The following is a 115343-nucleotide window of genomic DNA, read 5'->3' as shown; positions in this document are numbered from 1 at the left end:
AATCAAAGTCGGGATAACTTTACTCATTGGAATGCCAGCGCTTAACGCAACCGCAATACTCACTAAACCTAATGCGAGAAATGGGTGAACTTTCCCTTTAATCATAATAAACAGTAATGCAAATACACTTGCAATACCAATCAATATCAACATTTCATTTGACATAAAAGACCTCTTTAAACATAAAACCCATTTTCTCTAATAGAAAAAATGCATAACATTTAAGAAGTGCGGTTAAATCTAGTGAATTTTTAAACGGCTGGCAAAAATTCTGTTTTTTTAACCGCACTTTTCCTAAATAACTGTGCTATTGCAACTTTTTATTTTGCCCATTGACATACAACATAATTGCCGCCAATACGCCCAATGGGAAAATCAGATCCAATAAAGAGCCATCATTTCCCCAAACCAAATTCGCTAAAATCACTAAACTTCCGCCAATTGCCCAAGCAATCGTGGTAGGAATCGACCAAACGATCATTTGTTTTTTCACATCATTAATGCCCATCATCCGGTTAACAACCCAGAATAAGCTATCATTGAAGTAACCGAAGAATAATGAACCCATTGTGGCCGCTTGTGCCGCAAGTAACATATTCACGCCCGGAATTTGAGCCAAAATCGGCGCTGAAATTGAAGCCGCCGTAATCATGGCAACCGTACCCGAACCTTGAATAAAACGAACAAGGGTGGATACAATAAATGGAATTAAAATCGGTGAAATCGGTAAATTTGCCACTTGTTCAGCCAGTTGTGCGCCTGCACCACTTTCACGTAATACCGCACCCAATGCACCACCAGCACCGGTAACAAGCAAGATAATCCCTGCGCTTTTTACCCCTTCTTCTAGATGAAGTGCGGTCGTATTTTTATCAACTTTTGGCAATAAGGTATACACGGCGACTAATACACTGATGGCAAGGGCAATCATCGGGTGACCCACAAAAGCAAAGAATTGATAAATACCGCTTTCTGCCTGTGGTGTGCCTTTCCACATTAAATCCAAAATCGCTTTAATAAAAATAAGTACAATCGGCAATACAATTGGCGTGAGTGACAAAGTTAAGCTCGGTAAATCTTTTTTCTCACGGCTTTCAATATAGTCATCGTATTTTTGTTTTAATTCTTCCTGAGTGAATACTTCTTGATTAAAGGTCGGGTATTTTTTATCTAACCATTTGGCATATAACACAATGCCCACAACCGGTAACACAGCCAGTGCCATACCGACAAGTAACATCGCCCCTAAATCCACATCAAACAATCCTGCAACGCCAAGCGGGCCCGGTGTCGGCGGTACAGTATGGTGTGTGACTACCAAGCCACCGGCAAGCGCAACTCCTAACGTTAATAGCGAACGTTTTCCGTTTTTGGCTAAGGCTTTTGCGACCGGATATAAAATCACAAAGGCAGAATCCACAAAAATCGGAATACTGACGATATAACCGGTAATCGCCAATGCCCACTCTTCTTTTTTCTTGCCTAAAAATTTGATAAAGCTATAGGCCATTTTTTCCGCAGCGCCGGATACCTCCAGCACGCTACCCATCATAACCCCTAAGCCAATGACGATACCGATACCACCTAATGTACCGCCAAAGCCTTTGGTAATAGCGCCCAATGTGTCGTTAACACTCATTCCACCCACTAAACCCGCTATCGCAGAAGCGATTAACATCGCGATAAAGGCATGAACACGCGTTCTTAATACTAAAAACACTAAAACGAAAACAGCGATTAATAACCCTATAATTGGGATTGGTAATCCAAACATAACAGCTCCTGTTACATATCACATTGAATAAATTGTTGAATAACATCAACAAAGTTTTTATCAGCCGTAAAACCGACATCTAACGCTGTTTTACAATTAATCGTTGCAGGCCAACTTGCCACAATATTGTTAATACTTTCATCAAAATTAAATTGGATATGCTTTAAAATCGCTTCTCCTTTTACTTGTGCGAGATCAGCGAGCATTTGTTTTACACTAATGGTAAAGCCCGGTAGGTTAATAACATGCCAATCTCTAGGATTCAGCGATGGCAGCGTTAAGGCGTGAACAAAGTTATTAATCACTGTATCTGGGCTAGAAAGCCATAAATTAAGATCTTGAGCCACCGGACAAATCGCGCTTTCTCCGTGTAACGGTTCGCGCATAATGCTGCTCACGAAAGAGGAAGCCGCTTTGTTTGGTTTGCCCGGACGAATACAAATCGTCGGTAAACGCAAGGCAAGACCATCAACAAAGCCTTTACGGGTGTAATCATTAATTAATAATTCACACATGGCTTTTTGCGTACCATAAGTGGATTGTGGCGTGACCGCAGTACTATCTTGAATAATCTCAGGTAGTTCACCACCGAATACAGCCAAAGAACTGGAAAAAATGAACCGCACTTTCGGATTATTTTGGCGACAAGCCTCAAGTAAATTACGAGTAGCAAGAAAATTGATTTCATAACCTAAATCAGGATCTTGCTCCGCATGGCTGCTTACAATGGCTGCAAGGTGATAAAGTGCGGTGGTTTTTTCCGTAATTAATGCTTGTAAGCCTGTAGAGTCGCGCAAATCCATTTCAATACAACGTACACGCGGATCATTATTCGGCGCTATCGGTTTTATTACATCAATTAACACCAATTCTTCGAGATCTCTCCGCTCATTCAGCAATTTTTTCGCAAGGCGTTGGCCCAAAAAACCTTGTCCGCCCGTGATAATAATTTGCATAATATGCACCTCTTTCTGTTTATTAATTAAACAACTCGCTGCTTGAAATAAAGAAAATGCCCTGCCCAAGTCAAATTGAGCATAAAACGGGCAATTTTTTTAAGAATTAATTACTGATTTTGGTAAGGTTTAAACCAACCCAAACCTTCTTCGGTGTTAGCTCGCGGTTTATATTCGCAACCGACATAACCGTCGTAACCCATCTCATCTAACTTATCAAAAATATATTGATAGTTGATTTCCCCTTCATCCGGCTCATGACGTTCCGGCACAGAGGCAATTTGAATATGGGCAAATTTACCGTTGAGTTTATCGGTTAAACGGGCTAAATTGCCATCGACGTTTTGAGCATGAAAATAGTCTAACTGCACAAACACGTTATCGCGTTCCACCGCTTCCACAATGTCTAAGGTATCGAGTTGGCTTTTGAGGAAATAATTTGGTTTGACTTCTGGGCTAAGCGCTTCAAGTAAAACCTTAATGCCATGCGGTTTAAATTTATCCGCAGCATAGCGCACATTTTCAATAAAAGTACGTTTATAGGCTTCACGATCTGCCCCATCTGGTACCACTGCCGCCATTACATGCACATTCGGGCAACCAAGCACAAGAGCATATTCTAATGCCGTATCAATATGTTGACGGGCATCAGCTTCTCGTCCCGGAATCGCAGCAATCCCCCATTCTCCCCCTTGAACATCACCTGCTGAGGTATTAAATAGCACTTGTTTTAAGCCATTTTGTTGTAACAACGCTTTCAGTTCTTCTGCGGAATAATCATAAGGCCAAAGATATTCCACATATTTAAAACCTGCTTTGCTTGCCGCCTCAAAACGCTCAAGAAACGGTACTTCATTAAACATCATGGTTAAATTTGCAGCAAATTTAGGCATAATTATTTTCCTCTATTTTCCAAATCTTTCACTTCCGCCTCAGTTAAATAGCGGATTTTGTGACCTTGCAAAATAAACTGCAATTTTGCGGTTTCTTCTAGCTCTTCCGTGTTGTCCACTGCGTCTATTAAATCTGACCCTTTCACGACCACACCGTGATTGGCCAATAAAAACGCTTTTCCGGTTAAGGCGCGTTCGCCTAATTCTCTCGCAATATTAATATCGCCAGGACGATAATAAGGGATCACCTGTAATTTACCGATTCGCATCACATAATAAGGCGTAAATGCTCGCATCGCATTTTCAACATCTAACCCTTCTAAACAAGAGAGCGCGGTTAAATAAGTAGAATGTAAGTGAACAATCGCATTACATTTTGGATCTTTACGGTACATTTCCAAATGGAAAACAGATTCCTTAGACGGTTTATCTCCCTCTAACACATTCCCTTCCATATCCAATACAGATAAACGCTCTGCGGTCAAACGTCCTAATGATGACCCCGTTGGGGTCACTAAAATACGGTTCTCATCAAGGCGCACAGATAAATTACCCGCGCCGCCAACTGTATAGCCTCGCTCAAATAAGGATTTTGCGAGATTTACCATTTGAATTTTTTGCTCTAATTCGGTCATAACATCATTCCTTGCGCAAATTTAAAGAAATCTTCTTTACCAAAATTACCTGATTTTAATGCTAAACAGGTCGGCTCACTTAATGCTTTTAACCAAGGTACTCCCGGTGCAATTTGTTTACCGATTTCAAAGCCTGCAAAACCAAGTTGTTGTACAACTATACTGGAAGTTTCTCCACCCGCTGTAATAAAATTCGCCACACCTGCTGCATGTAATTTTTGCGCCAATTTAGCAAACGTATTCTCAATGGTATAACTTGCACGTTCCGCGCCAAACTTTTGTTGGATCGCTTTTAAGTCTTCTGGTGGGACTGTTGCATACACCATCGGTGCTAATTCTTCATTTAAGTGTTCGTTCACCCATTGATACAACTCTTCTACATAATTTGGATTATTTAGGGCTTGCTCAACATCTAAATGTTTATGGGACGCCTCCTCTTTATAGGCATTCACCTGTTTATTCGTCATTACCGAACAAGATCCCGATAACACCACCGTTTTACCTTTATTTGGGACAAAAGCATTATCACCTTTTTTGCCGCCACTTAAACGCGCGGCCATATATGCCCCTAAACCAGATCCGCCGGTTACGAGTTTAAGATCGGCTACCGCTTCCGCAAGCACCGCCAATTGTGAATTATCTACCGCATCCACCACGGCATAACTAAATCCCTGTTCTTTTAACTCAGCAAAGCGCGCTTTCACATTCTCCGCGCCTTTAAACACATCGGCACTCGTGACTAAGCCTGTTTTACCTTGAGCCTGTGCATCCATCAGACGGACTAAATTGGCATCTTTCATTGGGGTAATCGGGTGATTTTGCATACCACTTTCATTAAGCAATACATTTCCCACGAAGAGGTAACCGTTAAAAATGGTGCGCCCATTAACCGGCAATGCTGGTGTGATTACGGTAAAATTCTCTTTTAACTCCGCTAATAAAGCATCTGCCACTGGCCCGATATTGCCTTTTTCTGTACTGTCAAAAGTAGAGCAATATTTAAAATAAAATTGCTCACAGCCATTATCTTGTAACCAATGCAAGGCTTGTAAAGACTGTTCGATGGCTTCATTCACAGGATTAGAACGAGATTTCAAGCTAATCACAATTGCCTCGACTTTTTCGAGTAATGGCTGACGAGGCACACCATTCATTTGTACGGTTTTCAAGCCATTTTCGGTTAAAAAGCTCGCAATATCACTCGCACCGGTAAAATCATCTGCAATTACACCTAACATCTTAATTTTCTCCTTTTTTTGGTAACTCGATACCGCTGAAGATTTTAATAACCGCACTGTCATCTTCCTTGCCGTAACCTGCATTGCTGGCTTCAGTAAACATAGAATAAGCGGTACTCGCCAAATGCAGTGGGAAACGAAGAGATTTTGCCGTGTCGTTTACCAAGCCTAAATCCTTGACAAAAATATCAACCATTGAAAGTGGAGTATAATCACCATCTACTACATGTTTCATGCGATTTTCAAACATCCAAGAATTACCCGCTGCATTGGTCACAACGTCATACATTAAATTTAATGGGATGCCCGCTTTTGCTGCCAATGCCATTGCTTCTGCTCCAGCAGCAATATGCACACCTGCTAATAATTGATGAATAATTTTCACCGTTGCACCTAAACCAATTTCTTCACCAATGTTATATACCTTACCTGCTACAGCATCTAATACTGGCTGTAATTTGCTGAAAGCTTCTTGAGAACCGGAGGCCATCACAGTCATCTCACCTTGCGCAGCTTTCGCCGCACCGCCGGAAACAGGCGCGTCTAACATAATCAGCCCTAAATCTGTTAATTTTTGTGAAATCGCTTTTGCATCATCAGCCGCCATAGTAGAAGAAGCCATCACCACTGTGCCCGGTTTTAATTTATTCGCTAAACCATTCTCACCAAATAGCACGGCATTGGTTTGCGCAGCATTAACCACTAGAATAACAACCGCATCTAATTTTTCTGCAAATTCATCGCCATTTGTCGCAACCGCTTTTGCACCTGCAGCTTTTAACTTCTCAAGCGCTGCCTGATTTAGGTCAATTCCATAAGTCTCTAAACCCGCATTAATACAAGACAGCGCAGCGCCCATCCCCATAGAACCTAAGCCAACAACAGCAACGGAATAAGATTGATTACTCATAATGATTTCTCCCAAATTAAAATAAGAATGTAATTGTATGCTATCATCACTTTTTTTGATAAAAAATTCTGCGATCTAGATCACAAAAATGATATTTTTTGTTATAAAATGTTACTTAATGTTAAAAAATTAGAATGTTCATCACCATGATTGTCGGAATTTATAAGAAAAGTGTATAATCTTTCCAAGTTCATACATAAAAAGAAGTAGAAAAATGATCCCAGCTGAAAGACAGAAAAAAATCCTTAATCTCATTCAACAAAAAAGCATTGCCAGCATTAGCGAATTAACCGATCTCCTCAACGTTTCTCACATGACGATTCGCCGTGATATTCAAAAACTCGAAGACGATGGCAAGGTTGTCTCGGTATCTGGAGGCGTACAGCTTTTAGAGCGTTTATCCGTTGAACCCACTCACGACGATAAATCCCAATTATTTCAACCTCAAAAAGAAGCCATTGGCATTTATGCTGCCCAAATGATTCCTCCAAATCACACTATTTATCTTGACGCAGGAACGACGACTTTAGCAATTGCCCATCAATTAGTCGACAGAAGTGATCTATTAATTATCACCAATGATTTTGCCATTGCCGATTTTTTGATGAAATATGGAAAAAGTGAACTTATTCATATCGGTGGTAGCGTGAATAAATCGAACCGCTCTTCGGTGGGAGAATTGGCAGCACAGTTTCTCCGTAACCTTTCTATTGATATTGCTTTTATTTCAACTTCATCTTGGAACTTAAAGGGGTTAACCACGCCGAATGAAAACAAAATTCCGGTAAAGAAAGCCATTATTCAATCCTCAACTAAAAATGTCCTAGTGAGCGACTCTTCAAAATATGGCAAAGTCGCGACGTTCTTACTATTTGGCTTGAATACATTTGATTATATTATTTGTGACAAAGAGTTAATTGAATATGCTCAAGATGCTATTAATGAAATGGAAGTAGAGTTAATTTTAGTGTAGGGCATAAAAGTGCGGTAGTTTTATAGCCTCTTTTTTTCTATAATACATCAGCATAAAAGAATAACGGATAATCATGAATAGCAAACGCAAGCGCCCCACTTTACAAGATATCGCCAATCATCTTGGACTGACCAAAATGACAATCAGTCGCTATTTACGTGATCCCAATTCCGTTGCGGCAACCACACAAAAGCGAATTGCGGCAGTGATCGAAGAATTTGGCTATATTCCTAATCGCGCGCCAGAAATTCTCTCCAATGCGCGGAGTAAAGCTATCGGTGTACTTGTTCCCTCCTTGACTAACCATGTGTTTGCCGATGTGATTAAAGGCATTGAATTAGTGACCGATCAAGCCGGCTATCAAACCATGCTTGCCCACTATGGCTACAGTATGGAAAAAGAAGAACAGCGTATTGAATCCTTGCTCTCTTACAATGTCGATGGATTAATCTTATCGGAAAATGATCATTCCGAACGCACCTTAAAAATGCTTGAAGTGGCAAATATCCCTGTGATTGAAATTATGGATAGCAAAGTAATCGGTCTACAACAAGTGGTGGGGTTTGACAACATTGCAGCCTCTCAAACAATGACCGAAACCCTGATCCACAAAGGCTATAAAGACATTGTCTATTTTACTGCGCGTATGGATAAACGTACTCGCTTAAAATTGCAAGGTTATGAAAATGCCATGAGAAAACATAATTTACCGGTGCGTAGTTTAATTACGGAAGAGCCATCATCGTTCACACTTGGCGCAAGGCTGCTCCACCAAGCGTTAAAAAAATATCCAGCGATGAACGGTATTGTCTGCACCAATGATGATTTAGGCATTGGCGCACTATTTGAGTGTCAACGTCTAGGCATTCCAGTACCAAAACAAATTGCGATCGCGGGCTTCCATGGCCATGATGTTGGACAATCAACCATTCCACAGTTAGCTAGTGTCATCACACCACGCCTAGAAATCGGCAAAAAAGCCGCACAAGAGCTATTAGATCGCCTACATGGTATCCCGGCACAAAGCCATATTATTGATCTCGGTTATCATATTCATCTTGGCGGCACAATCTAGTGTCTATAAAAAAGGCTTAATCCCCTGTATACAGCGTTCAACAACATCATCAAATGAACCATCAATATCAACAGGAATCACATCCGGTTCATCCGCTTGTGGATATTCAAGGGTCTCAAACTGACTTTTCAGCATATCTGTTTTCATATAATGCCCCTTACGCTGCTTCATACGTTCTAGTACCAGTTCAAAGTCACCATGCAAAAAAATAAATTTTACATGGTCATTCCCTTCACGTATCAGATCGCGATATTTTTTCTTGAGCGCAGAACAAACAATAATCCCTACTTCGCTTTTTTGTTCTAAGCTAAAAGCCGCATCGCGAATACGTTCAAGCCAAGGCGCGCGATCATCATCATTTAAAGGTTGCCCCGAGCCCATTTTGAGAATGTTCGCTCTTGGGTGTAAATCATCTCCATCAATTAACTTTATTCCTAGACGATAAGCCACTTCTGTCCCGACAGACGTTTTCCCCGTGCTAGATACTCCCATTAGAATAAAACTTTTTCCTGTTTTTGTGGCACTCATTCTATTTCTCCAACTAAGTTACCAGTAACAATTATTTGAAAGTATATTCGCAAAAAACACATAAAACCACTACCAATCTTTTAAAAATCATTTCAATAACGTGAAGCAGATCACGTTTTTACACTTAAAATTCAAAATATCCTTTACAAATTCATTAAGAAAAAATATGTTACCCGTAACTAAATGGTGAGTATCAGATATTCACAAAGTATCACTTTAAAAGAGGGTTCATGCATGAAAACACAATCTTGTGTCGTAAAAGGGGCTAAAAATGTTGATATAATGACCCAAGACATTCAATATGATGATAATCCTGAGCAAACGTTAATCCAAATTATCCGCGGCGGTATCTGCGGTTCAGATTTACACTATTATCAACATGGCAAAATTGGTAATTATGAAATCAAACATCCCATGGTTTTAGGCCATGAAGTCATTGGCCGAGTTGTCAAAACTCACTCATCTCGCCTTAAAATTGGACAAAAAGTTGCGATTAATCCAAGCAAACCTTGTTTACAGTGTAAATATTGTCTGAATGGCGAAAGCAATCAATGTGAAAATATGCGTTTCTTTGGTAGTGCCATGTATGACCCCCATGTTGACGGCGGTTTTACCCAATTTAAAGTCGTGGATACTGCACAGTGTATTGACTATCCCCAAGATGCACCTGATGAGGTTATGGTATTTGCCGAACCGCTTGCTGTTTGTATTCATGCTGTCAAACAGGCCGGTGATATTTCAGGTAAAAAAGTCTTTATTTCTGGTGTTGGTCCCATTGGCTGTTTAGTGGTTGCGGCGGCAAAAGTGCTGGGCGCAAAAGAGATTATTTGTACCGATTTAAGCCAACGTTGTTTAGACATAGCTCATCAAATGGGCGCAACCAAAACCCTATTAGCCCATGAGGATTTTACGGAGTATGCTCAGCATAAAGGCGAATTTGATATTACATTTGAAGCCTCCGGCCACCCTTCATCAATTGAACGTTGCTTAACCGTCACCAAAGCTAAAGGTAAAATTATTCAAATCGGCATGGGAGCAAATGTGCCTAATTTCCCAATCATGAGCTTAATTGCCAAAGAAATTCAATGGATTGGCTCTTTCCGTTTTGTCGAAGAATTTAATACCGCCGTTGAGTGGTTAGGCACCGGCAAACTTGACCCCTTACCATTACTGTCAGCCACATTCCCATACCAAGAATTAGAACAGGCATTAATCACGGCTGGGAATAAAAATGATATTGCCAAAGTGCAATTGATTTTTACCGAATAAGGAAACCCATCATGAGTGAACTTTTTTCATTAAATCACAAACGTATTTTAGTTACAGGCTCTGCACGTGGCATTGGCCGTTTACTTGCTCAAGGTTTGGCTGAACATGGCGCAGAAGTTATTATCAATAGCACTCAACAAGATAAATCTCAAGCTGTCGCAGATGAGCTCAACGCTCAAGGGTTTAAAGCTCATGCAGTCGCCTTTGATGTCACTGACTCAAGTGCGGTACAAAAATCCATAGATTTTATTGAGCAAAATATTGGGCCGATTGATGTCTTAATTAATAATGCGGGCATTCAACGTCGCCACCCTTTCTGTGAATTCCCTGAAAAAGATTATGATGACATTATTAACGTGAACCAAAAATCCGTATTTATTGTGTCTCAAATTGTGGCGCGTTATATGGTTAAACGCCAACAAGGGAAAATCATTAATATCGGCTCCATGCAAAGCGAGTTAGGGCGCGATACCATCACGCCTTATGCGGCCTCGAAAGGCGCAGTCAAGATGCTTACTCGAGGAATGTGTGTAGAGCTCGCCCGTTACAATATTCAGGTCAATGGGATCGCGCCAGGCTATTTTAAAACAGAATTAACTCAAGCATTGGTTGAAAATAAAGAATTCAGTGATTGGTTATGCAAAAGAACTCCCGCTGCTCGCTGGGGGAACCCTGAAGAATTAATTGGTGCGGCGGTATTTCTATCTTCCAAAGCATCTGATTTTGTCAATGGCCATCTACTTTTTGTTGATGGCGGAATGTTAGCCGCAGTATAACGTCTATTAAGAGAGTACTACTATGTTAATTTTTATAATGATCGCAGCAATTTTACTTTTACTCTTGCTGATTATGAAGTTTAAAGTCCATGCTTTTGTGGCATTAATTATTGTCAGTATTTTAACCGCACTTGCCGCAGGTATTCCTGTGGATAAAATTTTACCCACTTTGTTAAGCGGGTTTGGTAATACCTTAGCTGCCGTTGCCTTATTAGTGGGTTTAGGCGCAATGATTGGCCGTTTATTAGAAATTACCGGTGGGGCGAAAGTTCTCGCAGATACGCTGATTAATAAATTTGGTGAAAAAAATGCACCTTTTGCCCTAGGGATTGCCTCATTATTATTTGGTTTTCCTATTTTCTTTGATGCCGGTTTAGTTGTCATGTTGCCAATTATTTTTAGTGTGGCAAAACAATTTGGCGGCTCTGTATTAAAATATGCCCTCCCGGCTGCCGGTGCATTCGCGGTTATGCATGCATTTGCAGTTCCCCATCCTGGCCCGGTTGCGGCGGGAGATTTACTCGGTGCAAATATTGGGTTATTGACCGTTGTGGGTATTATTTGTGCTATCCCAACTTGGTATATTGCTACCTATTTATTCGGTACTTGGCTAGGTAATCGGATTCATATTGATTTGCCAAAAGCCTTTTTAAATGCAACCGCGATCAATCAAACGGCGGTATTAAATCCACCGAGTTTTGGCAAAGTTATGACGATCTTGATGTTGCCACTCGTATTAATCTTACTTGATACCGGATTAAACACACTCAGTGTTTCAGGCGTGATTGACGGTTCACAAACGTGGGTGCAAGCATTACGTTTACTGGGTAAAACACCTATCGCGCTTCTTATCACCTTAATTGTTGCTATTTTATTATTGAAAGAACAACGCAGTTATGAACAAATCGAAAAAATTTGTGATAATGCCTTAGGACCAATTTGCGCTATTGTGCTTGTTACAGGTGCAGGTGGTATGTTTGGTGGTGTATTAAGAGCTAGTGGTATCGGTGATGTATTAGCGGGTATGTTATCTGATACGGGGATGCCTGTTATTGTTGCAGCGTTTATCATTTCCGTTGCTCTACGTGTTGCACAAGGTTCTGCCACCGTCGCATTAACCACTACTGCTGCACTCATTTCACCAATGGTTGCCGCCTCCACAGATTTAAGCCAGTTTGATCTTTGCTTTATTGTCATCTCAATCGCAGCAGGCTCAACCGCTTTCTCGCACGTCAATGACTCTGGGTTCTGGCTCGTCAGTCGTTTTTTAGAGATGGATACCAAAACCACTTTAAAAACCTGGACTGTACAAGAAACGTTAATCGGTATTGTTGGGTTTGGAATTGCCTTAATCGGCAGTATTCTTCTCTAAACAATTTTCAATATACATGAGGGACAAGGCTATGCCTTGCCCCTAAAATCATGAATCGGGTTACTGAATAATTACCAATATTTATTGATTTCTGCACGAATTGCTTCTGCAGTTTGCTGGCCTTTTTCACCCACCAATGCTCTCCCAGCAATAAAGGCTTTCGCATTTTTAATTTCTTTGAATAAATGAATATCTTCCGGCACAATACCACCAGTAATAGACAATTCAATCCCCAAGTCAGACAGTTTTTTCATAAGTTCAACATCTTCCGCAGTCCAGCCCTTACCCGCTAATTCGGCATCACGTGAACGGTGATAAATCGCCTGAGTAACACCCAACTCTACCCAATCTTTCGCATCATCAAGGGTCCAGTTACCGTAAATTTCAATTTGAATTTCTTTTTTCACCTTTAATTCAGGATGAGCGGCATTGAATTCATCTGCCACTTTTTTACACGCGGCTTTTGTTGCCGGATGCGCTGCAGCAGACACCGTTAACCAATCTGCGCCAGCTTCAAATGCCATCTTCGCGAGAATCGCCCCACCATCGGTGGTTTTTAAATCACATACGATAATATGATTCGGGTGTAATGCACGCAACGTTGAAATGGCTTTCATACCTTCAGCGAACGCCAAAATAGTTCCAACCTCAATAATATCCACAACAGATTCCGCTTGTTTCGCGTCTGCAGCACCTTTTTCTAAGCTTAAAGCATCTAATGCAATTTGCAGTAATGGTTTAGTCATGTTTGTTTTCCTTCTGTTAAATTAAATTATGCTAAAAAGTGCGGTCAATTTTACCGCACTTTTTTAATCCGTTCAGCCATTTAATGCTTTTTCAAGCACCGCAAGCACTTCCTCTTGCGTTTGACAAGCCAAGAATTTTTGGATATTCACCCCATCATCACTTTCAGGATCATCAAAGGCTTGGGTGATTTCCATAATGCCTTCCATGTGAGTATCTGAATCACTCCCAGCAAGGGTTAATAACACAGATACCGGTTCCTCCTCGCCTTCAAAAAAGACTGGGGTTTTTAAAGTCACTAGCGCAAAAGCCGTTTTAATTACCCCTTCTTCAGGACGAGCATGAGGCATTGCCAGTCCTGGCGCCAAGATAATATAAGGCCCCATTTGTTTAATTTTACCCACAATATTATCATAATAACGTGGCTCTATTGCACCTGAGGCAACCAATAAATCTGTGCCAATTTTAATGGCATCTTCCCAATTGGCTGCCGTTTGATTTAACTTAATGGAACCATTTTCAATAAGGGATTCTCTTAACATAACTTCCTCCTTAATGGGATTTTTCTGCCTGATGCTTGTTGATCAACTCCACCAATTCATCTCCAAATGAGTTTGGATTCAGCATATTTTTCACACCCAATACAGATTTTCCTTCACTTACTTGGATCTCGTTGGCTAAATGTTGGGAAGACACGATAATATCCACATCATTTAACTTGCCTTTATAATCTGTCACCGCACAAGAATCCATAATATTAGGAATACCGCGTTTATCAAGATAACCTTTAATTTTCATTTTCATCATCATTGATGAACCTTGTCCAGAACCACAAACAGCTAAAATACGAATCGGACGAATACCGCTTTCACTCTCTTGTATGACGGTGTCTGTTTGCACTGGCGAAACATCTTGCTCTTCCTCAATGCCATAACCATCCATTTGCTCCAATGTTTTACCCGCCGCCGCTGCAGCCGCCTCATCTGCTCTTAATTTTTTACTGGCAAAGTTCATATACACTAATGCCAACGCTAAAATAACAAAGAAGAAAAATGGAATACTCACGATGCCTTGTAGCAATGGTGGGAAAAATAATGCCCAGTCTGCCATTCCCATCCAGCCATTGAAAATAGTGCCTTGTGAAGCAAGTAATTGAATCACCCAAGCCGATCCTAGAACCTCTATAATCCCCATGACAAAACAAATTTTCATCACCGCTTTCCAACCACCAAAATGGTTTGCGAAAACCCCAATTGTGGCGTTAGAAAAGAACATTGGGATAAAGCCTGGAATAATTAAAATTGGTGCGCCCATTGCTAATAAAATACCGACGGCAACAAACTGACCTATTGCTCCCCACATAAAACCAAATACCATGGCATTTGGTGAAAAAGCATAAATGGCGGCACAATCAATCGCCAATACCGCATTTGGAATAACCCGTTCAGAAATCCCTTTAAATGCTTCAGATAATTCGGCAACAAACATCCGCACGCCCATAACTATCACTTGTACAGCAACCGCAAATTTCAAGCCAGTTTCGAGAATATAAATTGTCCAATGGGTTTTTCCCGCCATTTCTTGCAAATTATCCAAGCCAAAGGAAAGTAAAATAATGCCGAAAAATAAGGTCATCACGATGGCAGTTGCAGAAATACTATCATGGAAAATATGTAACCATTTTGGCAAATCCATATGATCCACATTATCTTTTTTATCACCCAGTTTCGGTGCAAGTTTTACTGCAATCCAAGAAGCAAATTGTTGTTGATGTCCGATGGAAAAACCTGCCCCACCCGTGACAGATTGTGTCGGTTTATACATAATATTTGAGGAAATCCCCCAATATAACGCCATGATAACCGCTGTATATATCACGGTTTCCCACATGGAGGCACCTATTATCATATAAAATACCGCCACGAGACCTGCTTGCTGAAACATAATATGGCCAGTCAGCATGATTGTACGAATACCGGTAAAACGGCGAAATACCACTAATAAAATATTAAGCGCTAAAGCTAAAATTACCGCATAACCTACCCAAGCATAATTATCGCCCATTGTCTGAATAGTCGCTTGCATACTGGTATAAGGGTCAATGACTGCGCCAGTTAATCCATGAAATTTTGCTAAATTATCAATAATCGGTTTAAACCCTTGCACAAGTGTGCCTGCCCCGACTTGAACCAGCATAAACCCTACAATTGTTTTGATTGTCCCTTTAATAATGGTGGTCGTATCTTTTCTTAATAAGATATAACCAATACAGGCGACCAGACCAAGTAATAGTGGTGCTTTAGATAGCACTTGAGCATTAAAGCCCAAAAATAAATTATAGAGTGTCTCCATTGTAAACCTCTCATTTTTATCAAATTTAGGGGAAATAATTTCACTCTAAAGCTGCATGAGTGAATTTACCGTCCTAATAATAAAAGTTTTCAATTTCATAAAAAAGATTATTTTTGATTATTTGTGACAATAATCACATTTTATTTACTCAAAACAAATCAATTAGAGCAAAACTGATAACACAATAAATTTATCCATCTTTACCAAAAACAGCATTAACATAAGAGTAAAATACGGACAAATCGAGGTTTAAAATAAAAAATGCGATCTAAATCACAAAAACAGGAAAAAATATTTTACAATCCAAAATGATTACTTATGATTATAAATGATTCAATTATTAGCTAATCATGAAAGAGGAGTGAATAACTATGAGCAAAATTAGTGAAATCACCAGAGAAAGTTGGATTCTATCCACTTTCCCAGAATGGGGAACATGGCTAAACGAGGAAATCGAAAGCGAAATTGTACCAGAAGGTAATTTTGCAATGTGGTGGCTAGGTTGTGTGGGAGTTTGGATCAAAACTCCGGCTGGCGCTAACATTTGTATGGACTTATGGTGTGGTCGCGGTAAACACACCAAAAAAGTGAAAGATATGGTGCGTGGTCATCAAATGGCAAATATGGCTGGTGTGCGTAAACTTCAACCTAATTTACGCGCACAACCTATGGTATTAGACCCATTTTCTATTAATGAAGTAGACTTTATCCTCGCTTCTCATTACCACAGCGATCATATTGACATTAACGTTGCCGCCGCCATTGTCAATAACCCCAACTTAAATCATGTTAAATTTGTCGGCCCTTGGCATTGTGTTGAACTCTGGAAGAAATGGGGAGTACCAGAAGAGCGCTGTATCACAGTTAAACCGGGCGATGTGGTTAAACTCAAAGATGTCGAAATTCATGCATTAGATTCTTTTGATCGCACTTGTTTAGTTACCTTACCTGTAGAAGGCGCTGATGAACAAGGAGGAGAACTTGCCGGCCTTTGTCCATCAGACGAGGAAATGGGACGTAAAGCGGTAAACTATGTATTTAAAACCCCTGGTGGCACAATTTATCATGGCGCTGACTCGCATTATTCCATTCAATTTGCCAAACATGGTAAACAATTTGATATTGATGTCGCACTGAATAACTACGGTGAAAATCCTATCGGTATTGCAGATAAAATGACATCAATCGATCTGCTTCGTATGGCCGAATGTTTGCGTGCCAAAGTCATTATTCCGGTTCATCATGATATTTGGACAAATTTCATGGCCAGCACGGATGAAATTTTACAACTATGGCGCATGCGTAAAGATCGCTTGCAATATAAGTTCCACCCATTTATTTGGGAAGTCGGTGGTAAATATGTTTATCCACAGGATAAAGACTTAATTGAATATCATCACCCTAGAGGATTTGATGATTGCTTTGAACAAGAACCGAATATTCCATTTAAATCCATGCTATAACTTTTCAAATGAAAGCCACCTAAATAACTTGGTGGCTTTACTTGTTAATGATGATTTGTTTTAATGAGAGATAATTATCAAAGATTTATTGAGACGTATCATGAACGAAAATTATCGTCATCGACAATTACTGAATTTATTAGATGAAAAACAACTCCTTTCCACCTCAGAAATCATCCAAATATTAGGAGTGTCACCTGCCACTGCGCGCCGTGATATTACTAAACTACACCAACAAGGCCGATTGGTAAAAGTGCGCAACGGAGCAGAAAAGCTCAATGCAAGTCCTGAGCTGAGTATTTCTCATAAAATTAATAATAGTGATGAAAAACAACGAATCGCCAATGCCGCAACCCAACTTTGTAAAGAAGGCGACAGTGTCGTTTTAACCTGTGGCTCAACCATGCAAATGCTAGGCTCAAAATTGTGCGGTCGAAAATTACAAATTATTACCAATTATCTCCCGTTGGCAAATTATCTTATCGAACACCATCATGAAGATTTGGTGATTATTGGCGGGCAATATAACAAAGATAAACAAATCACGCTTTCTTTGCACCATCAACATGAGCCAAGCTATGCCACCAACATTATGTTTACCAGTGGCAAAGGGTTTACCGAGCAAGGACTATATAAAACCGATATGATTATTGCCCATTCAGAGCAACAAATGTCTTCCCATGCGGGTAAATATGTTGTCTTACTCGATAGCTCTAAATTAGGCAAGCAAGTCGGTATGCTATTTAAAGCACTACAACAAATTGATATATTAATTACTGGCAAAGAAGCCGATCCCGTTATTATTGAGCAATTACGACATAAGGGGATTAAAATTATCCTAGCCTAATTCACCGCTTAATTTTTGTAATAACCGATCCATAGCCCGATAACCTAACGCTTCCGCTAAGTGCGGTCGAGAAATATCTTTTTCTTCACTCAGATCTGCTATGGTGCGTGCTACCTTTAAAATACGGTGATATGCACGCACAGATAGCCCTAATTTATTTAAAGCACTTTCCAAAAATAGCGCATCTTGTTGATTTAACCGACAATCTACCTCAATTTCTTTACTACTTAAGTGAGCATTCACTTTTCCTCTACGCGCTAACTGAATATCACGAATTTTTAATACCTTTGCGCGCACCTGCTCACTCGTTTCGCCTCGATCATGGGTATTTTGTAGTGTGCCCTGTGGTAACAAGGGAACCTCAATAGATAAATCAAAACGATCAAGAAATGGGCCAGACAAACGATTTAAATAACGCATGACTTGCTGAGGAGATGTGCGGTTATGTGAGCCTTGATAATGCCCTGTTGGGCTTGGGTTCATGGCTGCAACTAATTGGAAACGCGCCGGAAATTGCACCTTTGCATTTGCACGAGAAATAATAATTTCGCCTGATTCTAATGGCTGTCGGAGAGCATCTAAAACCTTACGCTCAAACTCTGGCAACTCGTCCAAAAATAACACACCATTATGAGCTAAGCTAATTTCACCGGGACGGGGAATCGATCCCCCACCCACTAATGCCGCCATGGAAGCACTATGGTGTGGCGCACGAAAAGGGCGCTGTTTCCAATTGAAAAAGTTCAGCTCATTTTGAACTAAACTGGTTACAGCTGCGCTCTCAATGGCTTCTTGATCGGTCATTTCCGGCAATAAGGTCGTTAATCGGCTCGCGAGCATGGTTTTCCCCGTTCCAGGTGGGCCAAGAAATAATAAATTGTGCTGCCCAGCTGCGGCAATCGTTAAGGCTCGCTTAGCATGTTGTTGCCCAATGATATCTGTTAAATCTTGTGAAAATTCCGGATTAAAATCTACCGCACTTTGCTTAAATTGTTGTGCTGTCGGTAAATTTTCTTGATTATTCAAACATTGCACCACTTGTAATAAAGATTGTGCCACATAGGTTTCATTATCCGACACTAAGGCCGCTTCTCGAGCATTTTGTTTGGCAATGATCAGTTGCCGCTTCGATTTCTGTGCAGCCAAAATCGCAGGAATCACTCCTTGAACCCCTCGCAACTGTCCTGTTAGTGCCAGCTCACCTAAAAATTCAAACTGCCGTAATTTATCACCATCTATTTGACCCGAAGCAACCAAAATTCCAATCGCAATAGGCAAATCAAAACGCGCGCCCTCTTTAGGCAAATCTGCCGGAGCAAGGTTCACTGTAATTTTCTTAGGAGGATAACGAAATTGCGCATTGATCAATGCACTGCGTACGCGATCACGCGCTTCTTTGACGGTCGTTTCTGGCAGCCCCACTAAGGTAAAACCAGGGTTTCCATTACTCATATGGACTTCAATGGTAACTAAAGGGGCCTGTACTCCCATAGATGCTCGACTATAAACAATCGCTAGAGACATATGTTTCTCCAAAAAATATTTTTAGAGAACAGAATAAAAACAAAGTGCGGTCAAATAAATTTTATTTTTATTTTAACCGCACTTTTTGGAACAGAGATCGCAAAAATAATATTTTTTCTATTCAATACTTAAAAAAAATACACTTCAAAAGTGTATCTTTTTCTTTAGCCCATTAAGAATACATTACTTCGTTTTATTCGCTTCGTTAAGTACCTGATTCAACTTATAAACAAAAAAACCACCCAATACAACAGCAATAAGAAGTCCTATTGTCAATTCCATATTATTCCTCCCTTTTATGGGCATTTAATTCAAGCGTTCGGCGACAAACTCGCCCTCCAAGAATAAAAATATAAATACCGACTATTAGTATAACTATGTTAAATAATTTAAATTCAACGGGATATTCTCCATAAATAATAACAGGTATCCCTAGAAACGCAACTTTTGCTATATCATCAAATATTTTTGCCCATGCTTCAAATGTGCTTTTTTCAAACGGTCTTCTTAAAATATTAAACATAACTTCTCCTAAAAATAACATTTTAAGAAAAGATAAAAACAAAGTGCGGTCAAATAAATTTTATTTTTATTTTAACCGCACTTTTTGGAACAAAGATCGCAAAAATGATATTTTTCTAAGTAAAATTAGGACTAAACCACGCATCCAGTTTACTGGCCAACTTATCAAGTCCAATACGTTTTAACGCAGAATAAGCTTCTACTTGTACATCACCTTGAAAAGGTAAAATCGCCTCTCGCACCATTTTCAATTGCTTATTACGCTCACTTTGGCTTAGTTTATCGGCTTTTGTCAGTAACAGTAACACAGGCAAAGACGCCGACACTGCCCATTCAATCATCTGTTGATCTAAATCTTTTAGTGGATGACGGATATCCATTAAAATGACTACCCCTCCTAAACATTCGCGTTTTTGCAAATATTCCCCTAAAGATTGTTGCCACTTTAATTTCATTTGTTCCGGTACTGCAGCATAACCATAACCTGGTAAATCCACTAGTTTACATTGGGGTTCCACTTCAAATAAGTTAATTAATTGCGTACGTCCTGGCGTTTTTGAGGTACGTGCTAAATTCTTTTGATTGGTTAAAGCATTTAATGCCGTTGATTTTCCTGCATTTGAACGCCCCGCAAACGCAATCTCAATGCCCGTATCTTCAGGTAGATGGCGAATATCCGGAGCACTAATTAAAAAATGAGTTTTATGATAATTAAGTTTTATTTCTGTCACGTTAAATCCTTGTTATTGAATGAAATAGACACCCCTTTCTCACCATATACGTTTGCCTGAGTCTGTCCTTTAAATATGCCTAAATCAAGTAATAATAATGTGATAATAAATAGAGGTAACAGGCGGCTCAATGCCCATGCCAAAAAGCTATCATCTTGTGGTGAACTAATGTAGCATAAAATAGGTAAAATTAACATGAACGCTCCCCAGCCTGAACGCCCTCTATCATGTAAGCGCTTAATCACTACCGCTAAACAGACCCACACAGCCAAACCCAACACCGACAATAACAAAATAATCTGTGATTGTTCAATATTCTGTTGTATAGGAAACACATTGGCGAAAAAAAATAGCCATAGCAATACGCTAACTATGCCAATCCAAAATCCTTGTCGATTTAATCGACCTTTAAAGGAAAAAAGCCCTTTATACCAAATCATATTACCTCTGTTTCTATTTACTTTTGATACAGTATACTGATTTTTTAGCTATTCTGCTGTCAATTTTGATTTACGCTATAATCAAGTATAAAATATACCTTTTAAAATAAAGGAGAAAACTATGACAAAAATTATCAATACAGAAAAAGCGCCCGCAGCAATCGGCCCTTATGTGCAAGCAGTGGATTTAGGCAATTTAGTACTGACTTCCGGTCAAATTCCAGTCAATCCAGCGACAGGTGAAATACCGCAGGATATTACCGCTCAAGCTCGTCAATCACTAGAAAACGTCAAAGCGATTATCGAACAAGCAGGTTTAAGTGTTGCGAATATTGTCAAAACAACCGTTTTTGTGAAAGATTTAAATGATTTTGCTACCGTCAATGCAGAATATGAGCGTTTCTTTCAAGAAAATAATCACCCACATTTTCCGGCACGCTCTTGCGTAGAAGTGGCTCGTTTACCAAAAGATGTGGGCATTGAAATCGAAGCAATTGCAGTAAAATAAGCCTCATTTACCTCACTAAAAAACCTAGCATTCACCGAACGCTAGGTTTTTAATTTATATGACAAGCCTTATCGAATACTACAATGTTTTTACTAAACGTTTAAGATAAGTTTTAAATTCTTCACCTAATTTCTCATGTTCCAAACTATATTCCACAAACGCCTGCATATAGCCTAGCTTATCCCCACAATCAAAGCTTTCACCAGTCATATGAAAGGCTTCAACAGCTTCTTTTTCAATTAGCATGTCAATAGCATCAGTTAATTGAATTTCATCACCAACGCCAACCGGGGTTTTCGCAAGCAATTCCCAAATCGTTGCAGAAAATACATAACGTCCAACAACAGCCAAGTTTGACGGAGCTTTTTCAATGCTCGGTTTTTCAACGATAGATTGAATTTTAGCACTTTGTCCGCCTAATAATTCCACATCCGCACAATCTGCAATACCATAGCTACTCACATCTTCTTTTGCTACCGGAGCAACCATAATTTGGCTTGTTTGCGTTTCTTGGAAACGCTTGATCATAGCAGATAAGTTTTCATGTTTCTGATCTGCTGTAAAATGCGCAAGTAGCACATCAGGCAATACGACAACAAAAGGCTCATTTCCAACGAGCGGACGACCACACAACACAGCATGTCCTAATCCTTTTGCATTACCTTGTCGTACATGCATAATAGTGACATCAGGAGGACAAATTGAACGAACTTCATCTAAAAGCTGGCGTTTTACCCTTTTTTCTAACATCGTTTCCAACTCAAAAGACGTGTCAAAATGGTTTTCAATCGCATTTTTAGAAGAATGAGTGACAAGCACAATTTCTTTAATCCCCGCTGCCACACATTCATTGACAATATATTGAATTAACGGTTTGTCCGCGATTGTTAACATTTCTTTTGGAATCGCTTTAGTCGCTGGTAACATACGGGTGCCTAAACCGGCTACAGGAATAATCGCTTTCATCATTTATCCTTTTTGTTTAAAAAATTTTCTAGAAATAAACCGCACTTAGAATATTGCTCTTCCAAAGTGCGGTCTATTTTTACCTATGATCTTAAGTATTATTGACGCAATAAAGCTAAAATCTCTTCCGTTTTTTCAGCCATTAATTGCTTATCTCCACGCGTTTCTAAATTCAAACGAACCACCGGTTCGGTATTAGAACTGCGTAAATTAAAACGCCATGTCGGATATTCAATACTGATGCCATCAGTTTCATCAACACTAACCGCTTCCGCTTCATAAGCTGCACGCACTCGAGCAATAGACGCTTTGGCATCCGCAAGTTTACTGTTGATCTCCCCTGGTGAAGGATAAGTATCAACACTATTCCCGACCAGTTGTCCTAATGTTTTACCTGACGTACATACTAATTCCATCACTAATAACCAAGGAATCATTCCACTATCACAGTAGAAGAAATCTCGGAAATAGTGATGAGCACTCATTTCGCCACCATATACAGCATCAACCGCACGCATTTTCTCTTTGATGAAAGAATGCCCTGATTTAGACATGATCGCTTCTCCACCATTTTCCTCCACTAATTGAATAGTGTTCCAGATAAGGCGAGGATCGTAGATAATTTTCGCACCTTTATTTTTTTGTAAAAAGGCTTGAGCTAATAATCCGACGATATAATAACCTTCGATAAAATTACCGTTTTCATCAAATAAGAAACAACGGTCAAAATCACCATCAAACGCAATCCCCATATCTGCTTTATGTGCTAACACAGCATCAATGGTATCTTGACGGTTTTCATGTAAAATTGGGTTAGGAATTCCATGTGGGAATGTACCATCTGGATTATTGTGTACTTTAATGATTTCTACTGGTACACGATGGGCTTTAAATTGTGCTTCAATGGCATCAATCACATGACCAGCCGCACCATTACCTGAATTAATCACTAATTTTAATGGCTTCAAATGCTCAAAGCTAACATAAGACAATAAATGCTCGACATAATCGCCAACAACAGATAATTGCTTATACGTACCGCGCTGAGTCACCGGAGGAAAATTATTCTCTTCCGCTAAACGCTGGATATCTGCTAAGCCTGTATCTGCACTAATTGGGCGAGAACCTTCTCGCACGAGTTTCAATCCATTATAATCCATTGGGTTATGGCTAGCGGTGACTTCAATACCACCATCGGTTTTCAGAAATGAAGTGGCAAAATAAACTTCTTCTGTACCAACTTCTCCAAGATCAATGACATCAACCCCAGAATCCAACAGGCCATTAGTTACCGCGCTTTTCAGTTCTTTGCTCGTTAGACGAACATCACCACCTACCACGATTGTTTTGGGCTTTAAAAATTGACCAAATGCTCGACCAATTCGATAAACAATATCAGCATTTAGTTCTGTTCCTAATTGCCCACGGATATCATAAGCCTTAAAGCACGTAAACTTTTCCATAACCCTTCTCCATTTTGATTTATTTATCCAAATTATTTCTGATCTTCAAGTTCACCATCACAAGAATCTTTAATACGTTGATAAATCTCTTCGCGATGAACTGAAACATCTTTAGGTGCATTCACACCAACTTTAACTTGATTGCCACGCATATTTAAAATCGTGATTGAGATATCGTCGCCAATGAGCAAGCTTTCACCAACTTTACGAGTTAATATTAGCATATAAACTCCCCATTTTTTTAGTTTTATGCCGATAATATCCTTATTATTTAATCAAAATCCCTCTATGTTAATAAAATGATAATTTACACTAATGTCATATCACATTATGATATAAACATTCCCTGCACCCTACCACACAAATAATTCATACTAGAATATAGAATCCTCAATTCTAGACTGAACAACAATTATAAATGTGTCTGTAACCAATCTAAACAATCAGATAACGCTACAGATATATGCTCAGGCTGAGAGCCACCGGCCATCGCCAAATCAGGACGACCGCCACCTTTACCGCCTACTTTTTGAGCCATCAGGTTGACTAATTCGCCGGCTTTCACTTTACTGGTCAAATCATGAGTCACACCGACAATTAAGTTCACTTTTCCATCTACTTGAGAAGCAAACACAATCACTGCAGAACCAAGCTGATTTTTCAAATCATCAACGATTGAACGCAGAGACTTCGCCTCAACTCCTTCAAGTTGTTGAACAACAACAGAAATACCGTTAATTTGTACCGCACTTTTTGCCAAGTCAGCACCTGTTTGCATCGCTGCTTTTTCTTTAAGCTGCTGTAACTCTTTTTCAGTCTTCTTCGCTTTGTCTTGTAATTGGTAAATCTTTTCCGCTAAGGAATTCACATCGGATTTTAACAGCTCTGCACTTTGGTGTAACAAGGCTTGTTGATTTTGTAACCATACAATTGCTTGTTCGCCCGTTACCGCTTCTACACGGCGAATCCCTGCCGCGACGGCACCTTCGGAGATAATCTTAAATAAACCAATATCCCCAGTGCGTTTTACATGAATACCGCCACACAATTCTATAGAAAATGCATCCATGGTGACAACTCGAACTTGTTCACCATATTTTTCACCAAATAATGCCATCGCACCTTTACTTTTGGCCGTGTCTAAATCCATGATTTCAGTCACTACAGGATAATTCGCTCGAACAGCTTGGTTCACGATACGCTCCACCTCAGCTAATTGTTCACGGCTGATTGCCTCCGGCTGGGTAAAGTCGAAACGCAGTGCGCTGTCTGACACTAACGAGCCTTTTTGCGCAACATGCTCACCTAATACTTGACGTAACGCTGCGTGTAATAAATGAGTGGCAGAGTGATTCAAAGAGGTATGATGACGACGTATGCTATCCACCTCAGCATTCACTAACTGTCCCACACTCAAAGTGCCTTGTTTTAATTCGCCAATATGCCCAAATACCTGACCATATTTCTGCGTATCTTTCACTTCAAAGCGCATATCATTCGTGATAAGACATCCCGAATCACCAATTTGACCGCCTGATTCTGCATAAAACGGGGTGTTTTCTAAAATCACCACTGCACTTTGTCCCGCTTCAATACGTTCCACTGACTTGCCATCATAAAAAAGTGCGGTCACTTTTGCTGAAGATTCAGATTCAGTATAACCCTCAAATTTTGTTGAACCCTCTACACGAATTACACTGTTATAATCTACTCCGAATTGGCTCGCAGACTGGGCACGCACTCGCTGTGCTTCCATTTCGCGATTAAAGCCATCTTCATCAATTTGTATATTACGTTCACGACACACATCTGCGGTTAAATCTAGCGGGAAGCCATAAGTATCATAGAGTTTAAATGCAACTTCCCCTGATAAGGTATTATTCTCAACAGAAGCAAGGGCATCATCTAATAAGGCTAGACCTCGTTCAAGTGTGCGCGCAAATTGTTCTTCTTCTAAACGCAGTAATTTTTCAATATTCCCTTGTTTTTCTTTTACTACATTTCCCGCCTCTGCCATTACCTCAATTAAAGTCGGTACTAATTTATAGAAAAACGCTTCTTTAGCACCTAATAAATGACCATGCCTCACCGCGCGGCGAATAATACGACGCAATACATAACCTCGTCCCTCATTCGATGGAATCACACCATCTGCAATTAAATAAGCACAAGAACGAATATGATCTGCAATCACCCGTAATGATTTATTATTTAAATCTTTTTCACCCGTAATTTCTGCTGTTTTTGCAATCAGTTGTTGGAAAATATCAATTTCATAATTAGAATTCACATGCTGCATTACCGCACTGATACGCTCTAATCCCATACCGGTATCAACGGAAGGCTTTGGTAATTTTTCCATTGTGCCATCAGCTTGACGATTAAACTGCATAAACACAATATTCCAGATTTCAATATAACGATCACCATCTTCTTCTGGCGAACCTGGTGGGCCTCCCCAAATGTGATCACCATGATCATAGAAAATTTCAGTACAAGGTCCGCAAGGTCCCGTATCCCCCATCTGCCAAAAGTTATCTGACGCATAACTCCCTTTCGGCCCTTTATTATCACCAATACGAATAATACGTTCTGCAGGAATACCGATTTCATCGTGCCAAATACGATAAGCTTCATCATCAGTTTCATACACAGTCACCCAAAGACGTTCTTTCGGCAAACCTAACCACTGTGTTGATGTTAAAAACTCCCAACCAAAATGAATCGCATCTTGCTTAAAATAATCGCCAAAGCTGAAATTCCCAAGCATCTCAAAAAAAGTATGGTGTCGAGCAGTGTACCCTACGTTTTCTAAATCATTGTGCTTGCCTCCTGCACGTACACAACGCTGTGCCGTTGTAGCACGGGAATAAGAACGTTTATCCATTCCAAGAAAGACATCTTTAAATTGGTTCATTCCTGCATTAGTAAATAACAAGGTCGGGTCATTTGCAGGAACCAAAGAACTACTGTCAACAACCTGATGGCCTTTACTATGGAAAAAATCGAGAAATGCTTGTCTAATTTGTGCTGTCGTTTTCATTTATAAACCTTGAATTATTACGCTACGCCTTTATTATAGGCCTATAGCGTACTCATATAGTTATCTATATTGTGGCATATTTTTAAGGTTTATCAAATCATCAACAAAAAATTTTTGCAGAAATTTTTAATTAAAATGAAATAAGCGCAAAAATATTGCTAAAATCAGACCGCACTTCGCGTTATGTAGGATAAAAGCAAGCGAAATACGGCCCTTGATGTTTTAAGACTATTCGTCACGTAATGGAACTACGAGCATATCAATATCGATATTATTCATTACTTGGCGTGTGGAGGACATGAGTTTGCTCCAAAAGTCCTTATGATGACCTGTCACTAACAAGTCTACATCATATTGCTCAATGGCATCAGCAAGTACTTGTCCTAAATCCCCACTGCCACTCAATTTCTCTGTTACTGGATAACCCGCTTGATCCGCTAACTGAGTCAGCGCTTGATGGTTTTCGGTGGAAATACGATCTTGCATAGAAGACATATTGACATCAATTAAGCCAGTATATAAATCAGAAAAATTGACATCAACATGAATAATAGACAACTTAGCCTCATTACGTTTTGCCACGCCCGCTGCTTTATTTAATAACACAGCACTTTCTTCGGAAAGATCAACAGCAACCAACACATGATTATACATAATGTCCTCCTCAATCAACGCTAAATGATTAACATAGAATTCACTTTATGATTAAATATTAACATTAATCACCTTAAAAAAACATGGCACAGATCACGTTATTGAAATCTTTTATGACCGAAATGAGGTACTTATGCAATCTTATACTATTCACGACTTTACCCAACTTATCGCTAAATTACGAGATCCCCAAGAAGGGTGTCCTTGGGATCTTAAACAAAATTACCAAACTATGATACCTTGCCTGCTTGAAGAAAGTTATGAAGTCGTCGAAGCTATCCGCCAGGGAAATCCACAGGATTTAAAAGAGGAATTAGGTGATTTACTCTTACAAGTTGTCTTTCTCAGCCAACTTGCCTGCGAGGAACAAAAATTTGATTTTAATGATGTTATCCAAACTATCTGCGAGAAAATTATCCGTCGCCACCCTCATGTTTTTGGCAATCAATCCGCACATAATGAAGAAGAAGCATTACAAAATTGGAATGCTATCAAGGCCGAAGAAAACAAAAATAAAGGACATCAATCCATTCTAGATAACATTCCTCATGCTTTCCCTGCACTAATACGTGCTGAAAAATTACAAAAACGTTGTTCTAAGCTGGGTTTTGACTGGCAAACAATCCCCCCTGTCATTGAAAAAGTTCATGAAGAGCTCCACGAAGTGAGCCAAGAACTTCACCATATGCCACAAAATCATGACAAAATTGAAGAAGAGATCGGTGATTTACTTTTTGCAGTCGTCAATTTAAGCCGCCATGTAAAATGCCAGCCCGAAGAAGCGTTACATAAAGCAAATCATAAATTTGAGCAGCGCTTTCGTTTTATTGAACAAGAATTGGCTAAACAAGGAAAATCGTTAGAAGACAGTACACTCTCTGAAATGGATTGGTTATGGGATTTAGCCAAGACACATTTTGCGACGAATAAATAAGCTATTGGGGCAAACCAAAAACTGAGTGGTTTTGCCCCAAATGATAACAAAATTATCTTACATCTTCTTCTATAACATCATCTTCGAAAAATTCACCGTCCTGACCATATTCATCTTCTTCGGCATTAGGATCCTCAAAATAAGTCCCCCAACCATCATAAATACCATGATGTTTAGCTAATAACGGTAATAACTCTTTTTGCTGTGCGTCAATAATTTCAGGTTTAAGCTCCACTTCCGCAATAATATCAAAACAATATAAGGTTTTCCCATTATCATCTTCAAATTCTTCTGCCTCCGAAACTTCATAGCCTGCTTTGAAGGCATCTACCGCAATCTTTTCAAGTTTATCAAAGTCATGGTGTGCCACATGGTGTTCAATAATATAAAGCGCCGTTGGGTCACTGCCATCATTGAGCAAATCTGTAATAATTTCACGCGTTTGTGCTTGTAGTGTTTGAATATTTTCCATCACTCATCCTCATTCAAATAAATTCTCACTATTGTAGTGTTTTCCCACCATATCATACAAGAAAAACTCATAAACCAACGAAAACCTTCGAGACTTTATACCAAAAATTTTTATCTAAAACTTGATATAGATCAAAACCCTCCCAAACACCCCATTAGAGTTAACTCTTAATTTGTATATAATTTTAATTAGTAAAATAATTCAAAATTTAAACAACTTTAGGAGAAATTACCATGCGTAATACGATAGAAAATCCTGTCAACACGGTACAAGATGACATCAATATCCTCGTTGATAAAGGCCTTGTCGCTTTAGAAGCATTTAAACAACTTAATCAAGAACAAGTTGATTACATTGTAGCCAAAGCTTCTGTTGCCGCCCTTGATCAACATGGTGTCTTAGCTATGCATGCTTATGAAGAAACCGGTCGCGGAGTGTTTGAAGATAAAGCAACTAAAAATTTATTTGCTTGTGAATATGTGGTTAACAATATGCGACATCTCAAAACCGTTGGTGTCATTAGCGAAGATGATGTCACCGGTATCACCGAAATAGCCGATCCTGTGGGGGTTGTCTGCGGCATTACGCCAACCACTAACCCCACTTCTACCACTATTTTTAAAGCCCTTATTTCTCTCAAAACACGCAATCCCATCATTTTTGCCTTCCACCCCTCAGCCCAACAATCCTCTGCACATGCTGCTCGTATTGTTTATGAAGCAGCTGTCGAAGCTGGTGCGCCAAAAGATTGTATTCAATGGATTGAAAAACCATCGATGGAAAGTACTTCTGCGCTCATGAAACATCCCGGTATTGCCACCATTTTAGCCACTGGGGGAAATGCCATGGTGGAAGCAGCCTATTCTTGTGGGAAACCCGCTTTAGGGGTTGGTGCAGGGAACGTTCCGGCTTATGTAGAAAAAACAGCAGATATACAACAAGCGGTTCACGATATTGTCATGTCTAAATCCTTTGATAACGGTATGATATGCGCCTCAGAACAAGCGGCAATCGTTGATCAGGAAATATATGATGAATTTGTCGCAGAAATGAAATCTTATGGTGTTTATTTTGTTAATAAGAAAGAAAAAGCATTATTAGAAGAATTTATTTTTGGCGTTAAAGCCAATAGTAAAAGTTGTTCTGGTGCAAAATTAAATGCCAATGTAGTGGGCAAGCCTGCTAGCTGGATTGCACAACAAGCTGGGTTTAGCGTACCGGAAAGAACCAATATTCTCGCGGCAGAATGTGCTGAGGTCGGAGAAAAAGAACCGTTAACCCGTGAAAAACTCTCACCAGTATTAGCCATTTTAAAATCTCATTCAACGGAAGCCGGCTTCCAACTTTCAGAAGCAATGGTGAATTTTCATGGGCTAGGGCATTCCGCAGCCATTCATACCAAAGATGCTGAACTTGCTAAAGCTTATGGAGAACGGGTGAAAGCCATTCGCGTTATTTGGAATTCACCATCAACATTCGGTGGGATCGGTGATGTATATAATGCATTCTTACCTTCATTAACATTAGGCTGTGGCTCATATGGTAAAAATTCCGTAGGCAATAATGTGAGTGCAATCAATTTATTAAATATCAAACGAGTAGGCAGACGGAGAAATAATATGCAATGGTTTAAAGTGCCTTCAAAAATCTACTTTGAACGCGACTCAATTCAATATCTGCAATCAATGAAAGACTTAGAACGCGTTGTTATCGTAACTGATCGCACTATGGTTGATTTAGGTTTTGTCGAAAAAATTGCTAAACAAATTATGGCTCGAGGCAATCATGTCACTTACCAATTATTTGCAGATGTCGAACCGGATCCGTCTATCGAAACCGTCCGTCGCGGTGTTGAATTATTACGCAATTATCAACCGGATACCATTATCGCTTTAGGGGGCGGTTCACCAATGGATGCCGCCAAAGTGATGTGGCTATTCTATGAACAACCTGAAGTCGATTTTCGCGATCTGGTACAAAAATTCATGGATATTCGCAAACGTGCGTTTAAATTCCCACAGTTAGGACGTAAAGCAAAATTTATTGGCATTCCAACAACATCGGGTACTGGCTCAGAGGTCACGCCATTTGCTGTGATTACTGAAGGAGACAAAAAATACCCAATCGCAGACTATTCACTGACTCCAACCATTGCCATTGTTGATCCGGCATTAGTTATGAGCGTGCCTGCCCATGTTGCTGCGGATACAGGATTAGATGTATTAACCCATGCAACAGAAGCTTATGTCTCAGTATTAGCCAATGATTTTACAGATGGTCTTGCGCTACAGGCGATTAAATTAGTTTTTGAATATTTAGAACGCTCTGTAAAAGATAAAGATCCTGAAGCTCGAGAAAAAATGCACAATGCATCAACTATAGCAGGTATGGCATTTGCGAATGCTTTTCTCGGCATGAACCATTCTCTTGCCCATAAAATTGGTGGTCGTTTCCATACCCCACACGGGCGCACAAATGCCATATTAATGCCATATGTGATCCGTTATAACGGCACTCGTCCGACTAAAACCGCAACTTGGCCAAAATATAATTACTACAAAGCTGATGTAAAATATCAAGACATTGCACGCATGCTCGGCTTACCTTGCTCAACACCGGCAGAGGGCGTGGAAAGTTATGCTAAGGCTTGTTATGAGTTAGCGCAAAAAGTCGGGATCAAAATGTCCTTTAAAGAACAAGGCCTGAATGAACAAGAATGGTTGGCAGCACGCCGTGATATTGCTCTTCTCGCCTTTGAAGATCAATGTTCACCCGCAAATCCACGCCTCCCAATCGTGAGTGATATGGAAGACATTTTAACTAAAGCTTATTACGGTGAATAACTGATACCCTTTGTCAAAAAGACAAAAAAAAGAACCGCACTTTATGGAAAAAATCCCATTAAAGTGCGGTTAATTTTTAATAATTTTTTATAGGATAAAACGGCTTAAATCTTCGTTTTCAACAACGTCGCCCAATGCCTCAGCCACATAAGCGCCATCAATCGTCACTTTTTCGCCACTCATATCACTTGCAGTAAACGATAATTTATCCATTAAACGTTCCATCACAGTATGCAAACGGCGAGCACCGATGTTTTCTGTTTTTTCATTAACACGAAATGCTGCTTGAGCGATTTTTTCAATCGCATCATCAGTAAATTCAATATTTAGCCCTTCTGTGGCCATTAGTGCCTGATATTGCTCTGTTAATGAAGCATTTGGCTCAGTTAAAATACGTTTAAAATCATTCGCACTTAATGCGGATAACTCGACACGAATAGGTAAACGGCCTTGCAACTCAGGGATTAAATCTGATGGTCTTGCCACTTGGAAAGCGCCAGATGCAATAAACAAAATATGATCCGTTTTAACCATACCATGTTTAGTATTGACTGTTGTTCCCTCAACTAATGGTAACAAATCACGCTGTACCCCTTCACGAGAAACATCTGGGCCGGAGTGTTCGCCTCGTTTACAAATTTTATCAATTTCATCAATAAAAACGATACCATGCTGTTCTACAGCTTCAATTACCTTATCTTTTAACTCCTCTAGATTAAGTAATTTTGCTGCTTCATCATCAATCAGATTTTTTAACGCATCTTTAATTTTCATTTTGCGTTTTTTAGTCTGCCCACTCGACAAACTTTGAAACATGGATTGCAATTGATTTGTCATATCTTCCATACCAGGAGGCCCCATAATTTCAACCCCCATTGGCGATGCCGCAACATCAATTTCAATCTCTTTGTCATCTAATTGACCTTCACGCAACTTTTTACGAAAAATTTGGCGTGTATTGCTATGGTTATCGGTTTCTTCTGCTTGTCCCCATTGGTTTTTAGCCGGTGGTAATAAAGCATCTAAAATACGATCTTCCGCTGCTTCTTCCGCACGAAAACGGTTTTTTTCGATTTCTTGTTGACGCACCATTTTCATCGCGCTATCCGTTAAATCGCGAATAATAGAATCGACTTCTTTACCAACATACCCTACTTCGGTAAATTTAGTCGCCTCGACTTTGATAAAAGGTGCATTAGCTAGCTTAGCTAAACGACGTGCAATCTCGGTTTTTCCCACACCTGTAGGCCCGATCATCAAGATATTTTTCGGAGTAACTTCATGACGTAATGGCTCTTGTAGCTGCATTCTGCGCCAACGATTACGCAAGGCAATAGCCACCGCGCGTTTAGCATCTGCTTGCCCAATAATATGTTGATCGAGTTCTGAAACAATTTCTCTTGGAGTCATTTCTGACATAACTTTTCCTTAATTCGGTAATTCTTCAATAGTGAAACTAGTATTAGTGTAAACGCAAATATCCCCTGCGATTTTTAATGATTTTTCGACGATTTCACGTGCAGATAAATCAGAATTTTCCACTAGCGCGCGTGCAGCCGACAAAGCATAATTGCCACCGGAACCAATGGCCAAAATCTGATCTTCTTCTGGCTGTACAACATCACCATTCCCCGTAATAATCAAAGACTCTACTTCATCAGCCACAATTAACATCGCTTCTAAACGTCGTAATGCGCGGTCAGTGCGCCATTCTTTAGCTAATTCCACCGCACTTTTGAGCAAATGCCCCTGATGCATTTCTAATTTACGTTCAAATAATTCAAAAAGGGTAAAAGCATCTGCTGTCCCCCCTGCAAAACCCGCTAGCACTTTATTATGATATAAACGGCGCACCTTACGGGCATTACCTTTCATTACAGTGTTTCCCAAAGAAACCTGTCCATCTCCGCCAACAACAACTTTACCGTTACGGCGTACACTCACAATTGTCGTCATGATATTTTCCTTATTTGAGGGCAAGAATATCTCGCTAATATGACCTAGATAACTTGTTATATGGCAATAAAAATCTGAATTTCAAGATTGATTAATAAAAAATCCCAAACAAGAAAGCAATAAATACCATCATGCCAAAATAATTATTGTTTAAAAATGCCTGAAAACACGCCTCACGCTCACGTGTTTTAGTGAGTTTACATTGATAAATAAAGAAAAGAGCGGATAGAAATAGCACAAAAAAATAACTTGGATGTAAATTTCCAAGAAAACCAATGCCGATTAATAATACTAATGTGATAAATTGCAATAGCGCAATCACCTTATTATCATACTGAGCAAATAAAATTGCTGTAGATTTCACACCAATACGTAAATCATCATCTCGATCCACCATTGCATATTGCGTGTCATATGCGACTGTCCATGCAATATTAGCCAAAAAAAGCAACCAACATTCTAATGGCAAGCTTTCAATTGTCGCACCATAAGCCATAGGAATAGACCAGCCAAATGCCGCGCCCAAAAAAAACTGTGGCAAATGAGTGTAGCGCTTCATAAAAGGATAAATAAACGCCAACACTACAGCGATAAACGAAAGCGTAATGGCATACAAGTTTAAAAATAGCACCAATAAAAATGCAATAAAAATTAAAAAAACAAATAGCCCTTTTGCTTCTTTAGGGGTCGCTTTACCTGTAGCTAATGGACGTTGTGATGTGCGTTTAACCGCACCATCAATATGGCGATCGGCATAATCATTAATCACACACCCAGCTGAGCGCATAACAAACACACCTAATACAAAAATCAGTAATACTTTGATATCCGGTACGGTTTTTTCAGCCAAAAACAATGCCCACAACGTTGGCCACAGCAGTAATAATGCGCCAATTGGACGGTCAAGGCGCATTAATTGCACATACGCGTTCAGTTTTTCATTAGTCAATCGCATATAAATGAGTGTTTATTGTGTTGTTCTATTTTAATGGACAAATTCGGAGTTCAACATTATTTCTTGCTATTACATCCATAACCGGGGGCGGTGGTAACGCATCGGTAAAAAAATAATCCACGTCAGCCACAGAACCCAATCGCACAATAGCATGGCGACTAAATTTAGAATGATCGGAAACTAATAATTTGGTTCGAGAGTTATCAAGAATAGTGCGTTTTACTTGCACTTCATGATAATCATAGTCTAATAACGATCCATCAATATCAATGCTGCTAATGCCCAAAATGCCGAAATCTAAGCGAAATTGTGACAAAAATGCGACTGTCGCTTCACCCATTACACCACCATCTTGACGCAAAGCACCACCTGCTACCGTAATATCAAAACTTTCGTTCTGTCTTAAAATATACGCGGCATTAAGATTATTGGTGACTATTCGCAATTTCTTATGATGTAATAGCGCATTCGCAACAGCCTCCGGTGTTGTGCCAATATCCACAAATAATGATGCGCCATCAGGAATCATACTTGCCACATTCTGTGCAATTAAATTCTTCTCGAGAGAAAAAAACTCTTTACGATCGGCGTAATCGCTATTTTCTGATGTTGATGGCGAGGCGGCCCCACCATGATGACGACGAATTAAACCGTTTTCTGCTAGTTCATTTAAGTCTCGACGAATGGTTTGTGGGCTGACGTTTAATAACGCAACCAGTTCTTCTGTACTGGCATAGCCGTTCAGCTTGACTAATTCTACAATTTTTTGATGACGAATAGACTGCTTCATGTTAATGCTCCCCGAGAAATTTAGGTTTATTTTATCTTAAATTCCTATCTAGAGGTAGGCTTATTGCTCCGATTACTATCCCGATAATTAAACCTGTAATATGCGCGGTATTACCAATGCTAACATTAACAAGCGGACCAGCAAACCCTAATGCAATCCCCACGATTAACATCATGCCAAAACCTGCAGGCAACTGGAAAATTTTATGCCGAGCCCATTTATCCACTATAAAAACATAGCCCCCTAAGGCATAAGCTACACCAGATAATCCAAGAAAAGCTGGCCCACTCACCATATTTTGAGCAACCCCAGATCCAATAGCTGAGGCAACAAATAATACCGCTAATATTAGCGTCCCACGCTGTTTCTCAATAATATTACCTAAATATAGCCACCATGTCAGATTAAGCAATAAATGCAAAAAAGAAAAATGCACTATCCCATGGGAAACATAACGCCAAATTTCACGATCTTGCGAAAAATAAGCCGGATAATGTAACCAACTAAACACTTCATCCGGCGACATAATCCAAGTTAAGCCATAAACCCCCACACACAGAAACGCTATCAGCCAAGTAAACCAGCCTGAAACAGGCAATGCCAGAGAACGTAGCATAGGTGTTTTATGTGGTGTCATAGTTTGTGTGTCCCCACCTTGCCAGCTCGCTTGTTCATAGCGTTCTGCAAAAGGTTCTCGCAAAAATAGCGTTTTTTCTTGCATAATCGCATCAAAATGTGGAGAGTTATCATCAAGATATACGTGAATACCCTTTTCATCTTTAGTAATGTGTAGTTCTTCTTGGTATTTCACTCGAATATAATCTCGAAAATAATAAGGGAATTGAAGAATCTCTGAACTAAATAAATGCTGCACAAATCATTCCTTTTAAATGAGTGAATCGTTATACTAAGGATTTGTAACATAGGGTTTTAGACGACTGCGCAATCCTTAGCAACCACCATAACTTATTAGCATAATCCGATTAACCGGAGAAAGAAATGAAAAAACACAATTTACCCACTGGATTTAGTCCTTTTACTTGGGGCATAGCGCTTTTTTGCTTACCCATTTTACTTTGGCCTTTATCTTTATTAATCTCGCCAAATATTAGTAAAAATCCAACCTTAACCGAAACGGAAATCACTTGGATGTCCATTTTTTTATGGATTTATCCCTTTATTCTCGGTATCTTAGCGCGCATCGCTTATCGAGTACACCCACGAAAACCACAATTCGCTAAAATTGGGTTAATTGGTTTTGCCATTATATTTTACGCAACAACCTTATATGTCATCATTGTCGGTTTTAATGCATAGGCTAGTATGCTGTTTCTATGGGTAGTTCAGCTCGAACCCAGCCATCAAAGCCACCTTTGACACTATAAACCCGCTCATAACCTTGCTCGACTAAAAATTGAGCAATGTTACGACTACTTATACCATGATAACAACTCACAATAACAGGCTCATCAAAATCACACATATCTTGAAACTGCCCATAGCTTTGATTTGTGAGATGAAATGCGCCTTTCGGCCGGCTGTAAGTAAAACGTTGAAGATCACGGATATCTAATAACACCGCTTCTTCATCACAAACCATACGCCATGCCTCTTGTGGGGTAATTTCAACAAATTGTTCCATAATAGATTAAATCTCACTGCAATTTGTGGTAAAAAGTGCGGTGAAATATAACATTGTTTTTTTATCGGGTAAATCTTATGCAATCTAATATTGTTAAATTTTTGCAACAAAAACATATCGTCAGTTTTAGCGTATTTGCTGACCAAGAAATGTGGTCTGCTATTTGTTTTTACGTATTTGATCCTGACACGAATAGTTTAATTCTGCGCACCAGTGATGAAACCCGTCACGGACAATTAATGCTCAAAAACACTCAAGTAACAGGTACCATTATTCACGATACGGAAACGGTAGCCAAGCTACAAGGAATTCAATTTACAGGTGTTATTAGCGAGTTAAAAAATAACGAAAAACAGACCGCACTTGATCGCTATTATGCACGCTTCCCTTATGCCCGCGTAATGAAATCACCTGTTTGGCACATTGCCTTACAAGAGGTAAAATTCACAGATAACACTTTAGGATTTGGTAAAAAAACCCTTTGGACACGTAACAATCCCGAGCAAATATCATGACAACTTCACACTTATTACACACCCTCAATCAGCTTATCACCGAACAACGTAATAAACATTCCATGAATCTGGATCGTTTATCTGCTTTGGAAATTGTCACCTTAATGAACCAAGAAGATAAACAAATCCCCATTGCCATTGAACAATGTTTACCACAAATTGCTCAAGCTGTAGATAATATTGTCACTGCGTTTAAACAAGGCGGTCGGCTCATCTATATAGGGGCAGGAACAAGCGGGCGATTAGGTATATTAGATGCTTCTGAATGTCCTCCGACTTTTGGGGTTTCTTCAGAAATGGTTAAAGGATTAATTGCCGGCGGAGAACATGCTATTCGCCATCCTGTTGAAGGTGCAGAAGACAATACCAAAGCTGCAATAACCGATTTACAATCCATCGAATTTTCAGCCCGAGACATACTTGTAGGGATTGCGGCTAGTGGGCGCACACCTTATGTTATCAGCGGATTAGAATATGCAAATCAGCTAGGCGCAACCACCGTAGCAATTGTAAGTAATCCCCAATCTCATATGGCATCAGTCGCCAATATCGCCATCGAAACCATTGTCGGCGCAGAAGTATTAACCGGCTCCAGTCGTTTAAAATCAGGCACCGCGCAAAAACTTGTACTCAATATGTTAACCACTGCGAGTATGGTATTGATAGGCAAGTGTTATCAGAATTTAATGGTTGATGTGCAAGCTAGCAATGAAAAATTGCGCGCACGCGCGATACGTATTGTTATGCAAGCAACAGACTGTTCTGCGGAGCAAGCTGAACGCGTTCTCATTGCAGCAGACTACCAAACGAAAGTCGCCATTATTATGCAATTAAGCGGCAAAACAAAAATAGAAGCCGAAGGATTATTAGTTCAAAATCAAGGCCGTATTGCAACAAGTTTAAGCCAATAAATCCTTTTAATTCATCTATTATCATTGTTCAAAATGACCTAATTCGAGCAAAAACAACAAAAGAAGTTAAATATCAACCACCAAATTACATTTTTTGAGCAAAAACGAGATTTTTTATTGTGATATGAATCACATATCTTTAATAAATTTCTCTCTTCTAATGTATTTCGTGCTATTTTATCCCTCTTAAAATGATTTTAATAACAACAATAACTACCAAGTTGGAGAATAATTATGTTTGGTCCATTTAAGCCGGCACCGCATATTGCAGAACTACCGGCAGATAAAATTGATTCCACCTATAAACGCCTACGCTGGCAAGTCTTTGCGGGAATTTTCTTTGGTTATGCGGCCTATTATTTCGTGCGAGCCAATTTCGACTTAGCGCAAAAAGGCCTGATTGAAGCAGGAATGTATAACAAAGCTGAACTGGGTATTATCGGTACGGGTGCCGGTTTGGCCTATGGTTTATCTAAGTTTTTTATGGCAAGTATTTCAGATCGCTCAAATCCAAAAGTATTCTTGCCGTTTGGTTTATTACTTTCTGGTCTATGTATGACCATGATGGGGTTAATGCCATGGGCAACCTCAGGAATTTTAGTGATGTTTATCATGATTTTCCTAAATGGTTGGTTTCAAGGTATGGGCTGGCCTCCGTGTGGGCGTACAATGGTGCATTGGTGGTCTAAATCAGAACGTGGTTCTATCGTCTCTATTTGGAACTGTGCGCATAACGTTGGTGGTATGGTACCTGGCGCAATGGTATTACTTGCTAGCGCGATTTATTTTAGCACCCATGGTGTTGAAGCAACCGCAAAAGATGTATGGCAACAAGCTTTATACTATCCAGGCATTGCCGCGATGATCGCCGCTGTACCTATTTATTTCGTCATGCGAGATACACCACAATCTTGTGGTTTGCCGCCAATTGAGAAATATAAAAACGATTATCCCGATGATTACAACGAAGAAACTTATGAGCATGATCTCACTGCAAAAGAAATCTTCGTCACTTATGTATTGAAAAACAAGCTGTTATGGTATATCGCAATCGCGAACGTATTTGTTTATTTAATTCGTTATGGTGTATTAAAATGGTCGCCAGTATATTTAGGTGAAGTGAAACACTTTAACATTAAAGGGACTGCGTGGGCATATACTATTTATGAGCTAGCTGCGATTCCTGGTACATTACTATGTGGTTGGGTATCAGATAAAATCTTCAAAGGTAAACGTGGTTTAACTGGTTTTGTGTTTATGATTTTGACAACTGCCGCCGTTGTAGCATTATGGTTAAACCCAGCCACACCTGAAAATGAACTCGCACAATATGCTAGCCATGCTTGGTATGAAAATCCATATCAGTTAATGGACTTCATTTTAATGACCACTATCGGTTTCTTGATTTACGGCCCAGTTATGTTAATTGGCTTACACGCACTTGAATTAGCGCCGAAAAAAGCGGCTGGCACATCAGCAGGTTTCACCGGTTTATTTGGTTATTTAGGTGGTACAGTATCAGCTTCTGCTGTTGTAGGTTGGGCTGCGGAACATTACGGCTGGGACGGTGGTTTCTACGTGATGATAGCCGGTGGTGTATTGTCTGTTATTTTATTGCTTATCGTTATGCTTGAAGAAGATAAACATAAAGCAAAATTAGGCGATCACTACGGTAAATAATACTCAATAAAGGACAACTTTTGGGGTGCAAATCACATTTGTTGTCCTTTCTCTATTCATAAAAAAATGCCATTTTTAACCGCACTTTTCACACGGATTTATGCATTATTCACTGTATTCTCTACGGAGAGGCCTAATTTTTCCACCTCAATATCATTATGCAACAACTCAACCGCTGGCATGGTTTTATTCGCTTTAGCTGATAGGGTTTTGAAACGCTCCACTTTGCCTGCTAAACCTTGTTGCCCAACCAATGCTGTAACCGTGTTGTTATAATGGCTGCTCACTGTAGATAAGCTATTACCCAATTTACTCAAACGCTCTGCGACAACACAGAGTTGATTGTAAATTTCTCCCGCTTTTTCACTGATTTCTTTCGCCTCTGTATTGCCACGCTCAATACGCCACAAATTTGCTACCGTTCGCAAAATCGGCATTAATGTGGTATGAGAAACGAGAATCACATTTTTTTCATAGCCATAGCCAAATAAACGCGAATCCTGTTTCATAGCTTCAATATATGCCGGCTCAATGGCAATAAACATCAAGACAAAATCTGGACTACGCATACCAATAAGATTGCTATAATCCTTGCGAGATAAATCATCAATATGGTGACGAATGGCTTTAATATGCTCACGTAAAAACTGTTGCTGCTCAAAATCTTGCTCAGAATTCACCGCACTTTCATACGCATTTAATGACATTTTACTGTCAATAATCAAATGCTTATTATCCGGTAAATGTACCACAAAATCAGGGTAATTATTTTTCCCCATTTGATCTTTAAAATGAGCTTGGGCAGAATAATGCTCCCCTGAAATTAACCCTGCGGCTTGCAAGGCGGCTTCCAACTGCATTTCGCCCCAATTACCCAACGTTTTCTTTTCACCTTTAAGGGCAGAGGTCAAATTACTCGCTTCTTGTGACATATTTAAACCAATTTCCAACACTTTTTTAATCTCAGCTTCTAAACCGGCCTGGCCTTTCACTGATTCGGAATGAATGTCATTGACCCGTTTTTGAAACCCTTCAATCTGTTCTCGAAAAGGTTTAAGCAAATTATCCAATGCTGATTGATTTGTTTGGTTAAACTGTTTGGTTTTTTCATCAAGAATACGATTAGCGAGGTTTTGAAATTCCGTGCTAAGTTGTTGTTTAGTTTGTTCAAAATGAGTTTGCTGCTCAATGAAATGCTTTTCTTTTTCGGATAATGTTGTTTTTAATGCCGTTAATTCCTGCGAAAGTGCGGTCAGTTTTTGAGTTAAATTTTGTAGTTCTTGTTCTTTTTGGGTAAATTGATTTTGGCTATGAGTAAGCTGACTGCGCAAGCTTTCTGCCTGCGCGGAAGCAATCCCAAATTGTTCTTTTAAGACAGTAATGTTTGCGGCAATACTGTCGTGACGTGCTTGTTCTTCATTAATTTCTCGTTCTAAAAATTGAATTTTTTCATCACGTTCCGTTAAGCGAACTTGTAGTCCTTCCGCTGTCGTTTGAGCTTTTATGAATTGTTGATCTAATTGATTTTTTGCTTGAGTTGTTAGCTCAAACTTATGTAATAATTGGTTAAAATCATTAACATTTTTATTTAAATCTTGGGAAAGCTCTTGCACATCACGTTTACGTCGCGCATTGATAAAAAGTAAGATTAGACACACCATGCTTAGCATGACAACCATTATCAGCCATTGATTTGACGTCAACTCTAGCATGGTTAACTCCTAAAACTCCCCATGTAAATCGTATTCATCTGCAGCGATGATTTTCACCTTGATAATATCACCTATTTTAACCGGAGTATTGTTGAGGTTATCCACATAAACTACACCATCAATTTCCGGCGCATCTGCCATTGAGCGAGCGATAATGCCCTCATCATCAATATCATCAATAATCACTGATAACTCTTTACCCACTTTGGCTTGTAAACGCTGTGCGGAAATACGTTGTTGCACTTGCATAAAACGATGGAAACGTTCTTCTTTTACTTCCTCTGGCACTTGATCTGGCATATCTGTTGCAACAGCACCTTCCACCGGACTGAATTTAAAGCAGCCCACACGGTCAAGTTGTGCGTCTTCAAGGAAATTGAGCAATAATTGAAAGTCTTCTTCTGTTTCACCTGGAAAGCCCACAATAAAAGTCGAGCGCAAAGTTAGATCCGGACAAATTTCACGCCATTGTTTAATCCGTTCTAAAGTGCGGTCGATTTTGCCTGGTCTTTTCATGGCTTTAAGAATTTTCGGGCTGGCATGTTGTAATGGAATATCCAAATAAGGCAAAATTTTACCTTCTGCCATTAGAGGAATTAACTCATCAACATGTGGATAAGGATAAACATAATGTAAACGAACCCAAATCCCTAACGACCCCAATTGACGACATAAGGTAATAAGATCGTTTTTAATCGGCATGCCGTTCCAAAATACCGTTCGATTTTGTTGTTCTTTGCTTTGATCTAGCGCATAGGCTGAAGTGTCTTGCGAGACAATCAATAATTCTTTTACTCCCGCATCCGCTAAGCGTTTAGCTTCATCTAAAACTTGTGTGATCGGACGGCTATCCAAATCGCCTCGCATCGATGGAATAATACAGAACGTACAACGATGGTCACAACCTTCAGAAATCTTTAAATAAGCATAATGTTTCGGTGTCAGTTTCACTCCTTGTTTAGGTACAAGGCTGACATAAGGATTGTGTGCAGGTTTCGGCACATATTTATGCACGTGATTCATCACGGCTTCATAACTATGTGGCCCGGTAATTTCCAACACTTTCGGGTGAACTTCTCGAATTTGATTTTCTTTCGCTCCTAAACAGCCCGTCACAATAACCTTACCATTTTCTTCCAATGCTTCACCAATAGCTTCCAAAGATTCTTGTACGGCACTGTCAATAAATCCACAAGTATTTACAATCACAAGATCTGCATTCTCATAACTTGGGATAATGTTATAACCATCAGAGCGTAATTCCGTTAAAATCCGTTCGGAATCCACTAAATTTTTTGGGCAACCAAGACTAATAAAACCAATATTTGGAGATGTACTCATAAAACACTCAATAAAATAATCACTCGTAAAAATAAAGTAGTGCGAATTGTACAGAAGTTGGGGTAAAAAGGCGATAAAAAATACGATAAATGACAGTACTCGCTGAATAATGCGTAAAGGCGATTTTAAATAATATATCACATAGAAAATCAAACCCTGTTTGACAATAAAAAGTCGCTGTCAAATTGGATTTGATCTTCTATCGGTTTGGCTAGTGCCATTTGGCTTGGTATTCTGCTTTTTTATCCGGCGTCACTAACTCAAAGGGCACATAATGAATTTGTGGCACATTTTCACCCTTAGCCGCAGAATAGGCAATTCGCGCGCCTTCCGCACCTTGTCCAACCGCCGATTGATACACCGTTGCATCAAGCCCATTGCCTAAATATTCCAATGCATCTGGAGTCGCATCTAAACCCACAATCAGAATATCTTCATCTTTTATACCTAATTTCCGACTTGCCAACACCGCGCCAATGGCCATTTCATCATTATTACTCACAATCACATTGACTCCTTTTGTTTTGTAAGCCGCTAATAGGTTTTCTGCAACTTCTAATCCTTTAGCCCGATCCCATTTCGCCTCTTGTTCTGTCAGAACGTGTATATTGTCATGTTTTGCAAACACCTCTTTATTCCCTTGTGTCCGCGCTATCGTTGCATCAAGCCCTAATGTTCCCATTAAAATAACACTATTCACCGGCTTTCCATTTACGGCTTTTGCAATAAATTCCCCTTGAATACGCCCGCCTTCAATTTCATCTGACCCCACATAACTTGCCACATACTGCATATCTTCGGGCATTGGTCGACGATTTAAGATTATCAGCGGAATGCCTGCTCTTTGTGCTTTTCGGCCAATGGCTTTAATAATTTTCTGATCGGTAGGAACAACAAGTAAAGCATCTACTTTTTGATCAATGAATGTTTCTGTATCGTTGAGTAAACGGGCAGGATCATTATTCGCATCAGCAAAGCGAAAAGTCACATCAGAATGTAGATTGTCAAATTTACGAATTTCATCTTGCAAATAAGTTTGGAATTTATCAGCAAATGAAAATAACTGCACACCTATTACAATATCCTTTGCATAAATAGCGGTAGAAGATAACATTGCTGCTGAAAATAATGCGGTTAAAACTAATTTTTTCATCATGCTTACTCCTTAAATTATCAAAACAAATTTATTTAAATGCCTCTCTAAAACGATTTAATGCCAATTCTGAATCAGCTGATGCCCAAGCTTCCATTGCAATAACCCCTTGATAACCTATATCCCGTAGCACTTTTGCAATAGCCGGATAATGAATTTCGCCGGTACCAGGTTCACATCGACCTGGCACATCTGCCACTTGAATCTCTCCAATATAATCTTTCGTTTTTCTAATTAATTCGATTAAGTTACCTTCCCCTATTTGAGCATGATATAAATCTAAATTCATTTTAAGATAGGGGCTATTTACCGCTTTAACTAGATAATACGTCTCCTGAGCTTTTGCAAATGGTGTACCGGGATGATCCACTTCTGTATTTAAATTTTCGAGCACAAAAACTTTTTTCCCCTGCTCTCCTAATGTTGCGAGTTGGCTTAATGTTTCCTTTGCTTTAAGCCACATATCGCCTGTTACCACTTCAACAGGCTTAATAGGTAAACCATTCTTGTCTAGTCCTGTACCATGTAAATTCAAAGATGGACAGTTTAATTTCTGAGCAATAGCAATAGATTGTTCTGCTGTCGCAAGAAGTTGCGCAATACCTTCATCATCCGTTAAATTTCCGTTGATATATCCTGTCATGGAAGTAATTTTTGCTCCCGTCGCGACAATGGCGTCAATATCTTTCGTTGTCCAATCCCAAATCTCAACACCAAAACCCAGCCCATGTATTTTTTTAACACGCTCAATGAAAGGTAAATCTAGAAATATCATTTCGGTACAAACGGACAATTGATAATCTTTCATTTTATTTCCCTCTCCAATTGTGATGAATCAATGAAAGCAGTATATAAAAACCATTGTTATAAAAATGTTAATTTCTTGCTTTTTTATCCGAGAAAAATCCTAAAATTTTGCTACATTGCTCACATTTTTAGAAAGTGAACTTTAAAATCCTGCTTTTATAATGTCAATTCTTTGCCTATCCATTGACGACGGTATTGAGTTGGCGTGATGCCTAACATTTTCGTAAATGCTGTACTAAAATAATTAATATTTTCATAACCAACCATCAACGCTATTTGAGTAATGCTATACTTTGTTGTCATCAATAAAGACTGAGCTTCACCGATACGACGACGATTAACATATTGCATTAAGGGAAATTTCGATTCTCGTTTAAAAAGATGGGATAAATAAGAGGGGCTAATATTAAAATAATGTGCAATATGATCCACTGATAAGGCTTGTGTGTAATGTTGCTCAATATAATCTTTCACTTGATCAACTAAAGTGAATTTCTTATAAAAAAATCGCTGAACTGTATTTTGAGGCAAACTCACAATCAGTGTTAATAATGAAAATAGTAAATAATTGGAAAACTCACGAGCATGAGTTTGAGCATTTTTAACCGAACAAAACATCATATCAATGATCTTTTCTATTGTATCTTGATGTTTTCCGCTGGAAATCACGGCCGGTAATCTGAGATCGAATAAACAATTTCGTTCCATACCTTTAATTTTCAAATTACCTATACCACAACAATAGGTCACCATTTCCGAATGAATCTGCGCCATTTCATCATGCAATACGTTCTGATTAAAAATTAAAATATCTCCTGCTTTTGTATCATATTTTGTGTCACCAATAATGTGGGTTCCCCGACCTTTTGCAATAAATACTATTTCGAGATGATCCTTATGTTTATGCAACATACGTGGGAAATATTCTCTCATTCCCTGAGTATTTGTTATATAAAGCAATTGAGGAAGTTGTTCAAATAGAGAAGATTTATACATGGTAACTCGCTTGTAAAAAAGTGCGGTTAAAATTCCAAGAATTTTTAACCGCACTTGATAAAGTTATCTATACTTAAAATACATTAACTCACTTCACTCAATTTGACCGGACGACCTTCATCTAACGATTTTTTTGCAGCCAGTGCGATTAATACCGGTTGTAAACCGTCGTTACCGTTAACCAACGTTGGCTTGTTATTTACGATAGAATCAATAAAGCAAATCATTTCATCTGCAAAAGATTGCATATAGCGTTCTAAAAAGAAATATTTCGGTTTTTCGCTGATAACACCTTTTTCACAAGAATAGACCGCAGTAGAATCTGTGTCATTACGAGTTTGCACTGCGCCTTTTGAACCAAAGACTTCTGCTCGTTGATCGTATCCATATACCGCTTTTCGGCTGTTGTCGATCACCCCGATGGCTCCGTTGGCGAGTTTAAGGGTGATGACAGCAGTATCAATATCACCGGCCTCACCAATACGAGGATCAACTAATACCCCACCAGCAGCATAAACTTCAGTGACTTCGCTACCAGAAAGATAGCGGATCATATCGAAATCGTGAATGGTCATATCAAAGAACATTCCACCAGAGACTTTCACATATTCAATTGGTGGGGCATCAGGGTCACGAGAGGTAACGCGAATAAGATGTACATCGCCAATATCGCCAGCAACAACACGATCTTTAATTGCTTTGAAATTATGGTCGAAACGGCGGTTAAAGCCTACTTGGAATTTGACACCTGCTTTTTCTACTTCCCTTAATACTTCACGAATTTTTGTTGGATCCGCATCAACCGGTTTTTCACAAAAAACGTGTTTGCCTGCCTGTGCTGCTTCAATGGAAATTGGTGCGTGAGTGTTCGTTGAGGAACACACTAACACGGCATCAATTTCAGGATCATTAAGAATGGCTTTGTAATCTTCATAGACATTTTCAATGCCCATTCCTGTTGCCCATTCTTTAAGTTCATCTGTAACACGAACATCGGAAATAGCTTTGATTTCCGCACCTTTTACATATTTGCTAATACTTTCTGAATGTACACGTCCGATACGACCTGCACCGATAATACCTAATTTAAGCATAATTAAATCCCCGCAACATCACGAATATATTGGCGCCCTTTAATGGCGTATTCTAATGGATTAGCCAAAGCAGGATCTTGTTCCGCTTCTACGACCATCCAACCCTTATAATTGTGTTTATCCAAAATCTCAAAGATTGGTTTGAAATCAATCACACCATCGCCCGGTACAGTAAAGGTACCTTTCACTACGCCTTCTAAGAAGCTTAAACCGTTGGCTTTTACTTCGGCTACCACTTCATCACGTACGTCTTTTAAATGGACGTGGCAGATGCGATCAATGTATTTAGCTAACACATCAAGCATTGCTTGTTGTGAGCCTTCAGAATAGTAAAGATGCCCAGAATCGAAGAGCAGATAAACATCATCATTAACGATGTCCATATATTTATCAATTTCTGCTGGCGTTTGAATACCGGTGCCCATATGATGATGCAAACACACTTTCATTCCTTTTTCTGCAGCCAATTTAGCCAACTCGTTGTAACCTTCCGCTAATAATGCCCAATCTTGCTCATTAAAAATCGGTTTTTCTTTGAAAATGGCTTTTTTCTGCCCTTGAATACTACGGCTTTGTTCAGAACAGCCAATGACTTTTGCCCCCATTTCGTATAAGAAATCACGGTGAGCAATAAAGTCTTTGATGGTTTGCTCTTTCTTACCATCTACAAAGAAAGTGCTGAACCACGCATTACAAATTTGGATACCACGTAAAGCTAATTTTTGTTTTAATATTTGGGTATCACGTGGGTATTTGCTCCCCACCTCACTGCCAGTAAAACCCGCTAATGCCATTTCGCTGACACATTGCTCAAAGGTATTTTCTTTACCGATTTCGGGTAGATCGTCATTGGTCCAGCCAATTGGTGCGATCCCTAATTTTACATTTTCCGCTTTCATTGTTATTTCCTCTAGTATTGGAAGATAAATATTTAATAACGTCTTGCTTGTGCTTTACGTTGCTGTAATTCTTCATAAGCTTGCTGTACGGTAGCTTTTTCAGAAACCTCAGCCATTCCAACGTGCCACCAAGAGCCATAGCCGTGTACCATTGTTTTTGGTAGAACTTTTACATCGATGAGAGTGGATACGGTTTGTTTTTTCGCATCAGCAAGGGCCGCATAGAGTTCTTCTTCTGTAGTGACTTTATAAGTTTTACAACCATAAGAGGCCGCATTCATGGCAAAATCCACAGGAACAAAACCACCACTCAGTTGGTTAGTTTTTGGATCTCTAAAACGGAATTCCGTACCAAAGCTGTCCATTCCGTGTCCAATTTCTAAATTATTGATACAACCGTTTGTCATATTGTCGAATAACACAATATTGATTTTTTTGTGTTCTTGAATAGAGGTGACCAATTCAGAGTGAAGCATCATGTAAGAGCCATCGCCTAATAGGGCGTAAACTTCTCGCTCAGGTTGGGCAATTTTAACGCCCAATGCCGCATTGATTTCATAACCCATACAAGAATAGCCGTACTCTAGGTGATAAGTGTTTTCGCCTTTAGATTGCCAAGTACGTTGTAAATCGCCGGGTAAGCTGCCAGCGGCTCCAACAATAACCGCATTATTATCTAAGGTTTCATTTAAAATACCCAGAACACGAGATTGGGTCATACTTGAACCCGTGAGTTTGATAAATTCTTCAAATACTGTTTCATGATCAAGACGATCATCTACTTCAGGTACAAATCCCTTGCCGGTATAAGTCGCGTGATAAACCCGCTCTAATTCTTCGGCAAACAATTTTTTTACTTCCGTAATGCGATTACCCCACTGAGCACTATAGCCTGTTGGTTGTAAAAGCGCGGTCAGTTTTTCCAGCGTTTCTTTAGCATCTGCTGTCACTTGTACACCGTCTAATTTATAAGCATCGAAACGTGCCGCATTAATGTTTAAATACGTGACATCTGGATTTTGGAAAATCCATTTAGAAGAGGTGGTAAAATCCGTATAACGCGTACCAACCCCAATAATTAAATCCGCTTCTTTAGCTAGAAGATTGGCACTTAAACACCCTGTCTCACCGACACCGCCAACATTTAAATCATAGTCAGAAATGACCGCACTTTTACCCGCTTGAGTTTCCGCAAATGGAATATTGAAAGCTTGGGCAAAGGCTTTAAGATGTTCCGCTGCCTCAGAATAACGCACGCCACCACCGCAAATGAGCAATGGTTTTTTCTTAGCTTTAATAAGTTCTACTGCTTGATTTAACATGGCTTCTGTTGGGGGAGTACGTTCGATCCGATGAATACGTTTTTGAAAGAAATAGTCAGGATAATCGTAGGCTTCACCTTGTACATCCTGTGGTAAGCAAAGTGTAACCGCCCCTGTATCAGCAGGATCAGTTAATACACGCATTGCATTGATACAAGCGGTCATCAATTGTTCTGGACGAGAAATCCGATCCCAATATTTACTGACTGCACGAAAAGCATCATTAGTGCTTAATGTGAGATCATGAAATTGCTCCATTTGTTGCAAAACCGGATCGGGTTGGCGTGTTGCAAAGGTATCACCCGGTAAAAATAATACCGGAATACGGTTAGCTGTTGCTGTGGCAGCAGCAGTTACCATGTTTGCTGCACCGGGACCAACAGAAGAGGTACAAGCATAGATTTTTTTACGCAGATTCTGTTTGGCAAAACCTATGGCGGCATGCGCCATACCTTGTTCATTACGACCCTGACGAAGAATTAACTCACCACTGTCTTGCTCTAAGGCTTGTCCTAATCCCAATACATTACCGTGACCAAAAATCCCCCAAATTCCTTCAACAAATTTTGTGATTTTTCCATCAAATTCAACATATTGATGATCAAGGAATTTGATTAAAGCTTGTGCTACGGTCAGTCTAATTGTTTTCATACCGCATTCTCCTAATTAAGAACAAAATGGACTGGTTTGAATTAAGTATAAGTAAAATTTAATTCAAAATATAATCAATTTGAAATAAAAATTTCATTTTTGTGATAGGGATCAAAATTTTTATTAAATAAAAGAGGCTGGTTTTAGAAAGACGTCATAATAATAAGTCAGTAAATTATTATTTTTTATAAAATTAGTTAAGGTAAATAACAATCTCCTAAATCATCTACATTGCATAAAAATCAATCTTTACATTCAATTTTATGAGATCTGGATCACGAATATTCATTTTAATACTATATATTTTTGAAAAATATATTTCAATTGTATTATATTATGAAACATAAAGGATAGAAGGAGTACCAATATAATGAGTTCAAATACAGCAAGAAAGCACAACCTTGGTTACATTATTCGCATTTGTGCAGTGGCCTCTTTAGGCGGATTATTGTTTGGTTATGATACATCAGTTATTTCAGGCGCCATTGATGCGTTAAAAATTTATTTTAACTTATCCCCTGCTGAAACTGGTTGGGCGGTGTCCAATGTCGTCATTGGGTGTATTATCGGTTCACTATTATCAGGAGAAATGGCTCGAAAAATCGGACGTAAAAAAACATTAATTATTGCCGCACTTTTATTTACTATTAGCGCCATTGGTTCTGCGTTAGCAAATGACTTTACTTGGTTTATTGTCTATCGCATGATTGGAGGGGTTGCAGTAGGACTTGCAGCAGCAATCTCGCCTATGTATATTGCCGAAGTAGCACCTAAAGATTATCGTGGTACCGCTTCAGCAATGAATAACTTTGCTCTCGTCTTTGGGCAAATTGTTATTTTTTATGTAAATTACAAAATTGCACAAGGAATGACCGAAGCTTGGCTTGCTGAAGTAGGTTGGCGTTATATGTTAGGGTCTGAAGTTATTCCTTGCTTATTATTCTGTTTAGTCGTTGGCTTTATTCCTGAATCACCTCGTTGGGACGCTATGCGTGGTCGTGATGATTTAGCTCTTGCCACACTTTCTAAAATATCCAACCCAGAACACGCTAAAAATTTATTAGCTGAAATAAAAAATTCTATGACTCGAGATGGACATATGCAAAAACAAAAGGTTGATTTCAAACGACCTGGCGCTATGTTTATTATTATTGTCGCTTGTGCCTTAGCAACATTCCAACAATTAAGCGGCGTAAACGTCATGATGTATTATGCACCAACCGTGTTAAAAAACATTACTGGGGATATTGAATCTGCTATGTTTCAAACCATTTGGATTGGTGTTGCACAGCTTATAGGCATTGGTATTGGCGCGATTTTATTTGATAAACTCGGTCGTTTACCTCTCATGAAAACAGGTGCAGTTGGTGCTGCAATAGGCTTATTAATCACCTCCTATGCGATGTATACCCAAAATCCAGGTTATCTTGCGCTTTTTGGAATGATCTTCTTCATGATTTTCTATGCTTTCTCATGGGGTGTAGGTATGTGGGTGTTGATTGGTGAAATATTCCCTAATTATATGCGCGCACAAGGATTAGCCATTGCCGTATCTTTTAACTGGATCTTTAATTTTGTGGTATCACAAAGCTTCCCAATGATGAACGAACATCCATATTTATTAGAAAAATTTAATGGTGCATTCCCAATGTGGATTTTTGCTGCCTGCTGTGTAATCGGCTTCTTCTTCCTCATTCGTTATGTGCCGGAAACCAAAGGGGTTTCCTTAGAAAAAATGGAAGCATTAATGTTAGCAAAACAACATCAACATAAATCTATTTAAAAAAATTAATTTTAATAGAAGGAATCACAATATGAAAACTGAAAAAACCTTAGATCTCATTTGTCTTGGGCGTGTGGCTGTCGATTTTTATGCACAACAAATAGGTTCTCGCTTAGAAGATGCCTCCTCATTTGCAAAATACTTAGGCGGTTCATCGGGCAATGTTGCTTACGGTACTGCCGTACAAGGAATAAAATCCTCTATGCTTGCAAGAGTGGGTGATGAACATATGGGGCGTTTTTTACGTGAAGAATTACAAAGCGTTGGTGTCGATACAAGCCATCTTATTACAGATAAAGAACGTTTAACCGCACTTGTTATTTTAGGCATTAAAGATCAAGATACTTTCCCTCTTATTTTCTATCGTGATAACTGTGCTGATATGGCAATTACGAAAGATGATTTCAGTGAAGAATATATCGCTTCCGCAAAAGCTTTAGCTATTACGGGAACCCACCTTTCTCACCCAAATACTCGTGAAGCCGTTTTAACTGCCCTAGAATATGCCGGACGTAATGGAACAAAACGACTATTAGATATTGATTATCGCCCTGTCTTATGGGGATTAACCTCATTAGGTGATGGCGAAACCCGTTATATAGATTCCGAAGCCGTCACAAAATCCTTACAAGAAGTATTGCATCACTTTGATGTATTAGTCGGTACGGAAGAAGAATTTCATATTGCAGGCGGTTCAACTGATACTCTGACAGCATTGAAAAATGTACGCAAAGTGAGCCAAGCAGTATTAGTATGTAAACGTGGGGCATTAGGTTGTTCGGTTTTTGAACATGATATTCCTGATGATTTAGATGGTGGAATTAATGTTTATGGCGTACGTGTAGAAGTATTAAATGTACTAGGGGCTGGTGATGCCTTTATGTCCGGATTATTACGAGGCTATATCAATGGTGAAAGTTGGGAACAATGTTGCCGTTATGCTAATGCTTGTGGTGCATTAGTTGTTTCTCGTCATGGTTGTTCTCCAGCAATGCCAACCAAAGTTGAATTAGATGACTACTTAGCTCGCGCTGAATCTGTTCCTCGCCCTGATGTAGATAATCATCTAAATCACCTACATAGAGTAACTACTCGGAAAAAACAATGGGATGATTTGTGCATTTTTGCTTTCGATCACCGTAAACAACTGATCGATATGGCAAATAAGTGCGGTGCAGATTTGAATAGAATTCCAAAACTCAAAGAACTCTTATTACAAGCAGCACAACAAACCGCACAAAAGGCAGGGTTAGCACAAGGTCATGCTGGTATTTTGGCTGATACAACTTTTGGGCAATCTGCTTTAAATGCAATAACGGGCAAAAATTGGTGGATTGGCCGTCCAATTGAACTACCATCGTCTCGTCCATTAGAATTAGAACATGGTGATTTAGGTAGTCAATTAATTTCATGGCCATTAGAACACGTTGTAAAATGCTTAGCATTTTATCATCCAGCAGATAACGCTGAACTCAAAGCCACACAAGATGCAAAACTCAAAGAAGTCTACCAAGCTTGTTGTCGCACAGGGCATGAATTATTAATTGAGATTATTTTACCTGCGGATATGGAGCAAAATGAAGATTATTACGCTGAAATGCTCAATCATTTCTACCATATTGGTATTAAACCAGACTGGTGGAAATTACCAGGTGTATCTGCGAACGCGTGGCAAAATATTGAAAATGTTATCCAACAAAATGATAAATATTGTCGTGGCATTTTAATTCTAGGTTTAGATGCACCTGAATCCCACTTTGAAGCGGTATTTAATGCTTCTGCGAATGCAAAATTGGTAAAAGGTTTTGCTGTTGGACGTACTATTTTCGGACAACCATCTGCTGATTGGTTAGCAGGAAAAATTGATGACAAGACGTTGATTCAGTCTGTATCAGAACGCTATGGACGATTAATTCAATTGTGGAAAAACCGTCATCAATAATATCTCTTTTTTCTAAACTAAAAACATCTTCTTGCTTAGTTCAAGAAGATGTTTTAGATAAATAATTCTATTAGACGACAACAACATCAACTGCTGCTGGACCACGCTGAGAATCTTGTATTGTAAACTCTACTTTATCGCCTTCATTTAAACTACGATAGTTATTACCTACAATCCCTGAAAAGTGAACAAACACATCTTTGCCACCTTCTGTTGGAGTGATAAAACCAAAACCTTTTGCTGAGTTAAACCATTTAACTGAACCCGTTAATTTAGACATATAGTTTTCCTTTATGTAAATAGAAATAAGAATGAACATAAATGTTCGGTAGTTGCTAATAAGTATAAATAGGCAGGGTATTAAAGACTTTCTTAAACAAATAGAGTATTTGGCAAGTGTACTGAAAATAATAACAAACTTAAATAAACTGTGGTATAGCGGTACCCATTAAAACATGCTTATCACAACATATCAAGTATATTATGCAAAGAAAAACCACCCGAAGGTGGTTTTATCGAAAGTGCGGTGACTTTTTGAAAAATTTTAGCGTTTATTTTTCACCAATTTTTCTGTCAGTTCATAAGCACGAAGTTTTGCTAATTCTTTAGACAATTTAGCCGTCAACAATTCGTAATTTGTATCACCATGTTTATCTCGAATATTTTCTTCTGCGCGTTTTTTCGCAGCTAAAATACGATCACCATCTAACTCATCACCACGAATAGCTGTATCAGCTAACACAGTCACAATATTCGGTTGAACTTCTAGAAAACCACCTGATACATAAATGACTTCTTCTTTGTCATCAGCAAGCGTAAGTTTTACAATACCAGGTTTTATCGCAGTTAAGAGAGGAATATGTCCAGCTAAAATACCTAACTCACCCTCGATACCTGTCACTTGTATACTTTTTACCTGACCAGAAAAAATTCTGTCTTCTGCACTTACTACTGTTAAGTCAAATGTTGCCATGTTATTCTCCTCCAAGCTTTGCTGTTATCAGTTGCTTTAGGAGCAATTACATATTCTTCGCTTTTTCTAACACTTCATCAATGGTTCCGGCCATATAGAACGCTTGTTCTGGAATATGATCGTATTCACCGTCTAAAATGCCTTTGAAGCCACGAATAGTCTCTTTTAATGGAACATATTTACCTGGAGTACCATTAAATACTTCCGCTACGAAGAACGGTTGTGATAAGAAACGTTCAATTTTACGTGCACGTGCTACAACCAGTTTGTCATCTTCAGATAATTCATCCATACCTAAGATAGCAATAATATCTTTTAACTCTTTATAGCGCTGCAAAATACCTTGTACACCACGTGCTACATTATAATGCTCTTCACCAACCACTAATGGATCAAGTTGACGTGAAGTTGAATCCAATGGATCTACCGCAGGATAAATACCTAATGATGCAATTTGACGGCTTAATACTACCGTTGAATCCAAATGCGCAAAGGTTGTTGCTGGTGATGGGTCAGTTAAGTCATCCGCAGGTACATATACCGCTTGAACAGATGTGATAGAACCTGTCTTAGTTGAAGTAATACGCTCTTGTAATACCCCCATTTCCTCTGCAAGAGTTGGTTGATAACCTACCGCAGATGGCATACGTCCTAACAACGCCGAAACCTCTGTCCCTGCTAAGGTATAACGATAGATATTATCTACGAAGAACAATACATCACGACCTTCATCACGGAATTTTTCCGCCATCGTCAAACCTGTCAACGCAACACGTAAACGGTTACCCGGTGGCTCATTCATTTGACCATAAACTAACGATACTTTGTCTAAAACGTTAGAATCGCTCATTTCATGGTAAAAGTCATTACCTTCACGAGTACGCTCACCTACCCCAGCAAATACAGAATAACCAGAATGCTCAATCGCAATATTACGGATTAATTCCATCATATTAACGGTTTTACCTACACCAGCACCACCGAATAATCCGACTTTACCACCTTTTGCAAATGGACAAACTAAGTCAATAACTTTAATACCCGTTTCCAAAAGTTCCGTACTATTAGATTGCTCTTCATAGCTTGGTGGTGCACGGTGAATTGACCAATTTTCTTCCGCTCCAATCGGGCCTTTTTCATCAATTGGTTCACCTAATACATTCATAATACGGCCTAACGTTTTTGTTCCAACAGGAACTGAAATAGGCTTGTTTGTATTACTCACACTTAAACCACGTTTTAAACCATCTGATGTACCCATTGCGATACAACGAACAACACCACCACCTAATTGTTGTTGAACTTCAAGTACTAAACCTGTTTCAACATTTAAGGCATCATAAACTTTTGGTACTGCATCTTGTGGGAACTCAACGTCAATAACCGCACCGATGATTTGTACAATTTTTCCAGTTGCCATTACCGATCCTCTAATTTTGTTAAATTGCAGCAGCGCCCGCTACAATTTCATTTAATTCATTTGTAATACTTGTTTGACGAGCTTTGTTATACACTAATTGCAAGTCACCAATTAAATTACCTGCATTATCAGTTGCCGCTTTCATTGCTACCATTCTAGCTGCTTGCTCTGAAGCAAGGTTATCTACTACGGCTTGATAAATTTGAGATTCTAAATATCGAACTAATAAACTATCCAATAACTCTTTTGGACTCGGCTCATAAATATAATCCCAAACATTTTGTGTTTCATTCAAACTATCGTTTTGTAATTCCGGTAACGGAACAAGTTGTTGAATAACTGGCTTTTGCGACATCGTATTAACGAAATTATTATAAGCAATATAAATTGCATCAATTTCGCCTTTACGATAGGTTTCAAACATCTCATTCGCTACACCAATCAACTCTTCTAAAGAAGGCGTATCACCTAAGCCAGAAATTTGTCCTCGAATATTTAAACCAAGGGAACGGAAAAAACTGATTGCTTTAGAACCAATAAGTCCTACATCAACTGTAACGCCTTTTTCTTTCCATTGTTTTATTTCCGTTAGAACGGGTTTAAACAAATTAACGTTTAAACCGCCACACATTCCACGATCCGTTGAAATCACTAAAATACCCACTTTTTTGACTTCACGTTCAACTAAAAATGGGTGTTTATAACCGATATTTGCTTTCGACACATGACTGATAACATTGCGTATAGTCTCAGCGTATGGACGAGATGCCGCCATACGATCCTGAGTTTTACGCATTTTCGAGGTAGCAACCATTTCCATTGCCTTAGTAATTTTTTGGGTACTTTTTACACTTGCAATTTTGGTTCTAATCTCTTTTGCACCTGCCATTCTTTGTCTCCGTTAAACTCTGACTACCATGTACTTTTGGCTTTAAAATTATCCAAAATACCTTTCAATGTGTTCTTAATTTCATCATTGTAATCGCCAGATTGTGTTAATTCACGTAAGAAATCAGCATGATTATGCTCCGCATATTCTAAAAGAGCAGATTCAAACGAACTAATACGATCTAATTCCACATCATCTAAATAACCAAATTCAACAGCGAACAATACTAAAGCTTGCTGCGCAACAGAAAGCGGAGAATATTGCTTTTGTTTTAATAATTCAGTTACTTTTTGACCATGAGATAATTGTTTACGGGTTGCATCATCAAGATCTGAAGCAAATTGTGCAAACGCTGCTAATTCACGATATTGTGCAAGAGCAGTACGAATACCACCGGCTAATTTTTTAACTACTTTAGTTTGTGCTGAACCACCCACACGTGATACCGAAATACCAGGGTTTACCGCAGGACGAATACCTGAGTTAAATAAATTAGATTCTAAGAAAATTTGACCATCGGTAATCGAGATTACGTTAGTTGGTACGAATGCTGACACGTCACCAGCCTGAGTTTCAATAATCGGAAGAGCGGTCAAAGAACCGGTTTTTCCTTTAACTTCGCCATTGGTAAATTTTTCTACATATTCTTCATTAACACGAGAAGCTCGCTCAAGCAAACGAGAATGTAAATAGAACACATCACCAGGGAAAGCTTCACGACCAGGTGGACGACGTAATAATAATGAAATTTGACGATAAGCGACTGCTTGTTTTGATAAATCATCATAAACAATCAATGCATCTTCACCGCGATCACGGAAATATTCACCCATTGCACAACCTGCATATGGCGCAAGGTATTGAAGTGCTGCTGATTCAGAAGCTGATGCCACTACAACAATCGTGTTTTCCAATGCACCATGTTCTTCCAATTTACGCACAACGTTAGCAATCGTCGAAGCTTTTTGACCAATTGCCACATAGATACATTTAATTCCTGAATCACGTTGATTGATAATAGCATCAATAGCTAACGCGGTTTTACCTGTTTGACGGTCCCCGATGATTAACTCACGCTGACCACGACCGATTGGTACCATAGAGTCAACTGCTTTATACCCGGTTTGAACAGGTTGATCAACAGATTTACGATCAATAACACCCGGTGCAATCACTTCAACAGGAGAAAAACCATCGTTTTCAATTTCACCTTTGCCATCAATAGGATGTCCTAAGGTATTTACCACTCGGCCTAATAAACCACGACCGACCGGCACTTCTAAAATACGGCCTGTACACTGAACTTCCACACCTTCAGCTAAGTCAGCATAAGGTCCCATCACTACCGCACCTACAGAGTCTCTTTCTAAGTTCAATGCGATAGCATAACGATTATCAGGTAATGCAATCATTTCCCCTTGCATTACATCACTTAAGCCATGAATACGAATAATTCCATCGCTTACAGAAACGATTGTTCCCGTATTACGAGCTTCGCTTGTAATATCGAACTGAGCAATTCGCTTCTTAATCAGTTCACTAATTTCTGTAGAATTTAGTTGCATCTTTTATTCCTCTTACAATTGCAACTCATTTGCCAGACGAGTTAATTGACCTCGACTTGAACCGTCAATAACCATATCGTCTGCACGAATAATTGCACCTGCGATTAATGTGCTGTCCACGCTGCAATTTAGTTTAACTTTACGAGCAAGTTTCTTTTCCATCGCTTGTGCAATTTTTTTCCGTTGTTCATCATTCAACGGTTGAGCTGAAATGACATCAACTTCAGCAGTTGCTTGGTATTCTGCAACATAATTTAAAAATTGCTGAAAAATAGCTGGTAACGCATTAAGACGTTTATTCTCAGCTATTACACGAATAAAATTCTGCCCGTATTGATCAAATTGTTCACCACAAATTGAAATGATGGTATCTGAAATTTTCAACGCAGATGACGAACCAGATAAAATATTTTCCAATTCAGGCTGTTTAACTAATTCCGCACCAAAATTCAACATGGTTGTCCATTTTTCAATGGCATTATGTTCAACGGCAAAATCAAATGCAGCTTTTGCATAAGGGCGAGCTATAGTAGTAAATTCTGACATAAGCCCTTCCTTCTTACAGTTCTGCAACTAGTTTATCAATAATGTCATTGTTTGCCGCTTCATCAACGGTGCGACCCACAATTTTCTCTGCTCCTGCAATAGCCAATGAAGCCACTTTGGTGCGCAATTCTTCTTGAACACGCTTACGTTCGGTCTCAATTTCCGCATAACCTTGTTCAATAATTTTCACTTTCAATGCTTCCGCTTCGGTTTTAACGTCTTCTAAAATTTCATTGCGACGTTTATTGGCTAAATCTACAATTTCCTGAGCTTGAATTTTTGCTTGAGTAATTTCTTGCTCAACCAATACTTTCGTATCTGCTTGCTCTTTTTTAGCAGCTTCGGCAGAGGCTAAGGCGTCAGCTATTTTACGCTGACGATCTTCAATGGCTTTAATCAACGGTGGCCAAACGAACTTCATACAAAATAGTACGAATAGAACAAAGGCGACCGTCTGCCAAATTAATGTTGCATTTAAATTCACAACGTCCTCCTCGAGTTGGTAATTAGCTTGTTATAACAAGCATGTTTTAAAACGTAATCCAACTCGGCTTATTATAATAATAAGTCAATAAATGGGTTTGCGAAGATGAAAAGTAATGCAATACCAACAGCAATCATAGAAATCGCATCTAAAAGACCTGCTACAATAAACATTTTAGTTTGTAAGCTTCCTGCTAATTCAGGTTGACGAGCTGATGACTCTAAGAATTTACCACCTAAAATAGCAAAGCCTAAAGCTGTACCTAGTGCAGCAAAAGCGATTAAAATTACTGAACCAAAAATAGTTGCGGTAATAACAGTTTCCATAGTTTTCTCCATTTAGATTGAAAGGAAATGACCCAAAGGTCGGTTTTAATTAAAGTAAAAAATAAATACATGTGCGGTAACAATAAAAAGATAAAAATTACCGCACTTTAAACATTATCAATGCTCTGTTTTGTTATAAGCCATACTTAGATATACTACTGTTAACATCATAAAGATAAAGGCTTGTAACGTGATAACTAAAATGTGGAATATCGCCCATACAAGGTGTAATGGCACACCAAGCGCTGCGATTAATCCATTAGCTCCATACATCACAGCAATAAGAATGAAAATTAACTCACCCGCATACATATTACCAAACAGACGGAAACCCAATGAGATCGGTTTTGCTAATAAGGTAACAGTTTCAAGTACTAAGTTAACAGGAATAAGTAAAGGGTGATTAAAAGGATGTAGCGTATATTCTTTTACAAAACCACCAAATCCTTTTGATTTAATCGTATATAAAATAATCAAGAAAAATACACCAATACTTAAAGATAAAGTAATGCTGATATCAGCGGTAGGCACAGCACGCAAATAATCAATCCCTAACATTTTTGCGGTTTCAGGTAAATAATCTACCGGAACTAAGTCAAAGGCATTCATAATAAATACCCAGCAAAAAATAGTGATTGCCAATGGTGCAACCATAAGACGTGGGCCATGGAAGTTTTCTCGCACAATGCCATCAACCCATTCCACGATCATTTCAACAAAACATTGTAATTTACCCGGCACACCATCGGTTGCTTTCTTTGCTACACTACGAAAAACAGCTAAGAAAATTAAACCTGATACAACACTAAAGAAAATGGAATCAAGGTGTACAGACCAAAAAGAATCTCCAGTAGTAAGAAATTGTAAATGGTGCTGAATATAGCTTGTCCCTGTTAATTCAGATGAAAGATCTGCCATAAACTAATCCTATTGAAATTAATTAATAAATTCATTTTTTCGCTGTTTTGCAAAAAATATCATTGGCAAAACAATATTCAAGAAAAGGAAGCTCAAAAAACCAGCAAAATAAAATCCAAAATGGATAGCTGAATAATATATAAAAATGATAGCGGTAAGCACTATCGTTAATATAAATTTTAACCCTTCGCCTTGATAAAGTACGGTCATTTTATTTGTTTGTTGTTGTGACTTTCCACGAAAAAAAACAAATAAAATTAAAATTACCTGCGGAATAAAGCTTGCTAATGCGCCAAAGAAAAAAGAGAGTCCATTATTAAGTTGGTAGATACTTAGTAAAAAAGAAATAACCAATAATAATATGCTTTCTTTGAACATAACCTGTCGATAGACTTTCTTCGTTTGATTTAGCACTCTCGACATAATTTAAACACTTTATACACTTACAATAATAACCGTAGAGATTATACGTAACTATTTATGTTATTCAACTAGCAAAACAAAGAAAAATTGTTATCTAGTTAACATTTTTCAAAAATTCTTTCAAAAATAAATTAACACCGGAATAAAAAACTCTATTTTGTATGTTTTATACACACTAAATGCCTTTCTCCCACCAATTCTGGGACGGCTAATTCAATCACTTGTTCCACACTATATTGCGCTGTTAATAGTTCAACCTCTTCCCTTTGATACTGACCTTTTAGAGCATAAAAAACGCCACTTTCTGCAAGCAAATGTTGACACCAGTCAGTCATATCTTTAAGGCTAGCAAATGCACGACTTAATACACCATCAAATTGATGATCGGGATTAAATTCTTCCACTCGACTTAATATAGGAGTCACATTGGTTAGTCCTAACTCACGTATAGCATTACGGATAAAACTGATTCGTTTACCCAAACTATCTAACAAGACAAACTGTTTATCCGGATTAATAATAGCCAATGGCAAGCCTGGCAAGCCGGGACCTGTACCCACATCAATAAAATATCTACCTTGTAAATAAGGACTAACAACTAATGAATCCAAAATATGTTTGATTAACATTTCCATTGGATCACGCACGGAAGTTAAGTTGTAAGCTTTATTCCATTTATGTAACAACAACACTAACCTAACTAGCTGATTTTTTTGTTGATCGGTCACGGAAAGTGCGGTCTGTTTTAAAAGAATTTCTAATTTTTCCGCTAGTTGTATTTCTAACTTATTCATTTTCTTTGTTTTTTATATAAAAAGGTTGACCATCTCGTTTAATATCAGCAATGAGTTTTTCATTTGTTATTGAACTCAATAACGATAAATCAAATAGATAAGGTGTATCTAAATCATCTAATTGCCAATAAATCCGGCTACGCAAATTTTCGTTTAAATGTTCACCTATCATAGCTAGATCAATATCTGAACCTTCCCTAAAAGTCCCTTTTGCACGGGACCCGTAGATAATCACTTTTTCTACTTCAGGATAAGCCATAAAAACCGTATTGATTTTATCTATTACTCGTTGTGTTAGCCCAAACATCATTGCTTGTCTCTACAAAAAATCTTGAGCCCGTTGCTCAAATTCGATAAATAAAGGCAAATACTGTTTAATAATCTTGTTAAATTCGGTTTCTAGAATCAATTCATTATAAGTATGGGCAGTGCGATTACAACTTTCAATCATTTCCATCCATACTTCACCCTGATTTATCAACCCTAGATTATAGGCCCGTTTAGTCGCAATTCTAGATGCCAAAACATCTCGCTCACCAGCTTCGATCAAAATATCTTTCATCAATTTCCATGCTAATTCATGTGTGATTTCAAAGCGTTGAATAATCCCTTCTTTGATCAAATCTGAATTTGTATTTGCATTTTCTTCTATAGCTCGCTTTAAATGATGAACTGCTTTATGATAATTTTCAAAGCGCTGTTGTGAACGTTTTTCAACCATTATTCCCCTCGCTTCAGCATTCCTTGCTTTTTCAAATTCACCAATAAAATAGAAATTGCCGCAGGGGTAACACCTGAAATACGCGTAGCTTGCCCTATTGATACTGGGCGGTGTTGTTCTAATTTCGCGCGAACTTCATTGGATAATCCCGATACTAAACTATAATCAAAATTAGCTGGGATAGCGGTGTTTTCATGGCGTTTTTGTTTTTCTATTTCTTCTAATTGGTGTTCAATATAGCCTTGATATTTCACTGCAATTTCTACTTGTTCCGCTGCTTCCTTATCAGCAAGTGGTGGTTGAAATAAAGAAAGTGCGGTCAAAATTTCATAATTTATTTCAGGACGGCGCAATAAATCTTCACCACTGGCTTCACGTACAAGTGGCGAGCCTAACACTTTATTAGCTTCTTCTAAATGCTCAGAACGCGGATGTAACCAAATACTACGTAAACGCTGACGTTCTTGCTCAATATTCTCCATTTTCTGATTAAAACGTGCCCAACGTTTTTCATCAATTAAGCCTAATTCATGCGCAATTGGTGTTAAGCGACTGTCCGCATTGTCTTCACGCAACAATAAACGATATTCTGCACGGGAAGTAAATACACGATATGGTTCTTTTGTGCCTAACGTACATAAATCATCTACTAACACACCAGTATAAGCCTGATCACGACGTGGATACCAAGCTTCTTTTTCTTGCACAAATAAACCTGCGTTAATACCGGCAAGTAAACCTTGAGCCGCAGCTTCTTCATAACCGGTTGTGCCATTAATTTGACCGGCAAAGAATAATCCTTGAATAGCTTTGGTTTCCAACGTCGGTTTCAAATCACGTGGGTCAAAATAATCATATTCAATAGCATAACCCGGCTTAATTATTCGAGTTTGTTCCAGACCTTTCATGGAATTAACAATTTTCATTTGAACATCAAAAGGCAAACTGGTGGAAATTCCGTTTGGATAAATTTCGTTGGAAGTTAACCCTTCAGGTTCAAGATAAATTTGGTGAGAATTCCGCTCAGCAAAACGCATTACTTTGTCTTCAATAGACGGGCAATAACGTGGGCCGATCCCTTCGATCACCCCTGTATACATAGGGCTGCGATCCAAATTATTACGGATCACCTCATGAGTTTGATCGTTAGTATGCGTAATAAAACATGGAATTTGACGCGGATGTTGATCAACAGATCCCATAAATGAAAATACCGGTAATATGTCATCACCATGTTGTTTAGCCAAAATATCAAAATTAATGGTGCGAGCATCTAAACGTGGCGGTGTACCCGTTTTTAAGCGATCTACACGTAATCCCAGATCACGTAAACGATCAGCTAACATAGTAGCAGCCGGATCTCCTGCACGACCACCTGCATAATTTTCCAAACCAATATGGATCTTACCAGCTAAGAATGTTCCAGCAGTTAAGATCACCGCTTTTGCATGGAATTTCAATCCCATTTTAGTGACCACACCAGTTGCGCGATCTTGTTCTAAGATCACATCGGTCACTTCCTGTTGGAAAATATCTAAATTAGGTTGATTTTCAAGGGCTATTCTCACAGCTTGGCGATAAAGAACCCGATCAGCTTGTGCGCGAGTAGCTCGCACCGCAGGTCCTTTAGAACTGTTTAAAGTGCGAAATTGGATCCCTGCTTGATCGGCTGCAGTTGCCATTAAACCGCCCATAGCATCAATTTCTTTTACCAAATGTCCTTTACCGATCCCACCAATAGCAGGGTTACAAGACATTTGTCCCAACGTATCTACATTGTGAGTAAGTAAGAGGGTTTTTAATCCCATACGAGCCGGTGCTAAAGCCGCTTCTGTCCCAGCATGACCGCCACCGATTACGATCACATCATAATTTTCAGTATAAAACATAATAACCTTAATATTGATCTTTGCTTAGATCGAAAATTTTTTAGTATTCTACTTAAATTTGATAAGGCTTAAAAGCAGATTTAATGGATAATTTTATATATGATCTTTGTGAAGCTGAGAAAATAAAAAATAGATCTATTTATATATAAAGATCTTATTATTGTTTTTATAAGATCGAAGGATCTGTGTGGATAAGATCCTTTTCCTTTTTTAAATTAATGAGTTAAGGATCTTCTAACTGTGTGAAGATCGTTTATTTTTGATCGGTTTTTCCTGTGTATAACAAGGTAAGTTATCCACATTAAGTGGAATTTAAAAAGTTATTCTTTGGTTAAAAACAGGTTTTTTACAAGTTTTTATTAACTTATCCACAGCCCTAATGTGTGATAAATGAAGTATTTTTTATAAAATAAAAAAGCCCATTTTTGATGGGCTTTAGTCAGTATTTATGCTTGCCAATATTGAACAAAATTAGGTAGCCAGTTTTCAGCGCATTGGTCATGGTCAAATTCTTTTACTACATCAATGCGTAGGGATTCACATATTTTAAATGCTTTTTTATCTTGTAATACGCTTTCGACATAGTCTACAGAATGGCAAAAAGTATCATAATCTGAACTTCCTAATCCGATAACCGCAAAAAACAAATCAGAGAGTTCAGTATTTTCTTCTTCTAATTGTTCAAATAAAGGTTTTAAATTATCGGGTAATTCTCCGGCACCGTGAGTTGATGTGACGATTAACCAAATTTTTTCATTAACGACTTCATCAAAATTGGCACCATGTATTAAGTGAGTTTTAAAACCTTGTTGTTGCAATAAATCTTCCACATGCTCAGCAACGTATTCAGCGCCGCCTAATGTGCTGCCTGTGATTATACAAACTTGTTTTTTCATATCATGTCCTATTTGCGTTCTAAAATTAAAGGCTGAATGCCTGTTTTTGTATTTAAACTTATTTTTAGTTGGTTTATTTCATGACAAATACGCTCGGTGATAGCTTCTGCTTGTTGATAATGTTCCGGCTGAATATTGGTATCTGCCTGTTGGAACAAAATAGCGTTAAGTAAACGCTCAGCATGCATACCTTCTCGGCAATAATGTAATACCCCTTTTTCCTTGAATAAAGTGGCCACAGTATTGATTTTAGTGGTGGCAATACCCAATGCTCCATCTTCACCACCAAATTGGGCAAATAAATCATCTTGAGGAAAACCACCACAAGCCAAAAAGAATGCGCGACGAAATACAGTATTGGTTGCAGTAGTCATGCGCATATGTTGCCAAGCATAGTCGAAATTAGGATGTTTAGCGTAGCGTTCAGCTAAATCAACAGGCGTTAAGGCAAGGCGTACAACGCTGATTTCAGGGCGAAAAGCAAATACACTGCTTGCAACTTCCAATGCATCTTGTTCATAAGCATCATCAGCATCTAAAAAAGCGATAAATTCTGATTGGCTCTGTAATGCGCCCCAATTTCTAGCTTTAGCTGGGCCAACATTTTTTGGCATTTGTTCAATTTGGATTTTATGAGGATATTGGCTAGCTAATTGTTGCATTAGAGTAAAACTATTATCTTTGGAACAATCGTCAATTAACCATAATTGCCCAAAGTGCGGTTGATTTAATACACTTTTTACCGCTCGCATTAAGGTTTTTTCAGCATTATAAACTGGAATAATAATATCAATAGTTGGAAAATTCATAAGCTATAAATAACCCCACCGAAGTGGGGTATAAAATTAAATATCTAAGTTAGCATATAAGGCGTTCGTTTCAATAAATTCACGACGAGGCTCAACTTCATCACCCATAAGGGTTGTGAAAAGTTGATCGGCGGCTACCGCATCTTTAATCGAAACTTTTAACATACGACGTGCATTAGGATCCATAGTGGTTTCCCAAAGTTGATCAGCGTTCATTTCACCTAATCCTTTATAGCGCTGAACAGTCAGTCCACGACGGGATTCTTTAACTAACCAGTCAATAGCTTGTTTGAATGAACTAATTGCAAGTTTGCGTTCACCACGCATAACATAAGCGGTATCATCTAATAAATCATGCAATTGTGCGCCTAATTTTACAATACGAGCATATTCATTACCTTCAACAAATTGGAAATCAAGGTAATAATCGGTATCAATACCGTGAGTACGCACAGTAAGTGTGACTTCATATAAACGGCGTTCAGTATTAAAATTCACCTTATAAGCATAGTGATTTCCACTTGTTTCTTTAGCTGTTAACGCCTTAACTAAGGATTCTGCCCAGTTTTTTACCGCACTTTCATCTTGCATCAAAGTAGTTGTTAATGCAGGCTGATAAATTAATTCGTTAAGAATACTGGAAGGATAACGACGATATAAACGCGCAATCATTTTTTGTACACCGTTAAATTCGGATACTAATTTTTCTAATTGTAATCCGCTCATTGCTGGTGCATTTTCATTCACATATAAATAAGCATCTTCTAAAGCAATTGCAAGCTCGTATTGCGCCATTGCTTCATCATCTTTGATATATTGCTCTTGCTTACCTTTTTTGACTTTATATAGCGGTGGCTGAGCAATATACACATAACCACGCTCAATTAATTCCGGCATTTGACGGTAGAAGAATGTTAATAGTAGTGTACGAATATGAGAACCATCAACATCCGCATCGGTCATAATAATTATGCTGTGATAACGCAATTTATCGGGATTATATTCATCTCGCCCAATGCCACAGCCTAAAGCCGTTATTAAGGTTGCGACTTCTTGTGAAGACAACATTTTGTCAAAACGAGCTTTTTCTACATTAAGGATTTTCCCTTTTAAAGGCAAAATTGCTTGATTCTTACGATTACGTCCTTGTTTTGCTGAACCACCCGCTGAGTCCCCCTCCACTAAGTATAATTCAGATAAAGCAGGATCACGTTCTTGGCAATCAGCTAATTTACCAGGTAAACCACCTAAATCTAGCGCGCCTTTACGACGAGTCATTTCACGCGCTTTGCGAGCAGCTTCCCGTGCGCGAGCAGCATCTTGAATTTTGCTGACTACGATTTTAGCGTCATTTGGGTTTTCTAATAAGTAATCTTGGAAACGTTCGCCCATAGCGGATTCAACAGCACCTTTTACTTCTGATGACACTAACTTATCTTTGGTTTGAGAAGAAAATTTTGGATCTGGTACTTTTACAGATACAATCGCGACTAAACCTTCACGCGCATCATCACCAGAAGTCGCAACTTTATTTTTTTCTTTTTTACCAGCAGCATTATCTTCCATATATTTATTTAATACACGGGTGAGTGCGCCACGAAAACCGGCTAAATGTGTTCCGCCATCTCGTTGTGGAATATTATTAGTAAAACAATAGACATTTTCGTTATAGCCATCATTCCATTGCAATGCAACTTCCACACCAATTCCGTCTTTTTCTGCAGAAAAATAAAAAGGTTTTTGATGAATCGGCGTTTTATTTTTATTTAAATATTCTACGAATGCCTGAATTCCACCTTCGTAGTGAAAATGATCTTGTTTATCCGAACGTTTATCAATGAGTTTGATAGAGACACCAGAATTTAAGAAAGAAAGCTCACGTAAACGTTTTGCTAAAATGTCATATTCAAATTCTATATTGGTAAAAATGGTTGGGCTTGGCCAAAAACGTACGGTTGTCCCTGTTAGTTCAGTATCACCTATAATACTTAATGGCGCTTTTGGTTCACCAAGGCTATAAAATTGTTCATGCACATGACCTTCACGGCGAATGGTCAGTTGTAATTTATCTGATAAAGCATTAACTACAGATACACCAACACCGTGTAAACCGCCTGATACTTTATAAGAATTATCATCAAACTTACCGCCTGCGTGTAATACAGTCATAATGACTTCTGCCGCAGAAACACCTTCTTCTTCATGAATACCCACAGGGATACCACGTCCATCATCTTGCACAGAAACTGAGTTATCGGAATGGATAGTAACAATAATATCTTTACAGTGACCTGCCAATGCTTCATCAATGGCGTTGTCCACTACCTCAAAAACCATGTGGTGTAAACCTGTGCCGTCATCTGTATCACCAATATACATACCAGGACGTTTGCGTACAGCATCAAGACCTTTTAATACTTTAATACTGGATGCACCATAAGAATCAGGGGTTTCGTTCGACATATTTCTTCTCTATTTTATTTACATAAATTGTGCGGAATTATAGCAAATTTTGCAGATATTAGCACGTGTTAATCGTTATAATATGGGAAGCTTATTGAGTAAAAGTAGAATTTGGAGAAAAAATGAAAAAAGACATTGAATCTCGAGCGGATATTGAGTTATTAGTTCAAGAATTTTATAAAGTGGTACGTCAAGATCCTGAAATTGGTTATATTTTTGATTACATTGTAGAAAACCGTTGGGAAAAACATTTAGATAAAATGTATCGTTTTTGGTCAAGTTTGTTATTGGCAGAAAATAGTTATGATGGAAATCCTATGTTAAAACACATTAAATTACATGAACGGATTCCTTTAACTTATCGCCATTTTGATGTTTGGTTACAAATTTGGACAAATACGGTTAATACGCATTTTACAGGCCTAGTCGCTCAAGAAGCGATTTTTCGTGGCACAATGATCAAAGAAATGATGTCTAGCCGAGTGATTTCTGAAGATTTACCTGAATTTATAAAGCAACGTGCAATGGGAATATAGATGTTAATGAGAGTTGGCGGAAAGTCATGGGAGTCGAACCCACCCAGGACTGCTGGCAGCCCTAACAGGATTTGAAGTCCTGCCGCATCACCGGATACGACGACCTTCCGTATGGAAAAATCTGTAAAAGTGACCGCACTTTAACCTAAATTTTCTTTTGTTTCAATAAGAATAATAAGAGTCGGATAATCCGACTCTTAATAGCATTTGTTTAATTTTAAGCAATAATACCTAATTGTCGTAACATTGGTAATGTTTCCTTATTAAACTTGTCAGCTAAAGATTCAAGCTCTGCAAGATTCTCTTTATCGGTTTGTAAGATTTTATTTTCTTTACGTAATGCAGTACCTTGTGGTTTAAAAATATCCCAAATAAATTTAGCTAGCTCTTTTGGTGATTTTAATCCTTTAGTTACACCAAATGCACATAATGCATCTATTTGTCCACAAATTACGGCTTCACCGGTAACAGGACTTGCCAAATAAGGAGTCTCAGAACTACTTTGTGCTAATTCAAATAAGTATTGGTTAAGTGCATGACATCTCTCTTTCACACTATCAATTTGCTCTTGTTCTTGTACTAAAACAAGGTCTTGTTTCGTATAAAGGAGAGTTAATAACACAAATAACAATTGTTCATTAACAATATGTTCTTTATTCACAGCTTCCCAAATTTCATTAACACTATGAGGTTTTTTATCGGCCAAAATATCTAAAATAGAATTAATTTGTTCAGGGTAAAGCTGTGCTTGACGATGATGTGTCACAGATAAAGACACTTTATCACGCTCTGTTATCAACATAAATTTTAATTGCCCACGTAACATATTTAAGCGTTTTGGATTTAATTTATACCCACCTTTTACCCATAAATCTCGGCGGAAGCGCTTATTGAGCATGTAGTCTTTTGTGGTTTGGCGCACACGAGCTTGTGCTGGTAAACTATCAAAAAGCTGAGCTTGTTCAGAGCTGAAATTCACATCGTAAAAGTCTTCTAAATAGTTAGCTGAACAAACATAAGATAATTTGGCCGGTTCAAGATAATCTGACACTTCAGTAAAATACATTGGCTGCCAATTTTGATTTAAATATTCATGAGCGAGATAGCGAAAGTTTTTGTTTTTTAATTCGTTTAAGAAATTGCTTATTTCAGCCGAATTTTGGGTTAAACCTACGCTTTGGGCCAACACTTTTTCGCCAAAGTGCATTGCTCTTTCTACACGATCTTTATAGTCATCGGTAGATGATGCCATATTTTTATTCCATATATTCATCAAATGACGAATTGGAGAAGTCGCCGCCCAACCCGGCAAAGAATTATAGCTAATGTATAATATGCCACCGACAGCTAATTTACGACGAATAAAATCAACAATAATATGGCGGTTTTCGTCGTTAATCCATGACCAAATACCATGTAAGCCGATATATTCAAATTCAGGTAAATCATCACGTTGACAAAATTCCGCAAAGGATTGATCAGTCAGTATTGCATCGTTATTTGCTTTTTTTGCAACTTCACGGGCAAAAGCAGTTTGAGCAGGATTGACATCAGTGCCATACCATTGTGCCGTTCCAGCAGTAGCATGAATATTGATAGATATACCTTGTCCAAAACCTAATTCACAAGCATTTTTGATTTCAGGTACTGCAATTCCTTCTAGTAATAGAGGCACAATAATATGTTTTGGCGATAATTCTTTATAATAGCCATAAGTATAGTTTATATCAGTAAGATATCCGTCAGACCAATTGGACATGGTAAACCTCTAAAATTAAAAAAGTAATAGGTACAATGTTTTAAATTATAACTGATAGTGTAGTATAGTAAATCTTAATCAATGAATTTTACGAATGTTTAACTAGATTAATGTGACTAATAGGAATAAACATGACCAATCTTTATCAACAACTTCCTTCTGTCGATAAACTTTTAAAAATGCCTCAAGGTGAACAACTTGTTGCGCAATTTGGGCATAGTGCATGTGTTGCAATTTGTCGTGAATTGTTACAAATTGGTCGTGATTTAATAAAAAATCAACAAAAATTACCGCACTTTTTTTCTTCTACAGAACTGACATTTGCTGAGTTAAATTCTCGTTTACAAATACAACAACAGGTACAAATCAAATCTGTACATAATTTGACGGGAACGGTATTACATACTAATTTAGGGCGTGCGTTATGGCCACAATCAGCACAACAAGCAGCACTTAGCGCGATGCAAGATAACGTTGCATTAGAATATGATTTAGAAGAAGGAAAACGTAGCCATCGGGATAATTATATTAGTGAATTATTATGTCGACTAACAGGGGCTGAAGCTGCGTGTATCGTAAACAATAATGCAGCAGCAGTCTTATTAATGTTAGCTACTTTTGCTAAGGATCGGGAAGTCATTATCTCGCGTGGTGAATTGATTGAAATTGGTGGCGCATTTCGTATTCCTGATATTATGGCACAGGCCGGTTGTCATTTAGTGGAAGTGGGAACAACCAATCGAACTCATCTAAAAGATTATCAACGAGCAATCAACGAAAATACTGCATTTTTAATGAAAGTACACAGCAGTAATTACCAAATTTGTGGATTTACTGCAGCGGTAAATGAAGATGAATTAGCGATCTTAGGCAAGGAAAATGGTATTCCAGTCATCAGTGATTTAGGCAGTGGGGCATTAATTGATTTGCGCCAATATGGTCTGCCTTATGAGCCAACGGTACAGGAGAAAATTCTGCAAGGTGTGGATTTAGTTTCTTTCTCAGGGGATAAATTATTAGGTGGCGTACAGGCAGGGATTATTGTGGGTAAAAAAGCGCTGATTGATCAACTACAAGCCCACCCTTTAAAACGTGTATTACGTTGTGACAAAGTGATTTTAGCTGGGTTAGAAGCGACACTACGTTTATATTTACAACCTGAAAAATTGAGTGAAAAACTCACAACGTTGCATTTACTTACTCAACCTATAGAACAATTACAGCAGTATGCAACACAGTTGAAAATAAGCTTAGAAAAACGACTAAGTTCGGATTTTTCTTTGCAGTTAGAAGAAAGTTTGGCACAAATTGGTAGTGGTTCACAACCGATGGCTAAGATTCCTTCTATTGCTGTGACTATTGCACCTAAAAATTCAGGAAAATTGACCGCACTTTTAGCACAGTTTAAAGGCTTACCGAAACCCATTATCGGGCGTATTGAACAAGATAAAATCTGGTTAGATTTGCGTAGTGTAGCGAATATGGAAGATTTGCTGACAACAGTGGAGAAATTATGATTATAGTTACCAGTGGCCACGTAGATCATGGCAAAACCGCATTAATTCAAGCGTTAACAGGAACAAATACCGCACATTTACCCGAAGAAAAAAAACGCGGTATGACCATTGATTTAGGTTATGCTTATTTGCCTGTGGGAGATAAGGTTTTAGGGTTTATTGATGTACCGGGTCATGAAAAATTTCTTGCTAATATGTTAGCGGGTTTAGGCGGGATTCGTTATGCTATGTTGATTGTTGCCGCTGACGAAGGGATTAAACCCCAAACACAGGAACATTTAACCATTTTGCGTTTGTTGCAAATAGAACAAATTATCGTGGTGATAACTAAGGCGGATCGTGCAGGTTCAACGCAAATTGATACGCTTGAACACCAATTGCAACAATATTATCCTTTTTTAGATTCAGCCAAATTTTTTATCACCTCAGCCCAAACGGGACAAGGTATCGAACCATTGCGTGATTATTTATGCCAATTACCGAATTTAGCACAACGGAATAAACCTTTTCGTTATGCTATTGATCGCGTTTTTACTGTAAAAGGTGCTGGAACGGTAGTCACAGGAACGGCATTTTCCGGAGAAGTGAATATTGATGATGAGCTTTATCTTTCCACCGGTGAAAAAGTGCGGGTAAAAAATATTCATGCACAAAATGTAGCAAGTAAACAGGGTCTTGCAGGGCAACGTTTGGCATTAAATATTTCTGCTGATCTAAATCGTACGCAGATTGAGAGAGGCGATTGGTTATTAACGGAAGAGCCATTGGTCGCAACAGATAGAGTAACTTTGTGGTTAGAAGCTGAAAGTCATTTAAATGAGAATCAACCTGTACATATCTACCATGCGGCAAGCCGTACTGTAGGTAAATTAAATTTATTAACAGGGAAATCTTTTCAACCGTATGAGCAAGGGTTAGCAGAATTAATTTTAGACAAACCATTGTTTTTAGCTTATGGCGATAAATTAATTTTGCGAAGTGGTGATGCTAAAAGTGTTATCGCAGGCGCGAAAGTGGTAGAAATTTATTCGCCAAAGCGCCATAAACGCAGTGAAGAGCGGTTAAATTTTTTGAAAAAATTAGTTCAAGCAGATACGGCAGAACAACGAATTCAACTCTATCTTCAGCAACGAGCTATTCCTATTAAACAGATTGCTTGGACGGAACAGTTAAATTCCACACAATTAGCGGATATTTTGCGCCAAAATGGTGATCTTCATTACCAAGATTGGTGTTTTAATGAAGAGTTTGTGGGTCAACAAAAAATGAAAATTTTGACCGCTCTTTCAAATTATCATGCACAGCATGGTGACCAATTAGGGCTAAGTAAAGCGCGTTTGTATCGTATTGCGGCAATTAATCAGCCAGAAAAGTTAATTTATCATTTTATTGATCAAATGTTGCTACAAAAGGAATTGGAACAAACTCGGGGTTGGATTCATACGCCTGATCATAAAATTCAATTTTCTAACGAAGAAGCTGAATTATGGCAGCAAACTGAGCAACAATTTATACAATATCAAGGACAGGCACTTTGGGTACGTGAGTTAGGTAATACTCTTGCAGTGGAAGAATCAATCATGCGTAATTTTTTATATAAAGCTGGAAAATTAGGCTATTTAACTCCTATTGTAAAAGATCGTTTTATGCTAACTGAAACTATTTATCAATATGCGAAATTAATCAAAAAAATTATCGCTAAACAAGGTTCAATCAGTGTGAATCAATTACGTGATGAATTGAATTTTGGACGTAAAGTGACTGTGCAATTAATAGAATATTATGACCGTTGTGGGTTTTTACGTCGCAAAGGGAATCAACATATTTTACGTGATGGCGATGTGTTTGATTTATAAAAATAGGCGATGGAATTCGCCTATTTTTATTGAATAAGACACTATTTTCTTTCACCAATAGGCAAAATAGTTTTAGCGTAAGATTCATTAAGTATTTCTGCTGCGGCTAGATAAAAAGCGCAAAGTGCAGTGATTAAACCTAAATAACCGCCAATATTCACAATACTATGATTACCCGTTCCATCGCCAATAGCAAGGGCATAGAATGTTAAAGTAAGGAAGAAAAAGATAGCGGATAAGGCCTTTGGTTTGGAGAATGTTGCTAAGAACATCATAAGGGTAAATGTTCCCCATGCTCCTAAGTACCAAGCGACAAAGGTCGCTGGAACATTTTCTTTGAAAAATGTGACAAATAATGCCCAAGACCACCAAAATGCACCATAACTAATAAAGGCTGTAAAACCGAAAGTATTGCCTTTTTTGAATTCAAACATTCCGGCGATCATTTGTGCTGAACCACCAAATGCAAATGCCATACCTAATACAAGGCCTAAGCTTTGAGAATCAAAAATTCCAGCATTGATTAAACATAATAACCACGTAGTTAATGCAAAGCCGCATAAGCCTAATGGACCTGGATTAGCGAAGTTGTCTTTAGTCGCTGACATAATGTTATTTCCTTAAAAATTGATATAGTAGAATTAAAAAGTGCGATAGTATGAGGGATTTTTTGCATGAAATAAAGCTAATTTAAATATAACTTATTTTTCATTGAAAAATAATTAATGCAAAGTGGATAATTCTGTGTTAAATTTCACCACTCTTTTTATTCCAAAGGATATTTAACACAATGAAAACCTTATTTTATAGTTTGTTGATGACATTATTTTTGGTGGCTTGTGGTGAAAAAAATGTTACGCAAGCACAAAGTGCGGTAGAAAAAACAAAAGAATTAGTCGTTGTGGCGCCATGGGAAATCACTTCCCTTGATTTGAGTAAATCTGGTTATCTTTTCCAACGCATGCAGTTAGTCGAAACCTTAGTTGAGGTATTGCCTGATGGTACTTTAATTGGCGGATTAGCGGAGAGTTGGCAAAATAATCAAGATGGAACAGTGTGGACATTTATGCTGCGCCCGGACGTTAAATTTCATAATGGTTCCATGCTTACAGCGGAAGATGTTGTAAAAAGTTTAACGGTAGCATTAACGAAGCCTACGGTATTAAAATCCGCACTGATTGAACATATAATCGCACTTGATGACAAAACTGTACAAATCACTTTAGGAAAAGGATTAATCGCATTTCCCGCTTATCTTACCCACTCAACAGCAGGGATTTTATCACAAACATCTTTTGACTCGAAAAATAAGATTCATCAAATTATAGGTACAGGGCCTTATCAAGTGGTTAACATTGAAGCACCACAAAAAATAGAACAAGTTGCATTTGCTGATTATTGGGGAGAAAAAGCAAAAATTAAACAGGTTTCCTATCTTGCTAATAGCCGCAGTGAAACACGTACTTTATTAGTACAAAGTAATCCTAATTATTTAGTGTTTAACCTTGATCCTGCAAGTACTCAACGTCTATTGCAAGACCCGAATTTACAGGTTCAATCTCAGTCCATTGCACGAACAATTCAGTATAAAGTTAATGGTCAACATCCTTTATTTTCAGATATACGAATTCGGCAGTTATTAAGCCAAGCTATTGATCGTAAAGGGATTGCGGAATCTGTATTACGTATCCAAAATGGCATGGCTGAAGAATTATTCCCAAATGCTTTTGCGGATTGGCGTTTAGGCGTGGAAAATCAACAGCCTAATTTTGGGCAAATTAAAGCAGATCTTATTGCGTTAGGTTTTACTGAAGATGCTCAAGGTATGTTACAAAAAGCAGGAAAACCGTTTAAATTTACCTTAAAGACCTATTCTGATCGTCCAGAGCTACCTATTATTGCAACAGCATTACAAAATCAATGGAGACAAATAGGCGTTGATGTGAATGTATCAATTAGCAATTTTTCTGATATTCCTGCGGGTCATCAAGATGGTTCATTAGAAATGGCATTATATGGACGTAATTATGGCATGATTCCTGATCCTATGGGGGTGTTATTAGCCGATTTTTCTCCTAATGGAGGGGATTGGGGGGTAATGAATTGGCAAAGTGAGTCGCTTAATCAAGCATTAAATACCTTGCAAATGACGACTGATAAAGCAAAACAACGGGATTTAAAACAGGAGATTGCAAAAATTATTTATACTGAGCGCCCTATTACCCCAATTGTGTTTTATCAACAAAATATCGCAGCAAGTAAAAACTTGCAAGGGCTTAGTATTGACCCATTTGAGCGCAATTTTGCATTAAATAAATTAAGTTGGGCACAATATTAGTATTTTTATTAACGGCTGCAAATTCCTGAGTATTTACAGCCGTGATAAATTATTTACAACGGAAACTACTTTCTTGATTTTCATCTCCACCAATATATGTTGCAACTTTTGGATAAGCACAAATAGGTTGTGTTTTATTCGGGAAAGTTTTTCCTGTTGCTAGCATAAATTGAGGGTTTTCGCCTTTTTCTGCCCAATCTTCTAATATGGTTAATGGATCGAAATTATCTAAAGCAGGGCCCTGTCCACAGTGATTCATACCTGGAATCATAAATAACTTAGCAAAGTCATCACCATTTGGATTATCTGCGAGTAATTGTTTAAACCAATCTCGTTGGTCTAACGCTGAAAATACGGGGTCAGAAACCCCTTCAATAATAATCATTTTGCCACCGCGAGCAACAAATGTACTTAAATCTGTGGAAACGGCATCATTGATTGCTGCTGTTTGCGCTGTTTTTTCAACATCTTTATCCCAATTAAATTGGCTAAGATCAAAGTGCGGTTGGAATGGCGTCATAAAATAGTGATTAACGGAACTGGCGGCCATGGTAGCGAAACGAGAATTGGCTTGTGCTGTTTGAGCATCGCCAAGTTTCCATGCTCGCCACCCCTCAGCGGCGATTCCGGTGTCAAAAGGAAAACCGGTATAAATGGCTTCACCTTGACTATTTTTAGCGCCACCAAAAACCGCTTTAATCAATGTTAATTTTTCAGGCGTAAACTTATCTGCGACATGTTCTGGCGTAAAATCACATTGTTCCCAAGCATTAATAATGCCATCTTTTAGCCCATCTTTAGCATCACATTGTTTTAGTACGCCTTGAACTAAAATATCAAAATCTTGTTGAGTCAGTGCATTCGCTAGAATTTTTTCACCTTTCTCATTGGTTGGCGCAGCTTGTAGATAGTGATTGGTTTCCCATACGGTATTAAGGGCCGCGCGAGAAAGCCTAAAACCTGGATTGCCTGCGACAATGCCATCAAATTCAGTTGGAAAACGCTGTGCAGCTAACATTGCCGCTCGTCCACCGTTAGAGCAACCCATGAAATAATTTTTTTGTGGAGCGCTTTGATAAAGAGAAATGATAAGTTGTTTTGCTGTGGTAGAGACTTTACCAATAGCCGCATAAGCATAATCAAGGCGTGCTTGTTGGTCTTCGGCGAAGCTCGCATCACGGCCTTGATGGCCTGAATCCGTAGATACAACAGCATAGCCACGTTGCAAAGCCGGCTGTGCGGTCGCATTACGGAAAGGTATGCTACCAATGGCATTACCAACAAAACCATCCATTCCGCCACCTCCTTGATAGAGGAATTTGTTATTCCAATTTTGTGGTAAACGAAGTTGGAACTGAATGCCGTAATGTTTACCATTTACGCCTATACGAGGTGAAATTTCACCTTCGATTAAACAATGTGGTACTAATTTATCTTGTGTTCCTGATGCACCAGAAAGGGCAGCTGCTTTGTCATTTCCGAGTTCTGCAGCCGCTTCAAAGGTTGCTTTTGTGATCACTGTTTGATAAATATTCGCATTTTTTAACCCTTCACATTGTGAAATAAAGGAATGATCTTGAGCTATTACAGATGGGCTTAATGCTAGGCTAATAAATAGGGTTAATAATTTTTGTTGCATAAAAAATCCTCTTATTTTTACCGCACTTTATGACGATTTCCCTTGTTGTAATGCTATTAGGGTTGTCATGGCGAGTTCTTTTTTCTCAAAAGGTACAAAAATATGATCGTGATAATGGCCTGCTACCACATTACAGCTAATGCCTGCGTTGCCAAGTGCGCGGGAAAAAGCAGCTGTTAAGCCTACAGCCTCAAGATCAGAATGTACATTTAAGGTAATCCATGCGCAAGGAAATTGCGCGGGAAGTTGATATTTTTCCGCAGTTTGTTGACGAATAATTAGGGATAATCCCTCTTTTTCTCTGATGCTAGCGATAATTTCTGTTAAAGGTAAGCAATGGTCTTGGTTAACCGTTGTATAGACAAAACATCCGTCATTAAGTACCGGCTGCATGGATTGTATAAGGGTGTTTAGTTCATTAATAGGGCTTGTCATAAACTCTTTCTCAATAAAATTTAGTTAAAAATAACCGCACTTTTCTGTGCGGTTGAGGTTCTTAGTGGTTTTTATGACTCGTGCTGTATAGAATTTTATCCGTTAGCGCCATTGCAATAGCTGAAACTAAGAATCCTAGATGTAAGAATAATTGCCACATCATTTGTTTTTCAGGCAAATTGCCGACATTAACAAATGTTTGTAACATGTGAATAGACGAGATACTAATTATTGCCATAGATAATTTTACTTTTAGGACAGAAGCATTAACATGGCTTAACCATTCTGGTTGATCGGGGTGGTTTTTGGTATTCAGTTTTGAGACAAAAGTTTCATAACCCCCAATAATCACCATCACTAATAAATTCGCAATCATCACCACATCAATCAAATTCAATACGGCTAACATAATCATGTTAGAGTCCATTTCATTTAAATTGATAATTAATTCCCACAATGATTTTAAAAACTTATAAGCATAAACACCTTGTACAACAATTAAACCAAGATAAATTGGCATTTGTAGCCAGCGGCTAGCAAAAATAATTTGGCTCATAAGATTAGGGGCTTTACCTCGTTTTATTGAATGAGTTGTTTGAGGGGGTAATTGATTATTTTCCATTATTGCGTTCCTTAAAAAAGAGAGAGCGAGGAAATTACCGCTTTTTGTATAAAAATTCAATATCTATACAATATTTTTCTATTCCTCTTGTCAAGTATGGCTTATTTCAGTTACACTTTTGAATATTAGTCGGGGTGCTACAACGTAGCTGAGATAATACCCGTTGAACCTGAAACAGCTAGTACTGACGTAGGAAACTAAATATGACCATTCATCACTTTTCTCTTTTATATCTCTTTATTTCATTTTTTTCTAAAACGTTGGCTTTTTTAACCGCACTTTAATGGTGATGCCATGAATGTGGTTGACGTTAAAGACCTGAGTTTAACCTATGCTCAGCGCCCTTTATTTGAGAACCTTGATTTTAAACTTAAGCAAGGGGAATGGGCGGTATTGCTTGGCCGTTCTGGTGTGGGAAAATCGAGCTTGCTACGGGCTATTGCTGGATTGGAAAATGAAGCAATAACGGCAGGTTCAATTGTTATTCAACCCAATTTCAAGATAGCTTGGTTAGCCCAACAAGATGGGTTATATCCTTGGCTAAATTTAATAGATAATGTTCAACTTGTTCATCATTTAAATGGAACAAAAAATGCTGAAACTCGGGAACAAGCCCTTAAATTGTTGTTTCAAGTAGGCATGCAAAAACATTTGCATAAACCTTGTTATCAACTTTCAGGAGGGCAACGTCAGCGAGTAGCGTTGGCTCGGACCCTAATGCAACAAGCGGATATTATTTTAATGGATGAACCGTTTTCGGCCCTTGATGCGGTAACGCGTTTGCAGCTACAAGATCTTGCGGGAGAATTATTGGCAGAGAAATCAATATTATTGGTAACACATGATCCACAAGAAGCCGTGCGTTTAGGGGATCGCTTATATATTTTACAACAAAAACCGCCTTATTTATCTCTTCTCACCGCTTTTCACCAACCGCGCCCTCGTCAATGGGTGGCAGAGCAACATCAATTGCAACAGCAATTAATTCAGCAATTAATGGAAGATAGCCTATGAAAATCATCAACATTTTGTTATTAGGCGGCATATTGATTGCGTTGTGGCAAGGTATAGTATGGCTATTGGATTTGCCCCATTATTTGTTACCGCAGCCGATGGCGGTTTTTCATCAATTAATCACACAAAAAGCCTTATTATGGGATCATGCCCTAATTACAATGTTAGAGATTGGATTAGGTTTAATATTTGGCTTTTTATTTGGTTTATGTTCTGCCTTTTTATTGTCTCTTTCATCGCGTATTTCTGCGTTATTGTTACCTATATTAGTCATTTCTCAAGCCATTCCAGTATTTGCTATCGCGCCTTTATTGGTGTTGTGGTTTGGTTATGGTTTAGCTTCAAAAATTGTGATGACGATTTTAATTATTTATTTCCCTGTGACGGCAGCCTGTTATGACGGTTTGCGTAATACGCCAAAAAGTTGGTTACAACTGGCGCAAACGATGGGGGTATCGAATTTAAGGCTTTTATTTAAGGTACGTTTGCCTGCAGCCCTTCCTGCTTTGGCATCGGGCTTGCGTATTGCTGTTTCTATTGCACCTATTGGTGCAGTGGTGGGTGAATGGGTGGGTTCATCAAAAGGTTTAGGCTATTTAATGTTACAAGCTAATGCCAGAATGCAAACGGATATGTTATTTGCCGCCTTATTTATTTTGTTATGTATCGCATTAGTCATTTATTTTCTGACGGACTATGGCTTACGTAAAGCCTTACCTTGGATTGATAAAACATAAAGGAGAAAACATGGATATTGTGACACAATTAATTCAACAAGCGCGTCCTTATTGGCATGCTTATGTACGGCACGAATTTGTTCAGCAATTAGCGCATGGTACATTAGCGAAGACCAGTTTCCAGCATTATTTGAAACAGGATTATCTGTATTTATTTCACTATAGTCGAATGTTTGCCTTAGCGATGTACAAATCGGAAAATTTTGCTCAGATGGAAGTATCACGAGAGCATCTCAATGCTGTATTAGATGAAATTCAATTACATATTAAGTATTGTCAGCAATGGGGAATTGATGAACAAACATTATTTTCTACTCAAGAATCTAGCGCATTGATAGCTTATACGCGTTATGTATTGGATTGTGGTATGACAGGTTCGTTGGCTGAATTGTATGCGGCTATTGCGCCTTGTATGCTGGGTTATGCTGAGATTGGACGTTGGATTACAGAAGAAAAATTAAGTGTTGCGAATAATCCTTATCAAACTTGGATTGATACTTATGCATCTGATGAATTTCAACAAAGTGCGGTCAAAACGCGTGAATTTTTAACCGCACTTTACCAACCATTAACAACGCAACAACGAGAAAAAGTACAACATATCTTTACAACGGCTACACGTATGGAAGTGGCATTTTGGGAAATGGGATTACATTGTCAGGTATAGGAAGAAATTATGATGAAAAAAATGCGTTTTTTACTTTTTATGATTTTAGGTATTTCATGGTCTGTGCAAGCAGAGAAACAAAAAATCACACTATTATTAGATTGGTTTGTTAATCCTGATCATGCCGCATTAATTGTTGCTCAACAAAAAGGTTACTTTGCCGAAAATGGTTTGCAAGTCGATATTATAGAACCAGCGGATCCATCTATGCCGCCGAAATTAGTGGCAGCTGGACAAGCGGATATTGCGGTGAATTATCAACCCAGTCTACATATGCAAGTAGACGAAGGATTGCCCTTAATTCGTATTGGTACGCTGATTTCTTCACCTTTAAATAGCTTGGTCGTATTGCAATCTAGTCAGATTAGTCATCTTGCTGATTTAAAAGGGAAAAAAGTGGGTTATTCCATTAGTGGGTTTGAAACCGCTTTATTGGATACAATGTTAAAGTCAGTGGGGTTATCAGGAGATGACGTGGAGATGATTAATGTCAATTGGTCATTATCCCCAGCGTTAATTAGTGGTCAAGTCCATGCGGTTATTGGTTCATTTAGAAACTTTGAATTAAATCAACTTGATATTGAAAAACATCCAGGTAAGGCATTTTTTCCTGAACAACACGGCGTACCGTCTTATGAAGAATTGATTTTGGTGGTGAATAAAGATCGCCTACAAGCGCCAAAATTTAAGCAATTTTTAACCGCACTTCAACAAGCCAGTGATTATGTGCGAGCGAATCCTGATGAAGCATGGCAAGTCTTTGTTAGTTATAAACCTCAGGAATTGGATAACGAGCTTAATCGTCGTGCTTGGCGCGATACGTTACCTTATTTAAGCCAACATGTTGGCATATTAAATCGTCAAAAATATCAAGAAGTTGCTGAATTTATGGCTAAGCATAAACTGATTAAAAAAATACCAAACATAGAAGATTATGCTGTGGAGTTAGTAAAATGAATTATATTGCAGAGATTCGTCAACAAAATCCCTTAATCCATAATATTACTAATATGGTGGTTGCCAATTATTCGGCTAATGGTTTATTGGCTTTAGGGGCTTCACCTATTATGTCTTCTGCCCCAGAAGAAATGGAGCATCTCGCTCAGCTTTGTCAGGCGCTTGTGATCAATATTGGTACTCTTAATGTCGCTCAAGTGGAAGCGATGTTAATTGCCGGTAAAGCCGCTAATAAAAATGGTATTCCTGTTGTTCTTGATCCTGTTGGCGTGGGGGCTACGCCATTTCGCCGTCAAACGGTACAACGTCTATTAGATAATATTCAATTTAGTGCTATTCGTGGTAATGCGGGAGAAATCGCCACACTTGCGAATGTGGATTGGCAGGCCAAAGGCGTTGATGCGGGAGAGGGCAAGGCAGATTGGCATACTGTTGCAAAAACGGTGGCAAACGCAAATGGTTGTGTGGTTTCTATTAGCGGTGAAGTGGATTATGTGAGTGATGGTAAACAAGTTGTGACCATTCATAATGGAACGCCAATTTTTCCGAAAATCACAGGCTCTGGCTGTTTGCTTAGTGCGGTATGTGGTGCGTTTTTAGCGGTGGAAAAAACATCGCAAAATCTGACCGCACTTGTTAGAGCATGTACGGCTTATGCTGTCGCGGGCGAACGGGTTATGCAGGGGATAAGCTCCACTCAAACAGGGCAATTTGCCATACAATTATTAGATCAATTAGCCATTTTAGATGATGAAACTGTGGAACAATATGGGAGAGTAAATTATGTCTAATTTTCCTCAAGCTTTGACTATTGCTGGTTCTGACAGCGGCGGTGGCGCGGGTATTCAAGCGGATTTAAAAACGTTTCAAATGCGTCGCGTGTTTGGTACATCTGCAATAACCGCGATTACCGCACAAAACACTTTAGGCGTATTTGATATTCATTCTATTCCTCTTACGACTATTGAATCGCAATTAAAGGCTATTGCGGAGGATTTTAGTATTTCAGCCCATAAAATCGGCATGCTTGGCACAGTGGAAACAATAGAATGCGTTGCCAATTGTTTACGTCAATATGATTTTGGTATGTTAGTCCTTGATCCGGTGATGATTGCTAAAGGGGGAGCGCCTTTGTTAAAAAATAATGCTATTGATGCATTGCGACAACAATTATTGCCTTTAGCAGATGTGATTACACCAAATTTACCGGAAGCCGAAGCGTTAACGGGTATTGTGATTAACGATCAACGCGCTGTAGAAAAAGCCGCTCGACAGTTGCAGGAATGGGGAGTAAAAACGGTGGTGATTAAAGGAGGACATAGCCAAAATTCCCAAAGTGCGGTCTGTTCTGACTGGGTTTTTACTCCAACGGAACAATTTACTTTCGAAAGCCCACGTTTTCCTACTCGACATACACACGGTACCGGTTGTACTTTTTCGGCTTGTATTACGGCAGAATTAGCTAAAGGCAATAGTATTTATGACAGTATTCAAACGGCAAAAGCTTTTATTAGTGCAGCGATTAGCCAACCATTAAATATTGGGCAAGGACATGGGCCAACGAATCATTGGGCATATGGAGTATAGGATGCATACCTATTTGAATTTATATTTTATAGCGGGTACACAAGATTGTCGTCATCTTGATGGTGATCCCAGTGATAATTTATTACATATCTTAGAACAGGCTTTGCAAGGTGGGATTACGTGTTACCAATTTCGTGAAAAAGGCGAAGGTTCACTGCAAGATTCTGGTCAAATTCGGCGATTAGCACAACAATGCCGCGATTTATGCCAGCGTTATCACGTCCCTTTTTTTGTTAATAATGATGTGGCTCTCGCATTAGAATTGGGGGCAGATGGCGTACATGTTGGACAAGATGATATGCCCATTGAACAGGTTATTCAACACTGTCAAGGTAAATTAAAAATAGGCTTGACCATTAATAATCTATGGCAAGGGAAGAAGGCGGCAGAAATATCCGGTATTGATTATTTTGGTGTAGGGCCGATTTTTTCCACTCAATCTAAAGTCGATGCGAAAAATGTGGTTGGGATTGAGCTGATTAAGGCGATACGTATGGCTGATATTACTCAACCTATCGTGGCTATTGGTGGAATAAATACAACAAATTGCATAGGGATTCGTCGTGCTGGCGCTGATGGATTAGCTGTGATTTCTGCGATTACGCGCTCTACCCAGCGGCAACAAGATATAGCTTATTTATTGGATACACAATAATGTCGAAAGTACAAATTTTTGGTCAATTTGGACCAGGTATTATTATGGCGTCTTCTGCTGTTGGCGGTTCACACATTATAGCCTCTACTCAAGCAGGCGCCTATTATGGCTATCAATTAGCTTGGTTTATTATTATAGTCAATTTGCTGAAATATCCTTTTTATCGTTTTGCTTTTGATTATAGCGCGCAACATGGTAAAAGCGTTTTGCAAGGTTATGGCGAAAAAGGAAAGGGGTATTTGTGGTTATTTTTGGTATTTAATTTATTTGCCACAGTAGTGAATGTAGCGGGAGGTACGCTGTTATCAGCAGTACTACTTGCATTATTACTACCAGTGGAATTACCTCTAAATGTATTGAATATCTTAGTCCTACTGAGTTTTTTATTCTTGTTATTTGCAAAGCAATATCAAAATTTAGATCGTGTCTCTAAACTGATAATGTGTTCTTTGTCGATAATTACGTTGATTGCATTAGTTATGGCATGGCAGCAACCATCTGTGCCACTCCCTACGGATTTTGTGGAAACATCGCCTTGGACGATTGCCGCCATTCCTTTTCTCATTGCATTAATGGGGTGGATGCCGGCACCAATGGAATTAAGTGTTTCTGCTTCCCTTTGGGTGGTGGAAAAAAGACGTTTAGATGCAAATTATCAAGGTAAAAGCCTTTTGGATTTTAATACAGGCTATATGGTGACGATTGTTTTAGCATTAATGTTTATGGCGTTGGGCGCGATGGTGCAATATGGTAAAGATATTACGCCGTTGAGTGGAGGAAAATTTGTTCATCAATTTGTGGATATGTATGCCTTGAGTATTGGTGAATGGAGTCGTTGGTTTATCGCTTTCATTGCTTTTGTGTGTATTTACGGTACAACGATAGTGGCAGTAGATGGTTATTCACGTTGTAACCAACAAGCGGTGTTTTTATTAAAACACGGCACAAAAAGTGCGGTGCCGATTAATGAAGTTTTGTTGCGTTATTGGATTATGGGGGCATGTATTACGGCATTTGTACTGATTCAATTTTTTAGTAATGCAGTCGGTAAAATGATTCCTTTTGCAATGGCGGCTTCTTTTGTTTCGGCACCAGTCTTTGCTTGGCTTAATTTCAATCTGGTTAAACAAGAAAAAACAACGTCCACATGGTTAAAAATACTCGCTATTTGTGGATTAAGTTATCTTATTTTGATGGTGGTGATCTATTTTTGGGTGATGTAATCCATTGTCATAAAAATGTCATAATTTATTGTTAGTATTTTTTACCGTGCAAAAGTGCACTAGCAATTTTGATTCAATGGTTTGGTTATAATTTCAATACAATAATCATGATAGAGGTGAAAATGAAACGTTTACTAACTAAAGCAGCGCTAATTTCTGCGCTCGCAGCTGGTTCTCTTTCCGCTTATGCCAAAACAGAAATTCAATGGTGGCATTCTATGGGAGGATCTTTAAATGAATGGGTGAATGATTTAGCAAACCAGTTCAATGCTAGCCAAGAAGAATATAAAGTTGTTCCTGTATTTAAAGGGGAATACCCAGAAGCACTTTCGGCAGGCATTGCGGCATTTCGAGCAGGTAATGCCCCAGATATTTTGCAGGTTTTTGAAGTTGGCACTGCCACAATGATTTATGCCAAAGGCGTGACAAAATCAGTCAGCGAGATTATGAAAGCGGCTGATGTTCCATTTGATCCTAACCATTATATCCCAGCGGTAAGTAGCTATTATACCGCCCCAAATGGTGAAATGCTTTCCCTTCCGTTTAACAGTTCTACTACGGTTTTATACTACAACAAAGATGCTTTCCAAAAAGCTGGCCTTGATCCAGAAAAAGCGCCAAAAACATGGAAAGAAGTACGTTCAGCCACAGAAGCATTGAAAAAATCTGGTCATAGCTGTCCAATGACGATTTCTTGGATTGGTTGGACACAATTAGAAAGTTTTTCTGCATGGCATGATGTGCCTTATGCAACAAAAAATAACGGCTTTGATGGCTTAGATGCAAGATTAGCATTTAATTCGCCACTACATGTTCGTCATATTGAAAACTTAGCGAATATGGCAAAAGAAAAACTATTTGTTTATCACGGTCGTGAGTCTGCCTCTCAACCTGCTTTCATTTCTGGAGAATGTGCGATCTTTATGGGGTCTTCAGGCTCTTATGCTGGCATTAAACGTGATGCAAAATTTAATTTCGGTGAGTCGACTTTGCCGTATTATGAAGATGTAGCAGGCGCGCCGCAAAATACGATTATTGGTGGCGCAAGCTTATGGGTATTAGCAGGTAAACCAGAATCGCATTATAAAGGGATTGCGAAATTCTTTGATTTTATTTCTCAACCACAAGTTCAATCAAATAGCCATATGCGCACAGGGTATTTACCTGTCACGTTGAAAGCGTATGAGTTGACTGAACAATCTGGTTTTTATAAAGAAAATCCGGGCACAGATGTACCTGTTGAGCAAATGGTACGTAAAACGACTGACCGTACGCGTGGTGTTCGTTTAGGCAATATGCCACAAATTCGAACAATTGTAGACGAAGAGTTGGAGCAAGTTTGGACTGGTAAGAAAACAGCACAACAGGCGCTAGACTCTGCGGTTAAACGTGGTAACGTCTTGTTAGAGCGTTTTGAGTCCGTAAATAAATAATTTGGTCATCTTAATTAAGGCGAGCAACAGCTCGCCTGTATTTTATTGAAGAAAAATAATATGAAAATTCATTATACTCAATATCGTCTGTTACCGTGGTTATTGTTATTGCCGCAGCTTTTTATTATTGCGGTATTTTTCTATTGGCCGGCTATTCAATCGTTGTACCAATCTTTCCAGATGCAAGATATTTTTGGTTCGGTTTCTTATTGGGTTGGTTTTGATAATTTTAAACAGCTTTTTGATGATCCTACCTATTGGGATTCTGTGTATACCACAGTATATTTTTCCTTTTGGGTAACATTATTAGGGCTAGGTTTGTCTTTATTTCTCGCATTTTTTATGCAGCGTGTTATAAAAGGCGTGGTATTTTATCGCACTTTCCTGATTTTACCTTATGCCGTTTCTCCTATCGTGGTAGGGGTATTATGGATGTTTATGTTTTCACCGTCTTTCGGCATTATTACTTATGCTTTAGAGCTCATAGGTATTGACTGGAATCACAAAATGAACAGCGATCAGGCTATGTGGTTAGTGATTTTTGCCGCGATTTGGAAACAAATCTCTTATAATTTTTTATTTTTCTATGCCGGTTTACAGGCAATCCCAAAATCTTTGATCGAAGCTGCCGCAATTGATGGCGCAGGGCCTTGGCGACGTTTCTTTACCATTCAATTTCCATTGCTATGGCCAACGACATTCTTTTTATGTGTAATTAACATTGTATATGTGTTCTTTGATACTTTCGCTATTATTGATTCTCTCACTCAAGGTGGGCCGGGTAAAGCGACATCAACCCTCGTTTATCGCATTTATTTTGATGGATTCAAAGCGATGGATTATGGCAGCTCTGCGGCACAATCAGTGGTATTAATGTGTTTTGTATTATTGTTAACGGTGATTCAATTCCGTTACATGGATAAGAAGGGAGGGTATTAATCATGGTTGAAAATCGCCCTTGGTTAACATTTTTTTCTCATATTAGTTTATTGATTTGTGTTGCTTTAATTTGCTTCCCGATTTACTTAGCATTTGTTGCTTCAACACAAACGGCGGCTGATGTCATTAGTTCACCTATGTCATTATTATTAGGTGGACATGGAATAGAGAACTATACTGCAGCGTTAACCGGTAGTGATACCTATGCGGGAGGTTTTTCGGTATCACGCATGTTATGGGTAACGTTTGTGATGACACTGATTATTGCTATCGGAAAAATTGCTATTTCATTGTTATCCGCCTTCGCTATTGTGTATTTTCGTTTTCCCCTACGTAATCTTATTTTCTGGTTAATTTTTGTGACATTAATGTTACCTGTAGAAGTTCGAATTATTCCAACTTATGAGGTCGTGGTAAATTTAAATATGATCAATAGCTATGCAGGTTTAACCATTCCATTGATTGCCTCTGCAACGGCGACTTTCTTATTTCGTCAATTTTTTGTCACCGTGCCTAATGAACTATTGGAAGCCTCACGCATGGATGGCGCCTCAGCCATGACTTTTTTTAAAGATGTATTAGTGCCACTTTCTGTGCCGAGTATGGCGGCGTTATTTGTGATTCAATTTATTTATGGTTGGAACCAATATTTATGGCCATTATTGATGTCTACCAGTGAAGATATGTTCCCATTAGCGATTGGATTACGCCAAATGATTGGCAGTGGTGACGGCCCAATTAGTTGGAATATTGTGATGGCTAGTGTGATTTTAATGCTGATTCCGCCTATTGTGGTGATTCTTTCTATGCAGAAATGGCTCGTTAGCGGTTTAATTGATTCAGAAAAATAACAGGATAAAGAATATGGCTACTTTAACACTTAATAATATTACCAAACATTATGGTAGCGCCAAAAAACCGGGCGAATTAATTTTGAAAGGCATTGATATTGATGTTCAAGATGGTGAATTTATTGTCGTTGTCGGCCCTTCTGGTTGTGGCAAATCTACGTTATTACGCATTATTGCTGGATTAGAAACCTCATCTGGTGGCGAAATTTATATTGGGGGAGATAATGTCACCGCATTAGAGCCCTCGCAACGCAATATCGCAATGGTATTCCAAAACTACGCACTTTATCCTCATATGAGTGTGCGTGAAAATATGGCATATGGTATTCGCTTAGCCAAAATGCCAGCAGATGAAATTGAACGTCGCATTACTGATGCCGCAAAAATGTTGGAATTGGAACCGCACTTAGATAAGAAGCCGAAGCAATTATCAGGTGGACAGCGTCAACGTGTGGCGATGGGACGAGCGATTGTTCGTCAGCCAAAATTGTTTTTATTTGATGAACCCCTTTCCAATTTAGATGCTAAATTACGTACTTCGACACGCCTTGAGATTCGTCGTCGTCATAATCAGATTGGGACAACAACCCTTTATGTTACCCATGATCAAACAGAAGCAATGACATTGGCTGATCGGATTATTGTTATGAATAAAGGGCATATCGAACAGTTCGATACACCAGAAAATATTTTTTCTCGTCCAGCTTCAACGTTTGTCGCGAACTTTATTGGTTTGCCTGCAATGAATTTATTACAAGTACGTGTGCAAGATAGTCATATTTATTGCGGGCAGCAATTATTGCGCCATATCCCTATTCCGGAAACTATCCAAAAGAGCGGTAAAAAAGAATGGATTTTAGGTATTCGCCCAGAACATATTCGCGTTTTAGATGAGCCGTCTGATGATGCTTGGTATATGAATGTGACGATTAGCGAATTATTGGGTTCTGAACAACTGATTTATGGGGATATTGATCAACAAGGGATTATTTTACGTCAAAGCGATATTCGACAAAATTTGTTACATACTGCAAAACGTAGCAATTTATATGTTCAACCAGATTTAACCCAATTACATTGGTTTGATACTGACAACCAATTACGCGTGGAATAATGTGAATAGAAGGAAAATAAAATGAAATACCCTTATCCAAAATTTATTGCCCATCGTGGTGGTGGCAATGCTGCACCTGAAAATACATTGGCTGCCTTTGAACTCGGTGTAGAAAAAGGTTATACCATGTTTGAATGTGATGTTAAGTTGTCTGCCGATGAAACACTTTTTTTATTACATGATGATACTTTAGATAGAACTACTTCTGGGCAAGGTAGTGCGAAATTAGATTGGCAACGTTTGAGCCAATTAGATGCGGGAAGCTGGTTTTCTGCCAACTTTCAGGGAGAGCCGGTTGCACGTTTAGACGATATAGTCCATTTTGTGTTGAAAAAAGGCTGTTTTTTAAATGTTGAAATTAAACCGAATCCGGGACAAGATTATAAAACAGGTATGGCTTGCGCCAAGTTTTTACAACAATTTGAGCAGGAAGGGAAACCTTCACCTTTCTTACTATCATCGTTTAGTGAAGAAGCTTTACAAGGTGCGTATGATGCTCATACGGCCACACCTCGAGCATTGTTATTAGATGAATGGCGCGATTCTGCGTGGGAAACGGTGAGTGCTTTAGAATGTGTGGGTTTTGTATTAAATTATCAAATCGCAAGCCAAGAGCTAGTAGCACAATGCCATATGATTGATCGCTTTGTGATGGTATATACAGCGAATGAACCGCGCGATATTAAACGATTATTTAATAATGGTGTAGACGGTGTGATCACCGATAATATGAACTTCGCGCAAAGTTATGAGGGATTGATGTTGCAAAAAAGCCAAATTAAAATTGGATTGTAGCTAAATCATCTAAGGTATTCACATTGGTAAAAGCTTCCGGTTGTTCGGAAAAATCGACCGCAATGGCGCCATGTGTATGCATAAATTGTAACATTCGGCGTTCGCCTTTTGCTAGATAGTCCGAAAGTGCGGTTAATAATTGGCAAGAAATAAGACAAAACGTCGGGTGTTCACGTTGTCCATCGTGGGCATAAGCTATTAAAACTCGTTGATTTTCTACCGCACTTTTTAATTTTTCGGCTAAATTTAAGGGCAAAAAAGGACAATCACAGGGCACAAATAAGACATAATCTGTTGTGGCATGTGAGAGTCCGCTTAGGATTCCGCTTAATGGTCCTTGAAAATTGGCAAGAATATCTGAGAAGACCTTTAATCCACTCTCAGCATATAACTCTTGATTGCGATTAGCATTAATGGAGATGGTTGACACTTGTGATTTCAGTCGTTGATAAATTATTTGGTAAAGTGGGGTATTGCCTAACATTTGTAACCCTTTGTCTACACCACCCATACGTTTAGCTTGTCCCCCAGCTAAAATAACGCCACTAATTGTGATTGTCATGTTTTCATCTCGCATTAATTCAAGTATCATTAATGAATGTAGCATAAAAACGAGGAAAACCCTATGAAATGTCATCGTTTAAATGAAGTATTGGAACTTTTACAGCCATATTGGTCTAAAGATCCAGAGTTGAGCTTAATTCAAATCTTACAAAAAATTGCGGGTGAAACGGGGTTTGATAAATCGGTAACAGAATTACCTGATGAAGTCATTATTTATCATTTAAAAATGATTGATAAAGACAAGTCAGAGCCGATACCCGGCATTAAAAAAGATTACGAAGACGACTTTAAAACTGCGTTATTAAAAGCGCGTGGTATTATTAAATAATTCATTCTCATTTAATTAAGGAAAGTAATATGAAAAAAATTTCTGTGATTTTAACCGCACTTTTAGCTGCTGTCAGCACAGCTTCAATCCAAGCTGCGCCATTAACTGAAGGACAGCAGTATATTTCTATTAACCAACCTCGTTCGGCACAACCGGAAGTCATTGAGTTTTTCTCTTTCTATTGCCCACATTGTTATTCTTTTGAAATGGAGTATAAAATCCCAACTCAAGTCAAAGAAGCTTTGCCTGAAGGGACCAGTTTTAAGCAATACCATGTGAATTTCTTGGGGCGTCAGTCGGAAAATCTAACCCGAGCATGGGCATTGGCGATGGCGATGGGAGTAGAAGATAAAGTAAAACCAGGTTTATTTGCTGGGGCGCAACAAAATAAATTCAGTTCAATGGATGATATTCGCCAAGTTTTTATTGATAACGGAATTAGTGCGGAGCAATTTGATTCAGCGATTAATAGCTTTGCGGTGAATAATTTAGTGAATCGTCAAAATACTTTAGCAGAGTCATTCCAAGTACGTAGTGTGCCAGATTTTTATGTGAATGGTAAATTCCGTGTCAATCCACAAGGTTTAAGTAATGACAGCGTGAATAGCTTTGTTACTGAGTATGTGGACACCGTGAAAGAGCTATTAAAAAAATAAGCGTTTATAGATAACGCGTGCCACTCTTCAATTGTCAGGAGAGTGGCATATGATTGATTCACAATAACGTCCTAGATTTATCTTTAACTTTTTTACCTCGTATACAGACAATTTGTCATATCCCGTTTTTCAATCTTAATACATTGCCAATTTCTTATCTCAAAATGAATTTATTTAACGATAAATTTGTTTGACTATACATTTTTTTGATATTCCTCTTGAAGTTATGAATTAATTTTACTAATATTTACATTGTTGTTTATGATAATCATTATCATTTATTTGTTATTAGTAAGGTATTACATAATGAAAAATCACTCTCTTTATTGGAAGTCATTGTTAAGCATATATAGTTTCATTTATGCGACCTATACTTATGCAGATATGGCGCAACTTGATACTATCTTTGTGAGTGGATCAGCAGAACAAAAAGAGCAACAAGCAAAGGATGAGGTGTATCAGCGCAATATTACAAACATGCATATAGGTAAAGAAACCGTAGAACGTTATAAAGGAAGCGCGCCTGCGGATTTATTTCAAAGTTTTAATGGGGTATATAGCGGTGATGCGCGTAATAGTGGCGCGGTTGATCCAAATATTCGAGGTGTACAAGGACAAGGGCGAGTTCCCGTGACTATTGATGGCACAGAGCAAGCGATCACGACGTGGCGTGGATATAACGGGGCGAATAATCGTAACTATCTCGATCCTAATTTAATTGGCGGAATTACGGTGGAAAAAGGCCCTGAATTAGCTTCTGGTAATCATTCCGGAATTGGTGGCGTGGTAAAAATGCGCACGATTGATGTAGATGACATTGTCAAACTGGGACAAAAAATAGGCGCCGAACTGAAACTAGAAACGAGTAATAATTCCGTAAAAGAGCGTGTCCCTGATTTCAAATGGGGGCAAGATTATCGGGTTGTGGGAGACGGAAGTCCTGGTGATTTTTCGCCTGTCACATTGATTTCACCGAAGACGAAAGGTAAATACTTTAAAGATAATGCACTGCGTTTGGCCTTTGGAATGAAAGAAGAGAAATTTGATTTCCTTGTTGCTTATAGTTATCGAAGTAAAGGGAATTATTTGGCGGGTAAAAGAGGTGCGCATAATTATGAAGGAATTATCGATCAAAAATCAGGACGAGAAATTAAACAGCTTGAACCTAACCTACCTTTTGCGGCTTCTATTTATCGACCTCATACGGAGGTACCGAATACATCAAGTTTAATGGAATCTTATTTGTTTAAAAATACCCTGCGATTAACGGACGCTCAAACCCTGAAAATGGGCTATCGTCATACAAAAATCACTTATGGGGAAATTATGCCCTCTCGTTTGGATTTTCGTCAATTCCATGGTTATATTCCACAATGGCCTCTTGCGACAGTGAAACAACAAGCATTTAATTTAGATTATGCTTATCAACCGAATAATCGTTGGGTGAATTTTAATGCAGGTTTATGGTATACCCGAACCATAAGTGATACGAATACCTCTGGGGGGAATCCTAGAGAAGTGGGGGAAATGGACGTAGATTGGACATTAGCGACCAGTGTCTGTGTTAGCCAAAATCCTCATTCTACAACACCACACGACTTTTTTATTATCGATCAGCAATGTTTGCATCGGCTAGGTTCTCCATTAGTGAAAGCTAAACCTAATATCAATGGCAAATATAATTATGTGAATGCCGCACAAGTGAATGCTTATAACACGAGATATGGGTTTCATCTCAGCAATACAATGTACTTAACAGATAAGCTTGACTTAACGTTGTCGAGCGCTTTTCAAAAAGAGCGCCTGAATAGCCGCCATTTTGGTGAAAAACCGAATCCAAGTAGTACTTATGAAAGCCCACCGCGCGCGGGCCGTCGTCAGGAATGGGATATGGCGTTTAATTTTAATTATCGCCCAACCAATTGGCTAATGTTAACGGCTGGCGCACGTTATAATGAATATTGGTCTTATGATGATTATTTAGATCATTTGGTTAAAACGGATACCCTTTATAATCAATACAATCGTCATATCGCAGTCGGACAAAGAATAGACTACGATGAGGTATTAACAAAACAAGAATGGGATCGTTATACTCAAATTCAACAGAGATTAGCAGAGATATTTGATTGTGCTTGGGACGAAGATCCGGTTTGTGTTGATGAAGAACGGAAATTAGAAGCAGAGCGGGATAAACTGAAAGGCCATGCAGACTTGCTCAGCGATAATGGGTATCGCAAATATCATGTAAAACAATATTACCATTCTGATGGCCGCCTACATCGTGAAGATAATCCTTTTTATAATGGCACATTAAAAAATGAGAAAGTCAAACACCCAGTGACAGGAGAACTGGTTGATAAATATCAACAAACAAATATAGGTGCTATTCAGCAGCCGATTAAGGAAAGCGATAAGCTGACTAAAGTGAATAAAAAACGTGGGCATGCTTTTTCGCCAGCAATATCAGCCACGTTGTTTTTAACCGATCACTCTCGATTTTATGCCCGTTATACGCAATATGCACGCATGCCAAGTATTTTTGAAACGACAGTGGGCTTTTCTGCTAGTGCAGATACAGCGGCACGTTTTAAACATGCGGGGTTAAAACCAGAAAAAGCGCGTAATCTTGAAGTGGGGTATGTGCAGGATTTTAGTCATTATTTTGACCAGCCAACTAAAGCCGATGTGAAGCTGAGTTATTACCATAATCTCACTAAAGATGTGATCGACCGTGATGTGAATTTCCGCTTTATTCAGCTAGATAAACGTAAAATCAGCGGTATTGAATTACAGGCTCGTTTTGATAATGGTGATTATTTTGGTGATCTCGGATTTGAATATCGTTTAAAAAATCAAGTTTGTGATGCTAATACGGCGGTGGAAATGGATCCCGTCGCCATGCGAGTACCTGCGTGTATCACGGGTGGCTTTGCCGGAGGATATTTGCGTACTCAATTACAACCAAAATATTCTATTAGTTCCCACTTAGGCATGCGATTTTTTGAACGTAAATTAGAGGTAGGCACACGATGGCTTTATCACAGCAAAGCGGAAAACAAAGATGAAGAGCGATTGTGGGCGCAGAAAGTGCTTGATAATAGTATTTGGAATCGTCCAATGTCATGGCAGCCGGTGTTATTAGTTGATGCGTATATCAAGTATGCGTTTTCAGAGAATTTCACGATGGAATTGGTTGGGACCAATTTGACAGATCGCTATTATTTAGACCCGATGACACGTTCTATGATCCCCGCACCAGGCAGAACAGTCAAACTCTCACTGACAGCAAGATTTTAGATGTTCAGTAATGAACAACTAAAACAAGGCAGTAGCCCCGTCTGCAAACTGCGCTACTGCCTTGAAAGGATATAGGTCTTCTTTTGATCAGAAGGCCTATAAGTGTTAATCATGGGGAATACCCCCATAATAAACGAGGTGATTTTATATGAAATTAACGACATTATCTAGCGCACTTTTGGCGGCATTGTCTCTTTCTATTGCTTTTACAACCCATGCCAATGTGACTTCTGGGATATCTAACGCGAATACCCAACTCCAATTACCGGAACGTGGTTCTGATGCCCATAATGGCTGGTTCCATCAGGATCCGAGCGGCTTGCCTGGTGTTGAAGTAAAAGGTGTGACCTCTAAGGTCACTAGTTTTCAATCTTTAACGAATATCACTAAAAATACCCAATGGTTAAAGATTTTTGGTGGCGTGGATAAGAACGGTGTTGTTGTACTGAATATGGGAAATTTACCAAGTTGGGTACCCGGTTTTCATGGTGAGCTGGGTAATTTTGCATTCAAAAAAGTAGGGGCAGAAGCCCTTTATTTTGGTGAATGGACAGCCAAAGGCGGTAATGTAGATAAAGATCGTGTGGTTTATTATGCTGGCAATAATAAAACAACGACTATGCCGACTAATGGCACGGCGGTTTATGATGTGACAGGCATTAATAAGAATACCGAATTGGATAAAGCGGTCTTGAAAGGCCAAATGACCGCTGATTTCAATAAAAATACGTTAAAAGGCTCCATTCAAAAAACAGGGTTAGCTGTGTCAATTGACGCTAAAATTCAGTCTGATGCGAGTTTTTCTGGTAGAGCAATGGCAAATAATACCGCAAAAGGGAGAACCGCCGGTCATTTCTTTGGCCACAACGCTGAGGCTTTAGCCGGTTATGCAAAATTTAATGGCAATACTCAATTTGATACCGCCTTTGGTGGGACAAAAAAATAATAACGCATGATTAGGGGGAGAGCTTCCCCTTTTTTCTCTTTTGATTGATAACAATATGAAAAAATATTATTTTACTTCCCTTGTATTCCTTTGTTCCACCGCGTTGAGCGCACCAGCACCATCTGAACAAGATGCCCTCCGTTTATGGCAGCAACATGTACAACAATCGGCACAGCAGCAGAAAGAACACGTGGTTTATGAAAGATCATCGACCGATACCTTTACGGTAGATGGATATGGTTTTCAAGTCGCTCATAATGTTGAGGCAATAGGACAGGCCTTATACATTGCCATTAATCAACAACTTTGGGAATATGTCACCCTATTTTTAGCTAAATACCAACAATTTCCGCAACATAAAGCCGAATTAGTTTGGTTTGCTCAGGGCGCATTAGCGCGAGTGCAAGGTGATTTATCCTCTGCAGAAAAGTATTATCGTCAACTTCTCCAAGCACAGCCTGACTTTGTTCGCGCTCAACTTGATTTAGCACGTATTTTATTTGAGGAGAAAAAAAATCTACAATCAACCGCACTTTTCCAGCAAATAATGACACAGCCATTGCCTGAAAATGTATTACACGCGGTAAAAGATTATCAACATGCTTTAAAACAACGAGAAAGTTGGAAGAGTACATTTAGCTTGGGGTATGTATATAACCAAAATCTTAATCAATCTCCTCAACAAACGCGCTGTTTATTACAACAAGCCAAACAATGTTTAGTTTACCGTCGTTCGCCTGAAGTCATTAATGCTCAAGGGTGGCGTTATGATCTTACGCTACAACGGCGTATATCGTTGCATGATAATCATGGGATTGGGGTCTATGTAAATAGTTATGGGCAGTTTTATCCTCATCATCATGCCTATAATGAACACACTATAAAAGCGTATGGCGGTTATAATTTTCGTACAGCAAATACGGATTTAACCGTTGCACCATTAATTGAATATAGTACTTTTGGTCATCATCGTTATTATCATGGGTGGGGTGGGTATGTGAATTGGATACAACAGATTTCCCCGCGCCATCTATGGTCAATGCAGTTTGAACAAAAACAGCATCGCTATAGTGAACATTATAGTGCTTTTACTCAGGCCGATGTGAGCTTGTTATTTGGCACATGGTATTACCAGCCTACCCCGCAAGCGACGTTGTTTGGCGGGGTTGATTGGCAATATCGTCATACCACAGACAAAACCCATTCCTATCAGATGTTTGGTACTCGATTTGGTGTTAATTATCAATTTGAGCTAGGATTAAATGTGACGGCATTAACCTTGTTGCGACGTTATGATTACCAAGCTTATCATGCTGCTTTAGGCGTAACTCGACGAGATAACCAACGAATTTATCTCGCCATTTTGAGTGTGCCAACTTGGCAATTTTCCAATATTACGCCAAGTCTAATGATAAAACATACGCGTAATAAGAGTAATGCTGATTTTGTGTATGCTTATAAACAAAGCGAAATTCAGCTGAATTTTGAATGGTCATTTTAAATTCAGAGTAAGAAAAGGAAAGCAAACAACGCAAAAAAATATTGACATATTCTCATAAACTGTTTTAATTCTGCGGATTCTAATTGATATCTAACACAGAGGGCATTATGGCTGAAAGTTTTAAGGTTGATCGTCGCTTTTTTGACGATAAAAATTATCCACGTGGTTTTTCACGTCATGGGGACTATACGATTAGAGAGTCTGAAACATTAGAGCAATATGGTCAAGCATTTAAGGCTTTGGATTCAGGTGAGCGTGCGCCAGTGACAGAAGAGGAAAGCGCGTTTGTTGCGTTTTGTCGCGGAGAGCGTGAGCCGGAAAGTTTTTTTGAAAAAACTTGGCATAAATATCGTTCATTAACCTCAAGCATTAAGCGTGTTTACACGTTATCTGGTAATGTAACAGCCGATAGCGCTGATGATTTTTCTGCGGAGTAATCCGTTTCTTAAAGGGCGCGTTATGTGCCCTGTAGCTCAATAAATCGATTATGCAACTGCCGATTCAGCAATACCAACAACAGCTTACAAAAAAAGTACAAAAACTGACCGCACTTTTGTCGCCTTTCCATGCGCCTGCGCTGAGCGTGTTTTCCTCACCAGAAAGTCACTATCGTATGCGAGCAGAGTTTAGAGTTTGGCATGATGGAGATGATTTATACCATATCATGTTTGATCAAAACACTCGTCAACGTTATCGTGTCGATAGCTTTCCGGTGGCAAGCCTTTTGATTAACCGCATGATGACAACGCTCTTACCCTTGTTAAAAGCAAATGATATTTTAAGCAAAAGACTGTTTCAAATTGATTATTTGAGTACGCTCAGTGGCGAAATAATGGTGAGTTTGTTATATCATAAGACATTAGATGAAGCATGGATAGAAGCAGCTCGTGAGTTAAAAAAAGTCTTGGAAGCCCAAGATTTTAAGGTGAATTTAGTTGGGCGCGCCAGTAAGCAGAAAATTTGCTTAGATCGCGATTTTGTCGAAGAGGTCTTATTGGTTCATGGGCGTGAATATCGTTATCGTCAAGTGGAAAACAGTTTTACTCAGCCTAATGGGGCGGTGAATTGTAAAATGTTAGAGTGGGCGATAGATTGTACCCGTGATGCGAGTGGGGATTTATTAGAGCTTTATTGTGGTAACGGGAATTTTTCTATTGCGTTGGCGCAAAATTTTCGCCAAGTGTTAGCCACAGAAATTTCAAAATCATCAGTCGCTGCAGCACAATTTAATATTGCAGCCAACCGCATTGATAATTTGCAAATTATCCGTATGTCTGCGGAGGAATTTACTCAAGCGATAAATGGCGTACGTGAATTTAATCGTTTAAAAGGAATTGATTTAACGGCTTATCAATGCCAAACGATTTTTGTGGATCCGCCTAGAGCAGGTTTAGATGATGAAACCGTCAAATTAGTACAAAATTATGATCAAATTCTGTATATATCCTGCAACCCACATACATTGTGTGATAACTTGGCTACGTTGTGTCAAACCCATCGCATTGCCAAAGCAGCATTATTTGATCAATTCCCTTATACCGAACATATGGAAGCGGGTGTATGGCTGATTCGCAAGTAAATATTCAACTGATTTGCGAAACCTTAAATAGGGATAATTTCAATAGGCGTTGTGCAGAAAAAGGGTTAATTCACGTAGAAAATGCACCGTTAGCGTTAGTGCAATGTGAACATAATGGTGTAGAACGTTTAGAGCTGCGCAAACTAGATGAGCCCAAATTAGGGGCAATTTATGTGGATTTTGTAAAAGGCACGTTGGCCCATCGTCGCAAATTTGGTGGTGGTCGTGGTGAAGCGGTTGCAAAAGCGGTTGGTATTAAATCAGGGTATTTGCCTAGTGTGATTGATGGAACAGCAGGGCTTGGGCGTGATGCTTTTGTGCTTGCCTCACTGGGATGTTGTGTGCGATTAATTGAACGTAATCCCGTCGTACATTTATTATTACAAGATGGTTTGCAACGGGCTTATAACGATCCTGAAATAGGTGAGTTTATGCAACAAAATATGCAGCTGCTTGAGATAACAGATTTGAGTGCATTATCTACGGAAATGGTTTCTGCTGATGTGGTCTATCTTGATCCTATGTATCCTCATAAACAAAAGAGCGCATTGGTAAAAAAAGAAATGCGCGTTTTTCAACATCTAGTCGGTGCGGATTTAGATGCGGATTTATTACTTGCACCAGCCCTTCATTTGGCGAAAAAACGTGTGGTAGTTAAACGGCCAGATTACGCCGATTTTCTTTCGCAAAAAGTACCGCACTTTTCTCGTGAAACCAAAAATCATCGCTTTGATATCTATCTTGTTAATTCGCCTGAACAATCATGAAAACAACATTTAAAAAAGGAATGTCTCGTGGTAAACGTCAATTTTTGACGAAAAGTGCGGTGCCATTTTCAACAAAAACGTCAGGATTAACACGCCAGCAAACTCAAGTGATTTTGTTTAATAAACCTTTTGATGTGCTTACTCAATTTACAGATGAACAAGGGCGGAAAACCTTAAAGGATTTTATTGCCATTCCGCAGATTTATGCGGCCGGCCGCTTAGATCGTGATAGTGAAGGTTTGTTGATTTTAACCAATAACGGCAAGTTACAACATCGTTTAGCTGATCCGAAATATAAAACAGAAAAAGTGTATTGGGTTCAAGTAGAAGGCATACCCACAGAACAGGATTTGGCACGTTTAAGTCGTGGGGTGGAGCTAAATGATGGTAAAACGCTGCCAGCTAAAGTACGGTTGATTCCTGAACCCGACTTATGGCCACGTAATCCGCCTATTCGTGAACGTAAGCATATCCCGACAAGTTGGTTGGAGATAAGTATTCATGAGGGACGGAATAGACAAGTACGTCGTATGACGGCACACATCGGTTTCCCTACTTTGCGCTTGATACGTTATCAAATGGCGTTATTTAATTTAGACGGGATTGAGAATGGGCAATATCGTGTGTTAAGTGAAAAAGAGCGGTCAGATTTATATCAGTTTTTAAAAATGGAAGAAAAATATGTATAAACCGAATGTGACGTTGGCTTGTGTGGTTCATTGCAAGGGGAAGTTTTTATTTGTCGAGGAGTTTGAACACGGAAAACTGACATTAAACCAACCGGCAGGACATCTTGAGGAAAACGAAACCTTGTTGGAGGGGGCTAAGCGTGAATTATTTGAGGAAACAGGGATTCAGGCCGAAATGCAAAAGTTACTCAAAATTTATCAATGGCATGCCCCTCGCACCCAAACAGATTTTCTACGTTTTACTTTCGTTTTAGAGCTTGAAGATTGGATTGAGCCACAGCCGCGAGATACTGATATTTGTCGAGCATTATGGCTAAGTCTGGAAGAGTTTGAGCATTATATTCAACAGGAAGGACAATGTGCGCGAAGTCCGTTGGTTATAGAAAGCTTAGCAGATTATGCAAAAGGCCAGTTTTGTGATTTAGGGATATTAAAAGCGTTTGAATAGAGTAAGGGCGGAATATCTCCGCCCAATGAATAATTAACGATGAGGTGCAGTTAATGGTACTTCTGCATCAGGTTCATGGGTAATACGGTTACGTAAATCACGACGAATAACCTCAATGGTCCAGAACCAGAAAATATGGCCAACTAATTCAGAGATATGCTCATAAGCAGGCCATTCTGAAACCGGTGGCACTAAACCTAATAACGGGAAAGAAATATAGTGTACACAGATGTTTGCAATGATCCCTGCACCAATACCTTGCCAGAATTTAATTTTCGGGAAACGTTCTGCCACAACACAATAACCAATTGCGAAAACAAGTGAGAAGATCATGTGGGTCACACCAATCCAGTTAAAGGCATGATCAGCAAAGGTAAATGCCGCTTCTGTTGGGTCAATACCGATATAATCACGTAAGAAAACGTGTGGAGGATTTAAGAACGCACGTGAACACACATCAAGAGAAGCTTGAATTGTAGTGGTACCTGCATTAATTGCATCTAATACGGGCTGTGGACAAGCCGCTTGGAAAAAATCAATAGGACTGCGTGGTGGAAATGGGTGTTCTGCGCCCCATTTTACGAAAGCAGAGATAATTCCTGCGATAATACCAATAAATACCGCTAAACCATAACGACGGCGACTTGGATCTGTTTGTGTAAATAACCCTGACATGGGAACTCCTTCCGATAATAATATTTTATCACATGGCTAATAGCCATTTACCTGTTTATTTTACTTAACAAAATAAATCGCCCAAATATTATACTTTTTATTTTTTACGTCAAGTTTTTTTAACTCTTAATTGGTATATTGTATATTTATAATAAATCAGCATAAAAAATATTAATTTGTTATTTTAAAATTATAAAAAACAGTGTGATACTTTACGCTAAATAAAAAATTTAGAGAGATTCAATGAATTGGCAATATATTTGGTCGGTATTTCCACGTTTTGTTGATGCAACGATCATTACGTTACATTTGGCTGTATGGGGAATCGTATTTTCCTTGATAATTGGGGTGGTGTGTGCAATCGCAACCACTTATAAAGTACGAGGACTCAGCTTTTTAGCTAACGTATACATTGAAATTTCCCGTAATACACCACTACTTATTCAAATTTTTTTCCTATATTTCGGCCTATCCAAAATCGGGATTAAATTAGATGGTTTTACTTGTGGGGTGATTGGACTGGCTTTTCTCGGTGGGAGTTATATGGCAGAAGCCATTCGTGGAGGATTAGAAGCGGTAAGTAAAGGGCAAATAGAATCGGCACTAAGCATTGGCTTAACACCATTTCAAGCATTTCGCTACGTCATTTTTCCACAAGCTTTTTCTATTGCGACGCCTGCTATTGGGGCAAACTGCTTATTTTTAATGAAAGAAACATCTATTGTTAGTGCTATTGCGGTCGCGGAGTTGATGTTTATGGCAAAAGAAATTATTGGCATGGATTACAAAACTAATGAAGCATTATTTCTATTGGTCGTGTGCTATTTAATTATTTTGTTACCTATATCGGTTTTTATCCGTTATTTAGAACATCGAACGCGTTTGGCCAAATTTGGAGAATAAGCATGGGGCTAACGATTTTATTTGAAGGCAATAATTTTGAGCGTTTATTGGGTGGCTTGTTGGTCACGGCTGAGATCGCGTTTATTTCCGTGTTTTTTGCCGGTATTTTGGGTGTGATTTTAGGCATGATCATGACCAGTAAAAATATATTGATACAAGCAGTTTGCCGTTTCTACCTAGAAGTCGTGCGGATTATTCCATTGTTGGTGCTGCTTTTTATCACGTATTTTGGAATGGCAAAATGGTTAAATCTACATCTAAGTGGTGTAGTGGTATGTATTATGGTGTTTGTATTTTGGGGAACCGCTGAAATGGGCGATTTAGTCAGAGGGGCGCTAACCTCTATTGAAAAACACCAAGTTGAATCTGCATATGCCTTAGGTTTAACCCGTTTACAAACGTTTGTTTATATTTTACTCCCACAAAGCTTAAAACGCGTAACACCAGGCGCAATTAATTTATTCACGCGTATGATCAAAACAAGCTCTTTAGCGATGTTAATTGGGGTATTAGAAGTGATTAAAATCGGTCAACAAATTATTGAGACATCGTTGTTTACTGAGCCCTCAGCGGCATTGTGGATTTATGGTGTCATTTTTGTTTTGTATTTTATTATTTGTTACCCACTCTCTCTGGCTGCACGTAAGTTGGAACAACGTTGGGAAAACTAATTAAGAGATTCGTTATGGCATTGTTAGACGTTAAAAATTTGGTGAAATATTACGGTGATGTAGAAGCACTAAAAGGGATTAATTTATCTGTAGAGAAAGGTGAAGTTGTCGTTATTTTAGGCCCTTCAGGTTGTGGAAAAAGCACGTTTTTACGCTGTTTAAACGGTCTAGAAGAGATAAAGAGCGGTCAATTATTACTAGAAAATTATGGGGAATTAGGGCGAGACCTTTCTTGGGTGAAAGCACGTCAACACATTGGCATGGTCTTTCAAAGTTATGAGCTTTTTGCCCATTTATCGGTGATTGATAATATTTTGCTTGGCCCTTTAAAAGTACAAAAACGTAAACGGGAAGAGGCAGAAGCGCAAGCCGATAAATTATTAAAGCGGGTGGGTTTATTCGAACGTAAAAATGCTTATCCGCGAGAATTATCCGGTGGGCAAAAACAACGTATTGCCATTGTGCGTTCACTCTGTATGAATCCCGATATTATGTTATTTGATGAGGTGACGGCTGCGTTAGATCCTGAAATGGTTAGGGAAGTATTAGATGTCATTTTAGGATTAGCCAAAGACGGCATGACCATGTTAATTGTGACCCATGAGATGTCTTTTGCTAAACAAGTTGCCAACCGAATTATCTTTATGGATAAAGGGGAAATTATAGAGCACTCTACCCCTGAACAGTTTTTCACTAATCCAAATACGGAACGTGCAAAAACATTTTTAAACATTTTAAACTATGAACCAAGAGGAACTAATTATGAAGAAAATATTTAAAAAAACGACCGCACTTTTAGCATCAGGTTTATTGGCTATGACTTTAGCCGCTTGTGGGGATAATTCGACAAGCAATACAAGCCCATCTGATACGAAAACCCCTTCCACTATTGAACAATTAAAGCAGGCAGGCAAGGTACGCATTGGTGTATTTAGCGATAAGCCGCCTTTTGGCTATATAGACAAAGATGGGAAAAATCAGGGATTTGATGTGGAAATTGCAAAAGCAATTACCAAAGATTTATTAGGTGATGAAAATAAAGTGGAGTTTGTGTTAGTGGAGGCGGCAAACCGTGTAGAATATTTAACCTCGAATAAGGTGGATATTATTCTTGCAAACTTTACAGTCACGCCTGCTCGTCAAGAAGTTGTTGATTTTGCGAAACCTTATATGAAAGTTGCATTAGGCATTGTATCGAAAGATGGCAATGTGATTACTGATGTGGCACAGCTTGAAGGAAAAACATTATTGCTAAATAAAGGGACAACAGCAGATACCTACTTCACTAAAAATCACCCAAATATCAAGACATTGAAGTTTGAGCAAAATACAGAAACGTTTGAAGCCTTACGTGATGGGCGTGGTGATGCGCTTTCTCATGATAATACGCTATTATTTGCATGGGCAAAAGAAAATCCAGGTTTCACTGTTGGGGTGAAGAATTTGGGTGATCAAGATTTTATCGCCGCAGCGGTAAAAAAAGGTGATACGGAATTATTAGATTGGTTAAATGCTGAAATTGAAAAATTGGGCAAAGAAGGGGTATTAAAAGCAGCCTATGAAAAAACATTACAGCCTATTTATGGAGATACTATTGCAGAATCTGATGTGGTTGTAGAATACAAATAATTTGAATAATAAATGAGCCCTCAAATGAGGGCTCATTATTCGTCTATTAGATTGTAGATTGAATTATAATTTCTCTGCTAGCATCGCTTCTAATTTTTCAATATCTGCAGCAAATTTACGAATACCATCAGCAAGTTTATCTACTGCCATCGCATCTAAATTATGTTCCCAATAGAATTCCGCTTCGGTCATCGGTGTTGGACGAGGCTCAACCTTACCAGTATAGTTTAATTTGCGTACTAATTCGCCACTATTTTCTTGTAATTCTTTTAATAACGCAGGGGCAATGGTTAAACGATCGCAACCAGCGAGTTCAATAATTTCACCGACATTACGGAAGCTCGCGCCCATTACAACGGTTTCATAGCCATATTGTTTGTAGTAATTGTAGATTTTGGTGACAGAAACCACACCTGGATCTTCTTCCGGAGCGTAGTCTTTTTTGTCAGTATTGGCTTTGTACCAATCTAAAATACGGCCCACAAATGGAGAAATCAAATAAACGCCAGCTTCAGCACACGCACGCGCTTGTGCTTCAGAGAATAATAACGTTAAGTTACAGTTAATGCCTTCTTTTTCTAAAATTTCTGCTGCGCGAATACCTTGCCATGTAGAGGCAATTTTAATCAAAATGCGATCATTGCTGATACCCGCTTCATTATAAAGTGCGATGAGTTTACGCGCTTTTTCTACAGTTGCTTGAGTGTCGTAAGAAAGGCGAGCATCTACTTCGGTAGAAATGCGTCCTGGTACAATTTTTAAGATTTCTAAACCAATATTGACCGCTAATTTATCTTCAGCATCAATAAGTTGTTGATTTTTATCCGCACTTTTTGATTTTGCATAAGCAACCGCATCATCAATTAATGATACATATTGTGGTAATTGTGAAGCACTTAAAATTAATGATGGGTTAGTGGTTGCATCTTGTGGTTGATATTTTTTGATTGCTTCAATATCGCCTGTATCTGCAACAACAACGGTCATATTGCGTAATGAATCAAGTTGTGACATAGTTTCCTTCCTTTTCGGTTAATTAAGTAGCATAATCCTATCACATTAATTACACAAAGTTGAACTATAAATTCAATTAGTTTTATATACACTTTTCCTTTAAAAATTTCCCTCATGAATCCAATAAAGTGCGGTGGTTTTGGCGAAAGTTTTTGGTGTTTTTGCTTATTTAATGAATTTTGACTATTAATTAGGCGCTAACCTTGTATAATGCAAAGGTTTACCTCAATTTTTGATAGGATTACTTTATGTCTAGACCATTGAATTTTGTAATGATCTCCCCGCATTTCCCCACTAACTTTGAAACCTTTGCCGTGCGTTTGCGTGAAAACGGGATAAATACGTTAGGGATTGCGGATGCACCATATGAATCATTAAGTGAAAATTTACGTCGTCATCTGACAGAATATTATCGTGTGGATAATATGGAAGATTACGATCAAGTTTATCGTGCGGTTGCTTATTTTGCACATAAATATGGTCGTATCGATCGCATTGAATCCCACAATGAGTATTGGTTAGAATTAGATGCTAAATTACGTACAGATTTTAATGTATTTGGTTATAAAAATGCAGATATGCTATCTATTAAGACCAAAGCGCAAATGAAAGAAGTTTTCCGTAAAATTGGGCTAAAAGTGGCGCAGGGACGTGTGTTTAGTGATGAAGATGATGCTCGTAAATTGGCAAAACAGTTGAAATTCCCTGTTATTATTAAGCCAAATTCGGGGGTTGGTGCGAGTGATACTTATAAAATAAAATCTGCCCAAGAATTAGAAGATTTTTTCGGTTATAAAAATGCCCATGTTGAATATATTATGGAAGAGTTTATTGATGGGGATATTGTCACCTTTGATGGCTTAACCGATCATGATGGCAACATCGTATTTTATGCGGGCTTGGAATACTCTGAAGCGGTGCTTGATACGGTATCTCGCGATGGGGATATGTTCTATTATGTGCCAAGGGATATTTCGCCAAAATTGGTTGAATTAGGTAAGAAATGTGTGGATGCTTTTGGGATTCGTGAACGTTTCTTCCATTTTGAATTTTTCCGCACGAAAAAAACAGGTGATATTTTACCACTGGAAATTAATTGTCGCCCGCCAGGTGGATTGACTATTGATATGTGGAATTATGCGAATGATTTTGATGTATTTAAAGAATATGCCAATATTGTGCGAGAAAATAAATTCTACACCGAGATCACATACCCTTGGAATGTGGTTTATATTTCCCGTAAAGCAAATCAAAATTATGTGAATAGTATTGACGCAGTATGTCAGAAATTTCCACAAAATATTATTAGTGTACAGACCGTTCCAGGGGTATTTGCAAAAATTATGGGTGAGCATGGGATTTTAGTGCGCACGGAGACAATGGAACAATTACGCGAAATAGTCAGTTTTGCTCAAGAGAAATACTAGGGGATTTTATTATGCATTTTGAAAAAAGAAGTCATTGGAGCGGTGAGTTAGGGCGTGAAATGCACTTTAATGTATACGGACACGCAGGGAAACCGGTTATTGTATTTCCCTCTTCTGGTGGAAACCAAAATGAATATGGCAACTTTGGTATGATTGAAGCTTGTCGCTCTTTTATTGAGCGTGGGCTGGTTAAGTTCTATACTCCAGATTCTTTTGATAGCGAATCGTGGTTAGCAACCTATAAATCAGGTCATGATATGGCACAAGCACACAATGCTTATGATCGCTATATTATTCATGAATTTGTGCCGCTTATTCGCCATGAATCTCAATGGGGTGAGGCAATGATCGCGACGGGGTGTAGTATGGGAGCGTTTCATACTATTAACTTTGCTTTGCGCCATCCAGATTTATTTGACACCGCAATTGCCTTAAGTGGGGTATATGATGCCCGTTTCTTTACACATGAATTTCATGGTGATCAGGCGGTGTATTTTAACTCTCCTATTGATTATTTATGGAATCAGCATGATAGTTGGTATTTAGATCGCTATCGTCAGAATCATTATATTGTGGCGGTTGGACAAGGCGCATGGGAAGAACAACATGTGGAAGATACTCGCCGCTTACAAGATGCATTTTACGCCAAAAATATCGCAGGTTGGTTCGATTATTGGGGATTGGATATGGCGCATGATTGGCCGTTGTGGCGTGATCAAATGCCTTATTTCCTCAGTAAGTTAGAGGAACAAGGAATTATTTAATATAGACGTGAATAATAAACCGAGTAGGATAATTGTACTCGGTTGCTTAACATTGAGCCGCATTGCGGCTCAAAATTTTTGGTTTATTTCATCAAGGAAAAACGTAAAAACTCCACAAAATGATCTGCCCAATGTTTTTCGTGATGGATTTCATTTGCCATGATTTTTAGGCGGATGTTATCGAGTGGGTGGCCTGTACGCAGTAATGCTTGATAATAGTGTAAGGTGCAATCTATATAGGCTTGATTCATGTTAGAAATAAAATGAGAGTCAACATCATCCCCTTCCTTTGTGCCAACTTGAATAAACACACGGCTGTTGGTATTTAAACGATGTTGATGTACAAAGTGCATAAACGCAGGCTCACTAAACCACGAAGCTAAAGAAAATACGCCCAAATGCCCGAACGTTTCAGGATAACGCGCGCCCATATAAGCGGTAATAATCCCCCCCATTGAGCTGCCGGCTAACAGGGTATGCTCGCGTTGGGGTTGGGTGCGGTAATGTTGATCAATGAAAGGTTTGACACTATCAACTACCCATTGCCCATATTCCATTCCCATACCACCGGCTTGTGCAAAATCATTTGCGCCAGTGTCGGTTAACCAAGGGCCATATTCATCAAGACGATTTTCTGCTGCATTATCAATGCCCACAATAATTAATTTAGGAAATTCTTTGTGGCGTTTGATGGTTGGAATGATTTTCCATGAATAACCCGAATAAGATTCTTTGCTATAAAAGACATTTTGTCCGTCATGCATATAGAGTACCGGGTAATGTTGCCAAGTATCTTGATAATAGTTTTTAGGAAGTAATACGCGGATACGGCGCATATGATCATAGTAGGGAACATATAAAAAATGTTCTTCCATTTTGAGGTAGTAATAATCTTGCATGGCAAATCTCAGTGTAACAATTTCCAATTTTATTTTAACATGGCTTTTTGTCTGCCTGAAATCTCGTCTTGAAACTTTACAATTGAGTAAAGAACTAATTTATTCTTTTGTAGTCTATTGGCATACTGAAAACAATAATAAATTTAAGGTTTTTTATGTCAAAAAATCATACTATTTTATTTCCGACTTTTTTCTTTGTCGGTCTAAATTTACTTTTACTTTCTTTTTCTCGCTTGGCTCTTGGCATGTGGCAATTTGAACGTGTTGAGGCTGTTCAAGGTTGGCTCCCTTTACTGATACAAGGAATACGTATTGACATTGTGATACTGTGCTGGTTATTCGGGATACCTGCTTTACTGAGTGTCTTATTATGGTGGAAAAATACAGGCAAGTCTGTTTGGGAGATGGCCTTGCGTCTTTGGTTAACTGTCTTTAGTACCTTTCTTGCGTTTATGGAGCTTGCAACACCTGCTTTTATTGCAACTTATGATTTCCGTCCTAATCGTTTATTTATTGAATATTTACTTTATCCTCAAGAGGTCTTTACCATGTTAGTCAAGGGACACTTCTTGGCTACGGGACTGAGTGTGGTATTAACGGTGATAATCGCGGCTATTTATTGGCGCTTATCCGGTTGGGCTGTCCGAAATATTCACATGCCCAAATGGCAATGGCGTCCAGTATTGGCGATATTCGTGATTGCAGTGACTATTATGGGCGCTCGTTCTAGTTTTGAACATCGAGGAATTAACCCAGCTAAAGTGGCATTTTCTTCAGATAACTTAGTGAATGCTTTGGTGCTTAATTCCGGTTATTCTGTTTTATATGCGGTTAATCAATTAAAAAATGAGGATATTTCTTCGCAGGTCTATGGCAGTATGCCTGTAGAGGAAATGCTGTCTATTGTAAAAGCAAATCGGCCGCAAGTAGACTATATTTCAGAGCAATATCCAACATTAAGTAAAAATCAGGCCAGTTATTTGGGCAAGCCTAAAAATATTGTGATTATTTTAGAAGAAAGTTTTGGGGCGCAATTTGTTGGCACACTAGGAGGAAAAAATTTAACGCCAGAGTTTGATCGTTTGGCAACACGTGGTTGGTTATTTGAAAATTTATATGCAACAGGTACACGCTCTGTGCGGGGTATTGAAGCGGTCGTTGCAGGTTTTACCCCAACCCCAGCTCGTTCCACAGTTAAACTCGCCAAAAGCCAAAACCATTTTTTTAGCATAGCAGAATTACTCAAACAGCAAGGTTATGCGACCTCCTTTATTTATGGGGGAGAAAAGCATTTTGATGATATGGCGAGTTTCTTTTATGGCAATGGATTTGAAAAGATTATTGACCAGGAAGATTATGACAATCCCCAATTTAAAGGCACTTGGGGGGTAAGTGATGAAGACCTGTTTAATAAAGCGAATGAGACGTTTAGTGCATTACATCAACAGGGTAAGCCTTTTTTCAGCTTAGTTTTTACTTCAAGCAATCACGATCCCTTTGAATTTCCAGAAGGCAAAATTGAACTAGTGGAACAGCCAAAGGCAACGGTGAATAATGCGATCAAATATGCAGATTATGCTTTAGGCCATTTTTTCAAATTGGCACAACAAAGTCACTATTGGCAGGATACGATTTTTTTAGTTATTGCGGATCATGATGCGCGTGTGCATGGGAGCAGTCTCATACCTATTCAGCATTTCCATATTCCGGCATTATTGATCGGTGAAGGTATTGAGCCCTATCGCGATCATCGTTTAGTCAGTCAGATTGATATGCCGACCACGTTACTTTCGTTGGCTGGAATCAGTGGTGACTATCCGATGATTGGCTATGATTTGACAAAAAAAGACCACGATCCCAACCGCGCTTTTATGCAATTTGATCAAACTCAAGCCATGATGAAAGGTAATGATGTAGTACTTTTACAACCTAAAACCGATATTCAGGGCTATGAGTATGATATAAAAACACACCAACTCACACCCAAAAACTTACCTGAAAGCCTCAAAAAAGAAGCCTTAGCACATGCTTTATTAGGTAGTTATTTGTATAAAGAACAAAAATTTCAGATGAAAAAATAAGAAAAAAACACCGCACTTTCTCGTGAGTTTGGCGACAAAGTGCGGTGGAAAATAATTATTTTTTCATGATTTCAATAAGTTGTGTTTCACCATTGTTATCGTCAACACCGTCATTATCATTCACGATAAATACACGGCCATCTTGAGTAGTGGTGAGCCCTTCTATTTTTTCTGGAATTAAACCGTTTGCTTTTGCTAAATCAGGCATTAAATCACGCACTAATTTTTTAGTCAGCACAGAATTTGGCTTGAATTCAGATAAATTGATTTCATAAATACGCTTAATCGCCGCATCAGGGCCAGCTCGGTTATCGCGTTCAAGTACCCAAAAAATACCATTCCCTTGTGGGCTTAAATCCGACACACCAACCCAACCACCAGCTTGGGACTCTACCGGATCTAAGGGATAATATACAAATTCCCAATCTTGTTTTCCTAAATCATAGATACCTAAACGTGGATGTTTTTCATCTCCCCATGGGGCTTGAAATGCGACATAAACTTTATTGTTCTCAACGGCGACACCTTCAAAGCCAAAGCGAACCTGCATATTATTAACGGTTTCTGGCAAAGTGATAACCTGTAAAATCTCTCCGGCTTTGTTCAGTTTTAGCAGGAAGTTATGCGTGCTTACAGGACGTTTTTTATCGCCCACTGTACCGGCACCTTCCGAAGCGATCCACAAATTGCCGTCGTTATCGGTGGCGATACCTTCCGGATCAATATTCACACTGCGATCTTCATTGACTAATTTTTTCTGTTCAGGGAAGGTTTTACTTAATAAGCCTTGTGTATCTTTAATGGAAATTGTGTGAATAATTTGTGCGGGTTTGCTCGCGACATCAATAACAAAAATGCGGTTGTGTCCGTAAAAGCTGTCTTCAATGCTATAGAGTATATTGGCTTCTTTTTTATCGGCAGCAAGACCCGATAATGCCCCCCAAGCAATTGGCAACCCTGAGTCTTCAACAGATTGTAAGGTTGGATAATTGGGCGCTTGATTGTGATATTCATAAATTGAAATGGTTGAACGGATCTGATCTTCCCGTGAATCAGCTTCTGCCGCAACCACTAAGGCGTTACGCTCAGGAATGACAAACGCCCCCTCAGGCGCAACGCCAGTTGGTAAAGCTTGTTTAAATTGTGGATTGGTTGGATCGTTAACATTGTAGACGAAAACTAAGCTTGCACGTTCGGAATTAATAAAGAGTAATTTCTCATCACCAAATATGCCAAACGCAATATTTTCAGGTTCATTTCCCTTATTTTCAGAGCGTTTTTCAGGATAATGGCCGAATTTTACCGCTAAATGTTCTAATGCATTGCCAGAGTCCCAAATCACCTTACCTTGAGTATTAAAAATACTAAATCCACGACTTCCCCCTTTCCAATCGCCTTCATTGGCTGTTGCGAAATGTTCTGTGTCTAGCCAAACCACGCCATCGGGTTCGCGAGGAATCTTGTCTAGTTTATCGTTTAATTGAATTTTTAATGGTTTTTTTTCGGAAGCATCAATTTGGGTTAAATTAACCTCGCCCGCTGAAAAATGATTGAGTACCTCACCTTTGGCTAAGTCAATTAATGCGATAGCGTTGTTCTCTTGTAAGGTGACGGCTGCAACATTATTTTCGTTGATGGACACATATTCCGGTTCAGGATCTTCTGGGGATATTCCACTTAAGCCCGTTAGCGCAACTTTACGTAAGGTCCAGTCTTTTGGATTGTCACTTTGAGTATCAACAATCATCAAATAGCCCGCTGGCATTTGTGGAAGTGCGCCTTTATTTTTATCTTCATCACGCTCATTTTCAATGGCAATAGCTGCAAACTGACCATCAGGGCTAATCGCGACGGAATCCGGTTGCCCTCCTAAGTCTAAGCTTGCAACAAGTTCAAAACTGTCTAAATGGTATATCTGTAATTCGCCACTGGTATTGACATAATCTTTTGAAGTGTTGACACCGACTAAAGCGAAACGATCTTTAATGGCAACAGATGTGGGTTCGCCATTGATCTTAACGACCTTTTTTCCTTGTGGCTCGTGTAGGTTTGTGATATCCACAAAGCCAATTTGTTTGGCGGGGCTGTCAGTATAAACAAGGGTTTTCCCTGATTTATCTGCATACAGAATTTCTGCGGAGGTTTCTATGTCAGTATGACAATTTTTGTCTAGCTGGGAACAAACTAAAAAGCTTGCCGAACGATTAAAATAATGTGTGTTATTGGCAAAGGCGGCGGGAATAGAAAATGCGGTTAATAGGCTTAATGAAAGGGCTTTAATTTTAAATAGCATATTTTCTTCCTTGTGTTTAAGTTAAAAAATGAATCGCGATTTTATTCTGTCAAATATTTATGACAGTTTAATGACGATGGATAAACGGCATGAAATATTACTACTTATTTTTTATTGAAAAATAATAAATGCAATCTGTTCTCATTTATGATAAATTTCTCCTCAACTTATTTTTTAGTGATAAAAAAGAGGCGATGTGTTAAAAATTGTATTAAAACGTTTAGGGCAAATTGTATTAGTGATTTGGTCTGTGGGCAGTTTAACTTTCATATTGACCCGTGTATTACCGGGTGATATGGCCTATCGGATTGCCGCCAGTCGTTATGGTTATGACCAAACGGATAGCTTTGCAGCGGCTGCGGTAC

Annotated in this window: 113 protein-coding genes, 1 tRNA gene and 1 riboswitch (2 of these 115 cut by a window edge); of the genes, 51 read left to right on the top strand and 63 right to left on the bottom strand. The window is 38.7% G+C overall.

The window, feature by feature from the left end:
* From CVP05_RS02775 to ltnD, 7 genes are all read right to left on the bottom strand, one after another.
* Nucleotides 1–165 carry the 5' portion of a GntT/GntP/DsdX family permease gene (locus CVP05_RS02775; RefSeq protein WP_100288045.1) on the bottom strand. The gene continues 1188 nt to the left of window position 1, outside the view, so only the first 165 of its 1353 coding nucleotides appear in the window; its start codon is at nt 163–165; its stop codon lies off the left edge, out of view.
* A gap of 142 nt (nt 166–307) precedes the next feature.
* The gene (locus tag CVP05_RS02770; RefSeq protein WP_100288044.1) at nt 308–1774 is read right to left on the bottom strand and encodes a GntT/GntP/DsdX family permease; all 1467 of its coding nucleotides are present in this window, start codon (nt 1772–1774) and stop codon (nt 308–310) included.
* An 11-nt stretch (nt 1775–1785) separates the two neighbouring features.
* On the bottom strand, nt 1786–2730 hold the full coding sequence (gene denD, locus CVP05_RS02765; protein ID WP_100288043.1) for a D-erythronate dehydrogenase: 945 nt from the start codon (nt 2728–2730) through the stop codon (nt 1786–1788).
* Between the two features lie 110 nt (nt 2731–2840).
* Nucleotides 2841–3623 carry a 2-oxo-tetronate isomerase gene (otnI, locus tag CVP05_RS02760; RefSeq protein ID WP_100288042.1) on the bottom strand — a complete coding sequence of 261 codons (783 nt, stop codon included), beginning with the start codon at nt 3621–3623 and terminating at the stop codon, nt 2841–2843.
* Between the two features lie 2 nt (nt 3624–3625).
* Nucleotides 3626–4258, bottom strand: a complete 633-nt coding sequence (otnC, locus tag CVP05_RS02755; protein WP_100288041.1) for a 3-oxo-tetronate 4-phosphate decarboxylase — start codon at nt 4256–4258, stop codon at nt 3626–3628.
* Nucleotides 4255–5496 carry a 3-oxo-tetronate kinase gene (otnK, locus tag CVP05_RS02750; protein WP_100288040.1) on the bottom strand — a complete coding sequence of 414 codons (1242 nt, stop codon included), beginning with the start codon at nt 5494–5496 and terminating at the stop codon, nt 4255–4257. Before otnK ends, otnC begins: the two co-directional genes overlap by 4 nt.
* A 1-nt stretch (nt 5497) precedes the next feature.
* Nucleotides 5498–6406, bottom strand: coding sequence for an L-threonate dehydrogenase (ltnD, locus tag CVP05_RS02745; RefSeq protein WP_100288039.1), 909 nt, complete (start codon nt 6404–6406; stop codon nt 5498–5500).
* Nucleotides 6407–6620: 214 nt separating this feature from the next.
* Here ltnD and CVP05_RS02740 point away from each other — a divergent pair, with 214 nt between their 5' ends.
* The gene (locus tag CVP05_RS02740; RefSeq protein WP_100288038.1) at nt 6621–7379 is read left to right on the top strand and encodes a DeoR/GlpR family DNA-binding transcription regulator; all 759 of its coding nucleotides are present in this window, start codon (nt 6621–6623) and stop codon (nt 7377–7379) included.
* A 73-nt stretch (nt 7380–7452) separates the two neighbouring features.
* Nucleotides 7453–8454 (top strand): gluconate operon transcriptional repressor GntR, encoded by a 1002-nt coding sequence (gene gntR, locus CVP05_RS02735; RefSeq protein WP_100288037.1) that lies wholly within the window; start codon nt 7453–7455, stop codon nt 8452–8454.
* Nucleotides 8455–8457: 3 nt separating this feature from the next.
* On the opposite strand, the gene CVP05_RS02730 is transcribed toward gntR, so the two are convergent.
* A complete protein-coding gene (locus CVP05_RS02730; protein ID WP_100288036.1) occupies nt 8458–8982 on the bottom strand; it encodes a gluconokinase in 525 nt (174 codons plus the stop codon).
* 234 nt (nt 8983–9216) lie between these two features.
* Here CVP05_RS02730 and idnD point away from each other — a divergent pair, with 234 nt between their 5' ends.
* Genes idnD through CVP05_RS02715 form a run of 3 tightly spaced genes read left to right on the top strand, consistent with a single transcriptional unit; the run spans nt 9217 to nt 12399 of the window.
* A complete protein-coding gene (idnD, locus tag CVP05_RS02725) occupies nt 9217–10251 on the top strand; it encodes an L-idonate 5-dehydrogenase (protein ID WP_100288035.1) in 1035 nt (344 codons plus the stop codon).
* 11 nt (nt 10252–10262) lie between these two features.
* Nucleotides 10263–11027, top strand: coding sequence for a gluconate 5-dehydrogenase (idnO, locus tag CVP05_RS02720; RefSeq protein ID WP_100288034.1), 765 nt, complete (start codon nt 10263–10265; stop codon nt 11025–11027).
* Nucleotides 11028–11049: 22 nt separating this feature from the next.
* Entirely contained in the window at nt 11050–12399 is a 1350-nt protein-coding gene (locus CVP05_RS02715) for a GntP family permease (protein WP_100288033.1), read from the top strand.
* Nucleotides 12400–12470: 71 nt separating this feature from the next.
* Here the strand turns inward: CVP05_RS02715 and CVP05_RS02710 are convergent, their stop codons facing one another.
* The 3 genes from CVP05_RS02710 to CVP05_RS02700 all read right to left on the bottom strand — a co-directional run bounded on the left by CVP05_RS02710 (nt 12471) and on the right by CVP05_RS02700 (nt 15495).
* Nucleotides 12471–13145, bottom strand: coding sequence for a 3-keto-L-gulonate-6-phosphate decarboxylase UlaD (locus CVP05_RS02710; RefSeq protein ID WP_100288032.1), 675 nt, complete (start codon nt 13143–13145; stop codon nt 12471–12473).
* 72 nt (nt 13146–13217) lie between these two features.
* Nucleotides 13218–13685, bottom strand: coding sequence for a PTS sugar transporter subunit IIA (locus tag CVP05_RS02705; RefSeq protein WP_100288031.1), 468 nt, complete (start codon nt 13683–13685; stop codon nt 13218–13220).
* A gap of 10 nt (nt 13686–13695) precedes the next feature.
* A complete protein-coding gene (locus CVP05_RS02700) occupies nt 13696–15495 on the bottom strand; it encodes a PTS ascorbate-specific subunit IIBC (RefSeq protein ID WP_100288030.1) in 1800 nt (599 codons plus the stop codon).
* A gap of 371 nt (nt 15496–15866) precedes the next feature.
* On the opposite strand from CVP05_RS02700, the gene ulaG reads away from it, so the two are divergent.
* Together ulaG and ulaR are read left to right on the top strand one after the other, a co-directional pair.
* Nucleotides 15867–16958, top strand: coding sequence for an L-ascorbate 6-phosphate lactonase (gene ulaG / locus CVP05_RS02695; protein ID WP_100288029.1), 1092 nt, complete (start codon nt 15867–15869; stop codon nt 16956–16958).
* Between the two features lie 100 nt (nt 16959–17058).
* Nucleotides 17059–17805, top strand: coding sequence for an HTH-type transcriptional regulator UlaR (gene ulaR, locus CVP05_RS02690; RefSeq protein WP_100288028.1), 747 nt, complete (start codon nt 17059–17061; stop codon nt 17803–17805).
* Here the strand turns inward: ulaR and CVP05_RS02685 are convergent.
* The 4 genes from CVP05_RS02685 to CVP05_RS02670 all read right to left on the bottom strand — a co-directional run bounded on the left by CVP05_RS02685 (nt 17797) and on the right by CVP05_RS02670 (nt 21022).
* Nucleotides 17797–19329, bottom strand: a complete 1533-nt coding sequence (locus tag CVP05_RS02685) for a YifB family Mg chelatase-like AAA ATPase (RefSeq protein ID WP_100288027.1) — start codon at nt 19327–19329, stop codon at nt 17797–17799. The genes ulaR and CVP05_RS02685 overlap by 9 nt on opposite strands.
* 283 nt (nt 19330–19612) lie before the next feature.
* Nucleotides 19613–19852 (bottom strand): hypothetical protein, encoded by a 240-nt coding sequence (locus CVP05_RS02680; RefSeq protein ID WP_100288026.1) that lies wholly within the window; start codon nt 19850–19852, stop codon nt 19613–19615.
* A gap of 115 nt (nt 19853–19967) precedes the next feature.
* Entirely contained in the window at nt 19968–20582 is a 615-nt protein-coding gene (yihA, locus tag CVP05_RS02675; protein ID WP_100288025.1) for a ribosome biogenesis GTP-binding protein YihA/YsxC, read from the bottom strand.
* Nucleotides 20579–21022 (bottom strand): DUF805 domain-containing protein, encoded by a 444-nt coding sequence (locus CVP05_RS02670; protein ID WP_100288024.1) that lies wholly within the window; start codon nt 21020–21022, stop codon nt 20579–20581. The genes yihA and CVP05_RS02670 overlap by 4 nt, the downstream gene beginning before the upstream one ends.
* Before the next feature lie 121 nt (nt 21023–21143).
* Here CVP05_RS02670 and CVP05_RS02665 point away from each other — a divergent pair, with 121 nt between their 5' ends.
* Complete coding sequence (locus CVP05_RS02665; RefSeq protein WP_100288023.1) at nt 21144–21530, top strand: RidA family protein; 387 nt, start codon at nt 21144–21146, stop codon at nt 21528–21530.
* Between the two features lie 78 nt (nt 21531–21608).
* On the opposite strand, the gene galU is transcribed toward CVP05_RS02665, so the two are convergent.
* The 5 genes from galU to uspA form a co-directional block, all read right to left on the bottom strand.
* Nucleotides 21609–22496, bottom strand: a complete 888-nt coding sequence (gene galU / locus CVP05_RS02660; protein WP_100288022.1) for a UTP--glucose-1-phosphate uridylyltransferase GalU — start codon at nt 22494–22496, stop codon at nt 21609–21611.
* A gap of 98 nt (nt 22497–22594) precedes the next feature.
* Nucleotides 22595–23959, bottom strand: a complete 1365-nt coding sequence (locus CVP05_RS02655; RefSeq protein ID WP_100288021.1) for a phosphohexomutase domain-containing protein — start codon at nt 23957–23959, stop codon at nt 22595–22597.
* 32 nt (nt 23960–23991) lie between these two features.
* Nucleotides 23992–24183, bottom strand: coding sequence for a carbon storage regulator CsrA (gene csrA / locus CVP05_RS02650; RefSeq protein ID WP_100288020.1), 192 nt, complete (start codon nt 24181–24183; stop codon nt 23992–23994).
* Between the two features lie 188 nt (nt 24184–24371).
* Nucleotides 24372–27002, bottom strand: a complete 2631-nt coding sequence (gene alaS, locus CVP05_RS02645; RefSeq protein WP_100288019.1) for an alanine--tRNA ligase — start codon at nt 27000–27002, stop codon at nt 24372–24374.
* Nucleotides 27003–27230: 228 nt separating this feature from the next.
* Entirely contained in the window at nt 27231–27656 is a 426-nt protein-coding gene (gene uspA / locus CVP05_RS02640; RefSeq protein ID WP_100288018.1) for a universal stress protein UspA, read from the bottom strand.
* 133 nt (nt 27657–27789) lie between these two features.
* On the opposite strand from uspA, the gene mazG reads away from it, so the two are divergent.
* Nucleotides 27790–28590 (top strand): nucleoside triphosphate pyrophosphohydrolase, encoded by an 801-nt coding sequence (gene mazG / locus CVP05_RS02635; protein ID WP_100288017.1) that lies wholly within the window; start codon nt 27790–27792, stop codon nt 28588–28590.
* Between the two features lie 52 nt (nt 28591–28642).
* Here mazG and rraB read toward each other — a convergent pair whose 3' ends face one another.
* Complete coding sequence (rraB, locus tag CVP05_RS02630; RefSeq protein ID WP_100288016.1) at nt 28643–29062, bottom strand: ribonuclease E inhibitor RraB; 420 nt, start codon at nt 29060–29062, stop codon at nt 28643–28645.
* 233 nt (nt 29063–29295) lie between these two features.
* On the opposite strand from rraB, the gene adhE reads away from it, so the two are divergent.
* Nucleotides 29296–31905 (top strand): bifunctional acetaldehyde-CoA/alcohol dehydrogenase, encoded by a 2610-nt coding sequence (gene adhE, locus CVP05_RS02625; RefSeq protein WP_100288015.1) that lies wholly within the window; start codon nt 29296–29298, stop codon nt 31903–31905.
* Between the two features lie 87 nt (nt 31906–31992).
* Here the strand turns inward: adhE and hslU are convergent, their stop codons facing one another.
* The 5 genes from hslU to CVP05_RS02600 all read right to left on the bottom strand — a co-directional run bounded on the left by hslU (nt 31993) and on the right by CVP05_RS02600 (nt 36480).
* Nucleotides 31993–33324: an HslU--HslV peptidase ATPase subunit gene (gene hslU / locus CVP05_RS02620; RefSeq protein ID WP_100288014.1), complete on the bottom strand. Its 1332-nt coding sequence runs from the start codon at nt 33322–33324 to the stop codon at nt 31993–31995.
* A gap of 9 nt (nt 33325–33333) precedes the next feature.
* The gene (gene hslV, locus CVP05_RS02615; RefSeq protein WP_100288013.1) at nt 33334–33861 is read right to left on the bottom strand and encodes an ATP-dependent protease subunit HslV; all 528 of its coding nucleotides are present in this window, start codon (nt 33859–33861) and stop codon (nt 33334–33336) included.
* Nucleotides 33862–33952: 91 nt separating this feature from the next.
* On the bottom strand, nt 33953–34816 hold the full coding sequence (gene ubiA / locus CVP05_RS02610) for a 4-hydroxybenzoate octaprenyltransferase (protein WP_100288012.1): 864 nt from the start codon (nt 34814–34816) through the stop codon (nt 33953–33955).
* Nucleotides 34817–34841: 25 nt separating this feature from the next.
* Nucleotides 34842–35606 (bottom strand): DeoR/GlpR family transcriptional regulator, encoded by a 765-nt coding sequence (locus tag CVP05_RS02605; RefSeq protein WP_100288011.1) that lies wholly within the window; start codon nt 35604–35606, stop codon nt 34842–34844.
* Between the two features lie 31 nt (nt 35607–35637).
* Complete coding sequence (locus CVP05_RS02600; protein WP_100288010.1) at nt 35638–36480, bottom strand: rhomboid family intramembrane serine protease; 843 nt, start codon at nt 36478–36480, stop codon at nt 35638–35640.
* 125 nt (nt 36481–36605) lie between these two features.
* On the opposite strand from CVP05_RS02600, the gene CVP05_RS02595 reads away from it, so the two are divergent.
* On the top strand, nt 36606–36923 hold the full coding sequence (locus CVP05_RS02595; protein ID WP_100288009.1) for a DUF5389 domain-containing protein: 318 nt from the start codon (nt 36606–36608) through the stop codon (nt 36921–36923).
* A gap of 1 nt (nt 36924) precedes the next feature.
* Here the strand turns inward: CVP05_RS02595 and glpE are convergent, their stop codons facing one another.
* A complete protein-coding gene (gene glpE, locus CVP05_RS02590) occupies nt 36925–37251 on the bottom strand; it encodes a thiosulfate sulfurtransferase GlpE (RefSeq protein WP_207761344.1) in 327 nt (108 codons plus the stop codon).
* A 74-nt stretch (nt 37252–37325) separates the two neighbouring features.
* Here glpE and CVP05_RS02585 point away from each other — a divergent pair, with 74 nt between their 5' ends.
* The 3 genes from CVP05_RS02585 to glpT all read left to right on the top strand — a co-directional run bounded on the left by CVP05_RS02585 (nt 37326) and on the right by glpT (nt 40354).
* Complete coding sequence (locus CVP05_RS02585) at nt 37326–37763, top strand: YhbP family protein (RefSeq protein ID WP_100288007.1); 438 nt, start codon at nt 37326–37328, stop codon at nt 37761–37763.
* A complete protein-coding gene (gene murQ / locus CVP05_RS02580) occupies nt 37760–38674 on the top strand; it encodes an N-acetylmuramic acid 6-phosphate etherase (protein WP_100288006.1) in 915 nt (304 codons plus the stop codon). Before CVP05_RS02585 ends, murQ begins: the two co-directional genes overlap by 4 nt.
* Nucleotides 38675–38908: 234 nt before the next feature.
* Nucleotides 38909–40354, top strand: a complete 1446-nt coding sequence (glpT, locus tag CVP05_RS02575; protein WP_100288005.1) for a glycerol-3-phosphate transporter — start codon at nt 38909–38911, stop codon at nt 40352–40354.
* A 98-nt stretch (nt 40355–40452) separates the two neighbouring features.
* Here glpT and CVP05_RS02570 read toward each other — a convergent pair whose 3' ends face one another.
* The 8 genes from CVP05_RS02570 to iolD form a co-directional block, all read right to left on the bottom strand.
* Entirely contained in the window at nt 40453–42066 is a 1614-nt protein-coding gene (locus CVP05_RS02570; RefSeq protein WP_100288004.1) for a DNA recombination protein RmuC, read from the bottom strand.
* Between the two features lie 9 nt (nt 42067–42075).
* A complete protein-coding gene (gene rimO, locus CVP05_RS02565; protein WP_100288003.1) occupies nt 42076–43407 on the bottom strand; it encodes a 30S ribosomal protein S12 methylthiotransferase RimO in 1332 nt (443 codons plus the stop codon).
* 211 nt (nt 43408–43618) lie between these two features.
* Entirely contained in the window at nt 43619–44560 is a 942-nt protein-coding gene (locus CVP05_RS02560; protein WP_100288170.1) for a substrate-binding domain-containing protein, read from the bottom strand.
* Between the two features lie 31 nt (nt 44561–44591).
* Nucleotides 44592–45368 (bottom strand): TIM barrel protein, encoded by a 777-nt coding sequence (locus CVP05_RS02555; protein ID WP_100288002.1) that lies wholly within the window; start codon nt 45366–45368, stop codon nt 44592–44594.
* Between the two features lie 155 nt (nt 45369–45523).
* Complete coding sequence (locus CVP05_RS02550; protein WP_100288001.1) at nt 45524–46363, bottom strand: AraC family transcriptional regulator; 840 nt, start codon at nt 46361–46363, stop codon at nt 45524–45526.
* An 83-nt stretch (nt 46364–46446) separates the two neighbouring features.
* Complete coding sequence (iolG, locus tag CVP05_RS02545) at nt 46447–47457, bottom strand: inositol 2-dehydrogenase (RefSeq protein WP_100288000.1); 1011 nt, start codon at nt 47455–47457, stop codon at nt 46447–46449.
* Between the two features lie 2 nt (nt 47458–47459).
* A complete protein-coding gene (gene iolE, locus CVP05_RS02540; RefSeq protein ID WP_100287999.1) occupies nt 47460–48356 on the bottom strand; it encodes a myo-inosose-2 dehydratase in 897 nt (298 codons plus the stop codon).
* A gap of 32 nt (nt 48357–48388) precedes the next feature.
* Nucleotides 48389–50329: a 3D-(3,5/4)-trihydroxycyclohexane-1,2-dione acylhydrolase (decyclizing) gene (iolD, locus tag CVP05_RS02535; RefSeq protein WP_100287998.1), complete on the bottom strand. Its 1941-nt coding sequence runs from the start codon at nt 50327–50329 to the stop codon at nt 48389–48391.
* Between the two features lie 370 nt (nt 50330–50699).
* Between iolD and CVP05_RS02530 the strand changes: the two genes are divergently transcribed.
* Together CVP05_RS02530 and CVP05_RS02525 are read left to right on the top strand one after the other, a co-directional pair.
* Nucleotides 50700–52112, top strand: coding sequence for a sugar porter family MFS transporter (locus CVP05_RS02530; RefSeq protein ID WP_100287997.1), 1413 nt, complete (start codon nt 50700–50702; stop codon nt 52110–52112).
* Between the two features lie 31 nt (nt 52113–52143).
* Nucleotides 52144–54054: a bifunctional 5-dehydro-2-deoxygluconokinase/5-dehydro-2-deoxyphosphogluconate aldolase gene (locus CVP05_RS02525; protein ID WP_100287996.1), complete on the top strand. Its 1911-nt coding sequence runs from the start codon at nt 52144–52146 to the stop codon at nt 54052–54054.
* 70 nt (nt 54055–54124) lie between these two features.
* Here the strand turns inward: CVP05_RS02525 and cspE are convergent, their stop codons facing one another.
* The 17 genes from cspE to gyrB all read right to left on the bottom strand — a co-directional run bounded on the left by cspE (nt 54125) and on the right by gyrB (nt 69170).
* Nucleotides 54125–54334 (bottom strand): transcription antiterminator/RNA stability regulator CspE, encoded by a 210-nt coding sequence (gene cspE / locus CVP05_RS02520; protein ID WP_100287995.1) that lies wholly within the window; start codon nt 54332–54334, stop codon nt 54125–54127.
* Between the two features lie 264 nt (nt 54335–54598).
* The gene (locus tag CVP05_RS02515; protein ID WP_100287994.1) at nt 54599–55027 is read right to left on the bottom strand and encodes a F0F1 ATP synthase subunit epsilon; all 429 of its coding nucleotides are present in this window, start codon (nt 55025–55027) and stop codon (nt 54599–54601) included.
* A gap of 46 nt (nt 55028–55073) precedes the next feature.
* Nucleotides 55074–56447 (bottom strand): F0F1 ATP synthase subunit beta, encoded by a 1374-nt coding sequence (gene atpD, locus CVP05_RS02510; protein WP_100287993.1) that lies wholly within the window; start codon nt 56445–56447, stop codon nt 55074–55076.
* Between the two features lie 19 nt (nt 56448–56466).
* On the bottom strand, nt 56467–57336 hold the full coding sequence (gene atpG / locus CVP05_RS02505; protein WP_100287992.1) for a F0F1 ATP synthase subunit gamma: 870 nt from the start codon (nt 57334–57336) through the stop codon (nt 56467–56469).
* Nucleotides 57337–57359: 23 nt separating this feature from the next.
* On the bottom strand, nt 57360–58901 hold the full coding sequence (gene atpA / locus CVP05_RS02500; protein WP_100287991.1) for a F0F1 ATP synthase subunit alpha: 1542 nt from the start codon (nt 58899–58901) through the stop codon (nt 57360–57362).
* Between the two features lie 12 nt (nt 58902–58913).
* The gene (atpH, locus tag CVP05_RS02495) at nt 58914–59447 is read right to left on the bottom strand and encodes a F0F1 ATP synthase subunit delta (protein ID WP_100287990.1); all 534 of its coding nucleotides are present in this window, start codon (nt 59445–59447) and stop codon (nt 58914–58916) included.
* A gap of 13 nt (nt 59448–59460) precedes the next feature.
* Complete coding sequence (gene atpF / locus CVP05_RS02490) at nt 59461–59931, bottom strand: F0F1 ATP synthase subunit B (protein ID WP_100287989.1); 471 nt, start codon at nt 59929–59931, stop codon at nt 59461–59463.
* 71 nt (nt 59932–60002) lie between these two features.
* Nucleotides 60003–60257, bottom strand: coding sequence for a F0F1 ATP synthase subunit C (gene atpE / locus CVP05_RS02485; protein ID WP_100287988.1), 255 nt, complete (start codon nt 60255–60257; stop codon nt 60003–60005).
* 117 nt (nt 60258–60374) lie between these two features.
* Entirely contained in the window at nt 60375–61175 is an 801-nt protein-coding gene (atpB, locus tag CVP05_RS02480; protein ID WP_100287987.1) for a F0F1 ATP synthase subunit A, read from the bottom strand.
* 18 nt (nt 61176–61193) lie between these two features.
* Nucleotides 61194–61553: an ATP synthase subunit I gene (locus CVP05_RS02475; protein WP_165773111.1), complete on the bottom strand. Its 360-nt coding sequence runs from the start codon at nt 61551–61553 to the stop codon at nt 61194–61196.
* Nucleotides 61554–61750: 197 nt separating this feature from the next.
* Entirely contained in the window at nt 61751–62392 is a 642-nt protein-coding gene (rsmG, locus tag CVP05_RS02470; RefSeq protein WP_100287985.1) for a 16S rRNA (guanine(527)-N(7))-methyltransferase RsmG, read from the bottom strand.
* Entirely contained in the window at nt 62385–62699 is a 315-nt protein-coding gene (locus tag CVP05_RS02465; RefSeq protein ID WP_279324773.1) for a nucleotidyltransferase domain-containing protein, read from the bottom strand. Before CVP05_RS02465 ends, rsmG begins: the two co-directional genes overlap by 8 nt.
* Before the next feature lie 12 nt (nt 62700–62711).
* On the bottom strand, nt 62712–63113 hold the full coding sequence (locus CVP05_RS02460; RefSeq protein ID WP_100287983.1) for a nucleotidyltransferase substrate binding protein: 402 nt from the start codon (nt 63111–63113) through the stop codon (nt 62712–62714).
* The gene (mnmG, locus tag CVP05_RS02455) at nt 63113–65002 is read right to left on the bottom strand and encodes a tRNA uridine-5-carboxymethylaminomethyl(34) synthesis enzyme MnmG (RefSeq protein ID WP_100287982.1); all 1890 of its coding nucleotides are present in this window, start codon (nt 65000–65002) and stop codon (nt 63113–63115) included. The genes CVP05_RS02460 and mnmG overlap by 1 nt, the downstream gene beginning before the upstream one ends.
* A gap of 446 nt (nt 65003–65448) precedes the next feature.
* Complete coding sequence (gene mioC / locus CVP05_RS02450; protein WP_100287981.1) at nt 65449–65898, bottom strand: FMN-binding protein MioC; 450 nt, start codon at nt 65896–65898, stop codon at nt 65449–65451.
* An 8-nt stretch (nt 65899–65906) separates the two neighbouring features.
* Nucleotides 65907–66707: a glycosyltransferase family 2 protein gene (locus tag CVP05_RS02445; RefSeq protein ID WP_100287980.1), complete on the bottom strand. Its 801-nt coding sequence runs from the start codon at nt 66705–66707 to the stop codon at nt 65907–65909.
* 36 nt (nt 66708–66743) lie between these two features.
* The gene (gyrB, locus tag CVP05_RS02440) at nt 66744–69170 is read right to left on the bottom strand and encodes a DNA topoisomerase (ATP-hydrolyzing) subunit B (RefSeq protein ID WP_100287979.1); all 2427 of its coding nucleotides are present in this window, start codon (nt 69168–69170) and stop codon (nt 66744–66746) included.
* A gap of 122 nt (nt 69171–69292) precedes the next feature.
* Here gyrB and CVP05_RS02435 point away from each other — a divergent pair, with 122 nt between their 5' ends.
* On the top strand, nt 69293–69706 hold the full coding sequence (locus tag CVP05_RS02435) for a group III truncated hemoglobin (protein ID WP_100287978.1): 414 nt from the start codon (nt 69293–69295) through the stop codon (nt 69704–69706).
* A 14-nt stretch (nt 69707–69720) separates the two neighbouring features.
* Here the strand turns inward: CVP05_RS02435 and CVP05_RS12565 are convergent.
* A tRNA-Sec gene (locus CVP05_RS12565) sits at nt 69721–69815 on the bottom strand.
* A 108-nt stretch (nt 69816–69923) separates the two neighbouring features.
* Nucleotides 69924–71465 carry a class I SAM-dependent methyltransferase gene (locus CVP05_RS02430; RefSeq protein ID WP_100287977.1) on the bottom strand — a complete coding sequence of 514 codons (1542 nt, stop codon included), beginning with the start codon at nt 71463–71465 and terminating at the stop codon, nt 69924–69926.
* A 131-nt stretch (nt 71466–71596) separates the two neighbouring features.
* Between CVP05_RS02430 and selA the strand changes: the two genes are divergently transcribed.
* Complete coding sequence (gene selA, locus CVP05_RS02425) at nt 71597–72982, top strand: L-seryl-tRNA(Sec) selenium transferase (RefSeq protein ID WP_100287976.1); 1386 nt, start codon at nt 71597–71599, stop codon at nt 72980–72982.
* Complete coding sequence (gene selB / locus CVP05_RS02420; RefSeq protein WP_100287975.1) at nt 72979–74838, top strand: selenocysteine-specific translation elongation factor; 1860 nt, start codon at nt 72979–72981, stop codon at nt 74836–74838. The genes selA and selB overlap by 4 nt, the downstream gene beginning before the upstream one ends.
* A gap of 41 nt (nt 74839–74879) precedes the next feature.
* Here the strand turns inward: selB and CVP05_RS02415 are convergent, their stop codons facing one another.
* Entirely contained in the window at nt 74880–75446 is a 567-nt protein-coding gene (locus CVP05_RS02415) for an acetate uptake transporter (protein WP_100287974.1), read from the bottom strand.
* Nucleotides 75447–75628: 182 nt separating this feature from the next.
* Between CVP05_RS02415 and CVP05_RS02410 the strand changes: the two genes are divergently transcribed.
* The gene (locus CVP05_RS02410) at nt 75629–77176 is read left to right on the top strand and encodes an ABC transporter substrate-binding protein (protein ID WP_100287973.1); all 1548 of its coding nucleotides are present in this window, start codon (nt 75629–75631) and stop codon (nt 77174–77176) included.
* Between the two features lie 49 nt (nt 77177–77225).
* On the opposite strand, the gene CVP05_RS02405 is transcribed toward CVP05_RS02410, so the two are convergent.
* The 3 genes from CVP05_RS02405 to CVP05_RS02395 form a co-directional block, all read right to left on the bottom strand.
* Nucleotides 77226–78815 carry a tannase/feruloyl esterase family alpha/beta hydrolase gene (locus tag CVP05_RS02405; protein ID WP_100287972.1) on the bottom strand — a complete coding sequence of 530 codons (1590 nt, stop codon included), beginning with the start codon at nt 78813–78815 and terminating at the stop codon, nt 77226–77228.
* A gap of 27 nt (nt 78816–78842) precedes the next feature.
* A complete protein-coding gene (locus CVP05_RS02400; RefSeq protein WP_100287971.1) occupies nt 78843–79250 on the bottom strand; it encodes an ACT domain-containing protein in 408 nt (135 codons plus the stop codon).
* A gap of 61 nt (nt 79251–79311) precedes the next feature.
* Nucleotides 79312–79806 carry a TIGR00645 family protein gene (locus CVP05_RS02395; protein WP_243389194.1) on the bottom strand — a complete coding sequence of 165 codons (495 nt, stop codon included), beginning with the start codon at nt 79804–79806 and terminating at the stop codon, nt 79312–79314.
* 186 nt (nt 79807–79992) lie between these two features.
* A riboswitch (TPP riboswitch) is annotated at nt 79993–80085 on the top strand.
* Nucleotides 80086–80166: 81 nt separating this feature from the next.
* Here CVP05_RS02395 and CVP05_RS02390 point away from each other — a divergent pair.
* The 13 genes from CVP05_RS02390 to ugpQ all read left to right on the top strand — a co-directional run bounded on the left by CVP05_RS02390 (nt 80167) and on the right by ugpQ (nt 91844).
* Nucleotides 80167–80886 carry an ABC transporter ATP-binding protein gene (locus CVP05_RS02390; RefSeq protein ID WP_100287969.1) on the top strand — a complete coding sequence of 240 codons (720 nt, stop codon included), beginning with the start codon at nt 80167–80169 and terminating at the stop codon, nt 80884–80886.
* Nucleotides 80883–81623 (top strand): ABC transporter permease, encoded by a 741-nt coding sequence (locus CVP05_RS02385; RefSeq protein WP_100287968.1) that lies wholly within the window; start codon nt 80883–80885, stop codon nt 81621–81623. Before CVP05_RS02390 ends, CVP05_RS02385 begins: the two co-directional genes overlap by 4 nt.
* 16 nt (nt 81624–81639) lie before the next feature.
* The gene (gene tenA, locus CVP05_RS02380) at nt 81640–82290 is read left to right on the top strand and encodes a thiaminase II (protein WP_100288169.1); all 651 of its coding nucleotides are present in this window, start codon (nt 81640–81642) and stop codon (nt 82288–82290) included.
* A gap of 12 nt (nt 82291–82302) precedes the next feature.
* Nucleotides 82303–83247: an ABC transporter substrate-binding protein gene (locus tag CVP05_RS02375; RefSeq protein ID WP_423739119.1), complete on the top strand. Its 945-nt coding sequence runs from the start codon at nt 82303–82305 to the stop codon at nt 83245–83247.
* Nucleotides 83244–84038, top strand: a complete 795-nt coding sequence (thiM, locus tag CVP05_RS02370) for a hydroxyethylthiazole kinase (RefSeq protein WP_100287966.1) — start codon at nt 83244–83246, stop codon at nt 84036–84038. The genes CVP05_RS02375 and thiM overlap by 4 nt, the downstream gene beginning before the upstream one ends.
* Nucleotides 84031–84834 (top strand): bifunctional hydroxymethylpyrimidine kinase/phosphomethylpyrimidine kinase, encoded by an 804-nt coding sequence (gene thiD, locus CVP05_RS02365; RefSeq protein WP_100287965.1) that lies wholly within the window; start codon nt 84031–84033, stop codon nt 84832–84834. The genes thiM and thiD overlap by 8 nt, the downstream gene beginning before the upstream one ends.
* Before the next feature lies 1 nt (nt 84835).
* Nucleotides 84836–85489 (top strand): thiamine phosphate synthase, encoded by a 654-nt coding sequence (gene thiE, locus CVP05_RS02360; protein ID WP_100287964.1) that lies wholly within the window; start codon nt 84836–84838, stop codon nt 85487–85489.
* Nucleotides 85489–86712, top strand: a complete 1224-nt coding sequence (locus CVP05_RS02355) for an NRAMP family divalent metal transporter (RefSeq protein ID WP_100287963.1) — start codon at nt 85489–85491, stop codon at nt 86710–86712. Before thiE ends, CVP05_RS02355 begins: the two co-directional genes overlap by 1 nt.
* Before the next feature lie 122 nt (nt 86713–86834).
* Nucleotides 86835–88145 carry a sn-glycerol-3-phosphate ABC transporter substrate-binding protein UgpB gene (ugpB, locus tag CVP05_RS02350; protein ID WP_100287962.1) on the top strand — a complete coding sequence of 437 codons (1311 nt, stop codon included), beginning with the start codon at nt 86835–86837 and terminating at the stop codon, nt 88143–88145.
* A 60-nt stretch (nt 88146–88205) separates the two neighbouring features.
* A complete protein-coding gene (ugpA, locus tag CVP05_RS02345) occupies nt 88206–89084 on the top strand; it encodes a sn-glycerol-3-phosphate ABC transporter permease UgpA (RefSeq protein WP_100287961.1) in 879 nt (292 codons plus the stop codon).
* 2 nt (nt 89085–89086) lie between these two features.
* A complete protein-coding gene (gene ugpE / locus CVP05_RS02340) occupies nt 89087–89935 on the top strand; it encodes a sn-glycerol-3-phosphate ABC transporter permease UgpE (RefSeq protein WP_100287960.1) in 849 nt (282 codons plus the stop codon).
* 13 nt (nt 89936–89948) lie between these two features.
* A complete protein-coding gene (locus CVP05_RS02335) occupies nt 89949–91049 on the top strand; it encodes an ABC transporter ATP-binding protein (protein ID WP_100287959.1) in 1101 nt (366 codons plus the stop codon).
* 21 nt (nt 91050–91070) lie between these two features.
* The gene (gene ugpQ, locus CVP05_RS02330; protein ID WP_100287958.1) at nt 91071–91844 is read left to right on the top strand and encodes a glycerophosphodiester phosphodiesterase; all 774 of its coding nucleotides are present in this window, start codon (nt 91071–91073) and stop codon (nt 91842–91844) included.
* On the opposite strand, the gene mobA is transcribed toward ugpQ, so the two are convergent.
* Nucleotides 91828–92406, bottom strand: a complete 579-nt coding sequence (gene mobA / locus CVP05_RS02325; protein ID WP_100288168.1) for a molybdenum cofactor guanylyltransferase MobA — start codon at nt 92404–92406, stop codon at nt 91828–91830. The genes ugpQ and mobA overlap by 17 nt on opposite strands.
* Before the next feature lie 63 nt (nt 92407–92469).
* Here mobA and CVP05_RS02320 point away from each other — a divergent pair, with 63 nt between their 5' ends.
* The 10 genes from CVP05_RS02320 to CVP05_RS02275 all read left to right on the top strand — a co-directional run bounded on the left by CVP05_RS02320 (nt 92470) and on the right by CVP05_RS02275 (nt 102622).
* The gene (locus tag CVP05_RS02320) at nt 92470–92736 is read left to right on the top strand and encodes a YihD family protein (RefSeq protein ID WP_100287957.1); all 267 of its coding nucleotides are present in this window, start codon (nt 92470–92472) and stop codon (nt 92734–92736) included.
* A 29-nt stretch (nt 92737–92765) separates the two neighbouring features.
* Nucleotides 92766–93392 (top strand): thiol:disulfide interchange protein DsbA, encoded by a 627-nt coding sequence (gene dsbA, locus CVP05_RS02315; RefSeq protein WP_100287956.1) that lies wholly within the window; start codon nt 92766–92768, stop codon nt 93390–93392.
* A 306-nt stretch (nt 93393–93698) separates the two neighbouring features.
* On the top strand, nt 93699–96692 hold the full coding sequence (locus CVP05_RS02310) for a TonB-dependent receptor domain-containing protein (RefSeq protein WP_100287955.1): 2994 nt from the start codon (nt 93699–93701) through the stop codon (nt 96690–96692).
* A gap of 148 nt (nt 96693–96840) precedes the next feature.
* A complete protein-coding gene (locus CVP05_RS02305) occupies nt 96841–97638 on the top strand; it encodes a Slam-dependent surface lipoprotein (protein WP_100287954.1) in 798 nt (265 codons plus the stop codon).
* 55 nt (nt 97639–97693) lie between these two features.
* Nucleotides 97694–99139 (top strand): surface lipoprotein assembly modifier, encoded by a 1446-nt coding sequence (locus CVP05_RS02300; RefSeq protein ID WP_100287953.1) that lies wholly within the window; start codon nt 97694–97696, stop codon nt 99137–99139.
* A 107-nt stretch (nt 99140–99246) separates the two neighbouring features.
* The gene (locus CVP05_RS02295; protein WP_100287952.1) at nt 99247–99576 is read left to right on the top strand and encodes a MaoP family protein; all 330 of its coding nucleotides are present in this window, start codon (nt 99247–99249) and stop codon (nt 99574–99576) included.
* A 50-nt stretch (nt 99577–99626) separates the two neighbouring features.
* On the top strand, nt 99627–100718 hold the full coding sequence (gene trmA / locus CVP05_RS02290) for a tRNA (uridine(54)-C5)-methyltransferase TrmA (RefSeq protein ID WP_100287951.1): 1092 nt from the start codon (nt 99627–99629) through the stop codon (nt 100716–100718).
* Complete coding sequence (locus CVP05_RS02285; RefSeq protein ID WP_100287950.1) at nt 100700–101485, top strand: class I SAM-dependent methyltransferase; 786 nt, start codon at nt 100700–100702, stop codon at nt 101483–101485. Before trmA ends, CVP05_RS02285 begins: the two co-directional genes overlap by 19 nt.
* A complete protein-coding gene (locus tag CVP05_RS02280; RefSeq protein ID WP_100287949.1) occupies nt 101482–102174 on the top strand; it encodes an rRNA large subunit pseudouridine synthase E in 693 nt (230 codons plus the stop codon). The genes CVP05_RS02285 and CVP05_RS02280 overlap by 4 nt, the downstream gene beginning before the upstream one ends.
* Nucleotides 102167–102622: an NUDIX hydrolase gene (locus CVP05_RS02275; protein WP_100287948.1), complete on the top strand. Its 456-nt coding sequence runs from the start codon at nt 102167–102169 to the stop codon at nt 102620–102622. Before CVP05_RS02280 ends, CVP05_RS02275 begins: the two co-directional genes overlap by 8 nt.
* 33 nt (nt 102623–102655) lie before the next feature.
* On the opposite strand, the gene CVP05_RS02270 is transcribed toward CVP05_RS02275, so the two are convergent.
* Nucleotides 102656–103297 (bottom strand): YagU family protein, encoded by a 642-nt coding sequence (locus CVP05_RS02270; protein WP_100287947.1) that lies wholly within the window; start codon nt 103295–103297, stop codon nt 102656–102658.
* A gap of 243 nt (nt 103298–103540) precedes the next feature.
* Here CVP05_RS02270 and CVP05_RS02265 point away from each other — a divergent pair, with 243 nt between their 5' ends.
* Genes CVP05_RS02265 through CVP05_RS02250 form a run of 4 tightly spaced genes read left to right on the top strand, consistent with a single transcriptional unit; the run spans nt 103541 to nt 106500 of the window.
* Complete coding sequence (locus tag CVP05_RS02265; protein ID WP_100287946.1) at nt 103541–104200, top strand: amino acid ABC transporter permease; 660 nt, start codon at nt 103541–103543, stop codon at nt 104198–104200.
* 2 nt (nt 104201–104202) lie between these two features.
* Nucleotides 104203–104871 carry an amino acid ABC transporter permease gene (locus tag CVP05_RS02260; protein ID WP_100287945.1) on the top strand — a complete coding sequence of 223 codons (669 nt, stop codon included), beginning with the start codon at nt 104203–104205 and terminating at the stop codon, nt 104869–104871.
* A gap of 14 nt (nt 104872–104885) precedes the next feature.
* Nucleotides 104886–105650, top strand: a complete 765-nt coding sequence (locus CVP05_RS02255) for an amino acid ABC transporter ATP-binding protein (RefSeq protein ID WP_100287944.1) — start codon at nt 104886–104888, stop codon at nt 105648–105650.
* Nucleotides 105634–106500, top strand: a complete 867-nt coding sequence (locus CVP05_RS02250; protein WP_100287943.1) for a cysteine ABC transporter substrate-binding protein — start codon at nt 105634–105636, stop codon at nt 106498–106500. Before CVP05_RS02255 ends, CVP05_RS02250 begins: the two co-directional genes overlap by 17 nt.
* 63 nt (nt 106501–106563) lie before the next feature.
* Here CVP05_RS02250 and tal read toward each other — a convergent pair whose 3' ends face one another.
* Nucleotides 106564–107514: a transaldolase gene (gene tal, locus CVP05_RS02245; protein ID WP_100287942.1), complete on the bottom strand. Its 951-nt coding sequence runs from the start codon at nt 107512–107514 to the stop codon at nt 106564–106566.
* A 248-nt stretch (nt 107515–107762) separates the two neighbouring features.
* Between tal and CVP05_RS02240 the strand changes: the two genes are divergently transcribed.
* Together CVP05_RS02240 and CVP05_RS02235 are read left to right on the top strand one after the other, a co-directional pair.
* Nucleotides 107763–108941 carry an ATP-grasp domain-containing protein gene (locus CVP05_RS02240; protein WP_100287941.1) on the top strand — a complete coding sequence of 393 codons (1179 nt, stop codon included), beginning with the start codon at nt 107763–107765 and terminating at the stop codon, nt 108939–108941.
* An 11-nt stretch (nt 108942–108952) separates the two neighbouring features.
* A complete protein-coding gene (locus CVP05_RS02235; RefSeq protein WP_100287940.1) occupies nt 108953–109705 on the top strand; it encodes an esterase family protein in 753 nt (250 codons plus the stop codon).
* A gap of 83 nt (nt 109706–109788) precedes the next feature.
* Here the strand turns inward: CVP05_RS02235 and CVP05_RS02230 are convergent, their stop codons facing one another.
* Entirely contained in the window at nt 109789–110604 is an 816-nt protein-coding gene (locus CVP05_RS02230; protein ID WP_100287939.1) for an alpha/beta hydrolase, read from the bottom strand.
* Nucleotides 110605–110759: 155 nt separating this feature from the next.
* Here CVP05_RS02230 and CVP05_RS02225 point away from each other — a divergent pair, with 155 nt between their 5' ends.
* The gene (locus CVP05_RS02225) at nt 110760–112685 is read left to right on the top strand and encodes an LTA synthase family protein (protein WP_100287938.1); all 1926 of its coding nucleotides are present in this window, start codon (nt 110760–110762) and stop codon (nt 112683–112685) included.
* A 55-nt stretch (nt 112686–112740) separates the two neighbouring features.
* On the opposite strand, the gene CVP05_RS02220 is transcribed toward CVP05_RS02225, so the two are convergent.
* Nucleotides 112741–114978 (bottom strand): esterase-like activity of phytase family protein, encoded by a 2238-nt coding sequence (locus tag CVP05_RS02220; RefSeq protein WP_100287937.1) that lies wholly within the window; start codon nt 114976–114978, stop codon nt 112741–112743.
* 196 nt (nt 114979–115174) lie between these two features.
* On the opposite strand from CVP05_RS02220, the gene CVP05_RS02215 reads away from it, so the two are divergent.
* A protein-coding gene (locus CVP05_RS02215) for an ABC transporter permease (protein ID WP_100287936.1) crosses the window boundary here: on the top strand, nt 115175–115343 show its 5' portion. It continues 776 nt past the right edge of the window; only the first 169 of its 945 coding nucleotides appear in the window; the start codon lies at nt 115175–115177; its stop codon lies beyond the right edge, outside the window.

Source organism: Conservatibacter flavescens (assembly GCF_002795425.1).
In the GTDB taxonomy this organism is placed as follows: domain Bacteria; phylum Pseudomonadota; class Gammaproteobacteria; order Enterobacterales; family Pasteurellaceae; genus Conservatibacter; species Conservatibacter flavescens.
Note: the sequence above shows the minus strand (reverse complement) of the source record. Positions and strands in the feature narration are given on the sequence as shown.

Bases quoted from the DNA above. Each gene is read 5' to 3' on its own strand.
- CVP05_RS02770 (WP_100288044.1), bottom strand. From the start codon at position 1,774: ATGTTTGGATTACCAATCCCAATTATAGGGTTATTAATCGCTGTTTTC.
- denD (WP_100288043.1), bottom strand. From the start codon at position 2,730: ATGCAAATTATTATCACGGGCGGACAAGGTTTTTTGGGCCAACGCCTT.
- otnI (WP_100288042.1), bottom strand. From the start codon at position 3,623: ATGCCTAAATTTGCTGCAAATTTAACCATGATGTTTAATGAAGTACCG.
- otnC (WP_100288041.1), bottom strand. From the start codon at position 4,258: ATGACCGAATTAGAGCAAAAAATTCAAATGGTAAATCTCGCAAAATCC.
- otnK (WP_100288040.1), bottom strand. From the start codon at position 5,496: ATGTTAGGTGTAATTGCAGATGATTTTACCGGTGCGAGTGATATTGCG.
- ltnD (WP_100288039.1), bottom strand. From the start codon at position 6,406: ATGAGTAATCAATCTTATTCCGTTGCTGTTGTTGGCTTAGGTTCTATG.
- CVP05_RS02740 (WP_100288038.1), top strand. From the start codon at position 6,621: ATGATCCCAGCTGAAAGACAGAAAAAAATCCTTAATCTCATTCAACAA.
- gntR (WP_100288037.1), top strand. From the start codon at position 7,453: ATGAATAGCAAACGCAAGCGCCCCACTTTACAAGATATCGCCAATCAT.
- CVP05_RS02730 (WP_100288036.1), bottom strand. From the start codon at position 8,982: ATGAGTGCCACAAAAACAGGAAAAAGTTTTATTCTAATGGGAGTATCT.
- idnD (WP_100288035.1), top strand. From the start codon at position 9,217: ATGAAAACACAATCTTGTGTCGTAAAAGGGGCTAAAAATGTTGATATA.
- idnO (WP_100288034.1), top strand. From the start codon at position 10,263: ATGAGTGAACTTTTTTCATTAAATCACAAACGTATTTTAGTTACAGGC.
- CVP05_RS02715 (WP_100288033.1), top strand. From the start codon at position 11,050: ATGTTAATTTTTATAATGATCGCAGCAATTTTACTTTTACTCTTGCTG.
- CVP05_RS02710 (WP_100288032.1), bottom strand. From the start codon at position 13,145: ATGACTAAACCATTACTGCAAATTGCATTAGATGCTTTAAGCTTAGAA.
- CVP05_RS02705 (WP_100288031.1), bottom strand. From the start codon at position 13,685: ATGTTAAGAGAATCCCTTATTGAAAATGGTTCCATTAAGTTAAATCAA.
- CVP05_RS02700 (WP_100288030.1), bottom strand. From the start codon at position 15,495: ATGGAGACACTCTATAATTTATTTTTGGGCTTTAATGCTCAAGTGCTA.
- ulaG (WP_100288029.1), top strand. From the start codon at position 15,867: ATGAGCAAAATTAGTGAAATCACCAGAGAAAGTTGGATTCTATCCACT.
- ulaR (WP_100288028.1), top strand. From the start codon at position 17,059: ATGAACGAAAATTATCGTCATCGACAATTACTGAATTTATTAGATGAA.
- CVP05_RS02685 (WP_100288027.1), bottom strand. From the start codon at position 19,329: ATGTCTCTAGCGATTGTTTATAGTCGAGCATCTATGGGAGTACAGGCC.
- CVP05_RS02680 (WP_100288026.1), bottom strand. From the start codon at position 19,852: ATGTTTAATATTTTAAGAAGACCGTTTGAAAAAAGCACATTTGAAGCA.
- CVP05_RS02670 (WP_100288024.1), bottom strand. From the start codon at position 21,022: ATGATTTGGTATAAAGGGCTTTTTTCCTTTAAAGGTCGATTAAATCGA.
- CVP05_RS02665 (WP_100288023.1), top strand. From the start codon at position 21,144: ATGACAAAAATTATCAATACAGAAAAAGCGCCCGCAGCAATCGGCCCT.
- galU (WP_100288022.1), bottom strand. From the start codon at position 22,496: ATGAAAGCGATTATTCCTGTAGCCGGTTTAGGCACCCGTATGTTACCA.
- CVP05_RS02655 (WP_100288021.1), bottom strand. From the start codon at position 23,959: ATGGAAAAGTTTACGTGCTTTAAGGCTTATGATATCCGTGGGCAATTA.
- csrA (WP_100288020.1), bottom strand. From the start codon at position 24,183: ATGCTAATATTAACTCGTAAAGTTGGTGAAAGCTTGCTCATTGGCGAC.
- alaS (WP_100288019.1), bottom strand. From the start codon at position 27,002: ATGAAAACGACAGCACAAATTAGACAAGCATTTCTCGATTTTTTCCAT.
- uspA (WP_100288018.1), bottom strand. From the start codon at position 27,656: ATGTATAATCATGTGTTGGTTGCTGTTGATCTTTCCGAAGAAAGTGCT.
- mazG (WP_100288017.1), top strand. From the start codon at position 27,790: ATGCAATCTTATACTATTCACGACTTTACCCAACTTATCGCTAAATTA.
- rraB (WP_100288016.1), bottom strand. From the start codon at position 29,062: ATGGAAAATATTCAAACACTACAAGCACAAACGCGTGAAATTATTACA.
- adhE (WP_100288015.1), top strand. From the start codon at position 29,296: ATGCGTAATACGATAGAAAATCCTGTCAACACGGTACAAGATGACATC.
- hslU (WP_100288014.1), bottom strand. From the start codon at position 33,324: ATGTCAGAAATGACTCCAAGAGAAATTGTTTCAGAACTCGATCAACAT.
- hslV (WP_100288013.1), bottom strand. From the start codon at position 33,861: ATGACGACAATTGTGAGTGTACGCCGTAACGGTAAAGTTGTTGTTGGC.
- ubiA (WP_100288012.1), bottom strand. From the start codon at position 34,816: ATGCGATTGACTAATGAAAAACTGAACGCGTATGTGCAATTAATGCGC.
- CVP05_RS02605 (WP_100288011.1), bottom strand. From the start codon at position 35,606: ATGAAGCAGTCTATTCGTCATCAAAAAATTGTAGAATTAGTCAAGCTG.
- CVP05_RS02595 (WP_100288009.1), top strand. From the start codon at position 36,606: ATGAAAAAACACAATTTACCCACTGGATTTAGTCCTTTTACTTGGGGC.
- CVP05_RS02585 (WP_100288007.1), top strand. From the start codon at position 37,326: ATGCAATCTAATATTGTTAAATTTTTGCAACAAAAACATATCGTCAGT.
- murQ (WP_100288006.1), top strand. From the start codon at position 37,760: ATGACAACTTCACACTTATTACACACCCTCAATCAGCTTATCACCGAA.
- glpT (WP_100288005.1), top strand. From the start codon at position 38,909: ATGTTTGGTCCATTTAAGCCGGCACCGCATATTGCAGAACTACCGGCA.
- CVP05_RS02570 (WP_100288004.1), bottom strand. From the start codon at position 42,066: ATGCTAGAGTTGACGTCAAATCAATGGCTGATAATGGTTGTCATGCTA.
- rimO (WP_100288003.1), bottom strand. From the start codon at position 43,407: ATGAGTACATCTCCAAATATTGGTTTTATTAGTCTTGGTTGCCCAAAA.
- CVP05_RS02560 (WP_100288170.1), bottom strand. From the start codon at position 44,560: ATGAAAAAATTAGTTTTAACCGCATTATTTTCAGCAGCAATGTTATCT.
- CVP05_RS02555 (WP_100288002.1), bottom strand. From the start codon at position 45,368: ATGAAAGATTATCAATTGTCCGTTTGTACCGAAATGATATTTCTAGAT.
- CVP05_RS02550 (WP_100288001.1), bottom strand. From the start codon at position 46,363: ATGTATAAATCTTCTCTATTTGAACAACTTCCTCAATTGCTTTATATA.
- iolG (WP_100288000.1), bottom strand. From the start codon at position 47,457: ATGCTTAAATTAGGTATTATCGGTGCAGGTCGTATCGGACGTGTACAT.
- iolE (WP_100287999.1), bottom strand. From the start codon at position 48,356: ATGAAAGCGGAAAATGTAAAATTAGGGATCGCACCAATTGGCTGGACC.
- iolD (WP_100287998.1), bottom strand. From the start codon at position 50,329: ATGAAAACAATTAGACTGACCGTAGCACAAGCTTTAATCAAATTCCTT.
- CVP05_RS02530 (WP_100287997.1), top strand. From the start codon at position 50,700: ATGAGTTCAAATACAGCAAGAAAGCACAACCTTGGTTACATTATTCGC.
- CVP05_RS02525 (WP_100287996.1), top strand. From the start codon at position 52,144: ATGAAAACTGAAAAAACCTTAGATCTCATTTGTCTTGGGCGTGTGGCT.
- cspE (WP_100287995.1), bottom strand. From the start codon at position 54,334: ATGTCTAAATTAACGGGTTCAGTTAAATGGTTTAACTCAGCAAAAGGT.
- CVP05_RS02515 (WP_100287994.1), bottom strand. From the start codon at position 55,027: ATGGCAACATTTGACTTAACAGTAGTAAGTGCAGAAGACAGAATTTTT.
- atpD (WP_100287993.1), bottom strand. From the start codon at position 56,447: ATGGCAACTGGAAAAATTGTACAAATCATCGGTGCGGTTATTGACGTT.
- atpG (WP_100287992.1), bottom strand. From the start codon at position 57,336: ATGGCAGGTGCAAAAGAGATTAGAACCAAAATTGCAAGTGTAAAAAGT.
- atpA (WP_100287991.1), bottom strand. From the start codon at position 58,901: ATGCAACTAAATTCTACAGAAATTAGTGAACTGATTAAGAAGCGAATT.
- atpH (WP_100287990.1), bottom strand. From the start codon at position 59,447: ATGTCAGAATTTACTACTATAGCTCGCCCTTATGCAAAAGCTGCATTT.
- atpE (WP_100287988.1), bottom strand. From the start codon at position 60,257: ATGGAAACTGTTATTACCGCAACTATTTTTGGTTCAGTAATTTTAATC.
- atpB (WP_100287987.1), bottom strand. From the start codon at position 61,175: ATGGCAGATCTTTCATCTGAATTAACAGGGACAAGCTATATTCAGCAC.
- CVP05_RS02475 (WP_165773111.1), bottom strand. From the start codon at position 61,553: ATGTTCAAAGAAAGCATATTATTATTGGTTATTTCTTTTTTACTAAGT.
- rsmG (WP_100287985.1), bottom strand. From the start codon at position 62,392: ATGAATAAGTTAGAAATACAACTAGCGGAAAAATTAGAAATTCTTTTA.
- CVP05_RS02465 (WP_279324773.1), bottom strand. From the start codon at position 62,699: ATGTTTGGGCTAACACAACGAGTAATAGATAAAATCAATACGGTTTTT.
- CVP05_RS02460 (WP_100287983.1), bottom strand. From the start codon at position 63,113: ATGGTTGAAAAACGTTCACAACAGCGCTTTGAAAATTATCATAAAGCA.
- mnmG (WP_100287982.1), bottom strand. From the start codon at position 65,002: ATGTTTTATACTGAAAATTATGATGTGATCGTAATCGGTGGCGGTCAT.
- mioC (WP_100287981.1), bottom strand. From the start codon at position 65,898: ATGAAAAAACAAGTTTGTATAATCACAGGCAGCACATTAGGCGGCGCT.
- CVP05_RS02445 (WP_100287980.1), bottom strand. From the start codon at position 66,707: ATGAATTTTCCAACTATTGATATTATTATTCCAGTTTATAATGCTGAA.
- gyrB (WP_100287979.1), bottom strand. From the start codon at position 69,170: ATGTCGAACGAAACCCCTGATTCTTATGGTGCATCCAGTATTAAAGTA.
- CVP05_RS02435 (WP_100287978.1), top strand. From the start codon at position 69,293: ATGAAAAAAGACATTGAATCTCGAGCGGATATTGAGTTATTAGTTCAA.
- CVP05_RS02430 (WP_100287977.1), bottom strand. From the start codon at position 71,465: ATGTCCAATTGGTCTGACGGATATCTTACTGATATAAACTATACTTAT.
- selA (WP_100287976.1), top strand. From the start codon at position 71,597: ATGACCAATCTTTATCAACAACTTCCTTCTGTCGATAAACTTTTAAAA.
- selB (WP_100287975.1), top strand. From the start codon at position 72,979: ATGATTATAGTTACCAGTGGCCACGTAGATCATGGCAAAACCGCATTA.
- CVP05_RS02415 (WP_100287974.1), bottom strand. From the start codon at position 75,446: ATGTCAGCGACTAAAGACAACTTCGCTAATCCAGGTCCATTAGGCTTA.
- CVP05_RS02410 (WP_100287973.1), top strand. From the start codon at position 75,629: ATGAAAACCTTATTTTATAGTTTGTTGATGACATTATTTTTGGTGGCT.
- CVP05_RS02405 (WP_100287972.1), bottom strand. From the start codon at position 78,815: ATGCAACAAAAATTATTAACCCTATTTATTAGCCTAGCATTAAGCCCA.
- CVP05_RS02400 (WP_100287971.1), bottom strand. From the start codon at position 79,250: ATGACAAGCCCTATTAATGAACTAAACACCCTTATACAATCCATGCAG.
- CVP05_RS02395 (WP_243389194.1), bottom strand. From the start codon at position 79,806: ATGAGCCAAATTATTTTTGCTAGCCGCTGGCTACAAATGCCAATTTAT.
- CVP05_RS02390 (WP_100287969.1), top strand. From the start codon at position 80,167: ATGAATGTGGTTGACGTTAAAGACCTGAGTTTAACCTATGCTCAGCGC.
- CVP05_RS02385 (WP_100287968.1), top strand. From the start codon at position 80,883: ATGAAAATCATCAACATTTTGTTATTAGGCGGCATATTGATTGCGTTG.
- CVP05_RS02375 (WP_423739119.1), top strand. From the start codon at position 82,303: ATGAAAAAAATGCGTTTTTTACTTTTTATGATTTTAGGTATTTCATGG.
- thiM (WP_100287966.1), top strand. From the start codon at position 83,244: ATGAATTATATTGCAGAGATTCGTCAACAAAATCCCTTAATCCATAAT.
- thiD (WP_100287965.1), top strand. From the start codon at position 84,031: ATGTCTAATTTTCCTCAAGCTTTGACTATTGCTGGTTCTGACAGCGGC.
- thiE (WP_100287964.1), top strand. From the start codon at position 84,836: ATGCATACCTATTTGAATTTATATTTTATAGCGGGTACACAAGATTGT.
- CVP05_RS02355 (WP_100287963.1), top strand. From the start codon at position 85,489: ATGTCGAAAGTACAAATTTTTGGTCAATTTGGACCAGGTATTATTATG.
- ugpB (WP_100287962.1), top strand. From the start codon at position 86,835: ATGAAACGTTTACTAACTAAAGCAGCGCTAATTTCTGCGCTCGCAGCT.
- ugpA (WP_100287961.1), top strand. From the start codon at position 88,206: ATGAAAATTCATTATACTCAATATCGTCTGTTACCGTGGTTATTGTTA.
- ugpE (WP_100287960.1), top strand. From the start codon at position 89,087: ATGGTTGAAAATCGCCCTTGGTTAACATTTTTTTCTCATATTAGTTTA.
- CVP05_RS02335 (WP_100287959.1), top strand. From the start codon at position 89,949: ATGGCTACTTTAACACTTAATAATATTACCAAACATTATGGTAGCGCC.
- ugpQ (WP_100287958.1), top strand. From the start codon at position 91,071: ATGAAATACCCTTATCCAAAATTTATTGCCCATCGTGGTGGTGGCAAT.
- mobA (WP_100288168.1), bottom strand. From the start codon at position 92,406: ATGACAATCACAATTAGTGGCGTTATTTTAGCTGGGGGACAAGCTAAA.
- CVP05_RS02320 (WP_100287957.1), top strand. From the start codon at position 92,470: ATGAAATGTCATCGTTTAAATGAAGTATTGGAACTTTTACAGCCATAT.
- dsbA (WP_100287956.1), top strand. From the start codon at position 92,766: ATGAAAAAAATTTCTGTGATTTTAACCGCACTTTTAGCTGCTGTCAGC.
- CVP05_RS02310 (WP_100287955.1), top strand. From the start codon at position 93,699: ATGAAAAATCACTCTCTTTATTGGAAGTCATTGTTAAGCATATATAGT.
- CVP05_RS02305 (WP_100287954.1), top strand. From the start codon at position 96,841: ATGAAATTAACGACATTATCTAGCGCACTTTTGGCGGCATTGTCTCTT.
- CVP05_RS02300 (WP_100287953.1), top strand. From the start codon at position 97,694: ATGAAAAAATATTATTTTACTTCCCTTGTATTCCTTTGTTCCACCGCG.
- CVP05_RS02295 (WP_100287952.1), top strand. From the start codon at position 99,247: ATGGCTGAAAGTTTTAAGGTTGATCGTCGCTTTTTTGACGATAAAAAT.
- trmA (WP_100287951.1), top strand. From the start codon at position 99,627: ATGCAACTGCCGATTCAGCAATACCAACAACAGCTTACAAAAAAAGTA.
- CVP05_RS02285 (WP_100287950.1), top strand. From the start codon at position 100,700: ATGGCTGATTCGCAAGTAAATATTCAACTGATTTGCGAAACCTTAAAT.
- CVP05_RS02280 (WP_100287949.1), top strand. From the start codon at position 101,482: ATGAAAACAACATTTAAAAAAGGAATGTCTCGTGGTAAACGTCAATTT.
- CVP05_RS02275 (WP_100287948.1), top strand. From the start codon at position 102,167: ATGTATAAACCGAATGTGACGTTGGCTTGTGTGGTTCATTGCAAGGGG.
- CVP05_RS02270 (WP_100287947.1), bottom strand. From the start codon at position 103,297: ATGTCAGGGTTATTTACACAAACAGATCCAAGTCGCCGTCGTTATGGT.
- CVP05_RS02265 (WP_100287946.1), top strand. From the start codon at position 103,541: ATGAATTGGCAATATATTTGGTCGGTATTTCCACGTTTTGTTGATGCA.
- CVP05_RS02260 (WP_100287945.1), top strand. From the start codon at position 104,203: ATGGGGCTAACGATTTTATTTGAAGGCAATAATTTTGAGCGTTTATTG.
- CVP05_RS02255 (WP_100287944.1), top strand. From the start codon at position 104,886: ATGGCATTGTTAGACGTTAAAAATTTGGTGAAATATTACGGTGATGTA.
- CVP05_RS02250 (WP_100287943.1), top strand. From the start codon at position 105,634: ATGAAGAAAATATTTAAAAAAACGACCGCACTTTTAGCATCAGGTTTA.
- tal (WP_100287942.1), bottom strand. From the start codon at position 107,514: ATGTCACAACTTGATTCATTACGCAATATGACCGTTGTTGTTGCAGAT.
- CVP05_RS02240 (WP_100287941.1), top strand. From the start codon at position 107,763: ATGTCTAGACCATTGAATTTTGTAATGATCTCCCCGCATTTCCCCACT.
- CVP05_RS02235 (WP_100287940.1), top strand. From the start codon at position 108,953: ATGCATTTTGAAAAAAGAAGTCATTGGAGCGGTGAGTTAGGGCGTGAA.
- CVP05_RS02230 (WP_100287939.1), bottom strand. From the start codon at position 110,604: ATGCAAGATTATTACTACCTCAAAATGGAAGAACATTTTTTATATGTT.
- CVP05_RS02225 (WP_100287938.1), top strand. From the start codon at position 110,760: ATGTCAAAAAATCATACTATTTTATTTCCGACTTTTTTCTTTGTCGGT.
- CVP05_RS02220 (WP_100287937.1), bottom strand. From the start codon at position 114,978: ATGCTATTTAAAATTAAAGCCCTTTCATTAAGCCTATTAACCGCATTT.